The organism is Klebsiella sp. D-Nf1, assembly GCF_002810515.1.
In the GTDB taxonomy this organism is placed as follows: domain Bacteria; phylum Pseudomonadota; class Gammaproteobacteria; order Enterobacterales; family Enterobacteriaceae; genus Klebsiella; species Klebsiella variicola.
In genome coordinates, this window is sequence record NZ_PIOK01000003.1 from 511,163 (window position 1) to 614,196 (window position 103,034).

At 56.3% G+C, this 103,034-nt stretch carries 94 protein-coding genes and 14 tRNA genes (1 of these 108 cut by a window edge); 49 read left to right on the forward strand and 59 right to left on the reverse strand.

From position 1 onward, the window contains the following. From CWM54_RS16235 to leuS, 14 genes are all read right to left on the reverse strand, one after another. Positions 1-903 carry the 5' portion of a YbeF family transcriptional regulator gene (locus tag CWM54_RS16235; protein ID WP_071839108.1) on the reverse strand. The gene continues 57 nt to the left of window position 1, outside the view, so 903 of the gene's 960 nt are visible here — the first part of the coding sequence; the start codon lies at positions 901-903; its stop codon lies off the left edge, out of view. Between the two features lie 129 nt (positions 904-1,032). Next, a complete protein-coding gene (gene lipB, locus CWM54_RS16240; protein WP_100681457.1) occupies positions 1,033-1,677 on the reverse strand; it encodes a lipoyl(octanoyl) transferase LipB in 645 nt (214 codons plus the stop codon). Between the two features lie 104 nt (positions 1,678-1,781). Beyond that, a complete protein-coding gene (ybeD, locus tag CWM54_RS16245; protein WP_002894474.1) occupies positions 1,782-2,045 on the reverse strand; it encodes a DUF493 family protein YbeD in 264 nt (87 codons plus the stop codon). Positions 2,046-2,157: 112 nt separating this feature from the next. After that, entirely contained in the window at positions 2,158-3,357 is a 1,200-nt protein-coding gene (gene dacA, locus CWM54_RS16250) for a D-alanyl-D-alanine carboxypeptidase DacA (protein ID WP_061155353.1), read from the reverse strand. A 139-nt stretch (positions 3,358-3,496) separates the two neighbouring features. Next, positions 3,497-4,654, reverse strand: a complete 1,158-nt coding sequence (gene rlpA, locus CWM54_RS16255; RefSeq protein ID WP_100697783.1) for an endolytic peptidoglycan transglycosylase RlpA — start codon at positions 4,652-4,654, stop codon at positions 3,497-3,499. Between the two features lie 11 nt (positions 4,655-4,665). After that, the gene (gene mrdB / locus CWM54_RS16260) at positions 4,666-5,778 is read right to left on the reverse strand and encodes a peptidoglycan glycosyltransferase MrdB (protein ID WP_008805635.1); all 1,113 of its coding nucleotides are present in this window, start codon (positions 5,776-5,778) and stop codon (positions 4,666-4,668) included. Beyond that, positions 5,778-7,679, reverse strand: coding sequence for a peptidoglycan DD-transpeptidase MrdA (gene mrdA, locus CWM54_RS16265; protein ID WP_061155351.1), 1,902 nt, complete (start codon positions 7,677-7,679; stop codon positions 5,778-5,780). Before mrdA ends, mrdB begins: the two co-directional genes overlap by 1 nt. Before the next feature lie 27 nt (positions 7,680-7,706). Then, complete coding sequence (gene rlmH / locus CWM54_RS16270) at positions 7,707-8,174, reverse strand: 23S rRNA (pseudouridine(1915)-N(3))-methyltransferase RlmH (protein ID WP_002894620.1); 468 nt, start codon at positions 8,172-8,174, stop codon at positions 7,707-7,709. A 3-nt stretch (positions 8,175-8,177) separates the two neighbouring features. Next, positions 8,178-8,495, reverse strand: a complete 318-nt coding sequence (gene rsfS / locus CWM54_RS16275; RefSeq protein ID WP_002894623.1) for a ribosome silencing factor — start codon at positions 8,493-8,495, stop codon at positions 8,178-8,180. Positions 8,496-8,717: 222 nt separating this feature from the next. Further along, a complete protein-coding gene (locus CWM54_RS16285) occupies positions 8,718-9,347 on the reverse strand; it encodes an adenosylcobalamin/alpha-ribazole phosphatase (protein ID WP_100697787.1) in 630 nt (209 codons plus the stop codon). A 72-nt stretch (positions 9,348-9,419) separates the two neighbouring features. Next, positions 9,420-10,070 carry a nicotinate-nucleotide adenylyltransferase gene (nadD, locus tag CWM54_RS16290; protein WP_165785935.1) on the reverse strand — a complete coding sequence of 217 codons (651 nt, stop codon included), beginning with the start codon at positions 10,068-10,070 and terminating at the stop codon, positions 9,420-9,422. Next, positions 10,063-11,094 (reverse strand): DNA polymerase III subunit delta, encoded by a 1,032-nt coding sequence (gene holA / locus CWM54_RS16295; RefSeq protein WP_100697791.1) that lies wholly within the window; start codon positions 11,092-11,094, stop codon positions 10,063-10,065. Before holA ends, nadD begins: the two co-directional genes overlap by 8 nt. After that, a complete protein-coding gene (lptE, locus tag CWM54_RS16300) occupies positions 11,094-11,684 on the reverse strand; it encodes an LPS assembly lipoprotein LptE (protein ID WP_061155347.1) in 591 nt (196 codons plus the stop codon). Before lptE ends, holA begins: the two co-directional genes overlap by 1 nt. Before the next feature lie 14 nt (positions 11,685-11,698). Next, the gene (leuS, locus tag CWM54_RS16305) at positions 11,699-14,281 is read right to left on the reverse strand and encodes a leucine--tRNA ligase (RefSeq protein ID WP_100697793.1); all 2,583 of its coding nucleotides are present in this window, start codon (positions 14,279-14,281) and stop codon (positions 11,699-11,701) included. A 226-nt stretch (positions 14,282-14,507) separates the two neighbouring features. Here leuS and CWM54_RS16310 point away from each other — a divergent pair, with 226 nt between their 5' ends. Then, the gene (locus tag CWM54_RS16310; protein ID WP_061156401.1) at positions 14,508-14,990 is read left to right on the forward strand and encodes a zinc ribbon-containing protein; all 483 of its coding nucleotides are present in this window, start codon (positions 14,508-14,510) and stop codon (positions 14,988-14,990) included. 47 nt (positions 14,991-15,037) lie between these two features. On the opposite strand, the gene CWM54_RS16315 is transcribed toward CWM54_RS16310, so the two are convergent. The 11 genes from CWM54_RS16315 to miaB form a co-directional block, all read right to left on the reverse strand. Then, a complete protein-coding gene (locus tag CWM54_RS16315) occupies positions 15,038-16,831 on the reverse strand; it encodes a filamentous hemagglutinin N-terminal domain-containing protein (protein ID WP_100697795.1) in 1,794 nt (597 codons plus the stop codon). Between the two features lie 64 nt (positions 16,832-16,895). Next, the gene (locus tag CWM54_RS16320) at positions 16,896-18,566 is read right to left on the reverse strand and encodes a ShlB/FhaC/HecB family hemolysin secretion/activation protein (protein ID WP_100697797.1); all 1,671 of its coding nucleotides are present in this window, start codon (positions 18,564-18,566) and stop codon (positions 16,896-16,898) included. A gap of 373 nt (positions 18,567-18,939) precedes the next feature. Further along, positions 18,940-19,665, reverse strand: a complete 726-nt coding sequence (locus tag CWM54_RS16325; RefSeq protein ID WP_008805645.1) for an amino acid ABC transporter ATP-binding protein — start codon at positions 19,663-19,665, stop codon at positions 18,940-18,942. After that, entirely contained in the window at positions 19,665-20,339 is a 675-nt protein-coding gene (gltK, locus tag CWM54_RS16330; RefSeq protein WP_074386537.1) for a glutamate/aspartate ABC transporter permease GltK, read from the reverse strand. Before gltK ends, CWM54_RS16325 begins: the two co-directional genes overlap by 1 nt. Next, complete coding sequence (locus CWM54_RS16335) at positions 20,339-21,079, reverse strand: amino acid ABC transporter permease (protein WP_061155342.1); 741 nt, start codon at positions 21,077-21,079, stop codon at positions 20,339-20,341. Before CWM54_RS16335 ends, gltK begins: the two co-directional genes overlap by 1 nt. 164 nt (positions 21,080-21,243) lie before the next feature. After that, positions 21,244-22,155 (reverse strand): amino acid ABC transporter substrate-binding protein, encoded by a 912-nt coding sequence (locus tag CWM54_RS16340; RefSeq protein ID WP_061155341.1) that lies wholly within the window; start codon positions 22,153-22,155, stop codon positions 21,244-21,246. Positions 22,156-22,510: 355 nt separating this feature from the next. After that, positions 22,511-24,049, reverse strand: a complete 1,539-nt coding sequence (lnt, locus tag CWM54_RS16345; RefSeq protein ID WP_061155340.1) for an apolipoprotein N-acyltransferase — start codon at positions 24,047-24,049, stop codon at positions 22,511-22,513. Between the two features lie 128 nt (positions 24,050-24,177). Beyond that, the gene (gene corC / locus CWM54_RS16350; RefSeq protein ID WP_004197606.1) at positions 24,178-25,056 is read right to left on the reverse strand and encodes a CNNM family magnesium/cobalt transport protein CorC; all 879 of its coding nucleotides are present in this window, start codon (positions 25,054-25,056) and stop codon (positions 24,178-24,180) included. Positions 25,057-25,203: 147 nt separating this feature from the next. Next, positions 25,204-25,677: an rRNA maturation RNase YbeY gene (ybeY, locus tag CWM54_RS16355; RefSeq protein WP_002894722.1), complete on the reverse strand. Its 474-nt coding sequence runs from the start codon at positions 25,675-25,677 to the stop codon at positions 25,204-25,206. Continuing rightward, on the reverse strand, positions 25,674-26,720 hold the full coding sequence (locus CWM54_RS16360) for a PhoH family protein (RefSeq protein ID WP_008805649.1): 1,047 nt from the start codon (positions 26,718-26,720) through the stop codon (positions 25,674-25,676). Before CWM54_RS16360 ends, ybeY begins: the two co-directional genes overlap by 4 nt. 153 nt (positions 26,721-26,873) lie before the next feature. Next, positions 26,874-28,298, reverse strand: a complete 1,425-nt coding sequence (gene miaB, locus CWM54_RS16365; RefSeq protein ID WP_012542448.1) for a tRNA (N6-isopentenyl adenosine(37)-C2)-methylthiotransferase MiaB — start codon at positions 28,296-28,298, stop codon at positions 26,874-26,876. Between the two features lie 179 nt (positions 28,299-28,477). Here miaB and ubiF point away from each other — a divergent pair, with 179 nt between their 5' ends. Continuing rightward, on the forward strand, positions 28,478-29,653 hold the full coding sequence (ubiF, locus tag CWM54_RS16370) for a 3-demethoxyubiquinol 3-hydroxylase (protein WP_061155339.1): 1,176 nt from the start codon (positions 28,478-28,480) through the stop codon (positions 29,651-29,653). Between the two features lie 119 nt (positions 29,654-29,772). Here ubiF and CWM54_RS16375 read toward each other — a convergent pair. From CWM54_RS16375 to nagB, 12 genes are all read right to left on the reverse strand, one after another. After that, positions 29,773-29,847: transfer RNA gene (locus tag CWM54_RS16375), tRNA-Gln, on the reverse strand. 75 nt (positions 29,848-29,922) lie between these two features. Next, positions 29,923-29,997, reverse strand: a tRNA-Gln gene (locus CWM54_RS16380). 47 nt (positions 29,998-30,044) lie between these two features. Beyond that, positions 30,045-30,121: transfer RNA gene (locus CWM54_RS16385), tRNA-Met, on the reverse strand. A gap of 23 nt (positions 30,122-30,144) precedes the next feature. Then, a tRNA-Gln gene (locus CWM54_RS16390) sits at positions 30,145-30,219 on the reverse strand. A gap of 36 nt (positions 30,220-30,255) precedes the next feature. Continuing rightward, a tRNA-Gln gene (locus CWM54_RS16395) sits at positions 30,256-30,330 on the reverse strand. A 23-nt stretch (positions 30,331-30,353) separates the two neighbouring features. Further along, positions 30,354-30,438, reverse strand: a tRNA-Leu gene (locus CWM54_RS16400). An 8-nt stretch (positions 30,439-30,446) separates the two neighbouring features. Further along, positions 30,447-30,523: transfer RNA gene (locus CWM54_RS16405), tRNA-Met, on the reverse strand. 236 nt (positions 30,524-30,759) lie between these two features. Further along, positions 30,760-32,424: an asparagine synthase B gene (gene asnB, locus CWM54_RS16415; RefSeq protein ID WP_008805652.1), complete on the reverse strand. Its 1,665-nt coding sequence runs from the start codon at positions 32,422-32,424 to the stop codon at positions 30,760-30,762. Positions 32,425-32,702: 278 nt separating this feature from the next. Beyond that, positions 32,703-33,455 (reverse strand): HAD-IIA family hydrolase, encoded by a 753-nt coding sequence (locus CWM54_RS16420; protein WP_022065694.1) that lies wholly within the window; start codon positions 33,453-33,455, stop codon positions 32,703-32,705. Between the two features lie 129 nt (positions 33,456-33,584). Continuing rightward, the gene (nagC, locus tag CWM54_RS16425) at positions 33,585-34,805 is read right to left on the reverse strand and encodes a DNA-binding transcriptional regulator NagC (RefSeq protein WP_061155337.1); all 1,221 of its coding nucleotides are present in this window, start codon (positions 34,803-34,805) and stop codon (positions 33,585-33,587) included. Between the two features lie 8 nt (positions 34,806-34,813). Beyond that, on the reverse strand, positions 34,814-35,962 hold the full coding sequence (nagA, locus tag CWM54_RS16430; RefSeq protein ID WP_100697799.1) for an N-acetylglucosamine-6-phosphate deacetylase: 1,149 nt from the start codon (positions 35,960-35,962) through the stop codon (positions 34,814-34,816). Positions 35,963-36,075: 113 nt separating this feature from the next. Beyond that, positions 36,076-36,876, reverse strand: coding sequence for a glucosamine-6-phosphate deaminase (gene nagB, locus CWM54_RS16435; RefSeq protein ID WP_012542446.1), 801 nt, complete (start codon positions 36,874-36,876; stop codon positions 36,076-36,078). A 315-nt stretch (positions 36,877-37,191) separates the two neighbouring features. Between nagB and nagE the strand changes: the two genes are divergently transcribed. Together nagE and glnS are read left to right on the forward strand one after the other, a co-directional pair. Further along, complete coding sequence (nagE, locus tag CWM54_RS16445; RefSeq protein ID WP_100697801.1) at positions 37,192-39,147, forward strand: PTS N-acetyl glucosamine transporter subunit IIABC; 1,956 nt, start codon at positions 37,192-37,194, stop codon at positions 39,145-39,147. Between the two features lie 178 nt (positions 39,148-39,325). Beyond that, complete coding sequence (glnS, locus tag CWM54_RS16450) at positions 39,326-40,993, forward strand: glutamine--tRNA ligase (protein ID WP_100697803.1); 1,668 nt, start codon at positions 39,326-39,328, stop codon at positions 40,991-40,993. Positions 40,994-41,046: 53 nt separating this feature from the next. On the opposite strand, the gene CWM54_RS29515 is transcribed toward glnS, so the two are convergent. After that, entirely contained in the window at positions 41,047-41,199 is a 153-nt protein-coding gene (locus CWM54_RS29515; protein ID WP_413773491.1) for a hypothetical protein, read from the reverse strand. 230 nt (positions 41,200-41,429) lie between these two features. Here CWM54_RS29515 and chiP point away from each other — a divergent pair, with 230 nt between their 5' ends. Continuing rightward, entirely contained in the window at positions 41,430-42,833 is a 1,404-nt protein-coding gene (chiP, locus tag CWM54_RS16460) for a chitoporin ChiP (RefSeq protein WP_100697806.1), read from the forward strand. 47 nt (positions 42,834-42,880) lie between these two features. Then, positions 42,881-43,216, forward strand: coding sequence for a ChiQ/YbfN family lipoprotein (gene chiQ / locus CWM54_RS16465; protein ID WP_100697808.1), 336 nt, complete (start codon positions 42,881-42,883; stop codon positions 43,214-43,216). Between the two features lie 51 nt (positions 43,217-43,267). Here chiQ and CWM54_RS16470 read toward each other — a convergent pair whose 3' ends face one another. The 8 genes from CWM54_RS16470 to ybfF all read right to left on the reverse strand — a co-directional run bounded on the left by CWM54_RS16470 (position 43,268) and on the right by ybfF (position 50,926). After that, positions 43,268-44,563: an MFS transporter gene (locus tag CWM54_RS16470; protein WP_061155333.1), complete on the reverse strand. Its 1,296-nt coding sequence runs from the start codon at positions 44,561-44,563 to the stop codon at positions 43,268-43,270. Positions 44,564-44,618: 55 nt separating this feature from the next. Further along, positions 44,619-45,758: a tricarballylate utilization 4Fe-4S protein TcuB gene (gene tcuB, locus CWM54_RS16475; RefSeq protein WP_100697810.1), complete on the reverse strand. Its 1,140-nt coding sequence runs from the start codon at positions 45,756-45,758 to the stop codon at positions 44,619-44,621. Beyond that, the gene (gene tcuA, locus CWM54_RS16480; protein WP_100697812.1) at positions 45,745-47,148 is read right to left on the reverse strand and encodes an FAD-dependent tricarballylate dehydrogenase TcuA; all 1,404 of its coding nucleotides are present in this window, start codon (positions 47,146-47,148) and stop codon (positions 45,745-45,747) included. Before tcuA ends, tcuB begins: the two co-directional genes overlap by 14 nt. A 97-nt stretch (positions 47,149-47,245) precedes the next feature. After that, positions 47,246-48,172, reverse strand: coding sequence for a tricarballylate utilization LysR family transcriptional regulator TcuR (gene tcuR / locus CWM54_RS16485; protein WP_100697814.1), 927 nt, complete (start codon positions 48,170-48,172; stop codon positions 47,246-47,248). Between the two features lie 127 nt (positions 48,173-48,299). Next, positions 48,300-48,752: a ferric iron uptake transcriptional regulator gene (gene fur / locus CWM54_RS16490; RefSeq protein ID WP_002894761.1), complete on the reverse strand. Its 453-nt coding sequence runs from the start codon at positions 48,750-48,752 to the stop codon at positions 48,300-48,302. 291 nt (positions 48,753-49,043) lie between these two features. After that, positions 49,044-49,574 carry a flavodoxin FldA gene (gene fldA / locus CWM54_RS16495; RefSeq protein ID WP_002894765.1) on the reverse strand — a complete coding sequence of 177 codons (531 nt, stop codon included), beginning with the start codon at positions 49,572-49,574 and terminating at the stop codon, positions 49,044-49,046. 151 nt (positions 49,575-49,725) lie between these two features. Beyond that, entirely contained in the window at positions 49,726-50,019 is a 294-nt protein-coding gene (ybfE, locus tag CWM54_RS16500) for a LexA regulated protein (RefSeq protein ID WP_012542441.1), read from the reverse strand. A 133-nt stretch (positions 50,020-50,152) separates the two neighbouring features. Then, positions 50,153-50,926, reverse strand: coding sequence for an esterase (ybfF, locus tag CWM54_RS16505; RefSeq protein ID WP_100697816.1), 774 nt, complete (start codon positions 50,924-50,926; stop codon positions 50,153-50,155). Between the two features lie 183 nt (positions 50,927-51,109). Between ybfF and seqA the strand changes: the two genes are divergently transcribed. The 3 genes from seqA to CWM54_RS16520 are packed head-to-tail and all read left to right on the forward strand — an operon-like array spanning position 51,110 to position 53,823. Further along, positions 51,110-51,658, forward strand: coding sequence for a replication initiation negative regulator SeqA (gene seqA, locus CWM54_RS16510; protein WP_012542439.1), 549 nt, complete (start codon positions 51,110-51,112; stop codon positions 51,656-51,658). Between the two features lie 32 nt (positions 51,659-51,690). Continuing rightward, the gene (gene pgm / locus CWM54_RS16515) at positions 51,691-53,331 is read left to right on the forward strand and encodes a phosphoglucomutase (alpha-D-glucose-1,6-bisphosphate-dependent) (protein WP_002894773.1); all 1,641 of its coding nucleotides are present in this window, start codon (positions 51,691-51,693) and stop codon (positions 53,329-53,331) included. A 54-nt stretch (positions 53,332-53,385) separates the two neighbouring features. After that, the gene (locus CWM54_RS16520; RefSeq protein ID WP_100697818.1) at positions 53,386-53,823 is read left to right on the forward strand and encodes an arginine:ornithine antiporter; all 438 of its coding nucleotides are present in this window, start codon (positions 53,386-53,388) and stop codon (positions 53,821-53,823) included. On the opposite strand, the gene kdpE is transcribed toward CWM54_RS16520, so the two are convergent. Genes kdpE through kdpF form a run of 6 tightly spaced genes read right to left on the reverse strand, consistent with a single transcriptional unit; the run spans position 53,805 to position 61,590 of the window. Beyond that, a complete protein-coding gene (kdpE, locus tag CWM54_RS16525) occupies positions 53,805-54,482 on the reverse strand; it encodes a two-component system response regulator KdpE (RefSeq protein ID WP_100697820.1) in 678 nt (225 codons plus the stop codon). The two genes, CWM54_RS16520 and kdpE, sit on opposite strands and share 19 nt — an antisense overlap. Further along, on the reverse strand, positions 54,479-57,166 hold the full coding sequence (gene kdpD, locus CWM54_RS16530; protein WP_100697822.1) for a two-component system sensor histidine kinase KdpD: 2,688 nt from the start codon (positions 57,164-57,166) through the stop codon (positions 54,479-54,481). The genes kdpE and kdpD overlap by 4 nt, the downstream gene beginning before the upstream one ends. Further along, complete coding sequence (kdpC, locus tag CWM54_RS16535; RefSeq protein WP_100697824.1) at positions 57,167-57,742, reverse strand: potassium-transporting ATPase subunit KdpC; 576 nt, start codon at positions 57,740-57,742, stop codon at positions 57,167-57,169. A gap of 10 nt (positions 57,743-57,752) precedes the next feature. Then, the gene (kdpB, locus tag CWM54_RS16540; protein WP_100697826.1) at positions 57,753-59,801 is read right to left on the reverse strand and encodes a potassium-transporting ATPase subunit KdpB; all 2,049 of its coding nucleotides are present in this window, start codon (positions 59,799-59,801) and stop codon (positions 57,753-57,755) included. A 20-nt stretch (positions 59,802-59,821) separates the two neighbouring features. After that, positions 59,822-61,501, reverse strand: a complete 1,680-nt coding sequence (kdpA, locus tag CWM54_RS16545; protein ID WP_100697828.1) for a potassium-transporting ATPase subunit KdpA — start codon at positions 61,499-61,501, stop codon at positions 59,822-59,824. Further along, complete coding sequence (gene kdpF / locus CWM54_RS16550; protein WP_020323459.1) at positions 61,501-61,590, reverse strand: K(+)-transporting ATPase subunit F; 90 nt, start codon at positions 61,588-61,590, stop codon at positions 61,501-61,503. Before kdpF ends, kdpA begins: the two co-directional genes overlap by 1 nt. 306 nt (positions 61,591-61,896) lie before the next feature. Here kdpF and CWM54_RS16555 point away from each other — a divergent pair, with 306 nt between their 5' ends. Together CWM54_RS16555 and phrB are read left to right on the forward strand one after the other, a co-directional pair. Continuing rightward, positions 61,897-62,106, forward strand: coding sequence for a DUF2517 family protein (locus tag CWM54_RS16555; RefSeq protein WP_162677839.1), 210 nt, complete (start codon positions 61,897-61,899; stop codon positions 62,104-62,106). A 182-nt stretch (positions 62,107-62,288) separates the two neighbouring features. Beyond that, on the forward strand, positions 62,289-63,731 hold the full coding sequence (gene phrB / locus CWM54_RS16560) for a deoxyribodipyrimidine photo-lyase (protein ID WP_100697830.1): 1,443 nt from the start codon (positions 62,289-62,291) through the stop codon (positions 63,729-63,731). Here the strand turns inward: phrB and CWM54_RS16565 are convergent. Further along, positions 63,703-65,181, reverse strand: coding sequence for an MFS transporter (locus CWM54_RS16565; RefSeq protein ID WP_100681474.1), 1,479 nt, complete (start codon positions 65,179-65,181; stop codon positions 63,703-63,705). The two genes, phrB and CWM54_RS16565, sit on opposite strands and share 29 nt — an antisense overlap. Before the next feature lie 267 nt (positions 65,182-65,448). Here CWM54_RS16565 and CWM54_RS16570 point away from each other — a divergent pair, with 267 nt between their 5' ends. The 6 genes from CWM54_RS16570 to nei are packed head-to-tail and all read left to right on the forward strand — an operon-like array spanning position 65,449 to position 70,012. Continuing rightward, on the forward strand, positions 65,449-66,192 hold the full coding sequence (locus CWM54_RS16570; RefSeq protein ID WP_100681475.1) for a type 2 GTP cyclohydrolase I: 744 nt from the start codon (positions 65,449-65,451) through the stop codon (positions 66,190-66,192). A 14-nt stretch (positions 66,193-66,206) separates the two neighbouring features. Then, positions 66,207-66,863, forward strand: a complete 657-nt coding sequence (pxpB, locus tag CWM54_RS16575) for a 5-oxoprolinase subunit PxpB (protein WP_061155320.1) — start codon at positions 66,207-66,209, stop codon at positions 66,861-66,863. Then, a complete protein-coding gene (gene pxpC / locus CWM54_RS16580) occupies positions 66,857-67,789 on the forward strand; it encodes a 5-oxoprolinase subunit PxpC (protein ID WP_061155319.1) in 933 nt (310 codons plus the stop codon). Before pxpB ends, pxpC begins: the two co-directional genes overlap by 7 nt. Further along, complete coding sequence (gene pxpA / locus CWM54_RS16585) at positions 67,779-68,531, forward strand: 5-oxoprolinase subunit PxpA (protein WP_100681476.1); 753 nt, start codon at positions 67,779-67,781, stop codon at positions 68,529-68,531. Before pxpC ends, pxpA begins: the two co-directional genes overlap by 11 nt. Positions 68,532-68,560: 29 nt before the next feature. Then, on the forward strand, positions 68,561-69,205 hold the full coding sequence (gene pcp, locus CWM54_RS16590) for a pyroglutamyl-peptidase I (RefSeq protein WP_100681477.1): 645 nt from the start codon (positions 68,561-68,563) through the stop codon (positions 69,203-69,205). 15 nt (positions 69,206-69,220) lie between these two features. Then, positions 69,221-70,012 carry an endonuclease VIII gene (gene nei, locus CWM54_RS16595; RefSeq protein ID WP_100697832.1) on the forward strand — a complete coding sequence of 264 codons (792 nt, stop codon included), beginning with the start codon at positions 69,221-69,223 and terminating at the stop codon, positions 70,010-70,012. Between the two features lie 67 nt (positions 70,013-70,079). Here nei and gltA read toward each other — a convergent pair whose 3' ends face one another. Continuing rightward, a complete protein-coding gene (gltA, locus tag CWM54_RS16600; RefSeq protein ID WP_061155315.1) occupies positions 70,080-71,363 on the reverse strand; it encodes a citrate synthase in 1,284 nt (427 codons plus the stop codon). Between the two features lie 640 nt (positions 71,364-72,003). Between gltA and sdhC the strand changes: the two genes are divergently transcribed. The 28 genes from sdhC to pnuC all read left to right on the forward strand — a co-directional run bounded on the left by sdhC (position 72,004) and on the right by pnuC (position 95,004). Continuing rightward, positions 72,004-72,408 carry a succinate dehydrogenase cytochrome b556 subunit gene (sdhC, locus tag CWM54_RS16615; RefSeq protein ID WP_061155314.1) on the forward strand — a complete coding sequence of 135 codons (405 nt, stop codon included), beginning with the start codon at positions 72,004-72,006 and terminating at the stop codon, positions 72,406-72,408. Then, positions 72,402-72,749: a succinate dehydrogenase membrane anchor subunit gene (gene sdhD / locus CWM54_RS16620; RefSeq protein WP_002894949.1), complete on the forward strand. Its 348-nt coding sequence runs from the start codon at positions 72,402-72,404 to the stop codon at positions 72,747-72,749. The genes sdhC and sdhD overlap by 7 nt, the downstream gene beginning before the upstream one ends. Then, complete coding sequence (gene sdhA / locus CWM54_RS16625) at positions 72,749-74,515, forward strand: succinate dehydrogenase flavoprotein subunit (protein WP_061155313.1); 1,767 nt, start codon at positions 72,749-72,751, stop codon at positions 74,513-74,515. Before sdhD ends, sdhA begins: the two co-directional genes overlap by 1 nt. Before the next feature lie 15 nt (positions 74,516-74,530). Continuing rightward, entirely contained in the window at positions 74,531-75,247 is a 717-nt protein-coding gene (gene sdhB, locus CWM54_RS16630; protein ID WP_002894954.1) for a succinate dehydrogenase iron-sulfur subunit SdhB, read from the forward strand. A 382-nt stretch (positions 75,248-75,629) separates the two neighbouring features. Then, positions 75,630-78,437, forward strand: a complete 2,808-nt coding sequence (gene sucA, locus CWM54_RS16635; protein WP_061155312.1) for a 2-oxoglutarate dehydrogenase E1 component — start codon at positions 75,630-75,632, stop codon at positions 78,435-78,437. Between the two features lie 14 nt (positions 78,438-78,451). Continuing rightward, positions 78,452-79,678, forward strand: a complete 1,227-nt coding sequence (gene odhB, locus CWM54_RS16640; protein WP_061155311.1) for a 2-oxoglutarate dehydrogenase complex dihydrolipoyllysine-residue succinyltransferase — start codon at positions 78,452-78,454, stop codon at positions 79,676-79,678. Between the two features lie 145 nt (positions 79,679-79,823). Then, a complete protein-coding gene (gene sucC / locus CWM54_RS16645) occupies positions 79,824-80,990 on the forward strand; it encodes an ADP-forming succinate--CoA ligase subunit beta (protein ID WP_002895039.1) in 1,167 nt (388 codons plus the stop codon). Then, entirely contained in the window at positions 80,990-81,859 is an 870-nt protein-coding gene (gene sucD / locus CWM54_RS16650; protein ID WP_004885990.1) for a succinate--CoA ligase subunit alpha, read from the forward strand. Before sucC ends, sucD begins: the two co-directional genes overlap by 1 nt. 827 nt (positions 81,860-82,686) lie before the next feature. After that, a complete protein-coding gene (gene cydA, locus CWM54_RS16655) occupies positions 82,687-84,255 on the forward strand; it encodes a cytochrome ubiquinol oxidase subunit I (RefSeq protein ID WP_061155310.1) in 1,569 nt (522 codons plus the stop codon). Between the two features lie 15 nt (positions 84,256-84,270). After that, positions 84,271-85,410, forward strand: coding sequence for a cytochrome d ubiquinol oxidase subunit II (gene cydB / locus CWM54_RS16660; protein WP_074386512.1), 1,140 nt, complete (start codon positions 84,271-84,273; stop codon positions 85,408-85,410). Between the two features lie 15 nt (positions 85,411-85,425). Further along, on the forward strand, positions 85,426-85,539 hold the full coding sequence (gene cydX, locus CWM54_RS16665) for a cytochrome bd-I oxidase subunit CydX (RefSeq protein WP_004100325.1): 114 nt from the start codon (positions 85,426-85,428) through the stop codon (positions 85,537-85,539). Positions 85,540-85,669: 130 nt separating this feature from the next. Continuing rightward, positions 85,670-85,954 carry a cyd operon protein YbgE gene (gene ybgE, locus CWM54_RS16675; protein ID WP_100697836.1) on the forward strand — a complete coding sequence of 95 codons (285 nt, stop codon included), beginning with the start codon at positions 85,670-85,672 and terminating at the stop codon, positions 85,952-85,954. Between the two features lie 149 nt (positions 85,955-86,103). Then, the gene (ybgC, locus tag CWM54_RS16680; RefSeq protein ID WP_002895056.1) at positions 86,104-86,508 is read left to right on the forward strand and encodes a tol-pal system-associated acyl-CoA thioesterase; all 405 of its coding nucleotides are present in this window, start codon (positions 86,104-86,106) and stop codon (positions 86,506-86,508) included. Next, positions 86,505-87,197: a Tol-Pal system protein TolQ gene (gene tolQ, locus CWM54_RS16685; protein ID WP_074386511.1), complete on the forward strand. Its 693-nt coding sequence runs from the start codon at positions 86,505-86,507 to the stop codon at positions 87,195-87,197. The genes ybgC and tolQ overlap by 4 nt, the downstream gene beginning before the upstream one ends. Positions 87,198-87,200: 3 nt before the next feature. Continuing rightward, positions 87,201-87,629 (forward strand): colicin uptake protein TolR, encoded by a 429-nt coding sequence (tolR, locus tag CWM54_RS16690; protein WP_002895061.1) that lies wholly within the window; start codon positions 87,201-87,203, stop codon positions 87,627-87,629. Between the two features lie 99 nt (positions 87,630-87,728). Continuing rightward, the gene (tolA, locus tag CWM54_RS16695; RefSeq protein WP_100697838.1) at positions 87,729-89,069 is read left to right on the forward strand and encodes a cell envelope integrity protein TolA; all 1,341 of its coding nucleotides are present in this window, start codon (positions 87,729-87,731) and stop codon (positions 89,067-89,069) included. A 129-nt stretch (positions 89,070-89,198) separates the two neighbouring features. Then, on the forward strand, positions 89,199-90,491 hold the full coding sequence (gene tolB, locus CWM54_RS16700; protein ID WP_061155306.1) for a Tol-Pal system beta propeller repeat protein TolB: 1,293 nt from the start codon (positions 89,199-89,201) through the stop codon (positions 90,489-90,491). A gap of 34 nt (positions 90,492-90,525) precedes the next feature. After that, entirely contained in the window at positions 90,526-91,050 is a 525-nt protein-coding gene (gene pal / locus CWM54_RS16705; RefSeq protein ID WP_002895068.1) for a peptidoglycan-associated lipoprotein Pal, read from the forward strand. Positions 91,051-91,059: 9 nt separating this feature from the next. Further along, positions 91,060-91,860 (forward strand): cell division protein CpoB, encoded by an 801-nt coding sequence (gene cpoB, locus CWM54_RS16710; RefSeq protein ID WP_061155305.1) that lies wholly within the window; start codon positions 91,060-91,062, stop codon positions 91,858-91,860. A gap of 161 nt (positions 91,861-92,021) precedes the next feature. Next, positions 92,022-92,097 (forward strand) — tRNA-Lys (locus CWM54_RS16715). A gap of 125 nt (positions 92,098-92,222) precedes the next feature. After that, positions 92,223-92,298 (forward strand) — tRNA-Val (locus tag CWM54_RS16720). A gap of 2 nt (positions 92,299-92,300) precedes the next feature. Continuing rightward, positions 92,301-92,376 (forward strand) — tRNA-Lys (locus tag CWM54_RS16725). A gap of 149 nt (positions 92,377-92,525) precedes the next feature. Beyond that, positions 92,526-92,601, forward strand: a tRNA-Val gene (locus tag CWM54_RS16730). A gap of 3 nt (positions 92,602-92,604) precedes the next feature. After that, positions 92,605-92,680, forward strand: a tRNA-Lys gene (locus CWM54_RS16735). Positions 92,681-92,726: 46 nt separating this feature from the next. Continuing rightward, positions 92,727-92,802, forward strand: a tRNA-Lys gene (locus CWM54_RS16740). Positions 92,803-92,835: 33 nt separating this feature from the next. Further along, positions 92,836-92,911 (forward strand) — tRNA-Lys (locus CWM54_RS16745). A gap of 294 nt (positions 92,912-93,205) precedes the next feature. Continuing rightward, positions 93,206-94,249, forward strand: coding sequence for a quinolinate synthase NadA (gene nadA, locus CWM54_RS16750; protein WP_012968682.1), 1,044 nt, complete (start codon positions 93,206-93,208; stop codon positions 94,247-94,249). A 35-nt stretch (positions 94,250-94,284) separates the two neighbouring features. Next, a complete protein-coding gene (gene pnuC / locus CWM54_RS16755) occupies positions 94,285-95,004 on the forward strand; it encodes a nicotinamide riboside transporter PnuC (protein WP_061155304.1) in 720 nt (239 codons plus the stop codon). Here the strand turns inward: pnuC and zitB are convergent. Both zitB and CWM54_RS16765 read right to left on the reverse strand, forming a co-directional pair. Then, positions 95,001-95,945: a CDF family zinc transporter ZitB gene (gene zitB / locus CWM54_RS16760; protein ID WP_061155303.1), complete on the reverse strand. Its 945-nt coding sequence runs from the start codon at positions 95,943-95,945 to the stop codon at positions 95,001-95,003. The genes pnuC and zitB overlap by 4 nt on opposite strands. 118 nt (positions 95,946-96,063) lie before the next feature. Then, positions 96,064-96,441 carry a YbgS-like family protein gene (locus CWM54_RS16765; RefSeq protein WP_012542423.1) on the reverse strand — a complete coding sequence of 126 codons (378 nt, stop codon included), beginning with the start codon at positions 96,439-96,441 and terminating at the stop codon, positions 96,064-96,066. Positions 96,442-96,756: 315 nt separating this feature from the next. Here CWM54_RS16765 and aroG point away from each other — a divergent pair, with 315 nt between their 5' ends. After that, positions 96,757-97,809, forward strand: a complete 1,053-nt coding sequence (gene aroG / locus CWM54_RS16770) for a 3-deoxy-7-phosphoheptulonate synthase AroG (RefSeq protein ID WP_061155302.1) — start codon at positions 96,757-96,759, stop codon at positions 97,807-97,809. A 140-nt stretch (positions 97,810-97,949) separates the two neighbouring features. Here the strand turns inward: aroG and CWM54_RS16775 are convergent, their stop codons facing one another. Continuing rightward, entirely contained in the window at positions 97,950-98,492 is a 543-nt protein-coding gene (locus CWM54_RS16775; protein ID WP_100697840.1) for a FumA C-terminus/TtdB family hydratase beta subunit, read from the reverse strand. A gap of 17 nt (positions 98,493-98,509) precedes the next feature. After that, positions 98,510-99,355, reverse strand: coding sequence for a fumarate hydratase (locus CWM54_RS16780; protein ID WP_100697842.1), 846 nt, complete (start codon positions 99,353-99,355; stop codon positions 98,510-98,512). Between the two features lie 123 nt (positions 99,356-99,478). Between CWM54_RS16780 and CWM54_RS16785 the strand changes: the two genes are divergently transcribed. After that, the gene (locus CWM54_RS16785; RefSeq protein WP_100697844.1) at positions 99,479-100,363 is read left to right on the forward strand and encodes a LysR family transcriptional regulator; all 885 of its coding nucleotides are present in this window, start codon (positions 99,479-99,481) and stop codon (positions 100,361-100,363) included. A 5-nt stretch (positions 100,364-100,368) separates the two neighbouring features. On the opposite strand, the gene CWM54_RS16790 is transcribed toward CWM54_RS16785, so the two are convergent. After that, complete coding sequence (locus tag CWM54_RS16790; RefSeq protein ID WP_100697846.1) at positions 100,369-101,352, reverse strand: LysR family transcriptional regulator; 984 nt, start codon at positions 101,350-101,352, stop codon at positions 100,369-100,371. 221 nt (positions 101,353-101,573) lie between these two features. On the opposite strand from CWM54_RS16790, the gene CWM54_RS16795 reads away from it, so the two are divergent. Further along, on the forward strand, positions 101,574-102,842 hold the full coding sequence (locus CWM54_RS16795; protein WP_165785937.1) for an SLC13 family permease: 1,269 nt from the start codon (positions 101,574-101,576) through the stop codon (positions 102,840-102,842). 50 nt (positions 102,843-102,892) lie between these two features. After that, the coding region (locus CWM54_RS16800) for an OadG family transporter subunit (protein WP_100697876.1) at positions 102,893-103,034 on the forward strand (142 nt) is incomplete at its 3' end.

Here is a 103,034-nt window from a genome sequence, read left to right on the forward strand (position 1 = left end):
CCCACTCTGTTTATTGTAGTGCAGTGCGACATTAATTTTTTCGTCCTGCAGGGAGTGAAAATCCAGGGTTTGCAGTGGCCAGAGTCGGGATACCATAGCGAACAGGCGCTCGGTGGTCAGCCCCAGCATGTCGCTCTCGGCGATCATGGCTGCCTGGGTCAGCAGGTTAAAGGTGCTGAATCCGCAGCGTCGTTCGCCCATCTCTTCCTGCAGTCGGCGGTGAAGGGTGGGGTAGCGCTGGCCTTCCGGCAGCAGCAGCGCAAACTCATACTGAGCGAGGTGAGCTTCATCCTGCGGGCCGTGCAGCGCGGGGTGTTCAGCACGGCAGTACATCCGCACCCGATCCTGGTACAGCACGTGATGGCTTATCGCCTGGCCGCTGTGCAGATGAGTGTCAATTAACAGATCCACCTGGCGCTGGTCGAGCTGTCGCGCGGCGTCGGTGATGGCGATGTTGTGCAACAGGATCTGCGGAAAGGCCGGTTTCAGCGCGCTGGCCACGATTGGCATCAGCAGCGCCCCCATCCCTGGCGTGGTGGCGATAGTGATCACCCTCTGCTGGTGGGGGCTACCGGCGATATCCAGTGCACTGAGGAAAGCCTCCATACCCCGGCTGATGTACTGATGAAGATGGGTGGCATACGCGGTGGGCATCACGCCTTGCCCCTTGCGGATAAACAGCGGGTCAGGAAAAAGCGCCCGCAGTTTGTTAATCGACTGGCTAATAGCCGACGGCGTGATATTCAGTATCTTAGCGGCGTTGACGATGCCTTTATGGACGTAAACGGCTTCGAAAATAGTTAACAGGTTGAGGTCAATATTGCGCAGGATGCGAAACATCTGGCGGTCATAACGTTCATCCTGTCGTTCAGGGGATTCTGACGGAGACGTATTCTCTGGCACGCGATGAGTCCGGTTGGGAATGATAGGGCAAGTATAGCGGCCCACCGCATCCCGTACGTGACAATTGATTGCAAAAATAATGTGTTAATCGTTTAGCGCCCCGCCGCCTGCGGGGCACTGATCTACCGTTTACGGCTGGGGGAGATATTCGTGCGGGGGATGGTCCAGCAGCGCCAGCAGATTGGCGACCAGCCGCGGGGCGACAGTCTGCGGAGAGACCTCTGGCTGCCACTGGCGCATTTGCGTCATCTCCATGCCGGCATAGCCGCAGGGATTGATGCGCAGAAACGGCGCGAGATCCATCGCGATATTGAGCGCCAGGCCGTGGAAGGAACACCCTTTGCGGATCCGCAGTCCCAGTGAGCAGATTTTGCGATCGCCGACGTACACGCCTGGGGCGTCGGCGCGGGGATGCGATTCGATGCCATACTCGGCCAGGGTATTGACGACCGTTTGCTCCAGCAGCGTCACCAGCTCGCGCACACCCAGCTTGCGGCGTTTAAGGTTCAACAGGACGTACATCACCTGCTGTCCTGGGCCGTGATAGGTCACCTGGCCGCCACGGTCGCTCTGGATCACCGGAATATCGCCGGGCACCAGCACGTGTTCCGCTTTGCCAGCCTGGCCCTGAGTGAAAACCGGGTGATGTTCCACCAGCCAGATCTCGTCGAGGGTGTCTTCATCGCGGGCGTTGGTGAATTCATGCATCGCCTGCGAGATGGGTTCGTAAGGTTGCAGGCCAAGCTGCCGGATAAGAATTTTATTGTGCTGCAAAACAACATCTCCGCCGGGAAGAGAGGACTCAGGGCGGGGAGTATATCACAGCAGGGCAGAAGGGGATGAAAGGACCCGGCACGGTAGCCGGGTCGAGGAAAAGGTTACAGCACCATCCGTACGATATCGATATTGCCTAACTCTTCGTACAGCGTTTCCACTTGCTCAATGTGGGTGGCGTTGATGGTGATGGAGACCGAGTGGTAGTTACCTTTGCTGCTCGGTTTTACTGACGGCGAGTAATCACCAGGCGCATGGCGCTGTACCACTTCCACCACCTGATCAACCAGCTCCGGCAACGCCTGCCCCATTACTTTGTAAGTAAAGGGTGTAGGGAATTCCAGCAGTTCGTTAAGTTTGGTTTTCATGTCAGCTCCGGTGTTACGACAAAATAATAACTCCCACCAAGGGCGGGAGTTATCAGGTTACTTGGATGAATAGTATATGGGGATGGAAATCACACTTTCAAGTGTTCGATTTTTAACCAAACCAGTGGTGGAACATTAACTTAATGTAATCAATAATTTTGCCGAAGAAATTCCCTTCCGGAATTTCCTGCAGCACCACCAGCGGGCGCTGATCGATGGTTTTGCCATCCAGCTGGAAGTTGATGGTGCCGACCACCTGATTTTTCTGCAGCGGGGCGTGCAGTTCAGTGTTATTCAGTACATAGCTGGCTTTCAGATCTTTCATCCGGCCACGCGGAATGGTCAGGTAGACATCTTTATCCACCCCCAGCGAGGCGCGATCGCTGTCGCCGAACCAGGCCGGTTCGGACGCAAACTCTTTGCCGGCTTTAATCGGGTTGACGGTTTCGAAGAAGCGGAAACCCCAGGTCAGCAGTTTTTTACTTTCCGACTCACGACCTTTGAAAGTACGCCCGCCCATGACCGCCGAGATAAGACGCATCTGGCCTTCGGTGGCAGAGGCGACGAGGTTATAGCCCGCTTTGTCGGTATGACCGGTTTTGATGCCATCGACGTTCAGGCTGTTATCCCACAGCAGGCCGTTACGGTTCAGCTGGCGGATACCGTTGAAGGTAAACTCTTTCTCACGATAGATGGAGTACTCATTCGGCACATCGCGGATCAGCGCCTGGCCAATCAGCGCCATGTCGCGCGCGGAGCTGTACTGCCCGTCGGCATCAAGACCGTGAACGGTCTGGAAATGGGTGTTTTTCAGGCCCAGGGCGTTAACATAGTTGTTCATCAGGCTGACGAAGGCGTCCTGGCTACCGGCAACAAAGTCGGCCATGGCCACGCAGGCATCGTTACCCGACTGCAGGTTGATACCACGGATCAGCTGCGAAACCGGAACCTGCATTCCTGGCTTGAGGAACATCAGGGAAGAGCCTTTGAAAACCGGGTTGCCGGTGGCCCAGGCATCGTTACCGACAGTGACCAGATCGGACTCTTTGAATTTACCCGCTTTCATCGCCTGACCGATAACATAGCTGGTCATCATTTTAGTCAGACTGGCCGGGTCGCGACGGGAGTCGGCGTTATTTTCTGCCAGCACTTTGCCGGAGTTATAATCAATTAGCACCCAGGATTCGGCGTCAATCTGCGGGGCGCCTGGGATCATCGTTTTGATATTCAGGTCATCGGCGCGGGCAGCGGAGGAGAGCGCTGCAACGGAGAGCGCCGTGATGAGTAAACGAGCGGTGAAAGAGGTCTTCATGGTCAGAACAACGGCATCCGTGATGGAGTTAAAAAAAGTGCCTTACTATAGCAAATGCTCTGCGGGCCAGCATCCGACATTGCGCATGAGTTTGTTAATGACTTTTACATGCGCATCTTGAGCGGGCCGCCCGCGGCGTTTAGTTGGCGTGAGTAATAAAGGACTGCAGCTGCGCTTCGCTTTGCAGGCGCTGCTGAACCGCACTGGCCTGCGCCTTGTCAGCAAACGGGCCCAGCTGAATACGCCATACCGCGCCATTCTGCGTGACCCGGCCTGGTACGGAGAACTGCTGGCTCAGGCGCTGTTGATACTGCTTCGCCCGCGCCTGATCGCTCACCGCGCCAACCTGGACGACAAAATTACCGCTGGCGCTGGAGGTGGCAGTAGAGGAGGCGGCGCCGGCGGTCGCGGCAGTGGCCGCTGTAGCCGCTACGCTACCCTGGATGGAGCCTGGCGCGGTGACGGGAGCCGTTTGCGTCGCGACGGCAGCAGCAGGGGCCGCAGTGGCAGTGGCAGCGGTCGTGGCTGCCGGCTCGCTACTCTCCAGCACGCCGCTGTTCAGCGGCGTCGGGGCGCCGAGGAAACCGCCGCTGTTCACCGGTGCGCCGACGCTGTCTTCCGGCTTCAGGGTGTTGTTGCTGATCGGGCGAACGTCGGCAGGCGCAGGCTGGCTCATGCCTGTGGCGTCACCGCCGTCCAGATTCGGTCGAGCGGGCAGGGCGTACGTTTGTTTGGCGACGGTGGTGCAGGCCATTCCCGGACCGGAAAGCGAACCGTCAGGCGCAACGATGATGGGGTCGATACGCACCTTGGTGTTGTTCGAGGTGTTCAGACGGTCAGCGGACGCTCGGGAGAGCGAGATGACGCGATCGTTGCCATACGGGCCGCGATCGTTAATCCGCACGACGATCATGCGCCCGTTAGCGAGGTTGGTGATCCGCGCATAGCTCGGGATTGGCAGTGTGGGGTGCGCTGCGGTCAGTTGGGTCGGATCGAAGGCTTCGCCGCTGGCAGTCAGGTTACTGTTGGGCTCAGCGTCATAGATCGCCGCAAAACCGGTCTGAGTAAAGTTTGCCGGATCCTGAACGACTTTGTAGCTTTTGCCGTCGCGCTCATAATCCTGATTCGCCGTGGCGTTCGGCGTTTCATACTGCGGATCGGCACCACTGATCTCAACCGTCGGGCCATTACAGACGGCCGGCTGTGGAGTACTGACCGTTTTTTGTTGCACGTCATCACTCGAACATGCCGCCAGCAGCCCCGCTGCTATGCAGATCCCCAGCCATTGCTTACGCATTGCAAACCCCTTTAAACGCTTTTCGACAACATTTTTCTGTGGGTATGGATCGACATCACGATACCAAACCCGGCCATCAATACGATCAGGGCGGAGCCCCCGTAGCTCACCAGCGGCAACGGTACGCCCACCACCGGTAAAATACCACTCACCATACCAATATTTACGAAGACATAAACGAATAAAATCAACATTAAACCACCGGCCATGACCCGGCCAAAGGTGGTTTGCGCCTGGGCGGCAATCCACAGTCCGCGCATGATCAGCAGGATATACAACGCCAGTAGGATCAGCACGCCAATCAGCCCCAGTTCTTCGGCCAGTACGGCGAAGATAAAGTCGGTGTGGCGTTCCGGCAGGAACTCCAGCTGCGACTGCGTGCCGTGCAGCCAGCCTTTGCCGCGCAGACCGCCGGAGCCAATGGCAATTTTAGACTGAATAATGTGATAGCCGGCGCCCAGCGGGTCGGTTTCCGGATCGAGGAGCATCATCACGCGCTGGCGCTGATAGTCATGCATCAGGAAGAACCACAGGATCGGAATAAAGGCGGCGACCAGCACCACGGCGATCCCGATAAGACGCCAGCTCAGACCGGAAAGGAACAGCACAAACAGCCCGGAGAGAGCGATCAGAATCGAGGTGCCGAGGTCGGGCTGCGCTGCCACCAGCAGGGTCGGCAGAAAGATCAGCACCAGCGCAATCGCGGTGTTCTTCAGCGAGGGCGGACAGACGTCGCGATTAATAAAGCGCGCGACCATCAGCGGCACGGCGATTTTCGCTATCTCCGACGGCTGAAAGCGAACGATACCGAGATCCAGCCAGCGCTGCGCCCCTTTGGAGATGGCGCCGAAAGCATCAACGGCCACCAGCAGAATAATACAGAAAATATAGAGATAGGGCGCCCAGCCTTCATAGACCCGCGGTGGGATCTGCGCCATGACGATCATGATCACCACGCCCATGGCGATCTGGCCGATTTTACGCTCCATCATGCCGACGTCCTGACCGCTGGCGCTCCAGATAACCAGCGCGCTATAGGTCAGCAGCGCCAGCAGGATCAGCAGCATGGTGGGGTCAAGATGGATTTTATCCCACAGCGATTTTTTGTTCGGATTATCCGTCATTATTGATCCTCCCCGGCGGTGACCGCCGGGTTTTCGCTTGGCAGCGTGGTGTTGTTATCGCCCAGCATAATGTGATCGAGGATTTGGCGCATAATGGTGCCGACCGCCGGGCCGGCGCCGCCGTTTTCCAGGATCATCGCCACGGCAACCTGAGGGTTGTTATAAGGCGCAAACGCCGTCATCAGTTTGTGGTCACGCAGACGTTCAGAGATCCGATGCGCGTTATAGGTTTCGTTAGCTTTCAGACCGAATACCTGGGCGGTACCGGACTTGGCCGCGATCTTATACGGCGCGCTGGCGAAGTATTTGTGCGCGGTGCCGTTGCCGCGGTTGGCCACGCCGAACATGCCGTCTTTGGCGATTTCCCAGTAGCCGGAATGAATGTCGCCCACCGGCGGCTCATGCGGCTGGACCCACGGAACGGGCTTGCCGTCTTCCACGGTGCTTTGCAGCAGATGCGGTACTTTCACCACCCCGTCGTTAATCAGGATCATCAGCGCTTTGTTCATCTGGATGGGAGTGGCAGTCCAGTACCCCTGACCGATGCCCACCGGAATGGTGTCCCCCTGGTACCAGGGTTTCTTGAAGCGCTTGAGCTTCCATTCGCGGGTCGGCATGTTGCCCGAGCGCTCTTCAGAAAGGTCGATACCGGTGTAGTGGCCGTAGCCAAACTTGCTCATCCACTCTGAGAGGCGATCGATGCCCATGTCATAGGCGACCTGGTAGAAATAGGTATCCGCAGACTCCTCCAGCGCTTTGGTGACGTTGAGATGGCCGTGACCCCATTTTTTCCAGTCACGATAGCGTTTATCGGAGCCAGGCAACTGCCACCAGCCAGGGTCGAACAGGCTGGTATTGCGGGTGATCACCCCGGCGCTCAGCGCCGAGACGGCGACGTACGGTTTTACCGTCGACGCCGGCGGATAGACCCCCTGCGTCGCACGGTTGACCAGCGGCGTGTTCGGATCGTTGAGCAGGCCGGAGTAATCTTTACTGGAGATGCCATCGACGAACAGGTTCGGGTCGTAGCTCGGCGTAGATACCAGCGCCAGAACGGCGCCGGTACGTGGATCGGTGACCACCACGGCGGCACGGCTACCGGCCAACAGGGTTTCGATATACTGCTGCAGCTTGAGATCGAGAGTGAGGTAGATATCGCGTCCGGCCTGCGGCGGCACCTCTTTCAACTGACGAATAACGCGGCCGCGGTTGTTCACTTCAACCTCTTCGTAGCCGGTCTGACCGTGCAGGACGTCCTCATAATAACGCTCAATACCCAGCTTACCGATGTCGTGGGTCGAGGCGTAGTTAGCCAGCTTGCCCTCTTTGTCGAGGCGGTCGACGTCTTTATCGTTAATTTTTGAGACGTAGCCAATGACGTGCGTCAGCGCGGAGTTATAGGGGTAGTAGCGACGCTTGTAGCCTTTGACTTCCACACCGGGAAAGCGGTACTGGTTGACGGCAAAGCGGGCAACCTGCACTTCACTGAGGTTGATCTTCACCGGAATCGAGGTAAAGCGATGGGAGCGGGCTCGCTCCTTTTTGAAGCCGGCGATATCGTCGTCCGTTAAATCGACGACGTCACGCAGCGCATCCAGCGTCTGCTGCACGTTATCGACTTTCTCCGGCATCATCTCCAGCTGATAAATGGTGCGGTTAAGCGCCAGCGGGGTGCCATTGCGATCGTAAATAATGCCGCGGCTCGGCGGGATCGGCACCAGCTTGATGCGGTTTTCGTTCGAACGCGTCTGATAGTCATTGAAGCGAACGATTTGCACATTGTACAGGTTGGCGACCAGAACGCCGGTAAGCAGCAAAATCCCCAAAAAAGCGACCAGCGCCCGGCGCACGAACAGCGAGGATTCAGCCGTATAGTCGCGGAAAGAATTCTGTAATTTCATTCGCTGCTTAGTCTACCCTGATCATCATTACTCACGGTGGTACGGGTGGTTGGTGGTAATGCTCCACGCCCGATACAGACTCTCGGCCACCAGTACGCGCACCAGCGGGTGAGGTAAGGTGAGGGTGGAGAGCGACCAACTCTGTTCCGCCGCTGCTTTACAGGCTGGAGAGAGGCCTTCCGGGCCGCCTACCAGCAAACTGACGTCGCGCCCGTCCTGTTTCCAGCGTTCCAGTTCGCGCGCCAGCTGCGGCGTATCCCATGGTTTTCCCGGAATATCCAGGGTCACGATACGGTTCTTACCGGCAGCGGCCAACATCATCTCGCCCTCTTTTTCGAGGATGCGCTTGATATCGGCGTTCTTGCCGCGTTTACCGGCGGGGATCTCCACCAGTTCAAACGGCATATCTTTGGGAAAACGGCGCAGATACTCGCTAAAGCCGGTCTGTACCCAGTCCGGCATTTTGGTGCCAACGGCCACCAGCTGCAACTTCACGCATTAACTCCAGAGTTTTTCCAGCTCGTACAGACGACGGCTCTCTTCCTGCATGACGTGAACCATCACGTCGCCGAGGTCGACGACGATCCAGTCGGCGGCGGCTTCCCCTTCAACGCCCAGCGGCAGCATGCCGGCGGCGCGGGATTCCTGAACCACGTGGTCGGCGATGGACATCACGTGACGGGTGGAGGTGCCGGTGCAGATAATCATGCAATCGGTGATGCTGGATTTGCCATGTACATCAATGGCGACGATGTCCTGACCTTTCAGGTCATCAATTTTGTCGATAACAAAATCCTGGAGTGCTTTACCCTGCAAGTGTTCCCCCTGGGTGCATGAAGATTGATAATGATAAAGAGCCTGACAGTATACCTGAACTGATGAAAAAGTCGGGTGAAATGTCTGTCGGCAGGCGTTCGTGGCGGGGTATCATCCCATCCCTCGCCGCGGATTGCATCGCCATTTTTGTAAAACAATTTCTGCAAACATACTGTGGCGGATGCTGCCCGGCAGCGGAGAATAACAGCCTGCCGTGGCCTGTCAATGGTCTGGCGGGAATTCTTCTTGCGGCTGCCAGACAGCCTGGCTATTTAATACGCGCAGGGTCGTGAAATCGTTGCTGGTATCGAGGAGGCTCCAGGCGCCATGGGCAATGGGGAAATGCCACATCGCCGCCGCGGGCATCTGCAACAGCAGGGCCGTCAGCAGGCTCAGGACGCCCTGATGGCCGACAATTAGCAGGTGGTCAAGATGGCGGCAGTCGGCCAGCGTTGTGGTGAATCCGCTGACGCGGCGGGAAAACTTCTGAAAACTTTCGCCGTTGGTCGGGGCCGCGTGCTGCCAGTCATCACACCACGCGGCATAGTTTTGCGCATCCTCCCGCTGGAGATCGCGATGATGACGCATCTCCCAGTCGCCGAAAAACATTTCATTGAGCGCGGCATGGCACTCACGCGGGATATGGCGATCGCCAAGCAGCAGATCGGCCGTTGTTCCGGTTCTCGCCAGCTCACTACAGAATACTTTATCGAAAGGCACCGCGCGCAGCCGTTCGCCGAGTGCTCGCGCCTGGGCGACGCCGCGCGGCGTCAGAGGAGTGGGGGCATGGCCGCTGTATAACCCGGCAACGTTGGCTTCGGTTTCACCGTGGCGAACTAACCATAATTTCATGATGATGCTCAGACAGGCGGTGGAGACGTGGCGCTACGATAGCGCTTTTTTAGCGTCAGGCCCAGTCCGGGATCAGCAATAGAGTCCCTGCTCGCGGATGTAGTCCAGCACGGTGGCCGGTAGCATCTCGGCGCAGGATTCCCCGCGCTCGAGGCGCTGGCGGATAATCGTCGCCGAGATATCGAACCATGGCGTCTCAGCCAGGTAGATGGCCCCGGCGGGGCGGTTATGCAGGCGCTCTACGTCGTGAGTTAAGTGGCGATCCAGCCAGCGCTGATCCGCGCCGTGCGCCATGGTCAACGGGTAACCCGGGCGGCGGCAGACGATCAGATGAACGTTATCAAGGATGGTTTCATAGTGGTGCCAGGTGGGGAAGGTGAGCAGCGAATCCTGGCCGATGATAAACGCCAGTGGTTTTTCTGGCCCCTGCTCCTGACGCCACGCCTGCAGCGTGTCTGCCGTCCAGGAGGGGGTGTCACGCTGCAGTTCGCGTTCGTCGAGCGTGAACAGCGGCTTATCGGCGATCGCCAGCTTAAGCATATGCACGCGCTGGGCGCTGGTGGCTTCCGGCTGGGGACGGTGCGGCGGGACGTTGTTAGGCATGATGATGACCTTGCTCAGGCCAATCTGATTCGCCAGGATCTCGACCGGCTTGAGGTGACCATAATGCACCGGATCGAAGGTGCCGCCATAGATTGCCTGCAACTGAGTCATATCAACCATCAATAAAAACGTCCGCCAGGGCTTTGTGGCAGAGCAACAACGAAAGACTTTCCAGTTCGGGCCAGACGTCGTGCCCGTAATCCTGTTTAAAGGTCAGTTCTGCACGGGTCAGGAGGGTCACCGCCTGGCGCAGCTGTTCCCCGCTCAGTCGGGCGAGGGCATCGCTGAGCAGCTGACGGCGGTTTTGCCAGACCCGATGTTTATCAAACAGCGAGCGCAGCGGCGTGTGCGTCGACTGGCGTTTGAGCGTGACCAGCAGCAGCAGCTCCCGCTGTAGAGTACGCAGCAGGATCGCCGGCTCGCAGCCTTCAAGGCGTAGCTGTTGCAGGACATGCTGCACGCGCTTGCTTTTGCCTGCCAGCAGCGCATCGACCCAATGGTAAGGGGTAAAGTGGGCGGCATCGTTTACCGCCTGCTCAACGCGAGGCAGAGTCAGCTTGCCGTCCGGCCAGAGTAGCGCCAGACGCTCCAGCGCCTGCGCCAACGCCAGCAGGTTGCCTTCGTAACAATAGCACAGCAACTGACTGGCCGCGTCGTCAAGCTGCAGTTGATGCTGTTTGGCCCGGGCGGCCAGCCAGCGCGGCAGCTGCGCGTATTCCGGCGTCTGGCAACTGACCTGGACGGCCCGCTGCGCCAGGGCGGTGAGCCACGCGGCATTCTCCTGGGCTTTGGTCAGCTTATTCCCGCGAACTATCAGCAGCAGGTCGTCGTGCAGCAGGCCGATCAGGGTCGCCAGCTGTTCGTTGATCGCCGCGTTAGGGCCGTTTTCCGGCAGGATTAGCAACAGCGTTTGCCGGCTGGAGAACAGACTCAACGCCTGGCTTAACGCGAAAATCGCCTGCCAGTCGGTGCTGTTATCGATGGTGAAGGTGTGGTGCTCGGTAAAGCCCTGGGCGGCAGCGGCTTCACGAATGGCGTCCTGGCTTTCCTGCAACAACAGGGGATCGTTGCCAAGCAGCAGATAGGCCGCGCGCAGCCCTTCAGTGAGCTGCGCGCGGAGCTGTTCCGGGTACAACCGAATCATCATTGACCCAGAGTGGTGGAGACGCGGTTACCCGAGGAAGCCGGTGCCGTGCTGCTGGCGACCGGTTTCTCTTCCTGCTGGGTTGCTTCAACATCTGCAACCTGTACGCTCGGCAGCTTACGAATCAGCTGTTCCGCTGCTTTGTCGTACATTTCCTGGATAATCATATCCTGCTCGGCGTCTTTCGCTAACGCCGCCTGCGGGTTATCGAAGAACGAACGATAGACCTTAGTGGTAATCGGATAGATATCGTGACCCGGGATCAGGACGCTGGCATGAACGGTCATGACCATCTGATATTCCGCGGTACGACCATCCTGGAACACCGAGGCGGTATCTTTCTGAATCGACGATCCATCGAGGCGCAGAGAAGGAACATCTTTACGCAGCGTGCTGGCGTCGATCAGGTCCACGCCATTAAGACGCAGCTGATTACGTACCGCGCGACTTAACGGCCCGTTCGGATCGCTCGACTGAAGAATCATGGTTTTCATGGTGGTGGGCACCTTCGTAGTGCTACGCAGATGCCAGCCACAGCCGGCGGTGACAAGCACCGCCAGGGATAACAACATTGTTACCAGATATCGCACGCTTCCTCCCGCGCTTAGCCAACGACCAGATTGAGCAGTTTACCCGGAACGTAAATCACTTTACGTACGGTTTTACCGTCGAGATATTTCGCGACCAGATGTTCCTGGCCGGCACGCTCGCGGACCTGCTCTTCAGTTGCATCTACCGCAACGGTAATTTTACCACGAACTTTGCCATTGACCTGGACGACGACGAGGGTGCTGTCTTCCACCATCGCGCTTTCATCCGCCACCGGCCACGGCGCGTTGTCGATATCGCCTTCGCCGTTCAGCTCGCGCCACAGGGTGAAGCTGGCGTGTGGGGTGAACGGGTTCAGCATACGCACCACCGCCAGCAGCGCTTCCTGCATCAGGGCACGATCCTGTTCGTCTTCCTGCGGCGCTTTCGCCAGCTTGTTCATCAGCTCCATGATCGCCGCGATGGCGGTGTTGAAGGTCTGACGACGGCCAATGTCATCGGTCACTTTGGCGATAGTTTTGTGAATATCGCGACGCAGCGCTTTCTGATCTTCACTCAGCGCCGCCACGTTAAGTGCCGCAACGTCCCCTTTGGTGGTGTGCTCGTAGACCAGCTTCCAGACGCGTTTCAGGAAGCGGTTAGCCCCTTCAACGCCAGATTCCTGCCACTCGAGGGTCATATCCGCCGGGGACGCAAACATCATGAACAGACGCACGGTGTCCGCGCCATAACGCTCAACCATCACCTGCGGGTCGATGCCGTTGTTTTTCGACTTGGACATCTTGCTCATGCCGGTGTACACCAGCTCATGGCCTGCCGCGTCTTTCGCTTTCACGATGCGGCCTTTTTCGTCGCGCTCAACGATGGCGTCAACCGGGGAAACCCAGTTACGTTCGCCGTTTTCGCCTACATAGTAGAAGGCGTCAGCCAGCACCATGCCCTGGCACAGCAGCTGCTTCGCCGGCTCATCGGAGTTGACCATGCCCGCGTCACGCATCAGCTTGTGGAAGAAACGGAAGTAGAGCAGGTGCATGATGGCGTGTTCGATACCGCCGATGTAGATATCTACCGGCAGCCAGTAGTTGGCCGCTTTCGAATCCAGCATCCCTTCCTGATACTGCGGGCAGGTGTAGCGCGCATAGTACCAGGAGGATTCCATAAAGGTGTCAAAGGTGTCGGTTTCGCGCAGCGCCGGCTGACCGTTAACGGTGGTCTTCGCCCACTCAGGATCGGCTTTGATCGGGCTGGTGATGCCGTCCATGACCACATCTTCCGGCAGGATCACCGGCAGTTGATCTTCCGGGGTCGGCAGCACGGTGCCATCTTCCAGGGTCACCATCGGGATCGGCGCGCCCCAGTAGCGTTGACGGGACACACCCCAGTCACGCAGGCGGAAGTTAATTTTACGCTCGCCCACACCCATGGCAGCCAGTTTGTCGGCAATGGCGTTGAAGCCGGCTTCATAATCGAGGCCGCTGAACTCGCCGGAGTTAAACAGAACGCCTTTCTCGGTCAGCGCCTGTGCGGAGAGATCCGGCTCGGAGCCGTCGGCAGCCAGGATAACCGGCTTGATGTTCAGACCGTATTTGCTGGCGAACTCATAGTCACGCTGGTCGTGGCCCGGAACGGCCATGACCGCGCCGGTGCCGTATTCCATCAGCACGAAGTTTGCCGCCCAGACAGGAATTTCTTCGCCGGTCAGCGGATGAATGGCTTTAAATCCGGTATCGACGCCTTTTTTCTCCATCGTCGCCATGTCGGCTTCGGCCACTTTGGTGTTACGGCATTCGTCGATAAAGGCAGCCAGTGCCGGATTGTTCGCTGCAGCCTGCTGCGCCAGTGGGTGACCCGCCGCGACGGCCAGGTAGGTGCAGCCCATAAAGGTGTCCGGACGGGTGGTGTAGACGGTCAGCTTATCGGCGTAGTTGTTGACGTCAAAGGAGATTTCCACCCCTTCGGAACGGCCGATCCAGTTGCGCTGCATGGTCTTCACGGTGTCTGGCCAGTGATCCAGTTTATCCAGATCGTTCAGCAGTTCATCGGCGTAGGCGGTGATTTTAATAAACCACTGCGGGATCTCTTTACGCTCGACTTTGGTATCGCAGCGCCAGCAGCAGCCGTCAATAACCTGTTCGTTGGCCAGTACGGTCTGGTCGTTCGGGCACCAGTTCACCGCGGAGGTTTTCTTGTATACCAGGCCTTTTTTGTACAGCTCGGTGAAGAACTTCTGCTCCCAGCGGTAGTATTCCGGGGTGCAGGTCGCCAGCTCGCGGCTCCAGTCATAGCCAAAACCCAGCATTTTGAGCTGGTTTTTCATGTAGGCGATGTTGTCGTAGGTCCATGGTGCTGGCGCGGTGTTGTTTTTCACTGCCGCGCCTTCCGCCGGCAGACCAAACGCATCCCAGCCGATCGGCTGCAGGACGTTTTTGCCCAGCATACGCTGATAACGGGCAATCACATCGCCGATGGTGTAGTTACGCACGTGACCCATGTGTAGTCGACCAGAAGGATAAGGAAGCATCGACAGGCAGTAATACTTCTCTTTGCTCTCGTCTTCAGTTACTTCAAATGTACGATTTTCGTCCCAGTGAAGCTGGACTTTCGATTCTATCTCTTCCGGGCGGTATTGCTCTTGCATGGCAGCCAGTGGTCCTGTTTTCAATACAGCTACAAAATGTAGCCAATGGATGTGTTATTTCAGATCGGCATAGCATAGCCCAAACGCCCCCGTCAAAACAGCCTTTCGCACATTAACATCGGCAAAAGCCGCGCTGATTATTTCGCGACTCTGTGGCTTGTCAGACACAGCGGGAGAGGAATAAGGTCTATTATCAGAAGACGTTAACCACACCGGAGGCGAAATGATGAACAAGGTTGCTCAATATTACCGTGAACTGGTCTCCTCGCTCAGCGAACGGCTCCGCCATGGAGAGCGAGACATCGATGCGCTGGTGACGCAGGCGCGTGAAAAAATCGTCCGCGCCGGCGATCTCACGCAGAGCGAGGTCGAGTCGGTGATTGCGGCGGTGAAGCGCGATCTCGAGGAGTTTGCCCGCAGCTACGAAGAGAGTCATGAAGACGAGAGCGACAGCGTGTTTATGCGGGTGATCAAAGAGAGCCTGTGGCAGGAGTTGGCTGATATCACCGACAAAACGCAGCTCGAGTGGCGCGAAGTCTTTCAGGATCTGAATCACCACGGCGTGTACCACAGCGGAGAGGTGGTTGGTCTGGGTAATCTGGTCTGCGAGAAGTGCCACTATCACCTGGCGGTATATACCCCGGACGTGCTGCCACGCTGTCCGAAGTGTGGCCACGATCAGTTCCAGCGTCGGCCCTTCGAACCTTAAGCAGTGCGAAAAAACGATGCGCGAGCCTTCGCGCATCGTGGACTGCCTTATTTCACGGTGTTGATTTCGGTGCTTTTGAAAAACTGATAGCCACCCATATCGCTGGCATATTTATGCGATGAGTTAAGCACCAGCTTGTTAGCGCGGAGGGTGCCGACGTCACAAGTGTTAAACCCTAACCAGCCGCAGCCGCGACCGCTGTTAACGACCTTTTTCGCGTTCATCGTTAACGTCCCATCCGCCTGAATCAGATAATAGTTGGAGATGTTGCCTTTGTTCAGCGTGTCAAGCAGCAGGTCTCCGGTACTATAGATTGTCCCTTCGTTCGTGATGTCGCCTTTCACAGTGAGTGCAATATTCTTGGCTGAGATTTTGCCGTAGTTATGCACGACGCCATGATCGGTCGTAATATCAGCCGCTTTCATATAACCATTCTGATTCAGCCAGTAGCTGTGAGCGGTAATGGCATTGGTGGCTTCCATGCGACCACTGGTGCTTTGCGCCAGCGTGCCGTTGGTCTGCAGGTTGATATTTTCGCCGGTGATATTACCGAGGTTATAGATTTCCCCGCTGTTTGCGCTGCCATCCTGCTTAAGGGACTGAACGGTGGTTTGGCCGGTAGAGTTAATGTTGCCGGTGTTTTTAAAGCTGTCGCCAACAAATATCAGGCTGGTATTTTTGGCGCTGATTTTTCCTTCATTGAAGAAATCGCCCATCGCCGTGATGGAAATCTGGTTATTCGAGAGCAATGAGGATTTTTCCTCGTTGCTGATTTTCCCGCCGCTGGTCAGCGTTAAACCGTTGGTGCCGGTGATCGAACCGGATTTAAAGCTCGTGATGTTACTGTTGGCGGAGGCAATCAGCTGGCCGCCGGTGAGCGATCCAGTATTGACGATAGAGCTCCCACTGGAAAGCATTAAGTAATAAGCGCCGGCGATGCTGCCGTCATTGGTGATCCCCGTGGCGGTGGAAACCTGGCTCAGCAGACCGTTGCCTTTTATCGTCCCTTTGTTCAGCAGATTACCGTTGCTGGTGAGCTGCAGCGTGCTACTGGCGATAATTGAGCCATTGTTACGTACGCCAAAGCCGATGTTATTGCCGACCATGCTGATGCTATTGGCGGTGATGCCGCCAAGGCTGCTGACGTCGATGCTGTATTGCGGGTTGACCGTCATTTCGATAAGCGTCGCTTGTTTACCTGCAGAGGTTATCGCGCCAGAGCTGTTATCCATGGTGAAGCGACCTGCGCTGACCAGGGCATTATTGGCCTGCACTTTACCATTAATCTTAATTGCGTCGGCGAGCAGAACTGCATAGCTGTTGGCGGCGTTCATGCCGTTTTCGCCGATGGTGAGGGTGCCGCCCGTCACGGTATAGCTGCCGATAGCGCCATCGCTGGTCATGTTGACTTTACCGGTGGTCAGGATGGCCTTGTTGGTATTGACAAAGCTACAACCGGAGCAGGTGATGCCGTTCGGGTTGGCGATCACCACATCCGCTTTCTGGCCGTTAACTTCGATAAAGCCCTTCAGGCTACTGGCGTTTTTGGAGGTGACTTCGTTCAAAATCACCGAGGCGCTGCCGGCGGTCAGGTTGTTGTTGCGGGCAATATTGCCCAGCGTGCCGTGGCTGACATCCTCGCCGCTGTTATTAAGGACGGTGCCATTAGTACCGACGTTGAAATCGCGGTACAGGTTATGGGAGACGCCGGCGGCGTTCGGCTTTTCAATATCGATAACCGTGGCGCCGGACGAATGCGTATAGCTGGTCGGGTCGGCATAGACCACCGACGAGGTTAATACTGCCGCCAGCGCGACATAAGAAGCTTTAAACTTAAACATTTTATTTATTCCTTTAAATTAAGATTAATAAACAACGTAGCTGAAAGGGTCGATAATGACTGAATTAATACCTCCACTGTAATGAAAAGCCCATATTCAGGGCGTCGCTATGAAACTTATCCGGCTTACTGAGCGGGGTGCTAATAAACAGATCGTATTGCGTTGACCATAATTGTCCGCGCAGGCCGCTGACGGCGCCGGAGAGCACTTTGCCTTTTTGATACAGATCGGCGCCGATAAGGCGACCCACATCCGCGCCCAGATAGAATTGCCGCTCGTGGGTGGGCAGATCCCAGATAAAATCGTTGCGCCAGTACCATCCCTGATTGCCGGACAGGCTGTTTTCACCGTCAAAACCGCGCACGCTCCAGCGGCTGCCAATATTGAATTTATTATCGGAAGCGAGTTTATCCGGACTGAACTGCGCGCTCACTCGCGGAGCCCAGGTAAATTTGTCGCCGGTGGCGTCAAATTTCATCATCGCCTGCAGATTGCCATGGACGATACGCGACAGCGGGCTGTATAGCCCGGCTTTCTCTTCTGGCGTTGGCATCGAGCTGAGCCACGGCAGACTGCGCTGGATGCCGATGCTGGCATCGACAATCTTTTTATTAAAGTAGTGCTGGTGGTTGAGGGTGAACTCCCAGGCGGGCGTTTGCTTGCGCATTACCTGTAGTTCACTGCCGCCGAAGTAATAATGCGAGGTGCTCTTGGCAATCCGCAGATCGGCGGTGGTTTTTTGCTGCCGGGTGTGGGAGAGCAAACGGCTCAGCGTGGCGCTGTAGTAGCGATTCTTGCTCTTATAATCCATCGTCGACCAGTTGCCGTTAAACTGCTGGCGATACTGGCTGTATGCTCCGTAGGCGCTCAATGACCAGTAGCCGAAGGGAATAGAATAATACAGGCTGCCGTTGTGGTTACCGTCGTTATGCTGATTGAATTCAATATCGCCCCCGCCGGAAAGGTACAGGATATCGTTGAGAGTGGTCAGGTCGTAGAGATAGAGGGCGCCGCCGGCCTGGTAGCGGCCGCTGGCTTTGCTGCCGGCGTCGTCAAGCCAGGCGCCAAGCTGCCATTTTTTCTCCAGGCTGCGGGCAATCTGGATATCGCTTTCCCCCTCGTGCTGCCCCGGCAGCAGTTTCATGTGCGCGGTGGCGCCGGGCAGGCGCTGCAGATTGACCATGCCCTGCTCGAGGTCGCTTAAGCGCAGGATCGTGCCGGAAGAGGTTGGCAGTGAATTCCACAAGCGGGTGGTGTCTGAGCCGTCGGCATAGTCGATAGCGCCCACTTTGCCATAGTGCAGCGTCAGCCTGAGAATGCCTTGCTCCAGCGACTGGGAGGGCACATCAATCAGGGAGGTGATGTAGCCTTGCGCGATCAGCTCATTTTGCAAGGTATAGGCCAGCAGACGAATGCCTTCACCGCCCAGACAGCGCCCCTGCGCCTGCTGCGCCGTTTTCGCCAGTAATTGGCGGGTAAGCATCTGGTTATCGGAATCGATATCGACCCGGTTGATCAATTTGCAATGCGTTTCCTCAGGAAAAGGGATACCCTGCGGCGCCACGCGCTGTTGTGAAGACTGAAAATCCTGTTGCTGCGGCGTCAGCGCCTCCTGACGGGCTTTATCCTGCTCCGTCTGGTGAGCAGAGGTGGTCAATTGTGTGGCCCCGGCGGCTGAGGTGCCCGCCAGCGTGATACACAGCAGCCCGGTGAGCGTGCGAGATTGAATTAACATGAAGCAATATCCATTTGTTTCATTGGTTCGGTGACGCATCAGTTATCCTGCGGGTGGCAGAGAACACTGATGGTCTTTATTTCGGCGCAGGCGAGGTCAGGCAAGAATATTATATTCAATTAATAAAATAATCGTGCGACGAACCTGTTACGAGGCGTTATATGCTAGCGGTGGTAGTGAGGCAGATCCACGAATTCATTATTGAATTCTTTATGAATTGATCGATTTAATAAATAAGTTCAGGTTTTATCGGTGAGGTTTATTTAGTACGTAAATGGTAGTGGCGATAACCAGCCGCATAAATAATATTGACGAATAACATGGCGGGAAAGATAAGCTGCGCATACCGGGCGGTATGCGCAGAGAAAAACCATTAATGAAGTATTTTGGCGAGGAAATCTTTGGCGCGATCGGATTGCGGATTGGCAAAGAAGGCTTCTTTATCGGCATCTTCGACAATCTTCCCTTCATCCATAAAGATCACCCGGTTCGCCACCTTGCGGGCAAAGCCCATTTCATGGGTCACAACCATCATGGTCATCCCCTCGTTGGCCAGTTCGACCATGACGTCCAGCACCTCGTTGATCATCTCCGGATCAAGCGCTGAGGTGGGTTCATCAAACAGCATGGCGATCGGGTCCATACACAGGGCACGAGCAATGGCCACACGCTGCTGCTGGCCGCCGGAGAGCTGTGCCGGATATTTTTCCGCATGCGCCGCCAGGCCAACGCGCTCCAGCAATTTGAGGCCCTTCTTGCGCGCTGATGCTTTATCGCGGTTAAGCACTTTGACCTGAGCCAGCGTCAGGTTGTCGATAATCGACAGATGCGGGAACAGTTCAAAATGCTGAAATACCATCCCGACGTGCGAACGCAGTTTGGCCAGATTGGTCTTTTTATCGTTAACCACGGTGCCGTCGACGATAATCTGCCCCTGTTGCACGGGCTCAAGGCCGTTTACCGTTTTAATCAGCGTGGATTTACCCGAGCCTGACGGCCCGCAGACCACCACGACTTCGCCTTTTTTCACTTCCGTGGAGCAATCGGTCAGCACCTGAAAGTGACCATACCATTTTGAAACATTTTTCAGGGTAATCATTACACAGTCCTTTTCTTCAACCAGCTGACCAACAGCGAGGCGCTGAGACTAATCACAAAATAGACGCCGCCCGCGAACAGGATCATTTCGACCTGGGTTCCGTCACGCTCGCCAATCGTGGAGGCGGTACGGAAGAAGTCGGCGAGGCTCAATACATACACCAGCGAGGTATCCTGGAACAGGACGATCCCCTGGGTTAGCAGCAGTGGCACCATGGCGCGGAAGGCCTGTGGCAGGATCACCAGCCGCATTGACTGCCAGTGGGTCATCCCCAGCGCCAGCGCGGCGCCGGACTGGCCGCGGGAGATGCTCTGGATGCCGGCGCGGATAATCTCTGAGTAGTAGGCGGCTTCGAACATCGAAAAGGCCACCATCGCCGAGATCAGGCGAATATCCGTCTTCGGCGACAGGCCCAGCACGTTCTGCAGGAAGCCCGGGACAATCAGGTAGAACCACAGCAGGACCATCACCAGTGGGATAGAGCGGAACACGTTGACGTAGGTTTTAGCAAACCAGGCCAGCGGCAGAAAGCTGGACAGGCGCATCACCGCCAGCAGGGTGCCCCAGACGATGCCGAAAATAATGGCTATCACCGTAATTTTCAGGGTGATCACCAGCCCCGCCAGCAGATAGGGCATGGACGGAACGATCGAACTCCAGTCAAAATCGTACATTATTTGCCTCCCAGATTGCCAGGCAGGCGAACCTTACGCTCGACCACATACATAATCAGCATAATCACCGCGTTGATGAAGACGTAGGCCAGGGTGATGGCCGTAAAAGACTCCCAGGCATGAGCGGAGTAGTCCAGCAGTTTGCCCGCCTGCGCGGCCATATCGGCAAGACCGATGGTAGAGGCGATGGCCGAGTTCTTCACCAGGTTCATCATTTCCGAGGTCATCGGCGGCACGATAACGCGATAGGCGTTCGGCAGCAGCACGTAGCGGTAGGTTTGCGGCAGGGTCAGGCCCATCGCCAGACCGGCGTTCTTCTGCCCGCGCGGCAGCGACTGAATGGCGGCGCGAACCTGTTCGCAGACGCGCGCGGCGGTAAACAACCCCAGGCACAGCATGGAGGAGACAAAGAACTGAATGTTCGGATCCAGCTCGGATTTAAACCACATGCCGATATTTTCTGGCAGGAATTCCGGCACCACCAGGTACCAGGTAAAGAACTGCACGATCAGCGGCACGTTGCGAAACAGTTCGACATAGCAGGTGCCAATCCCTGAGAGCAGACGATTGGGGACCGTGCGTAAAATGCCAAACAGTGAGCCGACGAGAAAAGCGATGATCCAGGCCGAGATGGAGAGGGCGACGGTTATCTGAAAACCGCTCCACAGCCAGCCCAGGTAGGTAGTGTTGCCGAAGGGGGCCTGTTGCAGGAAAATCCCCCAGTTCCAGTCTATTGACATACATGACTCCTGGAAAAAAAAGGGTAGCCATTGCTACCCTCGAAGACGGTTGTCCAGCTTGTTTCGGTATTCGCGGCGGCTGGGGAACGACCAGCCACCGTATAGTCTGTCCGTGCTGTGACAATCATCGGGAGGGCAGGATATCCCGCCCCTGGTTGTTATAATTAGTTCAGTGCTTTGTCATTAGGTGATTTGAACAGCGCTTTCATGTCGTCAGACAGTTCGAAGTTCAGGTTAAGGTTTTTCGGCGGAATTGGATTTTTGAACCATTTATCAAACCATTTCGCCGCTTCACCAGAGGTCTGGGCCTGGGCAACGGTTTCATCGACCAGCGCTTTGAACGACGGATCGTCTTTACGCAGCATGCAGCCATAGGCTTCTTTCGACTGCGCAGTGCCGACGATTTCCCAGTTATCCGGTTTCTTCGCCTTCGCGCGTTCGCCCGCCAGCAGGGCGTCATCCATCATAAAGGCCACGGCGCGTCCGCTTTCCAGGGTGCGGAAAGAGTCGCCATGATCTTTGGCGCTGATAATGCGCATATTCATTTTTTTCTCATCGTTCAGCTTATGCAGCAGGATCTCTGAGGTGGTTCCGGAGGTGACAACAACGGCTTTGTCTTTCAGGTCCGGGAAATCTTTGATCGGACCGTCTTTCTTCACCAGCAGACGGGTGCCGACCACGAAGATGGTATCGGAGAAGGCGGCCTGTTTCTGGCGCTCGAGGTTGTTAGTGGTTGAGCCGCACTCGAAATCAAAGGTGCCATTCTGCAGCAGCGGGATACGGTTCTGCGAGGTGACCGGGATCAGTTTGACCTGCAGGTCAGGTTTATTCAGCTTTTTCTTGATGGCATCAACGATGGCGTTGGAATAGTCCTGAGAGTAGCCCACAACCTGCTGCTGGTTATCGTAGTAAGAGAAAGGGACTGAAGATTCACGATGACCGACAACGATAACCCCATTTTTGGCGATCTTATCCAGGGTGCTCTGGCCTGCCGCCGGGGCGGCATCTTCTGCGTGTGCCACACCGGCGGTCACACCCATGACCAGCATTGCGGCGGCCAGTTTACGTAATTGCATATCCAACTCCTTATCCGTAGCGTCAGCGACGCTATTGATACCCATTGTGATTGTGTGTGTTGTTATTCGGGGCACGCGTCCACGTGCCGCATTTGTATGTGTTTGTTAGCATTTAGTTTGGCTTAATGTAAAGATTTTGCTGTTTTATTGTTTATTTTTGCGAAGTGCTCCGCACCAATGGGAGGCAAATATCTTCCATTGCACCAAAATAGCGCGACCGCCGAACGTTTATGGTGCAACCCGGTTGCACTGGGTCGGACGATGTCGCTACCAGGGAAAATAAAGCAATGACTGTGCCAGGATGGCAAACAGGGTGAGAAAAAACGCCGGCGACGGGCGTCGCCGGCGGAGAGACTTATCGGCGACGCTGACGCAGGCTCATCAGCAGCGCAGCGAAGCCAAACAACGCCGTCAGCGCCCATAGCGGCCAGTTGCCGGTGCGGGCATAGGGGGTTAAGCCGCTGGTGGGTGTCACGGTGGTCGTCAACACTTCGCGGGTAAACTGCGGGATCATCTTCTGGATCTCGCCGCGCGGGCCGATCACCGCAGTAATGCCATTATTGGTGCTGCGCAGGAGCGGTCGGGCCAGCTCCAGCGCACGCATCCGCGCCATCTGGAAGTGTTGCCACGGACCGATGGACTTACCGAACCAGGCGTCGTTGGAGATGGTCAGCAGGAAGTCGGTGTCCGGCCGGAAGTTATCGCGTACCTGTTCCCCGAGGATGATCTCGTAGCAGATGGCGGCGGTCAGCTTCAGGTTATGTGCCATCAGCTGCGGCTGCACGTAGGGGCCGCGGCTGAAGGAGGACATTGGCAGGTCAAAGAACGGCGCCAGCGGACGCAGAATCGATTCCAGCGGCACAAACTCACCGAACGGCACCAGATGGTTCTTGTTGTAACGGTTGGTCGAGTCGTAGCGGTACGGGTTATCTTTACCGAGGGTAATGATGGTGTTGTAGGTATCGTAGCGGTTCTGCTTATTGAGACGCGCATCGACAATGCCGGTGATCAGCGAACTGTCTTTTGCGCGCAGCAGATCGTCCATCATGCTGAGGAACTGCTGCTGGTTGATCTCCAGATCCGGAATCGCCGACTCGGGCCAGATAATCAGCTGCGAGTGACCGATATGCGGCTGGGTCAGCGCCAGGTACGTTTTCAGGGTGTTGACCAGCTGCTTCTCGTCCCACTTCATGGCCTGCGGAATGTCGCCTTGCACCAGCGAGACCTGGGTCGCGCGCTCCGGCAGCAGCTGATACCACTGGATATAGCGCAGCGGGAACGGCAGGGCGAACAGCAGCGCGGCAATAGCCAGCGGCTTCCAGTTGCGCTGGACGAGGGCCAGGGCCAGCAGGCCGCTAACCATCATCAGCAGGAAGTTGATCGCCTCGACGCCCATCACCGGCGCCAGGCCTTTCAGCGGGCCGTCAATCTGGCTGTAGCCGAACTGCAGCCACGGGAAACCCGTCAGCACCCAGCCGCGCAGGAACTCGGTGATTTGCCAGACGACGGGGGCGGCGATAGCCACCCGCAGCCAGCTGGTTTTGGGCCACAGCCGGGCGAGCAGGCCGGCAAACAGGCCGGTATAGAGCGAGAGATAAGCCGCCAGCAGAACGACGAGGAAGACGTTAACCGGACCTGGCATACCGCCGAATTGCGCGATGCTGACATAGACCCAGTTGATACCGGTGCCAAACAGCCCGAATCCCCAGAAATAGCCGATCCCGGCGCTTTGCAGCGGACGTCGGTTGAGGGTCAACGCCTGCAGACCGGCCAGCGAAACGATAGCGGCCGGCCAGAAGTCATAAGGTGAAAAAGCCAGCGTTCCGCTGGCTCCGAATAGCAGCGCCAGCAGCAGACGTACGCGCTGACGTTCAAGAAGAGAGGCAAATACCATTTAGGCTAATCGTCCCGTAAATTAACGCCTGTTGCCACAGGCTATGCTGTTTGCCAGCAGGGAGAGGGGACAGCCGGGGATCGCCCACGGTCTGTCTCCCGGCTGGCCGTGACCTTCAGCGCCGCGGCTTACTCTTCCAGCTTCGGCTGGGGAGCGTCATCGGGCAGCTTTACATGCACCTGAATGATACGACGGCTATCTGCCATTGCTACCTTGAATTGGTAACCATCAATGTCGATAGATTCGCCGCGAGCCGGCAGATGGCCGAAGGCCTGCATCACCAGCCCACCAATGGTATCCACTTCTTCATCGCTGAAGTGCGTGTCGAAGGCGTCGTTGAAGTCTTCGATGGAGGCCAGAGCGCGCACCGTCCAGGTGTGGCGGCTCAGCTGGCGGAAATCAATATCTTCTTCTTCGTCGTATTCGTCTTCAATTTCCCCGACGATGAGCTCAAGGATATCCTCGATGGTCACCAGGCCGGAGACGCCGCCGAATTCGTCAATAACGATCGCCATATGGTAGCGCTGTGAGCGAAACTCTTTCAGCATGCGGTCGACCCGCTTGCTTTCCGGGACGACAACCGCCGGCCGTAACACTTTTTCCATGCTGAAGGCTTCGGCATCGCTGCGCATAAACGGCAGCAGATCCTTAGCCATCAGAATCCCTTCGATGTGATCTTTGTCTTCACTGATGACCGGGAAGCGCGAGTGAGCGGATTCGATGATGACATCAAGGCACTCGTCCAGCGTCTGGTTGCGTTTCAGGGTTATCATTTGTGAACGGGGGATCATAATGTCGCGGACCCGCTGGTCGGCGATATCCATTACCCCTTCGAGCATGTCACGCGTATCTTCATCGATAAGATCGTTCTGCCCGGAATCACGGATCAGCGCCAGCAGTTCATCACGGTTTTTCGGTTCTCCGTGAAAAAGCTGGCTGAGTAACAGGGAGAAAAATCCCTTTTTGCTGTTTACTGTGTCACTACTGTGTGAATTGTCGTCGCTCATGGCGTCGTTTGGGTTCTCATGTTGATTTAACTGTCGCTCGTCGCGCGTAAACTCAGCGCCGGACGGCATGGGTTGCCTGACGATCAGGCTGGTACAATGCAGGAACAGCGGCCGGATGCGGCGCAAGCGCCGCCATCCGGCAGGGGGCTATTCAGCAATCTTCTCGGAAATGTACGGGTCCTCATAGCCCAGAGCAAGCATTATCTCTGTTTCGAGGCCTTCCATCTCTTCCGCTTCGTCGTCTTCGATATGATCGTAGCCCAGCAGATGCAGGCTGCCGTGCACCACCATATGGGCCCAGTGTGCTTCCAGCGGCTTCCCTTGCTCGCTGGCTTCCTGCTCCACCACCTGACGGCAGATGATCAGATCGCCGAGCAGCGGCATTTCAATCCCCGGCGGCGCTTCAAACGGGAAGGAGAGGACGTTGGTCGGCTTATCCTTGCCGCGGTAGGTCAGGTTCAGCTCGTGGCTTTCTGCAACATCGACCAGACGAATCGTTAACTCTGACTCCTCCTGAAATGGCGGAATGACGGCATCGACCCAGCGTTGAAAAAGGGCTTCGTCCGGCAGGCCGCTGGTCTCTTCGCAGGCCAGCTGTAAATCGAGGATCACCTGACTCATTTTTGCTCCTGTTCCTGGGCTTCGCGTTTTCGCTCGGCGGCCAGTTCTGCTTTACGTTTCTGGTCTGCGGCTTCCCACGCCTCATAGGCGTTCACGATGCGGGCAACCACCGGATGGCGCACCACGTCTTCGCTATGGAAGAAGTTGAAGCTGATCTCATCGACTTCGGCCAGCACTTCGATGGCGTGGCGCAGACCGGATTTGGTGCTGCGCGGCAGGTCAATCTGCGTGATATCGCCGGTGATCACCGCCTTGGAGTTAAAGCCGATGCGGGTCAGGAACATCTTCATCTGTTCAATGGTGGTGTTCTGGCTTTCATCAAGAATGATAAAGGCGTCATTCAGCGTTCGTCCGCGCATATAGGCCAGCGGGGCCACTTCGATGACGTTACGCTCAATCAGCTTCTCTACTTTCTCAAAGCCGAGCATCTCAAACAGCGCGTCATACAGCGGGCGCAGATATGGGTCGACTTTCTGGCTCAGATCGCCGGGCAGGAAGCCGAGCTTTTCGCCAGCCTCGACGGCCGGACGGGTCAGCAGAATACGGCGGATCTCCTGACGCTCCAGCGCATCGACCGCCGCCGCCACCGCCAGATAGGTTTTACCTGTACCCGCCGGGCCGACACCAAAGGTAATGTCGTGATCGAGAATATTGGCGATGTACTGCGCCTGGTTCGGCGTACGCGGTTTGATCACCCCGCGCTTGGTCTTAATATTGACGGCTTTCCCGTACTCCGGCACGCTCTCGGCGCTCTGCTCCAGTACGCGCGCCTCTTTGATCGCCAGATGGATCTGCTCCGGCTCAATATCCTGAATCTGACCGCGCATCGGCGCCGTATCGACATACAGGCTGCGCAGAATATCGGCGGCGGCGTGTACGCAAATGGCGCGTCCGGTCAGTTTAAAGTGATTGTCACGGCGGTTGATCTCAATGCCTAACCGACGCTCCAGCTGTTTGATGTTGTCGTCAAACGGGCCGCACAAGGCTAACAGGCGTGCGTTATCCGCTGGCTCCAGGGTAATTTCACGAGTGTCTATGTTCAAACTGTTCCTCTTTACGCAGGTGGCCGGACGCGGCGCGTGGCCGGCTAATCAGGAAATTATTTACGTCACAGGAAAATGGCGCAAGCATTGCTGTAGATATAGGGACGGAGAGAGGAATTACAAGGCCTGCCGGAACCGACAGGCCTGAAGGGATCACGGCTGATAGATACCCACGCCAAGATCGTTCTCTTTACGGGTGCGGGCAATCACTGATTCAGGTGATTCAGCGATGCGCAGACCCATCTCCGCTTCGGTACGCACGATTTTGCCGCGCAGCGAGTTGGTGTAAACATCGACGATTTCAACATCGACGAATTTACCGACCATATCCGGCGTACCTTCGAAGTTGACCACGCGGTTGTTCTCGGTGCGCCCGGAAAGCTCCATCAGGCTCTTACGCGACGTGCCTTCCACCAGGATGCGCTGTACCGTGCCGAGCATGCGACGGCTCCAGGCCATTGCCTGCTGGTTGATCCGCTCCTGCAGAATATACAGACGCTGCTTTTTATCCTCCTCCGGCACATCATCGACCATATCGGCCGCCGGGGTGCCCGGGCGAGCGGAGAAGATAAAGCTGTAGCTCATATCGAAATTGACGTCGGCGATTAGCTTCATCGTCTTTTCGAAATCGTCTGTGGTTTCGCCAGGGAAGCCGACAATAAAGTCGGAGCTTATCTGAATATCCGGGCGCGCCTCACGCAGCTTGCGAATAATCGCTTTGTACTCCAGCGCGGTATGGGTGCGTCCCATCAGATTCAGAACCCGGTCAGAACCGCTCTGCACCGGCAGGTGCAGGAAGCTCACCAGTTCCGGCGTATCGCGATAGACCTCGATGATATCGTCGGTAAATTCGATCGGGTGGCTGGTGGTGAAGCGAATACGGTCGATGCCGTCGATGGCGGCGACCAGACGCAGCAGATCGGCAAAGCTGCCGGTGGTGCCGTCGTAATTCTCACCGCGCCAGGCGTTAACGTTCTGGCCCAGCAGATTGACCTCACGCACGCCCTGCGCCGCCAGCTGGGCGATTTCAAACAGGATATCGTCGCACGGGCGGCTGACCTCTTCTCCGCGGGTGTACGGCACCACGCAGTAGGTACAGTATTTGTTGCAGCCTTCCATAATCGAAACAAAGGCGGTCGGGCCGTCGGCGCGCGGCTCTGGCAGGCGATCGAACTTTTCAATTTCCGGGAAGCTGATATCCACCACCGGGCTGCGGTTGCCGCGCACGGCGTTAATCATCTCCGGCAGGCGGTGCAGGGTTTGCGGCCCGAAAATAATATCGACATAGTGCGCGCGCTGGCGAATATGGTCGCCTTCCTGGGAGGCCACGCAGCCGCCAACGCCAATAATCAGGTCCGGATTCTTCTCTTTCAGCAGCTTCCAGCGTCCGAGCTGATGGAAAACTTTTTCCTGGGCCTTCTCACGAATTGAGCAGGTATTGAGCAACAGCACATCTGCTTCTTCCGCCACTTCGGTCAGTTGATACCCATGTGTCGCATCCAGCAGATCGGCCATCTTTGATGAATCATACTCGTTCATCTGACAGCCCCAGGTTTTAATATGGAGTTTTTTTGTCATTGACTTGCTCATGCTCAGTAATAGATATCCAAAACGCGGGGATATATACAGGGTGAATTTCGCTTTCCAGGGCGCGTATTGTAATGCTTTGGTCGCCCCCTGACCAGTGCGAGCGTTATCACCGCAAGGGGACAAAAAATCCGGTAAACTTAACGGATTCTGCTTTAAGGATAATAGCCATGACAATTCACGCAACAGATGTCGCCATCGTGGGCGGCGGCATGGTCGGCGGCGCCCTGGCGTTAGGGCTGGCGCAACAGGGATTTACCGTGACGGTGCTTGAGAAAGCGGCGCCACCGGTTTTCGATCCGGCATCCGCCCCGGATGTGCGGATCTCGGCTATCAGCGCGGCTTCGGTCGGCCTGCTGAAGAGCCTCGGCGTCTGGGATGCCGTAAGGGCGATGCGCGTCCACGCTTATCGTCGTCTGGAGACCTGGGAGTGGGAGAGCTCGCACGTCGCCTTTGACGCCGCAGAGCTCAAACTGCCGGAACTGGGCTATATGGTCGAGAACAAGGTCCTGCAATGGGGCCTCTGGCAAGCGCTGGCGGCGCATGAAGGTGTCACCCTGCGCGTTGGTAGCGAACTGGAGGCGATGCAGCGCGGCGAGGCGCATACCGCGCTGCATTTACGCGAGGGGGAGGCGATCCACGCCCGGCTGGTTATCGGCGCCGACGGCGCCAATTCCCAGGTGCGGGAGATGGCCGCCATCGGCGTACACGCCTGGCAATATCAGCAATCCTGTATGCTGATCAGCGTCGAATGCGCCGACGATCCCGGTGACAGCACCTGGCAGCAGTTTACCCCCAGCGGACCGCGCGCCTTCCTGCCGCTGTTCGACAACTGGGCCTCGCTGGTCTGGTACGACACGCCGGCGCGGATCCGTCAGCTGCAGGGCATGACCATGGTGCAGCTCCAGCAGGAGATCGCCAGTCACTTTCCGGCACGGCTGGGTCGTGTGACGCCGCAGGCGGCGGGTGCTTTTCCGCTCACCCGGCGTCATGCGCTGCAGTATGTCCAGCCCGGCCTGGCGCTGGTGGGCGATGCGGCACATACCATTCATCCGCTGGCGGGGCAGGGGGTTAACCTTGGCTACCGCGATGTGGATGCCCTGCTGGAGATCCTGGCGGAAGCGCGCGGTCGAGGCGAAGACTGGGCCAGCCTGCCGGTGCTGAAGCGCTACCAGGCGCGGCGGCGAGCGGATAATTTTATCATGCAGTCGGGGATGGATCTGTTTTATGCCGGATTCAGTAATGACCTGGCGCCGGTGCGGATGCTGCGCAATATTGGCCTGATGGCGGCTGAACGCGCCGGGGTATTGAAGCGCCAGGCGCTGAAGTATGCGCTAGGCTTGTAAAACTGACTTCCCGGGCAGGGGCGGAGTGGAAAGCGCCTGCCCGGCAGTCAGTACCGAGTATGGTCGTCAGGACGCCAATAGCAAAAAAGCCCACCGAAGTGAGCTTTTTTGCATTTAAGTGGCTGGGGTACGAGGATTCGAACCTCGGAATGCCGGAATCAGAATCCGGTGCCTTACCGCTTGGCGATACCCCAATTGTCTGTTGCGCTTTACCGTAACTACCCCGGTTGAGGGCAACAGTGCGTTCATTGCTGAGCGACTTTTTAATTTGGCTGGGGTACGAGGATTCGAACCTCGGAATGCCGGAATCAGAATCCGGTGCCTTACCGCTTGGCGATACCCCAACAAATTGTTTACGGATTTATCGATGTGTATCGATACGTCCTGAATATGGTGGCTACGACGGGATTCGAACCTGTGACCCCATCATTATGAGTGATGTGCTCTAACCAGCTGAGCTACGTAGCCAAATTGTCTTACTGTTTCTTCGATGGCTGGGGTACCTGGATTCGAACCAGGGAATGCCGGTATCAAAAACCGGTGCCTTACCGCTTGGCGATACCCCAATACCGTCGCGGTGAACCGCAAATATCGAAGAAATATGGCTGGGGTACCTGGATTCGAACCAGGGAATGCCGGTATCAAAAACCGGTGCCTTACCGCTTGGCGATACCCCATCCGTACAACGCTGACTGGTGAATGGTGCGGGAGGCGAGACTTGAACTCGCACACCTTGCGGCGCCAGAACCTAAATCTGGTGCGTCTACCAATTTCGCCACTCCCGCAAAAAAGATGGTGGCTACGACGGGATTCGAACCTGTGACCCCATCATTATGAGTGATGTGCTCTAACCAGCTGAGCTACGTAGCCATCTTTTTTCGCGTAACCTTATCGGCGTTGCGGGGCGCATTATGCGTATTGGGCCTGCGAGCGTCAACCTCTTTTTCAAGGAAAATCGTTGTAATGTGACTGTTTGGTTAGGTTGCGAACAGCTCGCTGCAATATTCGGCAATTATTGGTTATTTATCGTTTTTCAGCGGTATAAATCCTGCAAAAAGAAAACGGACCCCGGAGGGTCCGTTTGGCGTTTCAGCACCCGTCAGGGCTTATTTGTAGGCCGACTGGTGGACGCCCACCGCGCGGCCTGATGGATCGTTCATGGTCTTGAACGCTTCATCCCACTCAATGGCTTTCGCTGAAGAGCAGGCCACTGACGGACCGCCAGGGACACACTCTGCCGCGCTCGGCAGCGGGAACAGCTCTTCGAAGATCTCGCGGTACAGATAGCCTTCTTTGGAGGTCGGCGTGTTGTACGGGAAACGGAAGCTCGCCGTTTCCAGCTGCTGATCGCTGATCTGCTTCGCGGCCACTTCTTTCAGCGTATCGATCCAGCTGTAGCCGACGCCGTCAGAGAACTGCTCTTTCTGCCGCCAGGCAACGCTGGCCGGCAGGTAGGATTCAAAGCATTCACGCAGCACGTGTTTTTCCATTTTGCCGTTGCCGCACATCTTATCCTGCGGGTTGATGCGCATCGCCACATCGAGGAACTTCTTGTCGAGGAACGGCACGCGGGCTTCCACGCCCCAGGCGGACATCGCTTTGTTGGCGCGGGCGCAGTCAAACATATGCAGCGCCTGCAGCTTACGCACCGTCTCTTCGTGCAGTTCTTTGGCGTTCGGCGCCTTATGGAAATAGAGGTAGCCGCCGAACACTTCGTCCGAGCCTTCGCCGGAAAGCACCATTTTGATGCCCATGGCTTTAATTTTACGCGACATCAGGTACATCGGCGTCGAGGCGCGAATAGTGGTCACATCGTAGGTTTCGATGTGATAGATAACGTCGCGGATCGCATCCAGCCCTTCCTGGACCGTAAAGTGAATTTCGTGGTGTACGGTGCCGAGGTGGTTGGCCACTTCCTGCGCCGCTTTCAGGTCAGGAGAGCCTTCCAGACCGACCGCGAAGGAGTGCAACTGCGGCCACCAGGCTTCGCTACGCTCCTGATCTTCGACGCGACGGGCGGCGAATTTCTTGGTGATAGCCGAGATGACCGATGAATCAAGACCGCCGGAGAGCAGCACGCCGTAAGGCACATCGGACATCAGGTGGCTTTTCACCGATTCTTCCAGCGCCTGACGCAGCTCGTTCTTATCGGTAACGTTGTCTTTCACCGCGTCGTAATCGAACCAGTCGCGCTGATAGTACTGGCGAATTTCGCCGTCTTTGCTCCACAGGTAGCTACCCGCCGGGAACTCTTTAATGGTGCGGCATACCGGCACCAGCGCTTTCATTTCGGAGGCGACATAGAAGTTGCCGTGTTCGTCATGGCCCATATACAGCGGAATAATACCGATATGGTCGCGACCAATTAAGTACGCGTCTTTCTCGCTGTCGTACAGGGCGAAGGCGAACATCCCCTGCAGGTCGTCGAGGAACTCAGGGCCTTTTTCCTGATACAGCGCGAGGATCACTTCGCAGTCAGAGCCAGTCTGGAACTGATAGCGGTCACCATACTCCGCGCGCAGCGCCTGATGGTTGTAGATCTCGCCGTTAACGGCCAGCGCATGGGTTTTTTCGGCGTTGTACAGCGGCTGGGCGCCGGCGTTGACGTCGACAATAGACAGGCGCTCGTGCGCCAGAATCGCTTTGTCGCTGGCATACACGCCAGACCAGTCCGGACCGCGATGGCGCATCAGGCGGGAAAGCTCCAGCGCCTTTTTACGCAGCTCGCCTGCGTCAGTTTTAATATCCAGTACGCCAAAAATAGAACACATAACCTTCTCCATTACCCTGTCGTGTTTGATGTTGTGCTGGCTTCGTCTCGTGGCGAAGCCTGAGTGCGTGTTTAAGAAAATGCCGTAAAGGGGGCGCTGGCGCAAGGGTTTTGCGGCCTGAAAAAGAAAAAACGCAACTGTGATTGTTGAACAGTAAAAAAAGAGTATCTTTTGAACGGCTTTATTGAGGAATACGCATTTATAAGCCGTTTTTATTAGATGGATGACTTTTGGCAGGCGCTATAAATGAAAAACCACGTCCTGCGACGTGGTTGGCATCAGAAAATATCGATTTCCGCAACGGAAGGGTAAATCCACGATGGGCGAAACGGCATGCTGTCGATGTCATCGAGGGTGGAGACGCCGGAGAGCACCAGAATCGTCTCCAGCCCCGCCTGGAAGCCGGCCAGAATGTCGGTGCGCAGGTTATCGCCGACGATCACTGTCTGCTCGGAGTGAGCCTGCATTTTGTTCAGCGCTGAGCGGATGATCCACGGGCTCGGTTTACCGACGTAAAACGGCTTGCGGCCGGAGATCTTCTCAATGCCGGCGCACAGTGCGCCACAGGCCGGGTAGAAGCCGCGACCGTGCGTATCCGGGTTGGTGGCAATGAAGCGGGCGCCGTTGGCAACGAAGAAGGCGGCCTTATGCATCATCTCCCAGTTGAATGAACGGGTTTCCCCGACGATGACAAAATCCGGGTTCACATCGGTGATGGTAAAGCCGGCTTTGTACAGTTCGTGGATCAGTGCCCCTTCACCCACCACATAGGCTTTCTTGCCTTCCTGGCGGCGCAGGAAATCGGCGGTGGCCATGGCCGAGGTGTAAAACGCGGTATCCGGCACGTCGATGCCGGCGGTGGCGAAACGGTTGGCCAAATCCTGGCCGGTTTGCGACGGGTAGTTGGTCAGCATTACCAGCGGCATGCCTTTATCGAGGATGCGTTTGATAAACTCGGCAGCGCCGGGAACGGCGACGTTATCGTGCATCAGCACGCCGTCAATATCACAAATTATGTTTTGAATGGTCATGGTGGGTCCAGAATCATTAACAAAGACGAAACTATACTCGTCATCGATGAGGTTTCACATCTCTGGTGGGCTATGCCCGCCAGAGACAGGGGTGATGCGGATCGTTTCGCGCTATCAATAAAGAGGCGATTAGCTCTCAAGCAAGCGCTGCAGCAGCGTGCCATTGAGCATGGCGCGTTTGACCAGCGCGAAGGCGCCAATCGCTGAGCGATGGTCGAGAGTAGAGCGCACCACCGGCAGGTTCTTGCGAAACGCCTTCAGCGCCTGGGCGTTAATGCAGCCTTCGATGGCCGGAAGAAGGACCTTCTCAGCTTCCACTATTTCGCCGGCAACGACGATTTTTTGCGGATTGAACAGGTTAATCGCGATGGCGATCGTTTTCCCAAGGTGACGCCCCACGTACTCAATCACCTCGCAGGCCAGGGCATCGCCCTTGTTGGCCGCTTTGCAGATAGTTTTGATCGTGCAGTCATCCAGCGTTAGACGGCTCTGGTAGCCCTGCTCAAGCAGGTGGCGAACCCGCTGTTCGATGGCGGCATTGGCCGCGACGGTCTCGAGACAGCCGAAGTTGCCGCAGTGGCAGCGCTCGCCCAGCGGGTCGACCTGTATATGGCCTATTTCGCCGACGTTGCCGTTCCGGCCAATAAAAATGCGCCCGTTGGAGATGATGCCCGCGCCGGTACCGCGGTGTACGCGCACCAGGATGGAGTCTTCGCAGTCCTGACTTGCACCGAAATAGTGCTCGGCCAGCGCCAGGCTGCGAATATCGTGCCCGACATAGCAGGTGACGTTGAAGCGTTTTTCCAGCGCTCCGACCAGGCCCCAGTTTTCCACCGCAATATGTGGCATATAGCGGATCACGCCGCTTTCCGGATCGACCAGCCCCGGCAGGATCACCGAGATGGCGATCAGCTCGCGAATTTTGCGCTGACAGTTTTCAATAAAGGTAGCGATGATATTCAGCAGGGCGTGTTCCAGCGTTTCCTGGGTGCGCTCGGGCAGGGGAAAATGTTCCTCTTCGAGCGTCTTGCTGCTTAAATCATACAGGGTCAGGGTGGCGTCATAGCGGCCAAGCCGCACGCCGATGGCGTTGAAGTTGCGGGTTTCTGCGATGATAGAGATGGCGCGGCGGCCTCCCGTGGAGGCCTGCTGATCGACTTCTTTGATCAGGCCGCGCTCAATAAGCTGACGCGTGATTTTGGTCACGCTGGCAGGGGCAAGCTGGCTTTGTTCGGCTATCTGAATGCGCGAGATGGGCCCATGCTGGTCAATAAGGCGGTACACGGCCGCGCTGTTCAGTTGTTTTACGAGGTCAACGTTACCAATTTGAGCTTGTCCGCCTGCTGTCATTCTTTTACTTACTCAGTGACGACCTCGTTACCATTAACGATGGTCTTGGTGATTTTATAATCGCGTGTAAAAGCGGTCAGGTTAGCGACCATGCCAGGCGCAATGCTGCCGAGCTGCTTGTCCACGCCGATAGCGCGCGCAGGATAGAGCGTCGCCATGCGCAATACTTCGTCCAGTGCCACGCCGCAATGCTCAACCAGATTACGCACCCCTTCAATCATGGTCAGGGAAGATCCGCTGAGCGTGCCGTTTTCATCCACACACAGTCCATTGCGGTAGTATATTGTTTTCCCGGCAAAAATGAACTGGTCAATATTCGCCCCCGCCGGCGCGGTGGCATCGGTGACCAGGCACAGCTTGTCACCTTTCAGGCGCTTGGCGTTGCGCACGTTGGCGTAATCGACATGCATCCCGTCAACAATGATACCGCAGTAGACATCCGGCTCGTCAAAAATCGCCCCGGCCAGGCCGGGTTCGCGGCCGGTAATGTACGGCATCGCGTTATACAGGTGAGTGGCGAAGGTTATGCCGGCGCGGAAGCCCACTTTCGCCTCTTTGAGCGTGGCGTTGGAGTGACCGGCGGAGACGACGATCCCGGTGGCAACCAGTTTACGGATCACTTCCGGCTCAACGCGTTCAGGGGCGAGGGTCACCTTGGTGATCACATCGGCGTTGTCGCACAGGAAATCGACCAGCGCAGCGTCCGGTTTACGCACGTAGTCCGGGTTGTGGGTGCCTTTCTTGACGATATTCAGCCACGGTCCTTCCAGATGCAGACCCAGCGCCTGGTTCGGGTGTTTTTGCAGGTATTCACGCATCACGCGGATACCTTGCTTCATCAGATCATCACTGGAGGTAATCAGCGTCGGCAGGAAGCTGGTGCAGCCTGAACGTTCGTTCGCCTTCTGCATGATCTCCAGCGTTTCAACGGTGACCGCTTCTGGGCTGTCGTTAAACTGCACGCCGCCGCAGCCGTTCAGCTGAACGTCGATAAAACCGGGGGCAATTATTGCGCCGTTGACCGAGCGCTGCTCCATGTCAGACGGCAAATCCGCCAGCGGACAGAGACGTTCGATAAGGCCATCGGCGATAACAACCGCATGGTCATCGAGAATTTCATGACCGGTATAAACCCGGCCCTGGGTTAATGCATACATTACGACCCCCGGTATATACGCCCCATCAGGTCAGCGATCGTTCGTTTGCCGCCGGCATGATGATGCATACAAAGAAAAAGAGGGTCCCGCGCAAGTGGCGGGACACGACTACATTACAGACCTTTAATATTTTCAGCTTCTAATTCGTTGAAATATTTCAGGGTTTTCACTTTCAGCTCCATGGTGGACGGCTCGTCGCAGACAATCACCGCCTTCGGATGCAGCTGCAGGCAGGTAATGGTCCACATATGGTTGACGTTACCTTCTACCGCCGCCTGCAGCGCCAGCGCTTTCTGATGACCCAGCACCAGAATCATCACTTCTTCCGCATCCAGCAGGGTGCCTACGCCCACGGTCAACGCGTATTTCGGCACCAGATCCACATCACCATCGAAGAAGCGGGAGTTCGCCACACGGGTGTCATGGGTCAGGGTCTTAATACGGGTACGGGACGCCAGAGAAGAGGCCGGTTCGTTGAACGCAATGTGGCCATCGTTGCCCACGCCGCCCATGAACAGGTGGATTTTACCGTAGGAACGAATTTTTTCTTCATAGCGACGGCATTCCGCATCGATATCCGGCGCGTTACCATTCAGCAGGTTGATATTTTCTGCCGGAATATCAACGTGGTCAAAGAAATTACGGTGCATGAAGCTATGATAGCTTTCCGGATGCTCTTTTGGCAGGCCGACATATTCGTCCATATTAAAGGTGACGACGTGTTTGAAGCTAACCTGGCCTGCTTTATGCATTTCAACCAGCGCTTTGTAGGCGGTCAGAGGAGTGCCACCGGTTGGCAGACCCAGCACGAACGGGCGGTCCGCAGTCGGTTTGAATGCATTAATACGGTTAACGATGTGGCGGGCAGCCCATTTACCGACCTGCTCAGCGGTTACCAGGGGGATCAGTCTCATTCTTCACCTCTATAGTTAAAGTAGATTCTGGCGGATTGGCGCCAGCACTCTGAGGAGAGTATTGCAGCAACTGCGCCGACCGGGGTCAATCCGTGTTGATTTTTTGAATGATAAAATAAGTTTTCGATGTTAGCCAGTGAAAGGGAGGGGTGAATACGATATTTGGTGATAAAAGTCACAAAAAATACCCGTTTAATTTGCGATACGAATTAATTTTTCACACACTTTGCCGGTAAGTGATAAAACCGACCTTGTTACACAATAAAAAAGTGGCTTAGAAAATGAGCCTCATCGGGGTCTCATAGGGGGAATAAGATGAATATTTTAGGTTTCTTTCAGCGACTGGGTAGGGCGTTGCAACTCCCTATCGCAGTGCTGCCGGTCGCGGCATTACTGCTGCGTTTCGGACAACCAGACCTGTTGAATGTACCCTTCATCGCGCAAGCGGGTGGGGCAATCTTTGACAATCTGGCGCTGATCTTCGCGATTGGTGTGGCATCAAGCTGGTCCAAGGATAATGCCGGTTCTGCGGCGCTGGCCGGTGCAGTAGGTTATTTCGTGATGACCAAAGCGATGGTCACCATCAACCCGGAAATTAACATGGGCGTACTGGCCGGTATCATTACCGGTCTGGTGGCAGGGGCGGTGTACAACCGCTGGGCCGGCATTAAGCTGCCGGATTTCCTGAGCTTCTTCGGCGGCAAACGCTTCGTGCCGATCGCCACCGGCTTCTTCTGTCTGATCCTCGCCGCACTCTTCGGTTACGTCTGGCCGCCGGTACAGCACGCTATCCACGCGGGTGGCGAATGGATCGTCTCCGCTGGCGCGCTGGGTTCCGGTATCTTTGGCTTCATCAACCGTCTGCTGATCCCAACCGGTCTGCATCAGGTGCTGAACACCATCGCCTGGTTCCAGATTGGTGAGTTCACTAACGCCGCAGGCGCTGTGTTCCACGGCGACATCAACCGCTTCTACGCCGGCGACGGCACCGCGGGGATGTTCATGTCCGGCTTCTTCCCGATCATGATGTTTGGTCTGCCGGGTGCGGCGCTGGCGATGTATCTGGCGGCGCCGAAAGCGCGTCGTCCGATGGTCGGCGGTATGCTGCTGTCTGTTGCCATCACTGCGTTCCTGACCGGGGTAACCGAGCCGCTGGAATTCCTGTTCATGTTCCTGGCTCCGCTGCTGTACCTCCTGCACGCGGTGCTGACCGGTATCAGCCTGTTCATCGCAACGGCGCTGGGTATCCATGCGGGCTTCTCCTTCTCCGCAGGTGCAATTGACTATGTGCTGATGTACAGCCTGCCAGCGGCCAGCAAAAACGTCTGGATGCTGCTGGTGATGGGTGTGGTGTTCTTCTTCGTCTACTTCCTGCTGTTCAGCGCGGTTATCCGCATGTTCAACCTGAAAACGCCGGGTCGTGAAGACAAAGCCGCTGACGTGGTAACGGAAGAAGCCAACAGCAACACTGAAGAGGGCCTGACCCAGCTGGCGACCAGCTATATCGCCGCGGTAGGCGGAACGGACAACCTGAAAGCCATTGACGCCTGTATCACCCGTCTGCGTCTGACCGTGGGCGATTCGGCGAAAGTGAACGACGCGGCCTGTAAACGTCTCGGCGCGTCCGGGGTGGTGAAACTGAATAAGCAAACCATCCAGGTTATCGTCGGTGCGAAAGCAGAATCTATCGGCGATGAGATGAAAAAAGTGGTTACCCGCGGCCCGGTAGCGGCAGCAGCAGCCGCACCGGCTGGCAATGTCGCCACCGCAGCGCCAGCGGCTAAACCGCAGGCGGTAGCGAATGCGAAGACCGTTGAGTCGCTGGTTTCGCCGATTACCGGTGACGTGGTGGCGCTCGAACAGGTGCCGGACGAAGCCTTCGCCAGCAAAGCCGTCGGCGACGGTATCGCGGTGAAACCGACCAGCAACATCGTTGTCGCGCCAGCGGCGGGTAGTGTGGTGAAAATTTTCAACACTAACCACGCGTTCTGCCTCGAAACCAACAACGGCGCGGAAATCGTCGTCCACATGGGTATCGACACCGTGGCGCTGGAAGGCAAGGGCTTCAAACGTCTGGTTGAAGAGGGCACGGACGTGAAGGCCGGTGAGCCGATTCTGGAAATGGATCTGGACTTCCTCAACGCCAACGCGCGCTCGATGATCAGTCCGGTAGTCTGCAGCAACAGCGATGACTACAGCGCGCTGGTGATACTGGCGAGCGGTAAGGTTGTTGCCGGCCAGACGCCGCTGTATGAGATTAAAGGCAAGTAAGGCTCCTGAGTCGAGTTTATGCCTCAGCGGCGAAGGGAAACCTTCGCCGCTTTTTTTTCCAGCAATCGGCCCCATAATCCTCTTCTGATACCCATTTTACGTAACTAATAGTTGTCACTACGTCCTGCTTGTAAGATCATGTGCCGTTATACGTTGTTTACGCTTTGAGGAACCCGTGATGAGTGAGGCAGAAGCCCGCCCGACTAACTTTATCCGTCAGATCATTGATGAAGATCTGGCTACCGGTAAACATACCACCGTTCACACCCGCTTCCCGCCGGAGCCGAACGGTTATCTGCACATTGGCCATGCGAAATCCATCTGCCTGAACTTCGGCATCGCGCAGGATTATCAGGGCCAATGCAACCTGCGTTTCGATGACACCAACCCGGTGAAAGAAGATATCGAATACGTTGAGTCGATTAAAAACGACGTGCAGTGGTTAGGTTTCCACTGGTCCGGGGACGTTTGCTACTCGTCTGATTACTTTGATCAGCTGCATCAGTATGCGGTTGAGCTGATCAACAAAGGTCTGGCCTATGTTGATGAACTTTCTCCTGATGCAATTCGCGAATACCGCGGCACCCTGAAAGCGCCGGGTAAAAACAGCCCGTATCGCGACCGCAGCGTGGAAGAAAACCTGGCGCTGTTCGAAAAAATGCGCAGCGGCGGCTTCGAAGAGGGCAAAGCCTGCCTGCGTGCGAAGATCGATATGGCGTCGCCGTTCATCGTGATGCGCGACCCGGTGCTGTACCGCATTAAGTTCGCTGAACATCATCAGACCGGCAACAAGTGGTGCATCTACCCGATGTATGATTTCACCCACTGCATCAGCGATGCGCTGGAAGGCATCACCCACTCGCTGTGTACCCTGGAATTCCAGGACAACCGCCGCCTGTACGACTGGGTGCTCGACAACATCAGCATTCCGGTTCACCCGCGTCAGTATGAATTCTCGCGTCTGAATCTCGAATACACCGTGATGTCCAAGCGTAAGCTGAACCAACTGGTGACCGAGAAGCACGTGGAAGGCTGGGATGACCCGCGTATGCCGACTATCTCGGGTCTGCGTCGTCGCGGCTACACCGCTGAATCCATCCGCGAGTTCTGCAAGCGCATCGGCGTGACCAAGCAGGACAACACCATCGAGATGGCGTCGCTGGAGTCCTGCATTCGTGAAGATCTGAATGAAAACGCCCCGCGCGCGATGGCGGTGATCGATCCGGTGAAACTGGTTATCGAGAACTATCCGCAGGGCGAAAGCGAAATGGTGGCGATGCCGAACCATCCGAACAAGCCGGAAATGGGCAGCCGCGAAGTGCCGTTCAGCGCCGAAATCTGGATCGATCGCGCTGACTTCCGCGAAGAAGCCAACAAACAGTACAAGCGTCTGGTGCTGGGTAAAGAAGTGCGTCTGCGCAATGCCTACGTGATCAAAGCGGAACGCGTGGAGAAAGATGCCGAAGGCAATATCACCACTATTTTCTGCACCTACGATGCCGATACCCTGAGTAAAGATCCGGCCGACGGTCGCAAGGTCAAAGGCGTGATCCACTGGGTGAGTGCGGCGCATGCGCTGCCGGTGGAGATCCGTCTTTACGATCGCCTGTTCAGCGTACCGAACCCGGGTGCGGAGGAAGATTTCCTCGCGGTGATCAATCCGCAATCACTGGTGATCAAACAGGGATATGCGGAGCCGAGCCTGGCGCAGGCCGAAGCAGGCAAAGCTTACCAGTTTGAACGTGAAGGTTACTTCTGCCTCGACAGTCGCTATGCAACCGCAACCAGTCTGGTGTTCAACCGCACTGTCGGGCTGCGTGATACCTGGGCGAAAGTCGGCGAATAAATTTCCCTTCCTGTAAAAGCGCCGCACCTTGCGGCGCTTTTTTTGTTTCAGAATCAGCTAATTAAACTTTTTATTTTCGCGATGCGAATTAATCCTGTTACTGCACGGTAATAAATAGCGCTTCTGATGTTTCCCGTCACATACAAAAAACCAATGTAATCGCTTTCAATTCTCGCTTTTTTCCCTGATTTTGCAATGACTTCCATAACAAAATCATCAGAGATAAGACTGTAACAAAAAGACATAAATTATGTGCGCTTTGTCATAATCTTAAGCTTTGCCTCACGAAAAACATTGATAATTCGCGTCACGAAAAATAGTCTATCTACAGTGGTTTCGCGGCCTTTTTCACCGCCCCACATTTTGCAGTTTTATTTATTTTTTTAGCGAATGACCGTTGGTCTTCGCCTTTTAAAACGTCAAAGAGGATATGCACATGCGTACGTTTAGTGGCAAACGTAGTACGCTGGCGCTGGCTATTGCCGCCGTCACCGCGATGTCGGGCTGGGTTGTGATTCCGCAGGCCAGTGCAGCAGGATTTATCGATGATTCAACCTTAACCGGCGGTATCTATTACTGGCAGCGTGAGCGTGACCGTAAAGATGTGACCGACGGCGACAAATATAAAACCAACCTTTCCCACTCCACCTGGAACGCCAACCTGGACTTCCAGTCCGGCTATGCCGCCGATATGTTTGGCCTTGATATTGCTGCATTTACCGCGATTGAAATGGCTGAGAACGGCGATAGTGGCCACCCGAACGAAATCGCTTTCTCGTCGCGCAACAAAGCCTATGACGAAAATTACTCTGGCGATAAGAGCGGCATCAGCCTGTATAAGGCCGCTGCAAAATTCAAATACGGTCCGACGTGGGCGCGCGCGGGCTATATCCAGCCAACCGGCCAGACCCTTCTGGCGCCGCACTGGAGCTTTATGCCAGGTACCTATCAGGGGGCGGAAGCCGGGGCTAACTTCGACTACGGTACTGCGGGCGCATTAAGTTTCTCCTATATGTGGACGAACGAGTATAAAGCGCCATGGCATATCGAGATGGACGACTTCTATCAGAACGACAAGAAAACCAAAGTCGATTATCTCCACTCCGTCGGTGCCAAATATGATTTCAAAAATGACCTGGTGCTGGAAGCGGCATTTGGTCAGGCACAAGGCTATATCGATCAGTATTTTGCAAAAGCCAGCTACAAATTTGACGTCGCCGGCGCGCCGTTGAGCACCAGCTACCAGTTCTATGGTACCCGCGATAAGGTCAGCAACGGCGGCATCAACGATATCTATGACGGCACCGCATGGCTGCAGGCACTGACCTTTGGCTATAAAGTGGCGGATGTGCTGGACCTGCGTCTGGAAGGTACCTGGGTGAAGGCCGAAGGCCAGCAGGGCTACTTCCTGCAGCGTATGACCCCAACCTACGCCTCTTCCAACGGCCGTCTTGATATCTGGTGGGATAACCGCTCCGACTTCAACGCCAATGACGAAAAAGCGGTCTTCTTCGGCGCGATGTATGACATGAAAAACTGGGACATGCCGGGCTGGGCGTTTGGCGCGTCTTATGTGTACGCCTGGGATGCGAAGCCGGGGAGAATGTCCTCACCGGATGCGTACTACGATCCGAACTATCGCCTGAAAGAGTCAGCTTACAGCCTGGATGCACTGTATACCGTGCAGGAAGGCCGGGCGAAGGGCACCCTGTTCAAACTGCACTTTACCCAGTACGACAACCATTCCGATATTCCGAGCTGGAGCGGCGGCTACGGCAACATCTTCCAGGATGAGCGCGACGTGAAGTTCATGGTTATCGCCCCGTTCACTATTTTCTGATGCCTGCGCGGCGGGCGTGAGCCTGCCGCACCTCTGGGAGAACGACAATGAAAAAAATGCTGCTTATTGCCATGATGGCATCGGGTTTGGTGGCCTGCGCCACGTCACCAGCGCCAAAAGAAGACACCAAACTCAAAGATGCCTATAGCGCCTGTATTAATACGGCGGAAGGGAATCCGGACAAGATTGAAGCCTGTCAGAGCGTACTGAATGTGCTGAAAGAGGATAAACAGCACCAGCAGTTTGCCAACCAGGAGAGCGTTCGCGTGCTGGATTACCAGCAGTGTATTCAGGCCACTCGTACCGGCAACGATCAGGCGGTGAAAGCGCGCTGCGACCAGATCTGGAAAGAGATCCGCAGCAATAATAATACCCTCCATTAAGTCAGACGGCTGTGGCAAACGGGCGGAGCGCATCTCCGCCCGTTTGTTTTTTTAGCGTTGACTCTCCGCCGGTTGATAGCCGCGGCTCAGGCGTACAAACAGTAGCGCGGTGGCAACGAATCCGCACAGCGCAGCGCACATCAGCCACCAGCCCGGTGAACTTTTATCACCGGTAAGCTCGACCAGGGCGGTAGAGATAGCCGGCGTCAGGCCGCCGAAAATGGCAGTAGCGAGACTAAAGGCCAGAGAGAAGCCCACGGTGCGGACGTACACCGGCATCACTTCGGTGAGCGCCGCCACCATCGCGCCGTTATACATACCAAAGAAGAACGAGAACCACAGCAGGACCAGCGTCATACGCGTAAAATCGGGCGCGGCGGTGAGCCAGTGCATCACCGGCCAGGTAGTGAGCAGCGCCAGCAGCGTAATGCCCATCAGCACCGGGCGACGACCGATCCGGTCAGAGATCGCCCCGCCAATCGGTAACCAGATAAAATTAGAGATGCCCACCAGCATGGTCACCAGCAGGCTGTCGCGAGCGCTGAGGTTCAGCACTGCCCTGCCGTAGGTCGGCGTATAGACGGTGATAAAATAAAAGGTGGTGGTGGTCATCGCCACCAGTAACGTCCCCGCGGTAATAATGCGCCAGTTCCTGGCGATGGTGGTCAGGATCTCTTTGGTATCCGGGCGGTGTTTACGCTGCAGGAACTCTTCTGTCTCCTGCAGCGAGCGGCGCAGCACGAAAATCAGCGGAATGATCAGACAGCCAATGAAGAAGGGAATGCGCCAGCCCCAGTCAGCGATCTCCTCATGCTCCAGCGTGGCGTTCAGCGCATAGCCAATCAGCGCCGCCATGACGATAGCCACCTGCTGGCTGGCGGACTGCCAGCTGGTATAGAACCCTTTATTGCCCGGTGTGGCGATTTCCGACAGATAGACCGACACCCCGCCAAGCTCGACGCCCGCGGAGAACCCCTGCAGCAAGCGGCCTACTAACACCAGGATCGGCGCCAGCACGCCGATGGTCTGATAGCCAGGCACCAGGGCGATGAGTAGCGTCCCGCAGCCCATGATCGCCAGGGTGACCATCAGCCCTTTGCGGCGCCCGATTCTGTCGATATAGGCACCGAGGACCACCGCACCGATGGGGCGCATCAGGAAGCCCGAACCAAACACCGCAAAGGTCAGCATCAGCGCCGCAAACTCGCTCTCCGCCGGAAAGAAGGTGCGGGCGATATAGGTGGCATAAAAGCCAAACAGGAAAAAGTCGAACTGTTCAAGAAAATTACCGCTGGTCACGCGGAGGATAGCGCCGACGGTGCCGGCGCGCGTGGGTTGTTGCGTCATAGGGTGTGCTCTCCATTGTCTTTATCTTGTTGTTATTGGGTTCAGAGGGAGTGGGTCAGTCGCCGGCGACACCCACCTGTTTTCCGCGCCGCTTCTCAATCGCCCACTTGAGTAACGCCGCACAGCGGTAAAATCCGTGGGCAAATTTTCCGTAGGGAAGGGTTAAGAACAGGGCCATTACCACCCCGAGGTGAACAGCGAGCAAAATACCCATCCATGAGGTATCCCGTCCCGCCAGCAGCGCCAGGCCGGTGAAGCTGGTCAGCAGCAGTAGCAGGATAAAGCCGCGGTCCATCGGTTTTTGTCGTGCATCGCCGTGCAACGGCGACCGGCGCAGGTTTAGCCACAGCAGGCCAGCCGGGCCGACCAGCAGGCCGATGCCGCCGAGGGTCCCCAGCAGCACCGGGACGCTGAAGAACGGGTAGGGGGCCTCCAGGCCGGCGAAATAGTGATAGCCGGTGGCTACCACGGTGGCGGCGAAGCAGAGCATAAAGCCGTAGAAGGTGAAGTGGTGGAAACGGCGGCGCATCAGCGTGAAGGCGTCATCGGCTTCGTTGCAGCCTTTACCGTGCCCGCCATCGAGATATTTCAGCGTCAACGCATCCTGTGAGGCCTTGGCGATATCAACAGGCTGCGGCTGGCCCGGGGAGATCTCGCGCCAGAAGCGGATCACCCCGGTCATCAGTAAGCCAATCGCCAGCACGAAGACCGAACCAAACATCCACGCTAGCAGGTTATGCGGGAATATCTGATAGAAATCGCCGGCCAGAGGAGAGTGAAGCAGCGAGCCTTTAAGCCCCATCGCCAGCAGCAGAAAGAAAATCAGTCCGCCGACCAGCGCCAGCACGGTGGTCACGCCAGCCCGGTGGTACAGGCTGCCAAAGGCCGCAGGCTGGGCGTAGTGTTGATAGGTCTCGAGCCGAACTTCGGCCATCGCCTTCGGAACATTAATGGCAAACTCGTGCGGCGGCGCGTACTGGCAGGCGTGCAGGCAAGCACCGCAGTTATGACACAGGTTAGCCAGATAGTTAATATCCGCTTTGCCAAAGGCCAGGCGCTGGGTCATCGCCGGAAATACGGCGCAAAACCCTTCGCAGTAGCGGCAGGCGTTACACACCTGCATCACCCGTTCGACTTCCGCCTCCGGCTCGGTGATGATCTGCGCCTCAATGATCAGCTTCTCAAGCGACTTCATGGTGTTTCTCCTGCTGTGCCGCCCGGGCGGCTTGCTGGCCGGCGATGCGGCCGAAGGTAGTGCCGATCGACATCCCGACGCCGGCGGTGTAGCCCTTGCCCAGCACGTTGCCGGCCATCATTTCCCCGGCGACAAACAGATTACGGCTGGGTTTGCCGGCGAAGTGGACGGCGGCGGTTTTGTCGACGTAGAGCCCGAGGTAGGTGAAGGTGATCCCCGGACGGAGGGCGTAGCCGTAGTAAGGCGGCGTATCGAGGGGCCGCGCCCAGTGGGTCTTTGGCGGCGTCAGGCCTGCCGTCGCGCAGTTATCCAGGCGGGTATGATCGAACTGGCCCGGTGCGCAGGCGGCATTATATTCGGCGATGGTTTGCGTTAAGCGTTCGCTGTCCAGGCCGAGCTGGCGGGCCAGCTCGGGAAGGGTGTTGGCCTGAGCGCCGGGAAAGACGGGCGGCATAAAGTGGCCGATGGCTTTGCTGTCGATGATCGAGTAGCCGATCTGTCCGGGCTGGTGGGCGACCAGCCGGCCCCAGATGGCATAGCGTTTGGGCCAGAAATCTTCCCCTTCATCGTAAAAGCGGTCGGCATCGCGGTTGACCACCACCCCCAGCGACACGCAGTCGACGCGGGTGCAGATCCCGCCATCGTAGAGCGGCGCCCGGGCGTCAATGGCGACGCAGTGGGACTGCGAGGGATCGCCGATGATATCTGCCCCGGCGTCGATCATAAACTTGAGCAGCACCCCCTGGTTGAAGCGGGTGCCGCGGATGAGGAAGTTATCGGCGGGCCATTCACCGCGGTCATTTTGCCCCCAGGCCTCGCGCAGCCACTCGCGATTGGATTCAAATCCGCCGGCGGCGAGGACGCAGCTTTTCGCAACAATCCGTTCCTCGCCCGCCAGCGCGGCGACGAATTCGCCGTTGCGCAGCTCGAGAGCCTGTACCGGGATGTTGTAGCGGATCTGCACCCCCATCTGCTCCGCGCTGCGGTAATAGGCATTGACCAGCGCTTTGCCACCCCCCATAAAAAAGGCGTTGGTGCGGGCCACGTGCAGGGCGCCGGAGAGCGGTGGCTGAAAGTTCACGCCGTGCTGGCGCATCCAGTCCCGGCATTGTGACGAGGTGCGGATCACCAGTCGGGCCAGCGCTTCGTTGGTGTTACCCTCGGTGACGCGCAGCAGATCTTGCCAGTACTCTTCTTCCGGGTAGCTGTCGACCAGCACGTCCTGCGGCGCATCGTGCATACAGCGCAGGTTACGCGTGTGCTGCGAGTTGCCGCCGCGCCACTCCCGCGGCGCCGCCTCCAGCAGCAGCACCGAGGCGCCAGCTTCCCGGGCGGTTAAGGCGGCGCATAGCGCGGCATTGCCGCCGCCAATCACCAGTACATCGACCATTATCGGCTCCCTTACAATTTAATTAATTGTTAAATTTGTAATGGAAATGTAGGCGGTAACGGCAGTGGGGCGCTATGGTGTAGTGCTAAAGAGGGGTTTAGTGAGTGTAAAGGGTGGCGCCTGGCCAGCGGTCAGACTCCACCAGCTGACGCATGACTTTGCTGAGTATCACTCGAGCCGCAAGGCCTGCCGGAGTGAGTTCATCATCGGACAGACTGACCAGAAAGTTGGGGCGACTGAGTACCGGATTAACGACGTCGATCACCCTTAGCGCCTGATGGTCGAGATGGGAAATGGCGGCCCCGGGCTGCAGGGTGGCCCCCAGTCCGCTGCGCACGGCCTGCATCAGCAGAGCCAGACCGTCAATGTCCGCCACCACCTCAACGCTGAGATTGTGTTGCTGGCAAACCGCCTCCAGCCTGCCGCGCAGGCCGTGGCCCTGGCTTGGCATAATCAACGGCAGGGCGGTGAGCTGGTCAGGAGAGATGTGGTCCTCCTGCAGGGGGGCCAACAACGTATGGGTGCCAATCAGGAACAGGCGTTCTTCCAGCACCGGTCTGGCGCTCCAGCGCAGGATCTTTTCCTGCTGGAAAACGATAGCTAAATCGAGCTGGCGGGTGTTGATCATCCGCTCCAGATTACCGGAGAGGCTTTCCACCAGATGCAGGCGCACGTCGGGATAGCTTTCGCGCATCGCATTGATGAACGGGACGCCGAGAACGGAGGCGGTGCTGGGGGCCATGCCGACGCTAACGTGGCCTGACAGGCGCGCCTCGCGGGCGGCGAGGATGGCATCATCGGCATGGCGCAGCGCCAGCTGTGCCTGCGAGTAGAAGGCGAGCCCCGCGCTGGTGGGCGTGACCCCGCGGGAGGTCCGCTGCAGCAGGCGAATGGCCAGTTCGTTTTCCAGGCGCGCGATCTGCTGGCTGAGCGCCGAGACGCCGATATTGAGATCGAGCGCGGCGCGTCCCATGCTGCCGGTTTCAACAATGCGCACAAAATAGCGTAGCTGGCGAAGTTCCATATCAACTCTCCGGACAAAACGGGGACGCGGGAAGGTCACCTTTGGGACGAGAGCGGGAAGGGCGGCAGAGGCGCCCATAAAAAAGCCAACCGGCAGGTTGGCTTTTCAGTCTCAGCGAAGCGGGAAATTATTTTTCCACCGCGTCGTGGGCGTGTTCGTCCTCGCGGCAATCACCTTCCGCACAGTGACCGTACAGATACAGACTGTGGTTGGTCAGGCGGATACCGTGGCGGGAGGCAATTTCACGCTGGCGCAATTCGATCGAGTCATCGCTGAATTCGATCACTTTGCCGCAGTCGAGGCAAATCAGGTGATCGTGGTGATGCTGCTGGGTCAGTTCGAAAACGGATTTACCGCCTTCAAAATTATGACGAGTCACGATACCGGCATCATCAAACTGGTTGAGTACGCGGTAAACAGTCGCCAGACCGATCTCCTCGCCCATGTCGATCAGGCGTTTATATAAGTCTTCCGCACTGACATGATGGTTATCCGGTTCCTGCAGCACTTCAAGGATTTTCAGTCGAGGAAGTGTGACTTTCAGGCCAGCCTTCTTTAATGCGGTATTGTTGTCAGTCATGCGGAATCTGTCCTGTTGCTAAACGATCTACTTCCTTCAACGGAAGTCATACAGAAATTAACCCGACGTAATGCGTCTCATTATAGAACTGCCACTGGTAAATGAAAACTGCAAGCATCAGGCCTGGTTTGCTGTCAAAAACGAGGCACCAGCTACAAACTGCGTCACGTGCCTCGTAGAATCAGAGGACATTGTACAGATATGTGATTAAAAGTTAAAAACTTGTAGCTATTAGTTTGATTGCTTTTGTCTATTAATGCGACGCAACTCAATGATTGCGCCGCTTAATCATCAGGCGTTTTTGATTTCTTCGAGGTGCAGCTCTTCGGCAACCTGCTTCACCCATTTCTCAACGCGCTCGTTGGTCAGCTCCGGCTGGCGGTCTTCATCGATGGCGAGGCCGACGAAGTGGTCGTCATCCGCCAGGCCTTTGGAGGCCTCAAAATGATACCCGGCTGTCGGCCAGTGACCGACGATGGTCGCGCCGCGCGGCTCAATGATGTCGCGGATGGTGCCCAGCGCGTCGCAGAAGTATTCTGCGTAGTCTTCCTGGTCGCCACAGCCGAACAGCGCCACCAGTTTACCATTGAAGTCGATCTCTTCCAGCGTCGGGAAGAAGTCGTCCCAGTCACACTGTGCTTCGCCGTAGTACCAGGTGGGGATACCGAGCAGCAGAATGTCATGGGCTTCCAGGTCTTCTTTGCTGCTTTTGGCAATGTCGTGAACATCAGCAACATCTTTACCAAGCTGCTTTTGAATCATTTTTGCAATATTTTCGGTGTTGCCGGTGTCGCTGCCAAAAAAGATGCCGATGATTGCCATGAGTAAAATAACCTCTTGAAACTTAAATGATGTGGTAGGGACGCGATGCCCATAGATAACGGCAATCATAGCAGAACAGGCAAGGGCGCGGAAACAGCAATCACGCCCGACTGCACACTCTGCTACACGAATGCGGATTTTTCGCGGAAAGTTAGACTTTTCCCTGGCTGTGCAGGGCGCGCAATTGGGTCATCAGCATCTCTTCAATGAGATCACTGCGGCTCATATTACGCGCTTCCGCCAGTTCATTGAGCGCATCGACCGCGTCGGCGTTGAGTTTTAACTCGACGCGCTTCAGCCCGCGAACCTTATCGCGTTTCAGCTGGTTACGTTTGTTGATGCGCAGTTGTTCATCGCGCGACAGCGGATTGGTTTTCGGTCTTCCCGGGCGACGCTCGTTTGCGAACAAATCTAATGTCGTACGGTCCGTTTGTTCTTTTGCCATGATTCTGAGTGACTTCGGGGAAACAAGCAGCCGGGCTTTAGCCGGCGCAGATAGCGCGCCATCATACATCAGGCGAACGGCTGCGCCAACGACCGCGGGCATTCTGCGGCGCGGTCGGGCATATTTTAGCCAATCAGGCGGCGATGCTCGTCAGATAGCGGCGGATGGCGCGTAACACCGCTTCGGGTTTCTCGGCATGCACCCAGTGTCCGGCGCCGGCGATGACGTGCGCCCGGGCCTGCGGGAACTGCGCCAGCAGCGCGTCGCGGTAGGCGTCGGTCACATAGGGCGAGTTGCCGCCGGGAATAAACTGTGTCGGATGCGGCCAGGCCGGAATAGTTTCCCAGCCGACGATATGCGGGTACTGGTCCCACAGCACCGGCACGTTAAAGCGCCATTCGCCGTCGACAAAAGATTTCAGCAGAAACTGAATCACGCCTTCTTCCCGCAGATGCTCGCGCATCACCTGCGCCGCCTGCTGGCGGCTGCTGGCGGGGGAGTCGCTGACGGCGCGGATAGCGGTGAAGATCTCATCATGGCGGCGCACATGATAATCCACCGGCGCGATATCGATCGCCACCAGTCCGCTGATCCGTTCCGGCGCCAGCGCGGTGAGCGCCATCACCGCTTTCCCGCCCATCGAATGGCCGATAAAGGTGGCGCGCTCGATCTGGTGCGCGTCGAGCGTATCGAGCAGATCCTGCGCCATCGCGGGGTAGGTCATCTCTGGCGATCGCGGCGACAAACCGTGGTTGCGCATATCGACCTGCACAATATCGTGGTCGGCGATCAGGTCGCGGGCGAGGATGCCCAGGTTGTCCAGGCTGCCAAACAGACCGTGGACTAGCACGATCGGGGAGTGGTTGTGCGGATTCTGTGCAGATTGCGCTCGGCTATTTAATTTCATGGCAAAGTTCTTTTTTTCGCTCCGTCGGGTTAGGGTATTATGTTGGACATTCTGCCATCCGGCTGCAAGACCCAGAAGTTTTCTGAGTTTTACCGCCATCCTGGTTTGACGCTATCCGCGGTTGGGATTTGAACTTATAATCCCAACGATTTGTATTCAGAAAAGATATCGCACTGGATTAAGATGAAAACAATTGAAGTTGATGATGAACTCTATCGCTATATTGCCAGCCATACTCTGCATATCGGCGAGAGCGCATCCGACATTTTACGGCGCATGCTGAAATTTTCCGCCGTTTCCCAACCGGCTACACCGGTCAGCAAAGCCGCGCCGGCACTGGCGCCAGCGCCTGCCGTTGAGGTGAAACCCGCTAACCCGGCGAAAGATAAAGTCCGCGCCATGCGCGAGCTGCTGTTATCTGATGAATACGCCGAGCAGAAGCGCGCGGTGAACCGTTTTATGCTGGTGTTGACGACCCTCTATTCCCTGGACAATAAAGCATTTGCTGAGGCGACCGAGTCTCTGCATGGCCGCACGCGCGTCTACTTCGCAGAAGATGCGCGTACGCTGCTGAAAAGCGGTAATCAGACCAAACCAAAACAGGTTCCTGGTACACCGTGGTGGGTTATCACTAATACCAATACCGGCCGTAAATGCAGCATGATTGAGCACATCATGCAGTCGATGCAGTTCCCTGCGGAGCTAATCGAAAAGGTTTGCGGCACGATCTAGCTTTTTAACATTTGCACCAGAAGGATCAGGCAATGGCAATCGATAAACGTGCGGGGCAGCCTGCGCAACAGAGTGATTTGATTAACGTCGCCCAACTGACTGCTCAGTACTACGTGCTGAAGCCTGAAGTCGGTAATGCGGAGCATGCGGTAAAATTCGGCACCTCTGGCCATCGCGGTAGCGCGGCGCGCCACAACTTCAACGAACCGCATATCCTGGCCATCGCCCAGGCCATTGCGGAAGATCGTGCGAAGAACGGGATCACCGGTCCGTGCTATGTCGGCAAAGATACCCACGCTCTCTCCGAGCCGGCGTTTATTTCGGTGCTGGAAGTGTTAACCGCCAACGGCGTTGACGTGATCGTGCAGGAAAACAACGGCTTCACTCCGACGCCGGCGGTCTCCAATGCGATTCTGGTGCATAACAAGAAAGGCGGTCCGCTGGCAGACGGCATTGTGATCACCCCGTCCCACAACCCGCCGGAAGATGGTGGTATTAAGTACAACCCGCCAAACGGCGGCCCGGCTGATACCAACGTCACCAAAGTGGTGGAAAACCGTGCCAACGAACTGCTGGCCGCGGGCCTGCAGGGCGTGAAACGCATTTCTCTGGACGCGGCGCTGGCTTCTGGTCACGTTAAAGAACAGGATCTGGTGCAGCCGTTCATTGAGGGGCTGGCGGACATCGTCGACATGGCGGCGATCCAGAAAGCGGGCCTGACGCTGGGCGTCGATCCGCTGGGCGGGTCCGGTATCGAATACTGGAAACGCATTGGCGAACACTACAAGCTCAATCTGACCATTGTGAACGATCAGGTTGACCAGACTTTCCGCTTTATGCACCTCGATAAAGACGGCGCCATCCGTATGGACTGCTCCTCAGAGTGTGCGATGGCGGGCCTGCTGGCGCTGCGCGATAAGTTCGATCTGGCGTTTGCTAACGATCCGGATTACGACCGCCACGGGATTGTCACCCCAGCCGGGCTGATGAACCCGAACCACTACCTGGCGGTAGCGATCAACTACCTGTTCCAGCATCGTCCGCAGTGGGGCAAAGAGGTGGCGGTGGGTAAAACGCTGGTCTCCTCCGCGATGATTGACCGCGTGGTGAACGATCTGGGCCGCAAGCTGGTGGAAGTGCCGGTGGGCTTTAAATGGTTTGTCGACGGCCTGTTCGACGGCAGCTTCGGCTTCGGCGGCGAAGAGAGCGCCGGGGCCTCCTTCCTGCGCTTCGACGGCACGCCGTGGTCCACCGATAAAGACGGCATCATCATGTGCCTGCTGGCGGCGGAAATCACCGCGGTGACCGGGAAAAACCCGCAGGAGCATTATAACGAACTGGCTGAACGCTTCGGTGCGCCGAGCTATAACCGTTTGCAGGCTTCCGCAACTTCCGCGCAGAAAGCGGCGCTGTCCAAGCTCTCTCCGGAAATGGTCAGCGCTGACACGCTGGCGGGCGATCCAATTACTGCCCGTCTGACCGCGGCGCCGGGCAACGGGGCGGCGATTGGCGGCCTGAAGGTGATGACCGACAACGGCTGGTTCGCGGCGCGTCCGTCAGGCACCGAAGACGCCTATAAGATCTACTGCGAAAGCTTCCTCGGCGAAGAGCATCGCAAGCTGATTGAAAAAGAAGCGGTAGAGATTGTCAGCGAAGTGCTGAAGAACGCCTAACGACGCACTACCATCAGGCCCCTTGCGGGCCTGATTTTTTTCGCAAGGATAGCGATGAAAATACAACGGAAGACCCTGTTTTTATTCTGGGCGTGGATGGATCTCTTTTTCGTCCTGCAATTCTTATGGTGGAATATTGCCCACCGCCGCCTCCCTTTTTACGACGATCTGCTGGCTTATCTCCAGTTGCTGCAGACTTACGGAGCCGCGGCGGCCTGGCTGTACCCGCTGAATGTTCTGCTGATTATCAGCATCCCGCTGTCGATGATCCTTTTTTTCCGCCAGAGCCGCTATGCGCTGTGGCTGGCCTGGGGGCAGGCGCCGCTCAGGCTGGTGTTTATGCAACCTTCGCTGTCACTGGGTCTGTGGCTGATTCAGGCTGCCGGCATCAGGCATGTAGCGATCCTGGCAGGTTTTCTGCTGCTCTCTGAAGGGCTGAAAATCGCCAGCCTCTGGTACTGCAGAGGCGGGGCTCAGGGCATAAAGCGATAGCCAATGCCGGTTTCAGTCAGCAGATGCTGCGGCCGTGCCGGATCGGCCTCCAGCTTTTGTCGCAGATGACCCATATAGATCCGCAGATAGTGGCTGTGCTCCACGGCGTTAGGCCCCCACACCTGATTCAGCAGCTGACGCTGGGTCAATACTTTACCGGGATTATTCAACAACGCCGTCAGCAGGCGAAACTCGATGGGCGTCAGGTGGATCTCTTCGCTGCCGCGCAGGATGCGGCGGGCGGGGATATTGACCTCCAGGTCGGCGAAGCGCACCACTGGCTCATCGTCCTGCGCCGCGCCGTGGCGACGCAGCGCAACGCGCAGGCGGGCCTGCAATTCGCCGATGCCAAAGGGTTTACTTAAGTAGTCATCAGCGCCGGCATCCAGGGCGGCAATTTTGTCATGCTCTTCGCTACGCGCTGACAGGACGATAATTGGCATCTGGCTCCACTGGCGCAGATCGCGAATAAAATCAATGCCGTCACCATCCGGCAGGCCCAGATCGAGGATCACGAGGTCGGGCTTACGAGTGGCGGCTTCAATCAGCCCACGTTGCAGGGTTTCCGCTTCAAATACGCGCATGCCGTCGGCTTCCAGCGCGGTGCGTAGAAAGCGACGGATAGCGTGTTCGTCTTCGATAATCAGAACGTTAATCACAATTCCTCAGGTAGCTCTTCCAGTTCAGGGGGCGCTTCTCTCGGCAGTGTAACACGGAAAGAGGCACCGCCCTCGGGCCGGTTGCTGGCGGAGATGGTCCCGCCGTGGACGTCGACGATGGCCTGACAGATGGCAAGGCCCAGCCCGACGCCAGGGATCGCCGACTCTTTGTTGCCGCGGGCGAATTTATCAAAGATAGCCTGTTCCTGGCCCGCCGGGATCCCCGGACCGTTATCCCATACCTCCAGCGACAGCTGCCGGGCGTCCGCCTCGGCGCGGATGCCGATGTTCGCCCGGGCGCCGGCATACTTATGGGCATTTTCCAGCAGGTTGATCAGCACCCGCTCGAACAGCGGCCCGTCGACATGCACCAGCTGGAGGGGATCGGGGAGATCCAACTGAATGTGCTGGCCGCCGAGGCTCGGTTCGAGCATGCGCAGCGCGCTGCCGACCACTTCCTCCAGCGTCAGCCACTCCTTATGCAGATTAAAGCCGCCGGACTGGATCCGCGCCATATCCAGCAGGTTGTTCACCAGCCGGGTGGTGTTGAGTACATGCTGGCGAATTTCGTTGGCCTGCGGGGCATGTTTTGAACCTTCGCTGGCCAGATCGAGGGTCAGAATTTCCGCCTGGCCAAACAGCACGGTCAGCGGAGTACGCAGATCGTGCGACAGGGCGGCGAGCAGCGAGTTACGCAGGCTTTCCCGCTCGCTGGTCAGCCGGGCCTGCTCTTCGCTGGCGGTCAGGGTGAGGCGCTCCAGGGCGCTGGCCACCAGCAGGGTGAAGGTCTCCAGCAGCCGCTGCTGCTCCGGGATCATCAGCTGGCGCAGATTCTCCGGTTCCACCACTAAGAGCCCCCAGGTGCGGGCGGCGCTCTTCAGCGGTAAAATTTGGTACGGCACGCCGGGCAGGGTATCGGTGCCGGCGCCGGCAGGCTGCCCCTTATCAAAGCTCCAGCGGGCGATGGCGTCATCCCATGGGGTCAGCCCTGGCTGGTGGGTTAAGGGCAGCAGTTTTCCCTGGGCGTCCGGCAGCAGCAACTGGCTGCGGGCCTGAAAGGTGGAGGCGATGAAGCGCTCGCTGGTGGTGGCGATATCCTGCTGGCTACGACCCACCGCCAGTGCTTTAGACATCTCATACAGGTGGCGGGTACGGCGTTCACGGTAGCGCGCCACCCGCGCCTGGTAGCGTACGCCGGCGGTGAGGTTACCGATAAGCAGGCCCACAGTGAGCATCACGCCGAAGGTGAGCAGATACTGGACATCTGACACCGCCAGCGTCCCGCGCGGGGCGACAAAAAACAGATCGAAGCTGATAACGTTGATCACCGTCGCCAGCACCGACGGCCAGCGGCCATAGACCAGGGCGATGATCACCACCCCCAGCAGATAGAGCATCACCAGGTTGGCGGCTTCGAAGGCCATCAACCACTGCATGGCCACCAGGGTGATGATGGCGCATAGCGCCACCGCCACCGCGCAGCCCTGCAGCTGCAGGCGCCACTTTTCCAGCGCCGTACGGCTGTCGTTGGCCCGCGCAGGGAGAGGGGACGGTTTTTCATCGAGGGCGATCACCACCAGATCGAGGTCCGGCGCATGGCGAGCCAGACGGTCGGCGAAGCCGCTGCGATCCCACCAGCGGCGTTTGCGCTGGCGGCCGATGACGATTTTGCCGAGGTTATGCTCGCGGGCGTAATGGAGGACCGCTTTCTCTTCCGACGGGTCGGAGAGGGTCGCGGTTTCGGCGCCCAGCTCCTGGGCCAGACGCAGCGCGGCGAGAATAGCCCGCCGCCGGGCTTCCGGCAGGCGGTGCAGGGAAGGGGTCTCGACATACACTGCATGCCAGACGCTGCCCAGGCGGGCGGCGAGCCGGGCGGCGGCGCGCACCAGCTTTTCGCTGCCGGTGTTGTGCCCGATACAGAGCAGGATCGCATCGCGGGTGTGCCAGACTTTCTCCTGGCCCTGGCGGTCGCGCCAGGCACGCATCTGTTCATCGACGCGGTCGGCGGTGCGGCGCAGAGCCAGCTCGCGCAGCGCAATCAGGTTTCCCTTGCGGAAAAAGTTTTCGATGGCGCGCTCGGCCTGGCCGCCGATATAGACTTTGCCCTCATTGAGCCGCTGGCGCAGATCGTCAGGGGGGAGGTCCACCAGCACCACGTCGTCTGCGGCGTCAAAGAAGGGATCGGGGACGGTCTCCCGCACCTGAACGCCGGTGATCCCGCTGACGACGTCATTCAGGCTTTCCAGATGCTGGACGTTGACGGTGGTAAAGACATCAATCCCGGCATCCAGCAGTTCATCCACATCCTGCCAGCGCTTCGGATGGCGGGACCCGGGCGCATTGCTGTGCGCCAGCTCATCCACCAGAATCAGCGCCGGACGGCGGGCGAGGGCGGCGTCGAGATCGAACTCATAGACGTACCGCCCACGATGAGCGAGCCGCCGCGGCGGCAGAGTGCTCAGGCCCTGCAGCATCGCAGCGGTCTCTTTTCGGCCGTGGGTCTCCGCCACGCCAATCAGAATATCCAGCCCCTGGGCGCGCAGCCGCTGCGCTTCCGCCAGCATCGCCCAGGTTTTCCCCACCCCGGCGCAGGCGCCGAAGAACACTTTCAGTTTGCCGCGATGCGGGGCGGCGGTGTGCTGTAGCAGGCGGTCAGGGTCCGGGCGCAGCGGCTCGTCACTCATTTACTTATCCTTCAGGGCATCCAGCGCCATATTGAGTTGCAGTATATTGACCACCGGCTGACCAAGGAAGCTCAGCAGCGGGGTTTGTGTGGCCTGGTTCACCAGCAGGGTCACCTGCTCAACGCTCAGCTGGCGCGCTTTAGCCACCCGGGGCACCTGCCACAGTGCGGCGGCCGGGGTCAGGTTGTTATCGAGACCGCTCGCTGAGGTGGTGACCAGCTCGACCGGTACCCGCCGGTCGGCGTCCGGGTTAGCGGCGCGCAGAGCCTGTACGCGCTCGCTCACTGCTTTATCCAGCGCCGGGTTGCTGGCGGCGAGGTTGCTGCCGCCCGAGGCCATCGGATTATCCGCCGTCTCAGCGGTGGCCGACGGGCGGCTCTGGAAATAGCCAGCTGCGCTAAAGTTCTGGCCAATCAGTCCGGAGCCGCGCACCTCACCGTTCAGGCGGATCAGCGAGCCGTTGGCCTGTGAGTTAAACCACCATTGTCCCAGACTGGTGGTGAGCAGAGGATAGACGCCGCCGGTGAGCAGCGTTAACAGAATAAATAGCACAAGCGCTGGACGAATCAATGACATAGTTTTTTCCTCACACCAGACCGCTCAGGGTTAGCAGCAGGTCAATGGCTTTAATACCGATAAAGGGCACCAGCAGACCGCCGAGGCCGTAGATCCACAGGTTGCGGCGCAGCATAGCCGACGCGGAGAGCGGACGATAGCTCACGCCTTTCAGGGCCAGCGGGATCAGGAAGACGATGATCAGCGCGTTAAAGATGACGGCGCTAAGGATCGCTGACGACGGCGAATGCAGGCCCATCACGTTCAGCATGGCCAGCTGGGGATAGACCGCGGCAAACGCTGCCGGAATAATGGCGAAATATTTCGCCACGTCGTTGGCAATACTGAAGGTGGTCAGCGAGCCGCGCGTCATTAACATCTGTTTGCCGATATGGACCACCTCAATCAGCTTGGTGGGGTTGGAATCCAGGTCGACCATGTTGCCCGCTTCCTTCGCCGCCTGGGTGCCGGAGTTCATGGCCACCGCCACGTCGGCCTGAGCCAGCGCGGGCGCGTCGTTGGTGCCGTCGCCGGTCATCGCCACCAGCCGACCTTCCGACTGGTACTGGCGGATCAATGCCAGCTTGGCTTCCGGCGTCGCTTCGGCGAGGAAATCATCGACCCCGGCCTCGGCGGCTATCGCCGCGGCGGTCAGGCGGTTATCGCCGGTGATCATCACCGTTTTAATGCCCATTTTGCGCAGCTGGGCGAAACGTTCTTTGATACCACCTTTGACGATATCTTTGAGCGAAATAATCCCCAGCACCTTTTCCCCTTCGGCGACCACCAGCGGCGTGGCCCCCTGGCGGGCGACCTCTTCGACCTGCTTATCGACATCGGCAGGGAAGTGGCCGCCGTTGGCCTCCACGTGGCGGCGAATGGCGTCCACCGACCCTTTGCGGATCATGCGTTGATCAATATTGATGCCGCTCATCCGCGTTTGCGCGGTAAAGGGGACAAAGGTGGCGTGCAGCGACTGCAGATCGCGTTCGCGCAGGTTAAAGCGCTGTTTCGCCAGCACCACGATGCTGCGCCCCTCAGGGGTTTCATCCGCCAGCGAGGAGAGCTGGGCGGCGTCGGCGAGGGTTCGCTCTGCCACGCCGCGCGCCGGCAGGAAGGCAGAGGCCTGGCGGTTGCCGAGGGTAATGGTCCCGGTTTTATCCAGCAGCAGGACATCGACGTCGCCAGCGGCTTCCACCGCGCGGCCGCTGGTGGCAATCACGTTGGCGCCGAGCATACGGCTCATCCCGGCGACGCCGATGGCCGACAGCAGCCCGCCGATGGTGGTCGGGATCAGGCACACCAGCAGGGCGACCAGCACGGTAACGCTGACCGCATTGCCGCTCCACGCCGAGAACGGCCAGATGGTGGCGGTGGCCAGCAGGAACACCAGCGTCAGGGCGATCAGCAGGATCGTCAGGGCGATCTCGTTCGGCGTTTTACGGCGCTGGGCGCCTTCCACCATGGCGATCATCCGGTCGAGGAAGGTTTCTCCCGGGTTCACGCTGCAGCGGATCACCAGCCAGTCGGAGAGAATGCGCGTCCCGCCGGTCACCGAGGCAAAATCGCCACCGGATTCACGGATCACCGGGGCAGACTCGCCGGTAATGGCGCTTTCGTCCACCGAGGCGCCGCCTTCGATGACTTCACCGTCGCAGGGGATAATATCCCCGGCTTCCACCAGCACCACGTCGCCCTTGCGCAGGTCTTCCGCCGGCACGTGGTCGACCGTCGCGTCATGCTGCGGGGCGCGCAGTTTGCGGGCGAAGGCCGTTTTTTTCACCCCTTTCAGGCTGTTGGCCTGGGCTTTGCTACGGCCTTCCGCCATCGCTTCGGCAAAGTTGGCGAACAGCACGGTAAACCACAGCCAGATACTGACGGCAGCGGTAAAGGTGGCGCTACCGGTCAGGGCGCCGCCAGCCATCGCGATCGCCAGCAAGGTAGTTAACAGGCTGCCCACCCAGACGATAAACATCACCGGATTGCGCCATTGCACCATCGGGCTGAGTTTTTTCACGGCATCCAGCAGCGCCTGGCGCACCAGCGTCGGCTCCAGCAGGGCTAATTGTTTGCGACTCATAACAGGGTGCTCCGCATCGCTCAAAGTAAGGTAAAGTGTTCAGCCAGCGGGCCAAGCGCCAGCGCAGGAATAAAGGTCAGGGCGCCCACCAGCAGCACGGTACCGATCAGCAGACCGATAAACAGGGCGTCGTGGGTGGCCAGGGTACCGGGACTGGCTGGTTGAATTTTCTTCACCACCAGCGAGCCGGCAATAGCCATCACCGGAATGATGACGGCGAAGCGGCCGACCAGCATGCAGAACGCCAACAGCAGGTTCCAGAACGGCGTCGCCGCACCCAGGCCAGCGAAGGCGCTGCCGTTGTTATTGGCTGCCGAGGTGACGGCGTACAGCACCTCGCTAAAGCCGTGTGGTCCGGGGTTGAACATCCCGGCGCGGCCAGCTTCGGTCATCATCGCCAGTGCCGTGCCAAGCAGTACCAGCGTCGGGGTGACCAGAATGGCCAGGGCGATCATTTTCATTTCCCGGACATCGATTTTCTTCCCGAGGTACTCCGGGGTGCGGCCGACCATCAGTCCGGCGATAAACACCGCCAGCATGACGAACAGCAGCATGCCGTACAGGCCCGAGCCGACGCCGCCGAACACGACTTCGCCAATCTGCATCAGCCACATCGGCACCATGCCGCCCAGCGCGGTGAAGGAGTCATGCATGGCGTTGACCGCGCCGCAGGAGGCGGCAGTGGTGATCACCGCGAACAGGCTACTGGCGAGAATACCGAAGCGGCTCTCTTTACCTTCCATATTCAGGCTGCTGTCGGCGCCCAGCGTCAGCAGGTGTGGGTTACCGCGAGTTTCCGCCCACATCACCACGGCGACGCAGAGGATAAAGATCAGCGTCATTGCCCACAGGATGGCGCGCCCCTGGCGGCGATCGCTCACTACCTCGCCGAAGGCGAAGCACAGCGCCGCCGGGATAAGGAAGATCGCCAGCATCTGCACGAGATTGGTCAGCGCGGTCGGGTTTTCAAACGGGTGAGCGGAGTTGGCGTTAAAGAAACCGCCGCCGTTGGTGCCCAGCAGCTTAATTGCTTCCTGCGAGGCGACAGGCCCCATCGGCAGCAGCTGGTGCGCCCCTTCGAGGGTGGTAAAGGGCTGGTAGGCCAGCAGATTCTGCGGTACCCCTTGCTGAATAAAGAACAGAGCGACCAGCAAGGAGAGCGGCAGCAGCAGCCACAGGGTAATGCGTGTCAGGTCGACCCAGGCATTGCCAAGGGTGGACATTTTCTGCCGGGCAAAGGCACGGGTCAGGGCGAAGACCACGGCGATCCCGGTGGCGGCAGAGAGGAAATTCTGTACCGTCAGGCCGACCATCTGGCTGAGATAGCTCATGGTGCTTTCGCCGGCGTAAGCCTGCCAGTTGGTATTACTGACAAAGCTGATCGCCGTGTTGAGCGCCAGATCCCACGACAGCCCCGGCAGGTGCTGCGGGTTAAACGGCAGCACGCCCTGGAGCATCAGCAGGGCAAACAGCGCCAGGCCGCCGAGCGCGTTAAACAGCAGGATTGCCAGCAAATACTGCAGCCAGCCCATCTCCTCGGCGCGGATCCCGGCCACGCGCCACAGGACGCGCTCGACCCCGGCCAGGCCGGGAAGCGGGATATCGTTCACCATCCTCGCCAGACACGTCCCCAGCGGGCGCGCCAGCACCAGCAGCACCAGCAGGAAGCTGGCTAATAATAAAAATCCCTGGGCAGCCATCAGAATGCCTCCGCGTGTATCAAGGCATAAACCAGATAAGCCAGTAACAGGAACACCAGCCCAACGCCAGTGAGTACGCCTGCAGTCACAATCCACCTCCGGGTGTCTTTTTGATTTACCAGGAGAATAGGAATTACGGCGCAAAGATTTTGCAAAAATCGGCGGGCACGGTGTAAAAAAAGTATAAAAATGGCAAAGGCACAATTTAACTGATGATTAGTATTAATTTAACTTTTTCGTAACTAATTTACGTGGTGAATGTAAATTAAGTATAAATACGTGCTTTTTAGTGGTCGGATGAGTAGTAAAATTACAACCAGAGCGGTATTATTTTGCTCAGACAAACATGGTTATTTTTACCGGCGCTGCTTGCCGGCCTGACAAAGGGGAGAGAAATGATGGCGTTGTACAAAGCTTATCCTGCTCATATTATTTTGCTGCGTCGTGCTTTCGCCGTCGTGGCTGGCGTCGCGGCGCTGCCGGTGATGCTGTTCTGGAAAGATCGCGCCCGCTTCTACAGCTGGCTGCACCGGGTGTGGTCGAAAACCAGCGAGCAGCCGGTGTGGATGGCGCAGGCGGAAAAAGCCGCTCACGATTTCTATTAATCCGCCCTGCTGCGACGCAGACAATAACCGCCGGTTGCCCCCGGCGGTTTTTTTTCGTCGCTTGTCTACACTCGTTTTCATGCGCCGCAGTGGAATTGGCAGGTGCTTATTTTGCCGGAGCGCGCTATTTTTTCCGGCTTATATCATGAGATGAGTTTTGCTGACGGATATCGAGGAGTTATATGGCCACCCATCTGGTCTGGTTACGCACGGATTTACGCATTCACGATAACCTGGCGCTGGCTGCCGCCTGCCGCGATCCGCAGGCGCAGGTGCTGGCGCTGTATATCGCCACTCCGGGGCAGTGGCGTGAGCATCACCTGGCGCCGCGGCAGGCCGCGTTTATCGCCAGCCATTTGCACAGTCTGCACGCCGCGCTGGCGGAACGGGGCATACCGCTGTGGGTCGAAGAGGCGGACGATTTTACCGCCAGCGTCGAACGGCTGGCCCATTTCTGCCAGCAGCACCAGGTCAGTCACCTGTTCTACAACTATCAGTACGAATTCAATGAACGTCAGCGCGATGCCGCCGTTGAGAACACCTTGCGCGATGTCATTTGCCAGGGCTTTGACGACAGCGTCCTGTTGCCGCCCGGCAGCGTCATGACCGGCGGCGGAGAAATGTATAAAGTTTTCACGCCGTTTAAGAATGCGTTTATTCGCCGTCTGCGGGACGGGCTGCCGGCGTGCGTGGCGGCCCCGAAGCCGCGACAGGCACCTGCCCGCCAGGCGCCGCCGCTGCCTGAGCTCAACTATCCGCAAACGCCGTTCGATGGACTGCTGTTTGCCGCGGATGAAAAAACGGCGCTGGCGCGGCTGCGTGCGTTTTGTCAGCAAGCGGCGGCGGAGTATGAGGAACAGCGTGACTTCCCCGCCGTGGAAGGGACCAGCCGCCTGTCGCCCTGCCTGGCTATCGGGGTACTGTCGCCGCGCCAGTGCCTGCATCGTCTGCTGACGGAACACCCCGCCGCGCTGGACGGTGGGGCAGGCGCAACCTGGCTTAATGAGCTGATCTGGCGCGAGTTTTACCGCCATCTGATGGTCTACTATCCGAAACTCTGTAAAGGACGCCCGTTTATCGCATGGACTGATAAGGTCGCCTGGCGTGAAGATGACGCCGCCCTGCAGGCCTGGCAGCGCGGGGAGACCGGCTTTCCGATAGTCGATGCCGCGATGCGCCAGCTTAACGCCACCGGCTGGATGCATAACCGGTTGCGCATGATTGTCGCCAGCTTCCTGACGAAAGATCTGCGCCTCGACTGGCGGGCAGGGGAGCGCTACTTCATGAGTCAACTGATTGATGGCGACCTGGCGGCGAACAACGGCGGCTGGCAGTGGGCGGCCTCGACAGGCACCGACGCCGCGCCCTATTTCCGCATATTTAACCCCACCACCCAGGGCGAGAAGTTTGATAAGCAGGGGGTGTTTATGCGTCGCTGGCTGCCTGAGCTGGCAAAGGTGCCGGAGAAGGCGCTGCATCAGCCGTGGGCGTGGGCGGATAAACAGGGGATCAAACTGGATTATCCGCGCCCGATAGTCGATCACAAACAGGCGCGGCAGGAGACGCTGGCGGCCTGGGAGGCCGCCAGAAAAGGAATTACTCCACCGCCAGACGGCGGGTCCTGACCTTCAGCGAGTGATACAGCCAGATGACCAGCACCACGCCGACACAGGCCAGCGCGCCCCAGGTGATCTGGCTGAAGACCTTGATGTAGGCGTCAATGGAGTAGTTCACTGCCCCGGCGGCGTCGAAGGACGCCTGCGAGGTCTGGTCGGCGATGACGCCGGCCAGATAGTTGGCGATGGCCCCGGAGAGCAGCATATAGATACCGGTCAGCACCCCGGTGACCCCCGGGATCTCAATGCGGGTGATTTGCGACATGGCGACCGGGTCGATAAACAGTTCGGCAAAACCCATCACCGCCAGCCCCAGCACCATCAGCGGCATGGACGACTGGCCATAGGCCGCGGACCAGCGGGCGCTGAGGGTCAGGATGCAGAACCCGGCGCTCATCAGGCCCAGACCGAGGGCAAATTTCCCCCAGATGCGCACGGTGCGATTGCCACCGACGCTCTCTTTCACCAGCCACGCCAGCACCATCCCGCAGAGCATCACCGCGAAGGCGTTGACCGACTGGAACATGGCGGTAGGGACTTCGTAGCTCATGATATGGCGATTAACGAAGCGGTCAATATACAGGCTGATGGAGCTCCCGCCTTGCTGGGCGAAGGCCCAGAACAGTAGGCTAAACGCGGTGAGGACGACGATCAGGCGCAGATCCTTACGCTGTTTATCGGTTTCAGCGCGCAGGTAGATCCGCGCCAGCACCGCCAGGCCGATAACGGTGGCCACGATCAGGGCATACACCGACCACTCCTGCCAGAACAGCACGGCGATCAGCAGCGGGGCGGTAACCAGCAGCACCAGCAGCCAGCCCCAGTTCGGCAGCAGGAAGCGGCGCGCGCACAGCGCCTGGCGGTTGACGCCGGCGGTATGCTGGAAGTGACGGTTGCCGCAGAGGAAAATCACCAGTCCCGCCACCATGCCGATGGCCGCCAGGGCAAAGCCCATCGCCCAGCTATACTCCTCCTGTACGTAGCCGCAGGCGATAGGCGCGATAATCGAGCCGATATTGCCCGCGGCATACATCAGCGAGAAACCGCCATCGCGACGCGGATCGGCGGGTTCGTAGAGTTCTCCCAGCAGACAGCTGACGTTGGATTTAAACAACCCGTAGCCGCAGACGATGATCGCCAGCGACAGGTAGAGGAAGACCGGAGCGGTTTCGCTGGCCCCGAGCACCAGGTGACCCATCGCCATCAGCAGCGCGCCGAGCATGACCGCCATCCGGTTGCCCAGCAGCTTATCGGCCAGATAACCGCCGAGGATCGGCGTCACATAAACCAGCGAACAGTAGGCGCTGAACAGCGCGTAGGCGTGGTTATCGTCATATTTGAGCTGATTGGTGAGATAGAGGATCAGCAGGGCGCGCATGCCGTAGAAGCTAAAATACTCCCAGATTTGCAGCGCCACGACGTAGTAAATCGCCCGCGGCTGCGATGATGATGTCTTCATGTGAAGTGTGTTTCCTGACGTAAAGCGAAAGTCGATCGTTCTGCATGAATAGCGCTTAATTAGTCATATTCATGGCTTGAGGGGCTTTCTGGTTATTTAATATGCTTTATTAGTGCATAAATATACACGAATGCGCGACGGGGTGGGTAGACAAAATGCGGGATCCGGTAAAAAGTCATGGTCGGTGCCGGTAGTGGACTATCGACGGCCCGAATGGATCTGGTTATGTTATGCCTTTGTATACCCTGATTATCTGCTGGAGTGGCGATGAAAAATAGCGAACTGGAACAACTGATAAACGACAAGCTCAATAGTGCGGCCATCAGTGATTTCGCCCCTAACGGTCTGCAGGTGGAAGGTCGTGACACGGTGCACACGATCGTCACCGGGGTGACGGCCAGCCAGGCGCTGCTGGATGAAGCCGTTCGGCTGCAGGCGGATGCGGTGATCGTCCATCATGGCTATTTCTGGAAAAACGAGTCGCCAGTGATCCGTGGCATGAAGCGCCGCCGCCTGAAAACGCTGCTGGCCAACGATATCAATCTCTACGGCTGGCACCTGCCGCTGGATGCCCATCCGGAGCTGGGCAACAACGCGCAGCTGGCGCATCTGCTGGGGATTAACGTGCTGGGTGAAATCGAACCGCTGGTGCCGTGGGGCGAACTGTCGATGCCGGTTTCCGGCCTCGAACTGGCCTCCTGGATCGAAGCGCGGTTGGGGCGCAAGCCGCTGTGGTGCGGCGATACCGGGCCGGACACCGTCAGCCGCATCGCCTGGTGTACTGGCGGCGGCCAGGGCTTTATTGACGCCGCGGCGCGCTTTGGGGTGGACGCGTTTATCACCGGCGAGGTGTCGGAACAAACCATTCACTCTGCCCGCGAACAGGGGCTGCATTTTTATGCCGCTGGCCACCACGCCACCGAGCGCGGCGGCATTCGCGCCCTCAGCGAATGGCTGACGGAAACGACCGACCTGGATGTCACCTTTATTGATATTCCTAACCCAGCCTGACGGGAGAGAGAAAAGTGCAGCGAGCGCGTTGTTATCTGTTAGGAGAAACGGCCGTCGTGCTGGAGCTGGAGCCGCCGGTCACGCTTGAGAGCCAGCAACGGATCTGGGGATTGGCCCAGCGTCTGTCTCACCACGAAGAGGTGGTTGACGCCATTCCCGGCATGAACAATATCACCGTAGTGCTCCGCCGCCCGCAGGAGATGGCGTGGGAGGCGATAGACCGTCTGCAGCGCTGGTGGGAGGAGAGCCTCGCGCTGGCGCCGGAGTCGAGGTCATTGACCATCCCGGTGGTGTACGGCGGCGAGGCCGGGCCGGATCTCGGGGTGGTGGCGCAGCACAGCGGCCTGAGTGAAAAACAGGTTGTGGAGCTGCATGCCTCGGTGGAATACCTGGTCTGGTTTATTGGTTTTCAGCCGGGATTCCCCTACCTGGGCGGGCTGCCGCCGGCGCTGGCGACCCCACGTCGCGCCGAACCGCGTGTGCGGGTCCCGGCCGGTTCGGTGGGCATCGGCGGCGCGCAAACCGGTATCTATCCGCTGGCGACACCCGGCGGCTGGCAGCTGCTGGGACGGACCGCGTTGACGCTGTTTGACCCGGCGCGTAAGGAGCCTGCGCTGCTGCGCGTGGGCGATAAAATCCGCTTTGTGCCGCAAAAGGAGGGGGTATGTTGACCCTGATCCGCGCCGGTCTGTACACCTCGGTACAGGACGGTGGACGAGAAGGCCTGCGCCAGTCTGGCATCAGTCGCTGCGGCGCCCTGGATTATCCGGCGCTGGTGATTGCCAATCTGCTGGTTGGCAACGAGGCGAACGCTGCCGGGCTGGAGATAACCCTCGGCCAGGTGGAGATTGAATTTGCCCGCAGCGGCTGGTTCGCGCTGACCGGCGCCGCCTGCGAAGCGACGCTGGACGGCAAAGCGGTCTGGGTGGGCTGGCGTACCGCCTACCGGGCCGGGCAGCGGCTGGTGCTGAAAACGCCGCAGCATGGCATCCGCAGCTATCTGGCGGTGGCGGGCGGGATTGCGGTCCCGGTGGTGCTTGGCTCGCGCAGCACGGATCTTAAGGCGGGGATTGGCGGTCTGGAAGGACGCCGCCTGCAGGATGGCGACCAGCTGAAGCTCGGGAAAGCCGCCCGGCGCTTTACCACCTCGCGCGGCGTCAAGCAGCTGCCGCTGGACAATCGCATTCGCGCGCTGCCGGGCCCGGAATATCACGAGTTTGATGCGGCCTCGCAGGCCTCGTTCTGGCGCTCTCCCTGGCAGCTCAGCCCGCAGAGCAACCGCATGGGTTACCGCCTGCAGGGGCAGCCGCTGAAACGGACTACCGATCGCGAAATGCTGTCGCACGGTCTGCTGCCTGGCGTGGTGCAGGTGCCGCACAACGGCCAGCCCATCGTGCTGATGAACGATGCGCAAACCACCGGCGGTTATCCGCGCATCGCCTGCATTATTGAGGCTGATATGTACCAGCTGGCGCAGATCCCGCTGGGGCAGCCGATCCACTTCGTCGCCTGCTCGCTGGAGGAGGCGCTGAAGGCGCGGGCCGATCGTCAGCGTTATCTTGAACAACTGGCCTGGAGACTCCACGATGATGATTGATCTCAATGCCGATCTCGGGGAAGGGGGCGCGAACGATAGCGCGCTGCTCCAGCTGGTGTCCTCGGCGAATATCGCCTGTGGTTTTCACGCCGGCGATGCCCGGCTGATGGTGCAGAGCGTGCGCGAGGCGCTGAAGTACGGCGTGGCGGTGGGCGCCCATCCGGGGTATCCCGACCGGGAAAATTTTGGTCGTACGGCGATGGATCTGCCGCCGGAAACGGTCTATGCCCAGACGCTGTATCAGATTGGCGCCCTGGCGGCGATCGTTCAGGCGCAGGGCGGCGAGCTGCAGCATGTGAAGCCGCACGGCATGCTTTATAACCAGGCGGCCAAATCGCCGCCACTGGCGGATGCCATCGCCCGCGCGGTCCGTGATGTTAACCCGAAGCTGGTGCTGGTGGGGCTGGCGGGCAGCGAACTGATCCGTGCCGGGCAGCACTATGGCCTGACGACGCGCCAGGAGGTGTTTGCCGACCGCGGCTACCTGGCCGACGGTAGCCTGGTGCCGCGTAGCCAGCCCGGCGCGCTGATCGACAGCGAAGAGCAGGCCCTGGCGCAAACCCTCGAGATGGTGCAACACCACCGGGTGCGCAGCATCAGCGGCGAGTGGGCCAACGTGGTGGCGCAGACGGTGTGTCTGCACGGCGATGGCCCGCACGCGCTGGATTTTGCCCGCCGTCTGCGGGCGGCGTTTGCCGGGCGCCATATTCTGGTCAGCGCGCAACTGGACGCTGAAGCGTGACAACCTGAATGACCGGGAAGGAGAGGATGATGGCAGGCGTGTTGTTAACCGGTTTTGAACCCTTTGATGGCGAGACGGTTAACCCTTCATGGGAAGTGGTGAGGCAGCTGAACGGGACGATGATTGCCGGGCAGCAGGTGATCGCCCGTCAGCTCCCCTGTGTGTTTGGCGAGGCGCTGTCGGTGCTCTACGCGGCGATAGAAGACCTGCAGCCGAGGCTGGTCATTGCCGTGGGGCAGGCTGGTGGTCGCGTCGATATCAGCGTTGAACGTGTGGCTATCAACGTCGATGATGCGCGCATTCCCGATAACAACGGCCAGCAGCCTGTCGACACGCCGATCGTCGACGGGGGGCCGGCGGCGTGGTTCAGCACCTTACCGATCAAAGCGATCGTCAGCGCGTTGCGCAATCGCGGGATCCCGGCTTCGGTCTCCCAAACCGCCGGCACCTTCGTCTGCAATCACGTGATGTATGGTTTGCTACATAAGCTGCAGGAGCAGGCTGGCGTCAGGGGCGGCTTTATCCATATTCCATGGCTACCGGCGCAGGCGGCGGCCCATCCCGGCGAGCCGAGTATGGCGACCGCCACCGTGCGGGAGGCGCTGGAAACGACCATTGCCGTGGCGCTGCGCCAGTCGGTGGATAGTAAACTGGGCGGCGGCGCCACCCATTAACAGAAGGATGACAGTATGCCGGAAGGTCCGGAGATCCGCCGCGCGGCGGATAAACTGGAGGCGGCAATCAAAGGCGAACCTTTAACCGACGTCTGGTTTGCCTTTCCCCAGTTGCAACCCTACCAAACCCCGCTGATGGGTCAGCGGGTTACCCATATTGACACCCGGGGGAAAGCCCTGCTGACCCGCTTCTCCGGCGGGTTGACTCTGTACAGCCATAATCAGTTGTACGGTGTCTGGCGCGTGGTCGATGCCGGGGAACAGCCCGCCTCTAACCGGGTGCTGCGCGTCAGGCTGCAGACCGCCCGCAAGGCGATTCTGCTCTACAGCGCGTCGGACATTGAAATGCTCACGGCGGAGCAGGTTGCCCATCACCCGTTTTTACTGCGCGTGGGGCCAGATGTGCTGGATATGACGTTAACCGTGGAGGAGGTGAAAGCGCGGCTGCTGTTGGCCAAATTCCGCCATCGTCAGTTTTCCGGCCTGCTGCTGGATCAGGCTTTTCTGGCCGGGCTCGGTAACTATCTGCGGGTGGAGATCCTCTGGCAGGTGGGATTAAGCGGAAAGCGTAAAGCCGCTGAACTGAGCGATAGTCAGCTGGATGCGCTGGCGCACGCGCTGCTGGATATCCCGCGGCTTTCTTATCGAACCCGCGGCCAGGCGGATGACAACAGGCATCACGGCGCGCTGTTTCGCTTTAAGGTCTTCCATCGTGACGGGGAAAGGTGCGAGCGCTGTGGGGGGGTGATTGAGAAGACGACACTCTCCTCACGGCCGTTTTACTGGTGTCCCGGATGCCAGCATTAAGCCGGCGGTCAGGTAGATAAAAAAAACGCGCCAGTTGGCGCGTTTATTGTTATCCGGTACGGCAAGATTACCGCTTAATGTCAGACTGGTAATCGCGTTTGGTGTAGCCGGTGTACAGCTGACGCGGACGGGCGATCTTCATGCCATCGTTGTGCATTTCGTTCCAGTGCGCAATCCAGCCCACGGTACGCGCCATGGCGAAGATAACGGTAAACATGGAGGACGGAATACCCATCGCTTTCAGGATGATACCGGAATAGAAGTCGACGTTCGGGTAGAGTTTCTTCTCGATGAAATACGGGTCGTTCAGCGCGATATGCTCCAGCTCCATGGCCACCTGCAGCAGGTCGTCTTTAGTGCCCAGCTCTTTCAGCACTTCATGGCAGGTTTCACGCATCACAGTGGCGCGCGGGTCGTAGTTCTTGTAAACACGATGGCCGAAGCCCATCAGGCGGAAAGAGTCATTTTTGTCTTTCGCACGACGGACAAATTCCGGAATGTGTTCAACGGAGCTGATCTCTTCCAGCATTTTCAGCGCCGCTTCGTTGGCGCCGCCGTGTGCCGGTCCCCACAGGGAGGCGATACCGGCTGCGATACAGGCGAACGGGTTAGCGCCGGAGGAGCCGGCGGTACGTACCGTCGAGGTCGACGCGTTCTGCTCGTGATCGGCGTGCAGGATCAGAATACGATCCATCGCGCGTTCAAGCACTGGATTGACTTCATACTCTTCGCACGGTGTGGCGAACATCATGCGCAGGAAGTTGCCGGCGTAGGAGAGGTCGTTGCGCGGATAAACAAACGGCTGGCCGATAGAATACTTGTAACACATGGCTGCCATGGTTGGCATTTTGGACAGCAGACGATAGGCGGCAATCTCGCGGTGACGCGGGTTATTCACGTCGAGGGAGTCATGATAGAACGCCGCCAGGGCGCCAGTGATCCCGCACATCACCGCCATCGGGTGGGAATCGCGACGGAACGCATGGAACAGACGGGTGATCTGCTCATGAATCATGGTGTGGCGGGTGACGGTGGTTTTGAATTCGTCATATTCGGCCTGAGTCGGTTTTTCACCGTACAGCAGAATATAACAAACTTCGAGATAGTTAGATTCGGTCGCTAACTGGTCGATCGGGAAGCCGCGGTGCAGCAGGATCCCCTCGTCACCATCGATAAACGTAATTTTAGATTCACAAGAAGCGGTGGATGTGAAACCTGGGTCAAAAGTAAATACGCCTTTTGAACCAAGACTACGAATATCAATAACATCCTGACCGAGCGTGCCTTTTAGCACATCCAGTTCAATAGCAGTGTCACCACCCAGGGTGATTTTTGCTTTAGCATCAGACATTTATGGTCTCCTTAGCGCCTTTATTGCTTAAGACTGCCGGGTGGTGGATTTGCTTTCGGCCCGCGCCTGCATACGTTACCAGTTTGTTATGTTGCACACAGCTCTGCGTCAGCGAAAAGGGCAGGGTACAGAGCAACGGCGCTTGATGGTACGTCCTTCAGGGCTGCGGTGAAACAACAGCAAATCAGCGTTTTAGCAGTCCGAATATTAAAACCTATATACCACTAATAACTGTCCTGATTACATCGGTCAATACTGACACACTGTTACATAACTTATTCTCAGGTGAAAGAGTGACCCCATAACTTTTGAGCATTATTGCATTTAACTGGTAATGGTTGTAACAAGAATGTTTAATATTTGTCAAATCAGGTGATTAAAAATTAAAAAAATGTTGTTATCGTGACCTTGATCACTGTTCCGGAGAAAACCCAACAAACTATATGTAGGTTAATTGTAATGATTTTGTGAACGGCCTATACTGCGGCCAGGTCTCCGGAACACCCTGCAATCCCGAGCCACCCAGCGTTGTTTAGTGATGTTTTAATGCCTGAAAAGACGTTTTAACATGACTTCTGGTTATAGAAAGGACGCTGTCTGACCCGCAAGCAGACCGGAGGAAGGAAACAATAAGAACAGCATGTGGGCGTTATTCATGGTAAGAAATGTGAAAAAACAAAGACCTGTCAATCTGGATCTACAAACGATACGGTTCCCAATCACGGCGATAGCGTCCATTCTCCATCGCGTTTCCGGTGTCATCACCTTCGTGGCGGTCGGAATTCTGCTTTGGTTGCTGGGCACCAGCCTTTCCTCCCCAGAAGGTTTTCTGACGGCGGCCTCAATCATGGATAGCTTCTTTGTGAAGTTCATCATGTGGGGCATTCTGACCGCGCTGGCCTACCACGTGGTTGTCGGTATCCGCCATCTGCTGATGGACTTTGGCTACCTGGACGAAACCCTCGAAGCAGGGAAACGTTCCGCCAAAATCTCTTTTGTTATTACTGTCGTGCTTTCACTTCTCGCAGGAGTCCTCGTATGGTAAGCAACGCCTCAGCACTGGGACGCAACGGCGTACATGACTTTATTCTGGTCCGTGCTACCGCCATCGTTCTGACCCTCTACATCATCTACATGGTTGGCTTCTTTGCCACCACCGGTGAAATCTCATGGGAAGTGTGGACCGGATTCTTTGCCTCCGGTTTCACTAAAGTCTTCACTCTGCTGGCTCTCGTCTCCATTCTCATCCATGCCTGGATCGGGATGTGGCAGGTGTTAACGGACTACGTTAAACCACTGGCCCTGCGCCTGGTTCTGCAACTGGCTATCGTTGTGGCGCTGGTGGCTTACGTTCTTTATGGATTTGTTGTGGTGTGGGGTGTGTAATGAAATTGCCAGTCAGAGAGTTTGATGCTGTTGTTATCGGTGCCGGCGGCGCAGGCATGCGCGCGGCGCTACAAATTTCCCAGAGCGGACAGACCTGTGCACTGCTCTCCAAAGTGTTCCCTACCCGTTCCCATACCGTTTCCGCGCAGGGTGGTATCACCGTCGCGCTCGGTAACTCCCATGAAGATAACTGGGAATGGCATATGTACGACACCGTAAAAGGGTCGGACTATATTGGCGACCAGGACGCCATCGAATATATGTGTAAGACCGGCCCGGAAGCGATTCTTGAGCTGGAACATATGGGCCTGCCGTTCTCCCGTCTTGATGACGGCCGTATTTATCAGCGCCCGTTCGGCGGCCAGTCGAAAAACTTCGGCGGCGAGCAGGCGGCACGCACCGCGGCGGCGGCTGACCGTACCGGCCACGCGCTGTTGCACACCCTGTATCAGCAGAACCTGAAAAACCACACCACTATCTTCTCCGAATGGTATGCCCTCGATCTGGTGAAAAACCAGGACGGCGCGGTGGTCGGTTGTACCGCCCTGTGCATCGAGACCGGCGAAGTGGTCTACTTTAAAGCCCGCGCCACCGTGCTGGCGACCGGCGGCGCAGGCCGTATCTATCAGTCCACCACCAACGCCCACATCAACACCGGTGACGGCGTCGGGATGGCCATCCGCGCAGGCGTTCCTGTGCAGGATATGGAAATGTGGCAGTTCCACCCGACCGGTATCGCCGGGGCAGGGGTGCTGGTCACCGAAGGTTGCCGCGGCGAAGGCGGTTACCTGCTGAACAAACACGGCGAGCGCTTTATGGAGCGTTATGCGCCGAACGCGAAAGACCTGGCGGGTCGTGACGTGGTGGCGCGTTCCATCATGATCGAAATCCGTGAAGGTCGCGGCTGCGATGGTCCGTGGGGCCCGCATGCGAAACTGAAACTGGATCACCTGGGTAAAGAGGTTCTGGAATCTCGTCTGCCAGGTATCCTTGAGCTCTCCCGTACCTTTGCTCACGTCGATCCGGTGAAAGAGCCGATCCCGGTTATCCCAACCTGCCACTACATGATGGGCGGTATTCCGACCAAAGTCACCGGCCAGGCGCTGACCGTGAATGAGAAGGGCGAAGACGTGGTGATCCCGGGTCTGTTCGCGGTAGGCGAAATTGCCTGTGTATCGGTACACGGCGCCAACCGTCTGGGCGGCAACTCACTGCTGGACCTGGTGGTCTTCGGCCGCGCGGCGGGCCTGCATCTGCAGGAGTCCATCGCCGAGCAGGGCGCCCTGCGCGCAGCCAGCGAATCCGATGTCGAAGCCTCTCTGGACCGTCTCAACCGCTGGAACAACACCCGCTCCGGCGAAGACCCGGTTGCTATCCGCAAAGCGTTGCAGGAATGTATGCAACATAACTTCTCGGTATTCCGTGAAGGCGATGCGATGCACAAGGGCCTGGAGCAGCTGAAAGTGATCCGCGAGCGTCTGAAAAATGCGCGCCTGGACGATACTTCCAGCGAGTTCAACACCCAGCGCGTCGAGTGCCTGGAGCTGGATAACCTGATGGAAACCGCCTATTCAACGGCCGTATCCGCCAACTTCCGTACCGAAAGCCGTGGCGCCCACAGCCGCTTCGACTTCCCGGATCGTGATGATGAAAACTGGCTGTGCCATTCCCTGTATCTGCCAGAGTCGGAATCCATGACGCGTCGTAGCGTCAACATGGAACCGAAACTGCGTCCGGCATTCCCGCCGAAGATTCGTACTTACTAATGCGGAGACAGGAAAATGAAACTCGAGTTTTCAATTTATCGCTATAACCCGGATGTTGACGACGCTCCGCACATGCAGGATTACACCCTCGAAGCGGAAGAAGGTCGCGACATGATGCTGCTGGATGCGCTGATCCAGCTGAAAGAAAAAGATCCGTCGCTGTCGTTCCGCCGCTCCTGCCGTGAAGGGGTTTGCGGTTCCGATGGCCTGAACATGAACGGGAAAAACGGTCTGGCGTGCATCACGCCGATCTCCGCGCTGAATCAGCCGGGCAAGAAGATTGTTATCCGTCCGCTGCCAGGATTACCGGTTATCCGTGATTTGGTGGTAGACATGGGGCAATTCTATGCACAATATGAGAAGATTAAGCCTTACTTGTTGAATAATGGGCAAAATCCTCCGGCTCGCGAGCATCTGCAGATGCCTGAGCAGCGTGAGAAACTCGATGGTCTGTACGAGTGTATTCTGTGCGCATGTTGTTCAACCTCCTGCCCGTCGTTCTGGTGGAACCCGGACAAGTTCATCGGCCCGGCAGGCCTGTTGGCCGCGTATCGCTTCCTGATCGACAGTCGCGATACTGAAACCAGCGAGCGCCTGGACGGCCTGAGCGATGCTTTCAGCGTATTCCGCTGTCACAGCATTATGAACTGCGTCAGTGTGTGTCCTAAAGGGCTTAACCCGACGCGCGCCATCGGCCATATTAAGTCGATGCTGCTGCAGCGCAGCGCGTAAGCAACACGGTCTGTCCCGGATGGCGCTTGCGCTTATCCGGGCTACCAAAGCAGTAGCCCCGGCAAGCGTTAGCGCTGCCGGGGGACAGATAGCAGGAAATCTTTAAAAACCGCCAAATATGTACCAGTAATCGAGGCGTTCAGTGCGAGGTAAGGCGGCAACTGAGCGCATCCCCGGGAGCATAGTGAACTATGTGACCGGGGTAAGCGAAGGCAGCCAACGCAACCGCAGCCTGAACGCTGAAGATTAATGGCAGTTTTTAAAGGTTCCTTAGCGGATCGAAACCACAACTCGTCCGCAAAAAGTGAACCCCGGCACGTGCACTCGGTGTGCGTGGTAGTTTCTACGGCGAAATAAGCATAAAAATGCTTAAGGGATCACGATGCAGAACGGCGCAATGAAAGCCTGGCTGGACTCTTCTTTCCTCTCTGGTTCGAACCAGAGCTGGATAGAACAGCTCTATGAAGACTTCTTAACCGATCCTGACTCTGTTGACGCCAACTGGCGTTCGATGTTCCAGCAGTTACCTGGCACCGGAGTTAAACCGGATCAATTCCATTCCAAAACACGTGATTATTTCCGTCGACTGGCGAAGGATGCCTCACGTTACACTTCTTCGATTTCCGACCCTGACACCAATGTGAAGCAGGTTAAAGTCCTGCAGCTCATCAACGCATACCGTTTCCGTGGCCACCAGCATGCGAATCTCGATCCGCTGGGGTTGTGGAAGCAAGAGAGAGTGGCGGATCTTGATCCGGCCTACCACGATCTGACCGAGGCCGATTTCCAGGATAGCTATAACGTAGGTTCATTTGCCATCGGTAAAGACACGATGAAGCTGGGCGAGCTGATTGCCGCTCTCAAGCAAACCTACTGCGGCTCCATCGGCGCGGAATACATGCATATCACCTCTACTGAGGAAAAACGCTGGATCCAGCAGCGTATTGAATCGGTAGCGGGTAAAGCGAGCTTCACTGCGGCAGAGAAAAAACGCTTCCTCAGTGAACTGACCGCTGCAGAAGGGCTGGAACGCTACCTCGGCGCCAAATTCCCGGGGGCGAAACGCTTCTCGCTGGAAGGTGGTGATGCCCTGATCCCGATGCTCAAAGAGATGATCCGCCATGCAGGCAAAAGCGGCACCCGCGAAGTGGTGCTGGGCATGGCGCACCGCGGCCGTCTGAACGTGCTGGTCAACGTGCTGGGTAAAAAACCGCAGGACCTGTTCGACGAGTTCGCGGGCAAACATAAAGAACACCTCGGCACCGGCGATGTGAAGTACCACATGGGCTTCTCTTCCGATATGGAAACCGAAGGCGGTCTGGTTCACCTGGCGCTGGCGTTTAACCCGTCGCACCTGGAGATCGTCAGCCCGGTGGTTATCGGTTCCGTACGCGCCCGTCTGGATCGTCTGGACGAGCCAAGCAGCAACAAAGTTCTGCCTATTACTATTCACGGCGACGCCGCCGTTACCGGCCAGGGCGTGGTTCAGGAAACCCTGAACATGTCGAAAGCCCGCGGTTACGAAGTCGGCGGTACCGTGCGCATCGTTATCAACAACCAGGTTGGCTTTACCACCTCCAACCCGCTGGATGCGCGTTCTACGCCATACTGTACCGATATCGGTAAGATGGTTCAGGCGCCGATTTTCCACGTTAACGCGGATGACCCGGAAGCCGTTGCTTTCGTTACCCGCCTGGCGCTGGATTTCCGTAATACCTTCAAACGCGATGTCTTCATCGACCTGGTGTGCTACCGCCGTCACGGCCACAACGAAGCCGACGAGCCGAGCGCTACCCAGCCGCTGATGTACCAGAAAATCAAAAAGCATCCGACCCCGCGCAAAATCTATGCTGACAAGCTGGAGCAGGACAAAGTCGCGACGCTGGAAGACGCGACCGAGCAGGTTAACCTTTACCGCGATGCGCTGGATGCTGGCGAGTGCGTGGTGGAGGAGTGGCGTCCGATGAATATGCACTCCTTTACCTGGTCTCCCTACCTTAACCACGAGTGGGATGAGAGCTATCCGGATAAAGTGGAGCCAAAACGTCTGCAAGAGCTGGCCAAACGCATCAGTACGGTGCCGGAAGGTATCGAAATGCAGTCTCGTGTGGCGAAAATCTACGGCGATCGCCAGCTGATGGCCGCCGGTGAGAAGATGTTCGATTGGGGCGGTGCCGAAAACCTGGCTTACGCCACTCTGGTTGACGAAGGCATTCCGGTGCGTCTGTCCGGTGAAGACTCCGGTCGCGGCACCTTCTTCCACCGTCATGCGGTTATTCATAACCAGAGCAACGGTTCTACCTATACCCCGCTGCAGCATGTGCACAACGGCCAGGGCCAGTTCCGCGTCTGGGACTCGGTGCTGTCTGAAGAAGCCGTCCTGGCGTTCGAGTACGGTTACGCCACCGCAGAGCCGCGTACGCTGACCATCTGGGAAGCGCAGTTCGGCGACTTCGCCAACGGCGCGCAGGTGGTCATTGATCAGTTCATCTCCTCTGGCGAACAGAAATGGGGCCGGATGTGCGGTCTGGTGATGCTGCTGCCGCACGGCTACGAAGGGCAGGGTCCGGAGCACTCCTCCGCGCGTCTGGAACGTTATCTGCAGCTGTGCGCTGAGCAGAACATGCAGGTTTGCGTCCCGTCCACCCCGGCACAGGTTTACCATATGCTACGTCGTCAGGCGCTGCGCGGTATGCGCCGTCCGCTGGTGGTGATGTCGCCGAAGTCTCTGCTGCGCCACCCGCTGGCGGTCTCCAGCATGGACGAACTGGCGAACGGCACCTTTATGCCGGCCATCGGCGAAATCGACGATCTCGATCCGCAAGCCGTGAAGCGCGTCGTACTGTGCTCTGGTAAGGTTTACTATGACCTGCTGGAACAGCGTCGCAAAAACGAGCAAAAAGATGTCGCCATCGTGCGTATCGAACAGCTCTACCCGTTCCCGCATCAGGCGGTGCAGGAAGCGCTGAAAGCTTACTCGCACGTACACGATTTTGTCTGGTGCCAGGAAGAGCCGCTCAACCAGGGCGCATGGTACTGCAGCCAGCACCACCTTCGTGAAGTAGTTCCATTTGGGGCCTCTCTGCGTTATGCAGGCCGCCCGGCCTCCGCCTCTCCGGCGGTAGGGTACATGTCCGTTCACCAGAAACAGCAACAAGATCTGGTCAATGACGCGCTGAACGTCGATTAATTAAAGGATACACAATGAGTAGCGTAGATATTCTGGTTCCCGACCTGCCTGAGTCCGTAGCTGACGCAACCGTCGCCACCTGGCATAAAAAACCGGGCGACGCGGTCGTCCGTGACGAAGTTCTGGTCGAAATCGAAACTGACAAAGTGGTACTGGAAGTACCGGCATCAGCGGACGGCATTCTGGATGCAGTGCTGGAAGATGAGGGCGCTACCGTCCTGTCTCGCCAGATCCTTGGCCGCCTGCGTGAAGGCAACAGCGCAGGTAAAGAAACCAGCGAAAAAGCGGATGCGAAAGCGTCCACCCCGGCGCAGCGCCAGCAGGCCTCTCTGGAAGAGCAGAACAATGACGCGCTCAGCCCGGCGATCCGTCGCCTGCTGGCGGAGCACAACCTCGATGCCGCTGCCATCAAAGGCACCGGCGTGGGTGGCCGTCTGACTCGTGAAGACGTCGAGAAGCATCTGGCGAAAGCCCCGGCGGCGGCTGAAGCCAAAGCGCCAGCGGCTACCGCGGCAGCAGCACCAGCGCCGCAGCTGGGTCACCGTTCAGAAAAACGCGTCCCGATGACCCGTCTGCGTAAACGCGTGGCCGAGCGTCTGCTGGAAGCGAAAAATTCCACCGCCATGCTGACGACCTTTAACGAAGTCAACATGAAGCCGATTATGGATCTGCGTAAGCAGTACGGCGATGCCTTCGAAAAACGTCACGGTATCCGTCTGGGCTTCATGTCCTTCTACGTGAAAGCGGTGGTTGAAGCGCTGAAACGCTACCCGGAAGTGAACGCTTCCATCGACGGCGACGACGTGGTTTACCACAACTACTTCGACGTCAGCATGGCAGTGTCCACTCCGCGCGGCCTGGTAACCCCGGTTCTGCGTGACGTTGACCTGCTGGGCATGGCGGACATCGAAAAGAATATCAAAGAGCTGGCAGTGAAAGGCCGTGACGGCAAGCTGACCGTAGATGACCTGACCGGCGGTAACTTCACCATTACCAACGGCGGCGTTTTCGGTTCCCTGATGTCCACGCCGATCATCAACCCACCGCAGAGCGCCATTCTGGGTATGCATGCCATTAAAGACCGTCCGATGGCGGTGAATGGCAAGGTAGAGATCCTGCCGATGATGTACCTGGCGCTCTCCTACGACCACCGTCTGATCGATGGGCGTGAATCGGTTGGCTTCCTGGTGGCGATTAAAGAGCTGCTGGAAGATCCGACTCGTCTGCTGCTGGACGTGTAGTCAGTAAGAGTATGACTTACCGTAGGCCGGATAAGGCATTTATGCCGCCATCCGGCGTTGATGAGATGCCTGATGGCGACGCTAGCGCGTCTTATCAGGCCTACAGGTTTAAAGATAATTACACCCTGAAGGATGGACTGAACACATGAACTTACATGAATATCAGGCAAAACAACTTTTTGCCCGCTATGGCTTACCGGCGCCGGTGGGTTATGCCTGTACTACTCCGCGTGAAGCAGAAGAAGCCGCTTCAAAAATCGGTGCGGGTCCGTGGGTAGTGAAATGTCAGGTTCACGCTGGTGGCCGCGGTAAAGCGGGCGGTGTGAAAGTAGTTAAGAGCAAAGAAGAGATCCGCGCATTTGCTGAGCACTGGCTGGGCAAACGCCTGGTGACCTACCAAACAGATGCCAACGGCCAGCCGGTCAACCAGATTCTGGTTGAAGCGGCGACCGATATCGATAAAGAACTGTACCTCGGCGCGGTCGTTGACCGTAGCTCCCGTCGTGTGGTGTTCATGGCGTCTACCGAAGGCGGTGTGGAAATCGAAAAAGTCGCGGAAGAAACCCCGCATCTGATCCACAAAATCGCTATCGATCCGCTGGCGGGCCCGATGCCTTACCAGGGGCGTGAGCTGGCGTTCAAACTGGGTCTGGAAGGTAAACAGGTTCAGCAGTTCACCAAGATTTTCATGGGGCTGGCGACCATTTTCCTTGAGCGCGACCTGGCGCTGATCGAAATCAACCCGCTGGTTATCACTAAGCAGGGCGACCTGATCTGCCTCGACGGCAAACTGGGCGCTGACGGCAACGCACTGTTCCGCCAGCCGGATCTGCGCGAAATGCGCGACCAGTCTCAGGAAGACCCGCGTGAAGCGCAGGCGGCGCAGTGGGAACTGAACTATGTGGCACTGGATGGCAACATCGGCTGCATGGTTAACGGCGCAGGCCTGGCGATGGGCACCATGGACATCGTTAAGCTGCACGGCGGCGAACCGGCTAACTTCCTCGACGTAGGTGGCGGCGCGACCAAAGAGCGCGTGACCGAAGCGTTCAAAATCATCCTTTCTGATGACAATGTGAAAGCGGTGCTGGTTAACATCTTCGGCGGCATCGTACGTTGCGACCTGATCGCTGACGGCATCATCGGTGCGGTAGCGGAAGTTGGGGTTAACGTTCCGGTCGTCGTACGTCTGGAAGGTAACAACGCCGAACTGGGCGCGAAAAAACTGGCTGACAGCGGCCTGAATATTATTGCAGCGAAAAGTCTGACGGACGCAGCACAGCAGGTTGTTGCCGCAGTGGAGGGGAAATAATGTCAGTTTTAATTAATAAAGATACCAAGGTTATCTGCCAGGGCTTCACCGGTAGCCAGGGGACCTTCCACTCTGAACAAGCGATCGCTTACGGTACGCAAATGGTTGGCGGCGTAACGCCAGGCAAAGGCGGCACCACCCACCTGGGCCTGCCGGTATTTAACACCGTGCGCGAAGCTGTTGAAGCGACCGGCGCGACCGCGACCGTTATCTACGTTCCGGCACCGTTCTGCAAAGACTCCATTCTGGAAGCGATTGATGCGGGCATTAAGCTGATTATCACCATCACCGAAGGTATCCCGACGCTGGATATGCTGACCGTGAAAGTGAAGCTGGACGAAGCGGGCGTACGCATGATTGGCCCGAACTGCCCAGGCGTTATCACCCCGGGCGAGTGCAAAATCGGCATCATGCCTGGCCACATTCACAAGCCGGGTAAAGTGGGCATCGTTTCCCGTTCCGGTACCCTGACTTATGAAGCGGTTAAGCAGACGACCGACTATGGTTTCGGCCAGTCTACCTGCGTCGGTATCGGCGGCGACCCGATCCCGGGCTCCAACTTCATCGATATCCTGAAGCTGTTCCAGGAAGATCCGCAGACCGAAGCGATCGTGATGATCGGTGAGATCGGCGGCAGCGCGGAAGAAGAAGCGGCAGCCTACATCAAAGAGCACGTGACCAAGCCGGTTGTCGGCTACATCGCGGGCGTTACCGCGCCGAAAGGCAAGCGTATGGGCCACGCTGGCGCCATCATCGCTGGTGGTAAAGGCACTGCTGATGAGAAATTTGCCGCTCTGGAAGCTGCCGGTGTGAAAACCGTTCGCAGCCTCGCTGATATCGGCGAAGCGCTGAAAGCTATCATCAAGTAAACCCTCTCTGCTTCTCCGCAAGCAGAAATCTGTCCGATTTCGACATGGTTGGCCACCGTCAGGTGGCCTTTTTTATGGGCGTTATCCATCTCGCCAGAACATCCGCTGAACCGGCGGAATGCCTGCTCCGCGAAAAACCTTACCTATCATATTGATTTTATGAATTATTTCATGAATATTATCTCGGCAGTGTTGTCACTGAAGAAAATAATTTCGCAGTGGCTGACAGGCAAGGGTTTGAGACAGAGAAAAAAACATCAGGAGAGGGCGTAAGAAAACAGGAAAAATACTGTGAGCAGTCTAGCATTATTTAGATCGGCTCATTTTTTTTCATTTTTTCCTCGGCGTTAAATAATATTACCTATGATTCTCATATCTCTCTTTTCAGTAACCAAGCAAGCCATACTTTAAACACAACATTAACATTAAATTCACCAATATTCTTTATTGAGCTACATAATTAACACGTAGAGTAAAAATTGATTTATATCAATGCTTAATGCTTGGAAAAATCCTTCAAAAAACGTTAAATTGTCGCAAGTCAAATTGGCCTAAACCGGCCATCTTCGCTATATATTGATCACCGTCGAAAAATGTAAAACTGGAACAATAAAAACATATTTATTGTAAGGTTATTGCGGCGTAATATATTGGGGAATCAATTGGGTTTTCGTTAACGTATTTGTAACCTTATCGTGGCGTGGCTTCACTTTCAGTTGAAACGTGCTGCGGACGGCCAACAAATAACATTTGTATTGGGGCATGCGTATGAACCAGAGCTTCTCGGTTCATTTTCGGAGTCTTCATGCGATGAGCAAGGAGTCATGATGTTAGATATAGTCGAACTGTCGCGCTTACAGTTTGCCTTGACCGCGATGTACCACTTCCTTTTTGTGCCGCTAACGCTCGGTATGGCGTTCCTGCTGGCCATCATGGAAACGGTTTACGTCCTTTCCGGCAAACAGATTTATAAAGATATGACCAAGTTCTGGGGCAAGTTGTTTGGTATCAACTTTGCGCTGGGTGTGGCGACCGGTCTGACCATGGAGTTCCAGTTCGGGACTAACTGGTCGTATTACTCACACTACGTGGGCGATATCTTCGGTGCGCCGCTGGCCATTGAAGGTCTGATGGCCTTCTTCCTCGAATCCACCTTTGTAGGTCTGTTCTTCTTCGGTTGGGATCGTCTGGGTAAAGTTCAGCACATGGCGGTCACCTGGCTGGTCGCGCTGGGCTCCAACCTCTCCGCGCTGTGGATCCTTGTCGCCAACGGCTGGATGCAGAACCCTATCGCATCGGACTTCAACTTCGAAACCATGCGTATGGAGATGGTCAGCTTCTCTGAACTGGTGCTCAACCCGGTCGCCCAGGTGAAGTTCGTGCACACCGTGGCGTCTGGTTATGTCACCGGCGCGATGTTCATCCTGGCCATCAGCTCCTGGTATATGCTGAAAGGCCGCGACTTTGCCTTTGCTAAGCGCTCCTTTGCCATCGCCGCCAGCTTCGGTATGGCAGCGATCCTCTCCGTTATTGTGCTGGGTGACGAATCCGGTTACGAAATGGGTGACGTGCAGAAAACCAAACTGGCGGCTATCGAAGCAGAGTGGGAAACCCAGCCTGCGCCGGCTGCCTTTACCCTGTTTGGTATTCCCGATCAGAATGCGCAGACCAACCATTTCGCGATCCAAATCCCTTACGCGCTGGGCATCATCGCCACCCGCTCGGTGGATAAGCCGGTTATCGGCCTGAAGGATCTGATGGTTCAGCACGAAGAGCGTATCCGTAACGGGATGAAAGCGTACGCGCTGCTGGAGCAGCTGCGCGCCGGTTCGACCGACCAGGCCATTCGCGACCAGTTCAACAGCGTGAAGAAAGACCTCGGCTATGGCCTGTTGCTGAAGCGCTATACTCCGAACGTTGCTGACGCCACGGAAGAGCAGATCGCCAAAGCGACCAAAGACTCTATTCCAAGCGTCGCACCGCTGTACTTCGCCTTCCGTATCATGGTGGCGTGCGGCATCCTGATGCTGTTGATTATCGGCGCCTCCTTCTGGAGCGTGATTCGTAACCGCATTGGCGAGAAAAAATGGCTGCTGCGCGCCGCGTTCTTTGGTCTGCCGCTGCCGTGGATTGCCGTGGAGTCAGGCTGGTTTGTTGCCGAATATGGCCGTCAGCCGTGGGCGATTGGTGAGGTCCTGCCGACGGCGGTGGCCAACTCGTCGCTGACCGCGGGCGATCTGATCTTCTCAATGTTGCTGATCTGCGGTCTGTACACGCTGTTCCTGGTGGCTGAACTGTTCCTGATGTTCAAGTTTGCCCGCAAAGGACCTAGCAGCCTGAAAACCGGCCGCTATCACTTTGAACAGTCCTCTGCGGCTATTCAGTCGGCACGCTAAGACAGGAGTCGTCAAATGATCGATTATGAAGTATTGCGTTTTATCTGGTGGCTGCTGATTGGCATTCTGCTGATTGGCTTCGCTGTCGCCGACGGGTTCGACATGGGGGTGGGCATGCTCACCCGTTTCCTCGGCCGTAACGACACCGAGCGTCGGATTATGATCAACGCCATCGCCCCGCACTGGGACGGTAACCAGGTGTGGCTCATCACCGCCGGCGGCGCGCTGTTCGCGGCCTGGCCGATGGTTTACGCCGCGGCGTTCTCAGGCTTCTATGTGGCGATGATTCTGGTGCTGGCCTCGCTGTTCTTCCGTCCGGTAGGCTTTGACTACCGTTCCAAGATCGAGGACACCCGCTGGCGCAACATGTGGGACTGGGGCATCTTCATCGGTAGCTTCGTGCCGCCGCTGGTGATTGGCGTGGCCTTCGGCAACCTGCTGCAGGGCGTGCCGTTCCACGTCGATGAATACCTGCGTCTGTTCTATACCGGTAACTTCTTCCAGCTGCTGAATCCGTTTGGTCTGCTGGCCGGTATCGTCAGCGTGGCGATGATCCTGACTCAGGGCGCCACCTACCTGCAGATGCGTACCGTAGGCGAACTGCACCTGCGTACCCGCACCGTTTCCACGGTGGCGGCGCTGGTGACGCTGGTCTGCTTCGCGCTGGCGGGTGTGTGGGTCTACTACGGCATCGACGGCTATGTGGTCAAATCGGTAATGGATCATAGCGGCCCGTCTAACCCGCTGACTAAAGAAGTTGTGCGTGAAGCCGGCGCATGGATGGTGAACTTTAATAACATGCCAGCGCTGTGGGCCGTTCCTGCCCTGGGCGTGGTGCTGCCGCTGCTGACCGTCGTCTCGACTAAAGCGGATAAAGGCGCGTGGGCATTCCTGTTCTCCTCGCTGACTCTGGCCTGCATCATTCTGACCGCCGGTATTGCGATGTTCCCGTTCATCATGCCGTCCAGCACCATGCTGAACGCCAGCCTGACGATGTGGGACGCGACTTCCAGCCAGCGGACGCTGAACCTGATGACCTACGTGGCGATTATCTTCGTGCCAATCATTCTGGCCTACACCAGCTGGTGTTACTGGAAGATGTTTGGCCGCATCACGCGCGAAGACATCGAAAAGAACACCCACTCGTTGTACTAAGGTAAGGAGCTATATATGTGGTACTTCGCATGGATTTTGGGAACGCTTCTTGCCTGTGCCTTTGGGGTGATTACCGCGCTGGCGCTTGAGCACGTGGAAGCCACCAAAGCAGGTAAAGAAGAACACTGATGAGTATTATCGTGATGCGATATACGAAATCATTCGGGTTGCATCGAGGCGGCAAATCTGTGAATCCCCAGGAGCTTACACCAGTAAGTGACTGGGGTAAGCAGATGTAGCCAACAAAGAGGCGACGTGAATGATAAAGTATATGTATGCGATAATGGACAAGCGCTCGTTAAGGGCGCTTTCCTTATTGATGGCGCTGCTGCTGGCAGGCTGCATTTTCTGGGATCCGTCGCGCTTTGCGGCGAAGACCAGCGAGCTGGAAATCTGGCATGGTTTCTTGCTGATGTGGGCGGTTTGCAGCGGCGTTATTCACGGCGTGGGCTTCCGTCCGCGTGCCGTTCACTGGCAGGGGATTTTCTGTCCGCTTATCGCTGATATTGTGCTCGCTTTAGGTCTCTTCTTTTTCTTCTTTTGAATAAGAGATCTCTGTTAATGGTATGGGCTTGCATAAGCCCATAAAAATTTACGCCCCGTTTACTTTCCCCCATTCCAAACCACCTTTCCCGCGCGTATAGTAGCGAAGTTTGAAAGCTCTAACCTTTTTTTGCATTACCGGGATGTAAAGTGAATACAACGCTGTTTCGATGGCCGGTTCGGGTCTACTACGAAGATACCGACGCCGGTGGTGTGGTTTACCACGCCAGTTACGTCGCTTTTTATGAAAGAGCACGCACAGAGATGCTGCGCCACCATCACTTTAGTCAACAGGTTCTGTTGGCTGAACGCGTTGCCTTCGTGGTTCGCAAAATGACGCTGGAGTATTTTGCCCCCGCCAGACTCGACGACATGCTCGAAGTCCAGACGGAAATTACCTCGATGCGCGGCACCTCTTTGGTTTTCACGCAGCGAATCGTCAACGCCGAGAATACAGTGTTAAACGAAGCTGAGGTTCTCATTGTGTGCGTTGATCCACTCTTAATGAAGCCACGTGCGCTTCCCAAGTCTATTGTCGCGGAGTTTAAGCAGTGACTGACATGAATATCCTTGATTTGTTCCTGAAGGCGAGCCTTCTGGTTAAACTTATCATGTTGATTTTGATTGGTTTTTCTATCGCTTCCTGGGCTATCATTATTCAGAGAACGCGTATCCTCAACTCGGCCGTGCGTGAAGCTGAAGCGTTCGAGGACAAATTCTGGTCCGGGATCGAACTGTCCCGTTTGTATCAGGAGAGCCAGGGGCGTCGCGATAATCTGACCGGTTCGGAGCAAATCTTCTACAGCGGCTTCAAAGAGTTTGCGCGCCTGCATCGGGCCAACAGCCATGCGCCGGAAGCGATTGTCGAAGGGGCATCGCGCGCGATGCGTATTTCGATGAACCGCGAACTGGAAACGCTGGAGACGCATATCCCGTTCCTCGGCACCGTAGGTTCCATCAGCCCGTATATCGGTCTGTTTGGTACCGTCTGGGGGATCATGCACGCTTTTATCGCCCTTGGCGCGGTGAAGCAGGCCACCCTGCAGATGGTGGCACCGGGTATCGCCGAAGCGCTGATCGCCACCGCGATCGGTCTGTTCGCTGCTATCCCGGCGGTCATGGCGTATAACCGCCTGAACCAGCGCGTGAACAAACTGGAACTGAACTACGACAACTTTATGGAAGAGTTCACCGCCATTCTGCACCGTCAGGCCTTTACCACCAGCGAAAGCAATAAGGGGTAAGCCATGGCCAGAGCACGTGGACGCGGACGTCGCGAACTGAAGTCCGAGATCAACATCGTTCCGCTGCTGGATGTCCTGTTGGTGCTGTTGCTGATCTTTATGGCAACGGCGCCGATCATTACGCAGAGCGTGGAAGTCGATCTGCCGGACGCCACGGAATCGCAAGCGGTGAAAAGCAATGACGATCCGCCGGTGATTGTAGAAGTCTCCGGGGTAGGGCAGTACAGCGTGAAAGTGGGGCAGGAGACGCTGTCCCAGCTGCCGCCGGAGCAGGTGATTGCCGAAGCGAAGCGACGTCTTGAAGCCAATGAGAAAACGGTGTTCCTGATCGGCGGTGCGAAAGACGTCCCTTACGATGAAATTATTAAAGCGCTGAACCTGTTGCATAGTGCAGGGGTTAAATCGGTCGGCTTGATGACCAAACCTATTTAATCGCTTCAGGTATGTGCGTCCGCGCGGCGTCCGGCGGCGAGTATCGCTCGCCGTCGGTGCGTATCGCGGGTACAGGCGAACAGTTTTTGGGAACCGATAGTGTCAAAGGCAACCGAACAAAACGACAAGCTTAAACGAGCGATCATCATTTCAGTCGCGCTGCACATCATTCTGATCGCGCTGCTGATCTGGAGTTCGTTTGACGAGCATCTGGATGCCTCTGCCGGCGGCGGCGGGGGATCGTCCATTGATGCCGTCATGGTCGATCCCGGGGCGGTGGTAAATAACTATAACCGTCAGCAACAGCAGCAGGCCAGCGCACGTCGCGCCGCTGAACAGCGTGAAAAACAGGCGCAGCAGCAGGCGGAAGAGTTACGTGAGAAACAGGCGGCGGAACAGGAACGGCTGAAACAGCTCGAACAGGAGCGACTGCAGGCGCAGGAAGCGGCGAAAGAAGCGAAGGAACAGCAGAAGCAGGCTGAGGAAGCGGCTGCCAAGGCCGCCGCTGCGGCGAAAGCCAAAGCGGATTCGCAGGCTAAAGAAGCGCAGGAAGCAGCAGCCAAAGCGGCTGCCGACGCAAAAGCGAAGGCGGATGCACAGGCAAAAGCGGCTGAGCTGGCAGCGGCTAAAGCCGCCGCTGACGCGAAGAAACAGGCCGATGCCGCCGCCGCGAAAGCGGCAGCCGATGCGAAGAAACAGGCGGAAGCCGAAGCGGCGAAAGCCGCAGCAGAGGCGCAGAAGAAAGCGGAAGCGGCAGCGGCGAAGAAAGCGCAGCAGGAAACAGAGAAGAAGGCCCAGCAGGAAGCGGCCAAGCAAGCCGCGGCTGAAAAAGCGGCGGCAGAAAAAGCCGCCGAAAAAGCAGCTGAGAAAGCCGCCGCCCAAAAAGCGGCCGCAGAGAAGGCCGCCGCCGAGAAAGCCGCCGCAGCTGAAAAAGCGGCGGCAGCCAAAGCGGCTGCGGCTGAGAAGGCAGCTGCCGATAAAGCGGCCAAAGCGGCAGCAGCAAAAGCTGCAGCAGCGAAGAAAGCGGCCGCTGCGAAAGAAGCGGACGGCGTTGATAACCTGCTCGGCGATCTGAGTTCGGGTAAGAATGCGCCTAAGACAGGCGGTGGGGCCAAAGGCAGTGGTCAGCCAGCGAAAGATAGCGGAACCTCTGGTGCCAACGGTGGTGCTACGGGAGCCGATATCAGTTCCTATGCGAAGCAAATACAAATGGCGATTCAAAGCCGCTTGTATGATGCAAGCCTCTATCAAGGCAAGCGTTGCGTATTGCATATTAACCTGGCTGCTGATGGTACGTTAAAGGACATAACGTCCGAAGGCGGCGACCCTGCTCTGTGTCAGGCAGCTTTAACGGCAGCCAAAACGGCGACTATTCCTAAACCGCCAAGTCAGGCTGTTTATGAGAAAATAAAAAATGCCACACTAGACTTTAAACTGTAATGATTTTTCCCCGAATAATCGGGGAAAACAATCTATCGTAGTCACAGGGTTTTGGTAGTTTTGTGTATTTGAGTTTGTTAACATTCTGCTAAATTATCGTGGGCTTTCCGCCCGGATAAGGGAGATATGATGAAGCAGGCATTACGAGTAGCATTTGGTTTTTTAATGCTGTGGGCAGCGGTGCTGCACGCAGAAGTACGTATCGAGATCACCCAGGGGGTGGACTCGGCACGCCCTATCGGCGTGGTACCGTTCCAGTGGGCTGGCCAGGGCGCTGCGCCTGAAGATGTTGGCGGTATCGTGGCAGCTGACCTGCGCAACAGCGGTAAATTCAACCCGCTGGATCGCTCGCGTCTGCCGCAGCAGCCGACCAGTGCCCAGGAAGTGCAGCCTGCTGCCTGGTCTGCGCTGGGTATTGACGCCGTGGTCGTTGGTCAGGTCACCTCAAACCCGGATGGTTCTTATCAGGTGGCGTATCAGCTGGTGGATACCGGCGGCGCGCCGGGCACAACGCTGGCACAAGGCTCTTTCAAAGTCACTAAACAGTATCTGCGCTATGCGGCGCATACTGCCAGTGACGCGGTATTTGAAAAGCTGACCGGTATTAAAGGCGCATTCCGTACTCGTATTGCCTACGTGGTGCAGACCAACGGTGGTCAGTTCCCGTACGAGCTGCGCGTCTCCGATTATGATGGCTACAACCAGTTCGTGGTTCACCGTTCCTCCCAGCCGCTGATGTCCCCGGCCTGGTCTCCGGACGGTTCTAAACTGGCTTACGTAACCTTTGAAAGCGGTCGTTCTGCGCTGGTGGTGCAGACCCTGGCGAACGGCGCTGTGCGTCAGATCGCCTCCTTCCCGCAGCACAACGGCGCGCCGGCGTTCTCACCGGATGGTTCTAAACTGGCCTTCGCACTGTCGAAAACCGGTAGCCTGAACCTGTACGTGATGGATCTGGGCTCGGGTCAGATTCGTCAGATAACTAACGGTCGCAGCAACAACACCGAACCAAGCTGGTTCCCGGACAGCCAGAACCTGGCCTTCACCTCTGACCAGGCCGGTCGTCCGCAGGTGTATAAAGTCAACATCAATGGCGGCACGCCGCAGCGTATCACCTGGGAAGGTTCACAGAACCAGGACGCCGACGTGAGCGCAGATGGTAAAACGATGGTAATGGTCAGCTCGGCCGGCGGTCAGCAGCACATTGCCAAACAAGATCTGGAAGCGGGTGGTGTACAGGTTCTGTCATCAACGTTTTTAGACGAAACGCCAAGTCTGGCACCTAACGGCACTATGGTAATCTACAGCTCTTCTCAGGGGATGGGATCCGTGCTGAATCTGGTTTCTACAGATGGGCGTTTCAAAGCGCGTCTTCCGGCAACTGATGGACAGGTAAAATCACCTGCCTGGTCGCCGTATCTGTAATAATAAATAATTGATTATTAAAGGAATCAAAGAAATGCAACTGAACAAAGTGCTGAAAGGGCTGATGATCGCTCTGCCGGTTATGGCAATCGCGGCATGTTCTTCTAACAAGAACGCCAGCAACGACCAGAGCGGTGAAGGCATGTTGGGTGCCGGCACTGGTATGGACGCTAACGGTAACGGCGGCAACATGTCTTCTGAAGAGCAAGCTCGTCTGCAGATGCAGCAGCTGCAGCAGAACAACATCGTTTACTTCGATCTGGACAAGTACGATATCCGTTCTGACTTCGCTGCCATGCTGGACGCGCACGCTAACTTCCTGCGTAGCAACCCGTCCTACAAAGTGACTGTAGAAGGTCACGCGGATGAGCGCGGTACGCCGGAATACAACATCGCTCTGGGTGAGCGTCGTGCTAACGCCGTTAAGATGTATCTGCAGGGCAAAGGTGTTTCTGCCGATCAGATCTCCATCGTTTCTTACGGTAAAGAAAAACCAGCAGTACTGGGTCATGACGAAGCGGCATATGCCAAAAACCGTCGCGCCGTACTGGTTTACTAAGAGAATTGCATGAGCAGTAACTTCAGACATCATTTATTGAGTCTGTCGTTACTGGTTGGCATAGCGGCCCCCTGGGCCGCTTTTGCTCAGGCGCCAATCAGTAGTGTCGGCTCAGGCTCGGTCGAAGACCGCGTCACTCAACTCGAGCGTATTTCTAATGCTCACAGCCAGCTTTTAACCCAACTCCAGCAACAACTCTCTGATAACCAGACTGACATTGATTCTCTCCGTGGCCAGATCCAGGAGAACCAGTATCAGCTGAATCAGATCGTTGAGCGCCAGAAGCAGATTCTGCTGCAGATAGATAGTCTGAGCAGCGGTGGCGGCGCAGCGGCGGCATCAGGTGCGCAGGCTCCGTCGTCTTCTGGCGATCAGAGCGCGGCTGCCACCAGCGCAGCGCCAGCGGCCTCGTCAGGTGCCCCGGCGATGACGGGCGATGCGAACACCGATTACAATGCGGCGGTTGCCCTGGTGAAGGATGCTTCACGCCAGGATGACGCAATGGTGGCGTTTCAGAACTTCGTTAAAAAGTACCCGGATTCAACTTATCAGCCGAACGCCAACTACTGGCTCGGACAGTTGAACTACAACAAGGGGAAAAAAGACGATGCGGCGTTTTACTTCGCCTCGGTGGTGAAGAACTACCCGAAATCGCCTAAAGCGCCCGACGCCATGTTTAAGGTCGGCGTGATCATGCAGGACAAAGGTGATACCGCGAAAGCGAAAGCGGTTTACCAGCAAGTGATCAGTAAATTCCCCGGCACCGACGGTGCAAAACAAGCGCAAAAACGTCTTAATGCTCTTGGTTGATTACGGCATGACCAGAAATCGCGTTATTTCTGGTCTTGTCGCCTGAATCACCAGCAGTTAAGTGATCTTTATCGAAATTTTAGTTGCGCTGAATTCTGAAATCAGTAATATATGCCGCCGTTGCCAAGGGATATCAAACAAGCCCAAAGCGATGCCAGAGTGGGTCGTTAGCTCAGTTGGTAGAGCAGTTGACTTTTAATCAATTGGTCGCAGGTTCGAATCCTGCACGACCCACCAATCGTTCTGGTGGAACGCGATAGTAAAACGTGAAGGATAACGTTGCGACAGCAACGGCCCATAGGGCGAGGCGAAGCCGAGTCATCCTGCACGACCCACCATTTAGCAGTATCCAGCGTAGTATCGGGTGATTAGCTCAGCTGGGAGAGCACCTCCCTTACAAGGAGGGGGTCGGCGGTTCGATCCCGTCATCACCCACCACCGGGTCGTTAGCTCAGTTGGTAGAGCAGTTGACTTTTAATCAATTGGTCGCAGGTTCGAATCCTGCACGACCCACCATCTTTAACATCGAACATCGGTGTTAAACGTGAAGGATAACGTTGCTTCAGCAACGGCCCGAAGGGCGAGCGAAGCGAGTCATCCTGCACGACCCACCATCTTAATGACGGGTCGGTGGACGCAGTATCGGTAGTATCCAGCGCAGTTTCGGGTGATTAGCTCAGCTGGGAGAGCACCTCCCTTACAAGGAGGGGGTCGGCGGTTCGATCCCGTCATCACCCACCACTCGGGTCGTTAGCTCAGTTGGTAGAGCAGTTGACTTTTAATCAATTGGTCGCAGGTTCGAATCCTGCACGACCCACCAATTTCAATATTGGTGTCGAGTGAAATTATTCAGGTAATACCAGAGCGGGTCGTTAGCTCAGTTGGTAGAGCAGTTGACTTTTAATCAATTGGTCGCAGGTTCGAATCCTGCACGACCCACCATCCTGAATGATTACAGTAGCAAAATCCCGCAAGGGGTCGTTAGCTCAGTTGGTAGAGCAGTTGACTTTTAATCAATTGGTCGCAGGTTCGAATCCTGCACGACCCACCAATGTAAAAAGGCGCCCTAAAGGCGCCTTTTTGCTATCCGCCATACTTCAAAATTCGACTTCAGCATGACTCCACGGTCACGCTGCGCTTACCGTGGCTACCCAGGGTGCGAACCGGTCGCTCGGGCAGATGCGCACCATCGTCCGCGGAATACGGACGGATGTACAAAATTCATCACGACTTTTTGCGCGTAATCCGCTATCTTGTTTAGCATATAAAACACCATGACCGTATTAAGGCGCAGACAGGCCATACTGACGGTCTTAGAGTTAAGCCAGTAAAACGAGATTGCATGATGAGCGTAATGTTTGATCCTGAAACGGCGATTTATCCTTTCCCAGCGAAACCACAGCCGCTGACCGTCGACGAAAAGCAGTTTTATCGCGAAAAAATCAAGCGCTTGCTGCGCGAGCGCGACGCCGTAATGGTGGCGCATTACTACACCGATCCTGAAATTCAACAGCTGGCGGAAGAAACCGGCGGCTGTATCGCCGACTCGCTGGAGATGGCGCGTTTTGGCGCCCGTCATTCGGCCTCCACGCTGCTGGTCGCCGGGGTGCGATTTATGGGGGAAACCGCCAAAATCCTCAGCCCGGAAAAGACCATTCTGATGCCGACCCTGAACGCGGAGTGTTCGCTGGATCTGGGCTGTCCGATTGAGGAATTCAACGCCTTCTGCGATGCCCATCCCGATCGCACCGTGGTGGTTTATGCCAATACGTCCGCCGCGGTGAAGGCCCGCGCTGACTGGGTGGTCACCTCCAGTATCGCCGTGGAACTCATTGATCATCTGGACAGCCTTGGCCAAAAGATCCTCTGGGCGCCGGACCGCCACCTTGGCCGCTATGTCCAGCGTCAGACCGGCGCAGACGTGCTGTGCTGGCAGGGGGCGTGCATCGTGCACGATGAGTTTAAAACCCAGGCACTGACGCGTATGAAGGCCCTCTATCCTGAGGCTGCTGTACTGGTCCATCCTGAGTCGCCGCAGGCGATTGTCGAGATGGCGGATGCCGTGGGCTCCACCAGCCAGCTGATTGCGGCGGCGAAAAGCTTGCCCCAGCGTCAGCTGATCGTGGCGACCGATCGCGGTATCTTCTATAAAATGCAGCAGGCGGTACCGGAGAAAACGCTGCTGGAAGCGCCCACCGCTGGCGAAGGGGCGACCTGCCGCAGCTGCGCGCACTGTCCGTGGATGGCGATGAACGGCCTGAAAGCCATTGCCGAGGGACTCGAACAGGGCGGTGCGGAACACGAAATCCACGTCGACGAAGCGCTGCGCACCGGGGCATTGATTCCGCTTAACCGGATGCTGGATTTTGCGGCTACACTACGGGGATAACGTATTGTCGCGTCGCAAGACGCTGAGGGGATGAAATGGATTTTTTTAGCACGCAGAATATCTTAGTACATATACCCATCGGCGCCGGGGGGTACGATCTCTCCTGGATAGAGGCCGTGGGGACCATCGCCGGGCTGCTGTGCATCTGGCTGGCGAGCCTGGAGAAGATCAGTAACTATGCTTTCGGGCTGGTCAACGTCACACTGTTCGCCATCATCTTCTTTCAGATCCAGCTGTACGCCAGCCTGCTGCTGCAGTTGTTCTTCTTTGCCGCTAACGTTTACGGCTGGTATGCCTGGTCGCGGCAAAGCAGCAACCATGAGGCTGAGCTGCAGATCCGCTGGCTACCGCGCAATAAAGCCCTGGGCTGGCTGGCGGCCTGCGTGGTGGCGATCGGCTTGCTGACCCTGTTTATCAACCCGTTCTTTGCTTTCCTGACGCGGATCGCGGTCAGCCTGATGCAAGCGCTGGGTCTGCAGGTCTCCATGCCAGTGCTGCAGCCGGATGCCTTCCCGTTCTGGGACTCTTGCATGACGGTGCTGTCGGTGGTGGCGATGATCTTAATGACCCGCAAGTATGTTGAGAACTGGCTGCTGTGGGTGATCGTCAACGTGATAAGCGTGGTGATTTTTGCCCGCCAGGGCGTCTATGCCATGTCCCTGGAATACCTCTTGCTGACGTTCATTGCGCTGAACGGCAGCCGGATGTGGATAAACAGCGCGCGTGAGCGAGGTTCTCACGCGTTTTCTGGCTAATGGTGGTGGTGATGATCGTGCCCGGCGTGCATCGTGTTGAGATGGCACTCCGGGCCGCTGCAGGGCTGGTACTCCATCTGCACTGTGGCATGCTCAATTTCATATTTATGTTCCAGGAAATGCAGGATGCGGTTGAGTAACGCATCATGATCGTGCGGCGGGACCACCTGAACATGCAGCGTCATCACCGGTTTTTCCCCCACCAGCCAGACGTGGACGTGGTGAACATCGCGTACCTCCGGGATAGAGCGGCGAATATCCCGCTGCAGGGCCGCGACGTCCAGCGAACGCGGCGCGCCTTCCAGCAGTTCATTCAGACTCTCCTTTAGCAGCCGCCAGGCGCTACGTAATACCAGGCAGGAAACCAGCACGGAAAGAATCGGGTCGACAGGCGTCCAGCCGGTGGTGAGGATCACCACGGCTGCCACGATCGCGCCGACCGAGCCCAGCAGGTCGCCCAGCACGTGTAGCGCCGCAGCGCGCACGTTGAGATTCTGCTCTTCACTCCCCCGATGCAGGATCCAGAAGGCCAGCACGTTGGCCAGCAGGCCGGCGACCGCAATCACCATCATCGTCACGCCGGCCACCGGCTGCGGATGCTGGAAGCGCTGAATCGCCTCCCAGACAATCAAAATGGTAATCACCACCAGGGCAATGGCATTGAGAAACGCCGCCAGGGTGGTCAAACGCAACCAGCCAAAGGTATGGCGGGTATTCGGTGGGCGGCTGGCGAAGCGAACCGCCAGCAGCGCAAACAGCAGGGCGGCGGAATCGGTGAGCATATGGCCGGCATCCGCCAGCAGGGCCAGCGAACCGGAGATCGCGCCGCCGACGGCTTCAATCAACATAAAACCGGCGGTGACGATAAATGCCCACAGCAGCCGGCGAGCGTTACTGCTGTCCGGAGCCTGAGCAGGAGAGTGCGAATGCGGGTGGGCCATCGTGTCGTCCCTTGATAGTTATCATTATTATTCTATGACATCATAAACAGAGGTCGATAACAAACAGAGAAAAGGCGAGCCGGGCTCGCCTTTTCTCTGTTGGTGCCCACCGCATTACTTACTGGGTGGTACCGTCGGTTTTGCTGTTGTCGTGATTCATGCTGCCGCCATTGTCCAGTTTCTTACCGGTGTCCGGACAGCGGCCATCTTTACACATCGAGTTTTTATGCACTTCATCGCTCGACATATTGTCCTGGCTCATCGTCGAGCCGTCAGGATGGAGCATGGTGCCGCCAGAGCCGGAATTGATCTGGTTATTGTCCACATTGTTTGGCGCCACGTTCTCACGGGCATCTGGCGCCACCTGACCGGCATCCGCGGAAGAGTTAGCCTGGCCATTGTTGGACTGGGCGCCAGTGTCTGCCGCCAGGGCCGCGCCGCTGGCAAGACCTAAGGTGGCGGTGAGCAAAAGGGTCGTCAGTTTTTTCATATTCATCGGATACTCCTGTTAAGCCGGGAAGGGGGAAATGCACTTCCCGCGGTGAGTGTGCCAGGGATCTGACTCGCTATGGTTAAAGACTCCGCAGACGATCGCAGTGTCACTATATAATCCTGAAACGTAAGGCTTAATTAGCTTTAACAGTTAATTATTGTAGTGCATGAGCCTGGTTTCGCTACTTTATGGCGTATTTTAGCCTATTTCCAGGATTATTCCATCACTACTGTAAAATCATGTTTACACTTTTTCGGCGAAGAGATAGATTGGAGGGATTGCATTTCATTGAATAAGTATGGCAACGCTGGAAAGAAGATGAATTATCAGAACGACGATTTACGTATTAAAGAGATCAACGAATTATTACCTCCCGTTGCGCTCCTGGAAAAATTCCCTGCTACCGAAAATGCTGCAAACACCGTTGCACATGCTCGCAAAGCGATCCATCAGATCCTCAAGGGTGATGATGACCGTCTGCTGGTGGTGATTGGGCCCTGTTCTATTCACGATCCGGCAGCGGCGAAAGAGTACGCTTCCCGTCTGCTGCCCCTGCGCGAGGCGCTGAAGGGCGAGCTCGAGATCGTCATGCGGGTCTATTTTGAAAAGCCGCGCACCACCGTCGGCTGGAAAGGGCTTATCAACGATCCCCATATGGATAACAGCTTCCGCATCAACGACGGGTTGCGCATCGCGCGCAAACTGCTGCTGGACATTAACGACAGCGGCCTGCCGGCGGCGGGAGAATTCCTCGATATGATCACCCCGCAGTATGTCGCCGATCTGATGAGCTGGGGCGCCATTGGGGCACGTACCACCGAATCCCAGGTTCACCGTGAGCTCGCCTCCGGACTCTCCTGCCCGGTGGGCTTTAAGAATGGTACCGATGGCACCATCAAGGTGGCTATCGACGCGATTAACGCCGCTGGCGCACCGCACTGTTTCCTGTCGGTCACTAAGTGGGGCCACTCCGCTATCGTCAATACCAGCGGTAACGGCGACTGCCATATTATTCTGCGCGGCGGCAAAGAGCCGAACTACAGCGCGAAGCACGTGGCGGACGTGAAGATCGGCCTGGCGAAAGCGGGCCTGCCGGCCCAGGTGATGATCGACTTCAGCCATGCCAACTCCAGCAAGCAGTTCAAAAAGCAGATGGAAGTGGGCGCCGACGTATGCCAGCAGGTTGCCGGCGGTGAGCGGGCGATCATGGGCGTGATGATTGAAAGCCATCTGGTGGAAGGCAACCAGAGCCTCGAGAGCGGTGAACCGCTGACCTACGGCAAGAGCGTCACCGACGCCTGCATCGGCTGGGAGGATACCGAAACGATCCTGCGTCAGCTGGCGGAAGCGGTGAAAACCCGCCGCGGCTAAGCCTTAGCGCTATAAAAACCTGTGGTCATGTGTACCGTGCTTTCAGCTACAGAATGTTAAAAGCACACTACCTGACCACAGGTTCAAACAACGTTTATTGAAGATATCAATTCGTGCTGCTCACCTGACGCGATAGGGCGTTACCGAGCATATTTTCTCACTTCCTGCTTCTGTAGTGTATTTCCTTCAGTATCGATTCCCACTATTACGCGATAGCGATCAAAATAGATTTTTTTTATGGATTCGGTGCCCAGTTCACCATAGGCAAGAATTTCAACTGATTTGACATGTTTCGTATTGATGGCAGAAGCTCCACCAATCCCCAATAGGGAGACGCCACCATATTTTTTGCAGAGGTCTGCAACATAATCGGCACGGTCACCTTTTCCTAGAAAAGCGGTTACGCCTTGCTGAAACATCATTTCTACAAAGGGATCCATTCGAGCTGCAGTGGTTGGGCCATTCGAACCAATCGGTAGACCAGGCCTTGCCGGACACGGTCCTGCATAGTAAATGATCTGGTTTTTAAGATCGACCGGTGGTTTTTCACCCTGTTTCAAAGCGATTTCAATTTTTTTATGGGCCGCATCTCGACAGGTATAGACAAAGCCAGTGAGATAGATAATATCGCCAACTTTAAGGGTCTTAGCTATTTCTTTTGTTAAAGGTAATGTTAATTCCATTAGCAAGCCTCCTGCTATTAAATCGTTTTGCTAGCATGACGACTAGCATTGCACTGGAAATTAATTGCTACGGGCAGAGCAGTAATATGGCATGGATAATAATCAATATGTACGCCAAGAGCGGTAACACGTCCCCCCATGCCTAATGGGCCAATCCCAGTATTATTGACCTCATCTAATAGTTCAGCTTCTAATTTTGCATAAAGCGGTTTTGCATTATATTCGCCAATAGGGCGTAATAATGCTTTTTTAGCCATCCACGCACAATGATCCATTGTACCGCCTATTCCAATACCAATAATATATGGAGGACACGGATTTCCACCTACATGGCGAACGGTTTCAAGAACGAATTTTTTTACGCCGTCAATATCATCTCCAGGCAATAATGTTTTAAATGTGCCCATGTTTTCACTGCCGCCGCCTTTAGGCATGACGGTAATTGTCACGCGATCACCCTCAACAATTTCAGTATGTAATACTGCCGGAGTATTATCATTAGTATTAATACGATCGAGGGGATCTGCAACCATTGATTTTCTTAAATAACCCTTTTCATAGCCTTGCCGTACACCCTGATTGACCTGCTGCTGAAGAGAAAATCCTTCCCAACATACTTCCTGGCCTATTTCCATGATGACAATGCAGGTGCCAGTATCATGGCAACATGCGAGTTGCTCTTTTTTGGCATACTCACCGTTATCAATTAATATTTTAATTGTCTCTTTACCAAGTTTAGACTCTTCTTTCTCATATGCTTTACGAAAAGCACACATCAGATTATCATCAAGCTCATAACAGGCTTTTTTTACCAGTTCTTCAATAACTGGAACGATGACCTCTGTATTCAGTATTCTACTCATGCTTCCTCCAGAACTTTTGTTTTGCTTATGGTTCACATTTTTTATGTTATGATTATTTTTTCCATGAAGGAAATATGTTATGTTTATCAGACAATAAATTTTATTTATAGTTAAGAGGAAGGCATGGAAATTAGACAGTTGGAATATTTTATTAGCGCATCTGCATTAGGCAATCTTACCAAGGTTGCAGAACGTCATTATGTTTCGCAACCAAATATAACAGTCGCTATAAAAAAACTAGAGTCTGAGTTAGGTGTTAATTTGTTTGAGAGAAAGAAAAATAAGTTGGTGTTAACGGAAGAAGGGGAGTTTTTCTTATTAAAAGTCAAACCTCTCATTATTGCATTGAAGAATAGTGTTGCTGAAATTAAAGATTATCATAATAAAAACAGTGGAGTGGTAACATTAGGAATTCCTCCCATGATTAGCCTTTTTTTGTTTACGCCACTATTTAAACATTTTCGCGAATTATATTCCGAAATGGAACTTTCATTAGTTGAGGAAGGTACCTTCGGGTTGCATCAGAAACTTTCTCATGGCGATATTGATTTGGCGATTGTCATTATCAATGATGCGCCAGAAGAGTTAGTAACTGTACCATTAATGACTCAGCAGCATGTTGTATGTATATCCGATAAGCACCCTTTGGCGAAGAAGAAAACTATCGACTGGGAGGATTTGCAAAATGAACCATTAATTGTTATGAAAAAAGATTCATGGCATCGTAAAGCTATTCTAAATGAATGTGAAAAGAGAGGTGTTAATACTCATATCTTCTTATCTTCCAATAGTGTAAAGAATAATATTGATTTGGTTGCAAAAAATGAAGGTATATCATTTATTCTCGATGCGGTAGGGCTAAAATGTGATGGTGTAACAACAAGAGCGATGACAGAACCCGTCTATGTCGAGATAGGCCTGGCATGGAAAAAGGATAAATATTTATCATATGCATCAAGAGCATTAATTGCATTCCTGGAACAATATATTAAAGACAATTTCCAATAGTTTATTTATATTTGTTCCTCAACAAATAACTCCCATAATTCTTCAGCATCTGGTGGCATTTTTTTTGCCGGTCGATAAAGCCTTATTTCGATTGGTACCCATAAATTGCTTTCTTGATCTGCTGCCGCCACAATGGTTTTAGAGGCAACATCTTGTGCCGCAAGCGTTTGTGGCAACCAGGCCACACCATCACCCGATCTCACCATTGCCAGCAAAGTGGCCGCCAGATCGGCAACAAATGCAATTTTCATGTTATGTGTGATTCTGTTAATTGACGTTGTATTTGATATTATCCTGCCTAAGCCAGATTGTGATGAAAAAGAAAGATAGGGAAAATTGGACCTATTCTCAATACTCCATAACGGCTTCATTGTCATACTATTGGGTTTACTAAAAGGGATGAGTATATCCATTCCTAAGCGGATGCTCATAAAATGACTTTCATTTAGATTGAGGTGCATATGAGGGTGGTAGTGACACAGCAGAAATTGGGCATCGCCCTGACGCATCATTTTTTCGCATGAGTTCAACGAATCAGAGAGCAGACGACATGAGCCAAACTTAGCTATTTTTTCACTTTGTTTTAACATGTTAGGAACAAATGAAAAGGATAATGCATGGGTTGCTGAAAAAACCAAATGTGGTTGCTTATTGCCAGCTGCATCCAGCGCATTGTTTTTTAATGAATATAAATCGTGTATTAGTTCTGGCAATTGTTCAATAAAAACCTCGCCAGCCTTGGTCAGCGATACACCTCTTTTACTCCTTTCAAAGAGTGGTGTGCCAACCCATTCCTCCAGAGACTGTATTCTGCGGCTAAATGCGGGCTGCGTCACATATCTTGCCGCTGATGCTTTTGAAAAATTCAATGTTTCTTTCAGTGCTACGCAGTCTTCAAGCCATGTTAGTTCCAGGTGATGCCGATATTGCATAAGCCACAACCTTATTTGCATTGGATGAGTTTTAATTCTACAAGTAGCATTATACACACAACGTTTTCAAGAGGGAATTTTGGAAAAGGATAATAAAAATATGTTAATGCTATGTGGTTATTTGTCTGAATAGTGTTGTTGATAATAGTTTTAAAAGTTTATTGAGCCTGCCATGGCAACAAAGCTAATGGATTCATTAATGCTTTGACAAGTTAACAATAGTACTTGCGTTATTGGCCTATGGTTGTTATTTCACCCATTTTTATAAGGATGTGTATATGTCACCAGCTATTATCACTTTGTTGATTTTGGTTGTTGCAATAATAATCTTTATTAGCGATCGTTTGCCTATGGGATTGGTGGCTTTTATGGTCCCGATGGCATTGTATTTTTTTGGGGTTATTGGTGTCAAAGATATCTTTGCGTCAATTGTTAATGAAAATGTTATCCTTATCATTGCCATGTGCGTGTTGGGCGCGGCCTTTTTCAAAACAGGGCTAGCATGGCAATCCAGTAAAATTTTATTGAAGTATGCAAAGACGGAGAGAAGCCTTAGCGTTTTAATTTTTATGATTAGTGGCGTTATGTCGGCATTTGTTTCTAATAGTGGAACTGTTGCTGTGCTTATTCCCATTGTTTTAGGTATCGCCGGGACTAGTCAAATCAAACCCATTAAACTGCTTATGCCCTTGGTATTTGGCGCGACAATTGGTGCAGATATATCAATCATCGGTTCGCCTGGAAACCTTATTGCTAAAAATACAATTGAAACTTTTAGTAAAGGGAACTTATCGGTGCCATTTTTTGAGTATGCAAAAATTGGCATCCCATTGATGATAGCATGTGCATTGTTACTTTTCTTCTTTGGTTCCAGGTTAATTCCGGATCGTGATGGGCATGAGCAATCTGATGCACAAATGGATTATAGTCACATCCCTGAGTGGCACAAGCTTTTAACCTTGATTGTTTTCGTATTAGCAATTTTGGGAATGGTTGCAACAGACTATGTTAAATTTCTTCCTCCCATTCATATCATTGCTTGCTGCGCCGCTATCGTTTTGGTATTGACCGGTGTATTAAATCAAAAAGAAACGTTTAATTCCTTTGAGACATTAACTGTTTTTATGCTTGCATTCATGATGCCACTTGGTGCCGCTTTAAATTCAACTGGAGCAGGTGAGATGATAGCAAGAGCGGTAATTTCTGTCACAGGGAACTCTGGCGTCATAGTCATCATGGCTTCACTATGGATACTGACCTGGGCTCTCACTCAGGTGATGAGTAATACTGCTGCTTGTACGTTGTTATGTCCTGTTGGATGGACAATTGCACAATCTATCGGTGCTGATCCACGGGCTGTCGTTATTGCCATTTTTATTGCCAGTAGCGTAGCAGTGTGTACACCCATGGCCATTCCAGCCAATTCGATGATTATCGGTCCTGGTAATGTGAAGTTTAAGGATTTTTTAAAGCCAGGCTTAGCGATAAGTTTCGTCTGTTTTATCGTTAGCATGATTTTGTTACCTGTTTTTTATCCGTTCTATTAAGCGTAAAGCGATTTATTAATAATATTCTTCTTACTAATTGAGGCTTAATTTTGCATAGCTCCACTCTGTTAGGCGAAGGCTTCACCCTGATGTTTCTCGGCATGGGCTTTGTGCTGGTGTTCCTGCTGCTGCTCATCTTTGCCATTCAGGGAATGTCCCTCGCCGTGAACCGTCTGTTCCCTGAGCCGCCTG

What these genes read in the sequence shown, in the direction of transcription:
- ybeD (WP_002894474.1), bottom strand. Translation starts at nt 2,045, where the DNA reads ATGAAAACCAAACTTAACGAACTGCTGGAATTCCCTACACCCTTTACT.
- dacA (WP_061155353.1), bottom strand. Translation starts at nt 3,357, where the DNA reads ATGAAGACCTCTTTCACCGCTCGTTTACTCATCACGGCGCTCTCCGTT.
- rlpA (WP_100697783.1), bottom strand. Translation starts at nt 4,654, where the DNA reads ATGCGTAAGCAATGGCTGGGGATCTGCATAGCAGCGGGGCTGCTGGCG.
- mrdB (WP_008805635.1), bottom strand. Translation starts at nt 5,778, where the DNA reads ATGACGGATAATCCGAACAAAAAATCGCTGTGGGATAAAATCCATCTT.
- mrdA (WP_061155351.1), bottom strand. Translation starts at nt 7,679, where the DNA reads ATGAAATTACAGAATTCTTTCCGCGACTATACGGCTGAATCCTCGCTG.
- CWM54_RS16285 (WP_100697787.1), bottom strand. Translation starts at nt 9,347, where the DNA reads ATGAAATTATGGTTAGTTCGCCACGGTGAAACCGAAGCCAACGTTGCC.
- nadD (WP_165785935.1), bottom strand. Translation starts at nt 10,070, where the DNA reads ATGGTTGATATGACTCAGTTGCAGGCAATCTATGGCGGCACCTTCGAT.
- holA (WP_100697791.1), bottom strand. Translation starts at nt 11,094, where the DNA reads ATGATTCGGTTGTACCCGGAACAGCTCCGCGCGCAGCTCACTGAAGGG.
- leuS (WP_100697793.1), bottom strand. Translation starts at nt 14,281, where the DNA reads ATGCAAGAGCAATACCGCCCGGAAGAGATAGAATCGAAAGTCCAGCTT.
- CWM54_RS16310 (WP_061156401.1), top strand. Translation starts at nt 14,508, where the DNA reads ATGAACAAGGTTGCTCAATATTACCGTGAACTGGTCTCCTCGCTCAGC.
- CWM54_RS16315 (WP_100697795.1), bottom strand. Translation starts at nt 16,831, where the DNA reads ATGTTTAAGTTTAAAGCTTCTTATGTCGCGCTGGCGGCAGTATTAACC.
- CWM54_RS16320 (WP_100697797.1), bottom strand. Translation starts at nt 18,566, where the DNA reads ATGTTAATTCAATCTCGCACGCTCACCGGGCTGCTGTGTATCACGCTG.
- CWM54_RS16325 (WP_008805645.1), bottom strand. Translation starts at nt 19,665, where the DNA reads ATGATTACCCTGAAAAATGTTTCAAAATGGTATGGTCACTTTCAGGTG.
- gltK (WP_074386537.1), bottom strand. Translation starts at nt 20,339, where the DNA reads ATGTACGATTTTGACTGGAGTTCGATCGTTCCGTCCATGCCCTATCTG.
- CWM54_RS16335 (WP_061155342.1), bottom strand. Translation starts at nt 21,079, where the DNA reads ATGTCAATAGACTGGAACTGGGGGATTTTCCTGCAACAGGCCCCCTTC.
- CWM54_RS16340 (WP_061155341.1), bottom strand. Translation starts at nt 22,155, where the DNA reads ATGCAATTACGTAAACTGGCCGCCGCAATGCTGGTCATGGGTGTGACC.
- lnt (WP_061155340.1), bottom strand. Translation starts at nt 24,049, where the DNA reads ATGGTATTTGCCTCTCTTCTTGAACGTCAGCGCGTACGTCTGCTGCTG.
- corC (WP_004197606.1), bottom strand. Translation starts at nt 25,056, where the DNA reads ATGAGCGACGACAATTCACACAGTAGTGACACAGTAAACAGCAAAAAG.
- ybeY (WP_002894722.1), bottom strand. Translation starts at nt 25,677, where the DNA reads ATGAGTCAGGTGATCCTCGATTTACAGCTGGCCTGCGAAGAGACCAGC.
- miaB (WP_012542448.1), bottom strand. Translation starts at nt 28,298, where the DNA reads ATGACAAAAAAACTCCATATTAAAACCTGGGGCTGTCAGATGAACGAG.
- ubiF (WP_061155339.1), top strand. Translation starts at nt 28,478, where the DNA reads ATGACAATTCACGCAACAGATGTCGCCATCGTGGGCGGCGGCATGGTC.
- asnB (WP_008805652.1), bottom strand. Translation starts at nt 32,424, where the DNA reads ATGTGTTCTATTTTTGGCGTACTGGATATTAAAACTGACGCAGGCGAG.
- CWM54_RS16420 (WP_022065694.1), bottom strand. Translation starts at nt 33,455, where the DNA reads ATGACCATTCAAAACATAATTTGTGATATTGACGGCGTGCTGATGCAC.
- nagC (WP_061155337.1), bottom strand. Translation starts at nt 34,805, where the DNA reads ATGACAGCAGGCGGACAAGCTCAAATTGGTAACGTTGACCTCGTAAAA.
- nagA (WP_100697799.1), bottom strand. Translation starts at nt 35,962, where the DNA reads ATGTATGCATTAACCCAGGGCCGGGTTTATACCGGTCATGAAATTCTC.
- nagB (WP_012542446.1), bottom strand. Translation starts at nt 36,876, where the DNA reads ATGAGACTGATCCCCCTGGTAACCGCTGAGCAGGTCGGTAAATGGGCT.
- nagE (WP_100697801.1), top strand. Translation starts at nt 37,192, where the DNA reads ATGAATATTTTAGGTTTCTTTCAGCGACTGGGTAGGGCGTTGCAACTC.
- glnS (WP_100697803.1), top strand. Translation starts at nt 39,326, where the DNA reads ATGAGTGAGGCAGAAGCCCGCCCGACTAACTTTATCCGTCAGATCATT.
- CWM54_RS29515 (WP_413773491.1), bottom strand. Translation starts at nt 41,199, where the DNA reads ATGGAAGTCATTGCAAAATCAGGGAAAAAAGCGAGAATTGAAAGCGAT.
- chiP (WP_100697806.1), top strand. Translation starts at nt 41,430, where the DNA reads ATGCGTACGTTTAGTGGCAAACGTAGTACGCTGGCGCTGGCTATTGCC.
- chiQ (WP_100697808.1), top strand. Translation starts at nt 42,881, where the DNA reads ATGAAAAAAATGCTGCTTATTGCCATGATGGCATCGGGTTTGGTGGCC.
- CWM54_RS16470 (WP_061155333.1), bottom strand. Translation starts at nt 44,563, where the DNA reads ATGACGCAACAACCCACGCGCGCCGGCACCGTCGGCGCTATCCTCCGC.
- tcuB (WP_100697810.1), bottom strand. Translation starts at nt 45,758, where the DNA reads ATGAAGTCGCTTGAGAAGCTGATCATTGAGGCGCAGATCATCACCGAG.
- tcuA (WP_100697812.1), bottom strand. Translation starts at nt 47,148, where the DNA reads ATGGTCGATGTACTGGTGATTGGCGGCGGCAATGCCGCGCTATGCGCC.
- tcuR (WP_100697814.1), bottom strand. Translation starts at nt 48,172, where the DNA reads ATGGAACTTCGCCAGCTACGCTATTTTGTGCGCATTGTTGAAACCGGC.
- fur (WP_002894761.1), bottom strand. Translation starts at nt 48,752, where the DNA reads ATGACTGACAACAATACCGCATTAAAGAAGGCTGGCCTGAAAGTCACA.
- fldA (WP_002894765.1), bottom strand. Translation starts at nt 49,574, where the DNA reads ATGGCAATCATCGGCATCTTTTTTGGCAGCGACACCGGCAACACCGAA.
- ybfE (WP_012542441.1), bottom strand. Translation starts at nt 50,019, where the DNA reads ATGGCAAAAGAACAAACGGACCGTACGACATTAGATTTGTTCGCAAAC.
- ybfF (WP_100697816.1), bottom strand. Translation starts at nt 50,926, where the DNA reads ATGAAATTAAATAGCCGAGCGCAATCTGCACAGAATCCGCACAACCAC.
- seqA (WP_012542439.1), top strand. Translation starts at nt 51,110, where the DNA reads ATGAAAACAATTGAAGTTGATGATGAACTCTATCGCTATATTGCCAGC.
- pgm (WP_002894773.1), top strand. Translation starts at nt 51,691, where the DNA reads ATGGCAATCGATAAACGTGCGGGGCAGCCTGCGCAACAGAGTGATTTG.
- CWM54_RS16520 (WP_100697818.1), top strand. Translation starts at nt 53,386, where the DNA reads ATGAAAATACAACGGAAGACCCTGTTTTTATTCTGGGCGTGGATGGAT.
- kdpD (WP_100697822.1), bottom strand. Translation starts at nt 57,166, where the DNA reads ATGAGTGACGAGCCGCTGCGCCCGGACCCTGACCGCCTGCTACAGCAC.
- kdpC (WP_100697824.1), bottom strand. Translation starts at nt 57,742, where the DNA reads ATGTCATTGATTCGTCCAGCGCTTGTGCTATTTATTCTGTTAACGCTG.
- kdpB (WP_100697826.1), bottom strand. Translation starts at nt 59,801, where the DNA reads ATGAGTCGCAAACAATTAGCCCTGCTGGAGCCGACGCTGGTGCGCCAG.
- kdpA (WP_100697828.1), bottom strand. Translation starts at nt 61,501, where the DNA reads ATGGCTGCCCAGGGATTTTTATTATTAGCCAGCTTCCTGCTGGTGCTG.
- CWM54_RS16555 (WP_162677839.1), top strand. Translation starts at nt 61,897, where the DNA reads ATGATGGCGTTGTACAAAGCTTATCCTGCTCATATTATTTTGCTGCGT.
- phrB (WP_100697830.1), top strand. Translation starts at nt 62,289, where the DNA reads ATGGCCACCCATCTGGTCTGGTTACGCACGGATTTACGCATTCACGAT.
- CWM54_RS16565 (WP_100681474.1), bottom strand. Translation starts at nt 65,181, where the DNA reads ATGAAGACATCATCATCGCAGCCGCGGGCGATTTACTACGTCGTGGCG.
- CWM54_RS16570 (WP_100681475.1), top strand. Translation starts at nt 65,449, where the DNA reads ATGAAAAATAGCGAACTGGAACAACTGATAAACGACAAGCTCAATAGT.
- pxpC (WP_061155319.1), top strand. Translation starts at nt 66,857, where the DNA reads ATGTTGACCCTGATCCGCGCCGGTCTGTACACCTCGGTACAGGACGGT.
- pxpA (WP_100681476.1), top strand. Translation starts at nt 67,779, where the DNA reads ATGATGATTGATCTCAATGCCGATCTCGGGGAAGGGGGCGCGAACGAT.
- pcp (WP_100681477.1), top strand. Translation starts at nt 68,561, where the DNA reads ATGGCAGGCGTGTTGTTAACCGGTTTTGAACCCTTTGATGGCGAGACG.
- nei (WP_100697832.1), top strand. Translation starts at nt 69,221, where the DNA reads ATGCCGGAAGGTCCGGAGATCCGCCGCGCGGCGGATAAACTGGAGGCG.
- gltA (WP_061155315.1), bottom strand. Translation starts at nt 71,363, where the DNA reads ATGTCTGATGCTAAAGCAAAAATCACCCTGGGTGGTGACACTGCTATT.
- sdhC (WP_061155314.1), top strand. Translation starts at nt 72,004, where the DNA reads ATGTGGGCGTTATTCATGGTAAGAAATGTGAAAAAACAAAGACCTGTC.
- sdhD (WP_002894949.1), top strand. Translation starts at nt 72,402, where the DNA reads ATGGTAAGCAACGCCTCAGCACTGGGACGCAACGGCGTACATGACTTT.
- sdhA (WP_061155313.1), top strand. Translation starts at nt 72,749, where the DNA reads ATGAAATTGCCAGTCAGAGAGTTTGATGCTGTTGTTATCGGTGCCGGC.
- sdhB (WP_002894954.1), top strand. Translation starts at nt 74,531, where the DNA reads ATGAAACTCGAGTTTTCAATTTATCGCTATAACCCGGATGTTGACGAC.
- sucA (WP_061155312.1), top strand. Translation starts at nt 75,630, where the DNA reads ATGCAGAACGGCGCAATGAAAGCCTGGCTGGACTCTTCTTTCCTCTCT.
- odhB (WP_061155311.1), top strand. Translation starts at nt 78,452, where the DNA reads ATGAGTAGCGTAGATATTCTGGTTCCCGACCTGCCTGAGTCCGTAGCT.
- sucC (WP_002895039.1), top strand. Translation starts at nt 79,824, where the DNA reads ATGAACTTACATGAATATCAGGCAAAACAACTTTTTGCCCGCTATGGC.
- sucD (WP_004885990.1), top strand. Translation starts at nt 80,990, where the DNA reads ATGTCAGTTTTAATTAATAAAGATACCAAGGTTATCTGCCAGGGCTTC.
- cydA (WP_061155310.1), top strand. Translation starts at nt 82,687, where the DNA reads ATGTTAGATATAGTCGAACTGTCGCGCTTACAGTTTGCCTTGACCGCG.
- cydB (WP_074386512.1), top strand. Translation starts at nt 84,271, where the DNA reads ATGATCGATTATGAAGTATTGCGTTTTATCTGGTGGCTGCTGATTGGC.
- cydX (WP_004100325.1), top strand. Translation starts at nt 85,426, where the DNA reads ATGTGGTACTTCGCATGGATTTTGGGAACGCTTCTTGCCTGTGCCTTT.
- ybgE (WP_100697836.1), top strand. Translation starts at nt 85,670, where the DNA reads ATGATAAAGTATATGTATGCGATAATGGACAAGCGCTCGTTAAGGGCG.
- tolR (WP_002895061.1), top strand. Translation starts at nt 87,201, where the DNA reads ATGGCCAGAGCACGTGGACGCGGACGTCGCGAACTGAAGTCCGAGATC.
- tolB (WP_061155306.1), top strand. Translation starts at nt 89,199, where the DNA reads ATGAAGCAGGCATTACGAGTAGCATTTGGTTTTTTAATGCTGTGGGCA.
- pal (WP_002895068.1), top strand. Translation starts at nt 90,526, where the DNA reads ATGCAACTGAACAAAGTGCTGAAAGGGCTGATGATCGCTCTGCCGGTT.
- cpoB (WP_061155305.1), top strand. Translation starts at nt 91,060, where the DNA reads ATGAGCAGTAACTTCAGACATCATTTATTGAGTCTGTCGTTACTGGTT.
- nadA (WP_012968682.1), top strand. Translation starts at nt 93,206, where the DNA reads ATGAGCGTAATGTTTGATCCTGAAACGGCGATTTATCCTTTCCCAGCG.
- pnuC (WP_061155304.1), top strand. Translation starts at nt 94,285, where the DNA reads ATGGATTTTTTTAGCACGCAGAATATCTTAGTACATATACCCATCGGC.
- zitB (WP_061155303.1), bottom strand. Translation starts at nt 95,945, where the DNA reads ATGGCCCACCCGCATTCGCACTCTCCTGCTCAGGCTCCGGACAGCAGT.
- CWM54_RS16765 (WP_012542423.1), bottom strand. Translation starts at nt 96,441, where the DNA reads ATGAATATGAAAAAACTGACGACCCTTTTGCTCACCGCCACCTTAGGT.
- aroG (WP_061155302.1), top strand. Translation starts at nt 96,757, where the DNA reads ATGAATTATCAGAACGACGATTTACGTATTAAAGAGATCAACGAATTA.
- CWM54_RS16775 (WP_100697840.1), bottom strand. Translation starts at nt 98,492, where the DNA reads ATGGAATTAACATTACCTTTAACAAAAGAAATAGCTAAGACCCTTAAA.
- CWM54_RS16780 (WP_100697842.1), bottom strand. Translation starts at nt 99,355, where the DNA reads ATGAGTAGAATACTGAATACAGAGGTCATCGTTCCAGTTATTGAAGAA.
- CWM54_RS16785 (WP_100697844.1), top strand. Translation starts at nt 99,479, where the DNA reads ATGGAAATTAGACAGTTGGAATATTTTATTAGCGCATCTGCATTAGGC.
- CWM54_RS16795 (WP_165785937.1), top strand. Translation starts at nt 101,574, where the DNA reads ATGTCACCAGCTATTATCACTTTGTTGATTTTGGTTGTTGCAATAATA.